122 protein-coding genes (2 of these 122 running past the window's edge) are annotated in these 115,343 nt (G+C 53.4%); 118 read left to right on the top strand and 4 right to left on the bottom strand.

Translation table 11 applies throughout. The features are described from left to right. The 73 genes from KNP79_RS01185 to KNP79_RS01545 form a co-directional block, all read left to right on the top strand. Positions 1–113, top strand: partial view of an EscU/YscU/HrcU family type III secretion system export apparatus switch protein gene (locus tag KNP79_RS01185; RefSeq protein WP_034777170.1) — the end only. 157 nt of this gene lie to the left of the window's left edge; only the last 113 of its 270 coding nucleotides appear in the window; its start codon lies off the left edge, out of view; it ends in the stop codon at positions 111–113. A 111-nt stretch (positions 114–224) separates the two neighbouring features. Further along, on the top strand, positions 225–1,385 hold the full coding sequence (gene sucC, locus KNP79_RS01190; RefSeq protein WP_034777171.1) for an ADP-forming succinate--CoA ligase subunit beta: 1,161 nt from the start codon (positions 225–227) through the stop codon (positions 1,383–1,385). Positions 1,386–1,397: 12 nt separating this feature from the next. Then, on the top strand, positions 1,398–2,315 hold the full coding sequence (gene sucD, locus KNP79_RS01195) for a succinate--CoA ligase subunit alpha (protein WP_034777173.1): 918 nt from the start codon (positions 1,398–1,400) through the stop codon (positions 2,313–2,315). A gap of 55 nt (positions 2,316–2,370) precedes the next feature. Then, the gene (gene dprA / locus KNP79_RS01200; RefSeq protein WP_214707451.1) at positions 2,371–3,162 is read left to right on the top strand and encodes a DNA-processing protein DprA; all 792 of its coding nucleotides are present in this window, start codon (positions 2,371–2,373) and stop codon (positions 3,160–3,162) included. A 66-nt stretch (positions 3,163–3,228) separates the two neighbouring features. Continuing rightward, the gene (topA, locus tag KNP79_RS01205) at positions 3,229–5,325 is read left to right on the top strand and encodes a type I DNA topoisomerase (protein ID WP_215190896.1); all 2,097 of its coding nucleotides are present in this window, start codon (positions 3,229–3,231) and stop codon (positions 5,323–5,325) included. Beyond that, positions 5,277–6,635, top strand: coding sequence for an FADH(2)-oxidizing methylenetetrahydrofolate--tRNA-(uracil(54)-C(5))-methyltransferase TrmFO (gene trmFO, locus KNP79_RS01210; protein WP_052090098.1), 1,359 nt, complete (start codon positions 5,277–5,279; stop codon positions 6,633–6,635). The genes topA and trmFO overlap by 49 nt, the downstream gene beginning before the upstream one ends. Before the next feature lie 186 nt (positions 6,636–6,821). Then, entirely contained in the window at positions 6,822–7,703 is an 882-nt protein-coding gene (locus KNP79_RS01215) for a tyrosine-type recombinase/integrase (RefSeq protein WP_052090099.1), read from the top strand. A gap of 11 nt (positions 7,704–7,714) precedes the next feature. Continuing rightward, a complete protein-coding gene (hslV, locus tag KNP79_RS01220; protein ID WP_034777181.1) occupies positions 7,715–8,263 on the top strand; it encodes an ATP-dependent protease subunit HslV in 549 nt (182 codons plus the stop codon). Next, on the top strand, positions 8,260–9,630 hold the full coding sequence (gene hslU / locus KNP79_RS01225) for an ATP-dependent protease ATPase subunit HslU (RefSeq protein WP_034777183.1): 1,371 nt from the start codon (positions 8,260–8,262) through the stop codon (positions 9,628–9,630). The genes hslV and hslU overlap by 4 nt, the downstream gene beginning before the upstream one ends. A gap of 37 nt (positions 9,631–9,667) precedes the next feature. Further along, entirely contained in the window at positions 9,668–10,447 is a 780-nt protein-coding gene (gene codY, locus KNP79_RS01230) for a GTP-sensing pleiotropic transcriptional regulator CodY (protein WP_016508279.1), read from the top strand. A 274-nt stretch (positions 10,448–10,721) separates the two neighbouring features. Continuing rightward, positions 10,722–11,090 (top strand): flagellar basal body rod protein FlgB, encoded by a 369-nt coding sequence (flgB, locus tag KNP79_RS01235; RefSeq protein WP_034777185.1) that lies wholly within the window; start codon positions 10,722–10,724, stop codon positions 11,088–11,090. A gap of 2 nt (positions 11,091–11,092) precedes the next feature. After that, positions 11,093–11,521: a flagellar basal body rod protein FlgC gene (gene flgC / locus KNP79_RS01240; protein WP_034777187.1), complete on the top strand. Its 429-nt coding sequence runs from the start codon at positions 11,093–11,095 to the stop codon at positions 11,519–11,521. A gap of 13 nt (positions 11,522–11,534) precedes the next feature. Then, entirely contained in the window at positions 11,535–11,819 is a 285-nt protein-coding gene (fliE, locus tag KNP79_RS01245) for a flagellar hook-basal body complex protein FliE (protein WP_034777189.1), read from the top strand. Positions 11,820–11,840: 21 nt separating this feature from the next. Then, the gene (fliF, locus tag KNP79_RS01250) at positions 11,841–13,409 is read left to right on the top strand and encodes a flagellar basal-body MS-ring/collar protein FliF (protein WP_215190897.1); all 1,569 of its coding nucleotides are present in this window, start codon (positions 11,841–11,843) and stop codon (positions 13,407–13,409) included. Positions 13,410–13,414: 5 nt separating this feature from the next. Continuing rightward, entirely contained in the window at positions 13,415–14,422 is a 1,008-nt protein-coding gene (gene fliG, locus KNP79_RS01255; RefSeq protein WP_034777193.1) for a flagellar motor switch protein FliG, read from the top strand. Continuing rightward, complete coding sequence (locus KNP79_RS01260; protein ID WP_215190898.1) at positions 14,406–15,128, top strand: FliH/SctL family protein; 723 nt, start codon at positions 14,406–14,408, stop codon at positions 15,126–15,128. The genes fliG and KNP79_RS01260 overlap by 17 nt, the downstream gene beginning before the upstream one ends. Further along, positions 15,115–16,434 (top strand): flagellar protein export ATPase FliI, encoded by a 1,320-nt coding sequence (fliI, locus tag KNP79_RS01265; RefSeq protein ID WP_215190899.1) that lies wholly within the window; start codon positions 15,115–15,117, stop codon positions 16,432–16,434. The genes KNP79_RS01260 and fliI overlap by 14 nt, the downstream gene beginning before the upstream one ends. Beyond that, positions 16,431–16,865, top strand: a complete 435-nt coding sequence (locus KNP79_RS01270) for a flagellar FliJ family protein (RefSeq protein ID WP_034777199.1) — start codon at positions 16,431–16,433, stop codon at positions 16,863–16,865. Before fliI ends, KNP79_RS01270 begins: the two co-directional genes overlap by 4 nt. Positions 16,866–16,869: 4 nt before the next feature. Next, positions 16,870–17,430, top strand: a complete 561-nt coding sequence (locus KNP79_RS01275) for a MotE family protein (RefSeq protein ID WP_138859603.1) — start codon at positions 16,870–16,872, stop codon at positions 17,428–17,430. 20 nt (positions 17,431–17,450) lie between these two features. Further along, entirely contained in the window at positions 17,451–18,503 is a 1,053-nt protein-coding gene (locus KNP79_RS01280) for a flagellar hook-length control protein FliK (RefSeq protein ID WP_251128429.1), read from the top strand. Continuing rightward, positions 18,475–18,906, top strand: a complete 432-nt coding sequence (locus KNP79_RS01285) for a flagellar hook capping FlgD N-terminal domain-containing protein (protein WP_215190900.1) — start codon at positions 18,475–18,477, stop codon at positions 18,904–18,906. The genes KNP79_RS01280 and KNP79_RS01285 overlap by 29 nt, the downstream gene beginning before the upstream one ends. Before the next feature lie 11 nt (positions 18,907–18,917). Then, positions 18,918–19,709: a flagellar basal body rod protein FlgG gene (gene flgG, locus KNP79_RS01290; RefSeq protein WP_138859600.1), complete on the top strand. Its 792-nt coding sequence runs from the start codon at positions 18,918–18,920 to the stop codon at positions 19,707–19,709. Then, on the top strand, positions 19,709–19,927 hold the full coding sequence (locus KNP79_RS01295; protein ID WP_034777209.1) for a flagellar FlbD family protein: 219 nt from the start codon (positions 19,709–19,711) through the stop codon (positions 19,925–19,927). The genes flgG and KNP79_RS01295 overlap by 1 nt, the downstream gene beginning before the upstream one ends. Next, the gene (locus KNP79_RS01300; RefSeq protein WP_034777211.1) at positions 19,920–20,369 is read left to right on the top strand and encodes a flagellar basal body-associated FliL family protein; all 450 of its coding nucleotides are present in this window, start codon (positions 19,920–19,922) and stop codon (positions 20,367–20,369) included. Before KNP79_RS01295 ends, KNP79_RS01300 begins: the two co-directional genes overlap by 8 nt. 9 nt (positions 20,370–20,378) lie before the next feature. After that, positions 20,379–21,368 carry a flagellar motor switch protein FliM gene (gene fliM, locus KNP79_RS01305; protein WP_034777213.1) on the top strand — a complete coding sequence of 330 codons (990 nt, stop codon included), beginning with the start codon at positions 20,379–20,381 and terminating at the stop codon, positions 21,366–21,368. After that, positions 21,365–22,471: a flagellar motor switch phosphatase FliY gene (gene fliY, locus KNP79_RS01310; RefSeq protein WP_034777215.1), complete on the top strand. Its 1,107-nt coding sequence runs from the start codon at positions 21,365–21,367 to the stop codon at positions 22,469–22,471. The genes fliM and fliY overlap by 4 nt, the downstream gene beginning before the upstream one ends. Before the next feature lie 12 nt (positions 22,472–22,483). Further along, on the top strand, positions 22,484–22,849 hold the full coding sequence (locus KNP79_RS01315) for a response regulator (RefSeq protein ID WP_021067131.1): 366 nt from the start codon (positions 22,484–22,486) through the stop codon (positions 22,847–22,849). Further along, positions 22,846–23,340, top strand: coding sequence for a flagellar biosynthetic protein FliO (locus tag KNP79_RS01320; protein WP_215190901.1), 495 nt, complete (start codon positions 22,846–22,848; stop codon positions 23,338–23,340). The genes KNP79_RS01315 and KNP79_RS01320 overlap by 4 nt, the downstream gene beginning before the upstream one ends. Beyond that, complete coding sequence (fliP, locus tag KNP79_RS01325; RefSeq protein WP_034777218.1) at positions 23,337–24,002, top strand: flagellar type III secretion system pore protein FliP; 666 nt, start codon at positions 23,337–23,339, stop codon at positions 24,000–24,002. Before KNP79_RS01320 ends, fliP begins: the two co-directional genes overlap by 4 nt. Positions 24,003–24,013: 11 nt before the next feature. Continuing rightward, positions 24,014–24,286: a flagellar biosynthesis protein FliQ gene (gene fliQ, locus KNP79_RS01330; protein ID WP_034777219.1), complete on the top strand. Its 273-nt coding sequence runs from the start codon at positions 24,014–24,016 to the stop codon at positions 24,284–24,286. Next, positions 24,283–25,053 carry a flagellar biosynthetic protein FliR gene (gene fliR, locus KNP79_RS01335; RefSeq protein ID WP_034777220.1) on the top strand — a complete coding sequence of 257 codons (771 nt, stop codon included), beginning with the start codon at positions 24,283–24,285 and terminating at the stop codon, positions 25,051–25,053. Before fliQ ends, fliR begins: the two co-directional genes overlap by 4 nt. Further along, a complete protein-coding gene (gene flhB, locus KNP79_RS01340; protein ID WP_034777221.1) occupies positions 25,050–26,141 on the top strand; it encodes a flagellar biosynthesis protein FlhB in 1,092 nt (363 codons plus the stop codon). The genes fliR and flhB overlap by 4 nt, the downstream gene beginning before the upstream one ends. A 58-nt stretch (positions 26,142–26,199) precedes the next feature. Next, on the top strand, positions 26,200–28,173 hold the full coding sequence (gene flhA, locus KNP79_RS01345; protein WP_251126271.1) for a flagellar biosynthesis protein FlhA: 1,974 nt from the start codon (positions 26,200–26,202) through the stop codon (positions 28,171–28,173). Next, positions 28,174–29,253, top strand: coding sequence for a flagellar biosynthesis protein FlhF (locus tag KNP79_RS01350; RefSeq protein WP_215190902.1), 1,080 nt, complete (start codon positions 28,174–28,176; stop codon positions 29,251–29,253). Beyond that, positions 29,232–30,071: a MinD/ParA family protein gene (locus tag KNP79_RS01355; protein ID WP_034777227.1), complete on the top strand. Its 840-nt coding sequence runs from the start codon at positions 29,232–29,234 to the stop codon at positions 30,069–30,071. The genes KNP79_RS01350 and KNP79_RS01355 overlap by 22 nt, the downstream gene beginning before the upstream one ends. A 19-nt stretch (positions 30,072–30,090) precedes the next feature. Then, positions 30,091–32,064 carry a chemotaxis protein CheA gene (locus KNP79_RS01360; RefSeq protein WP_215190903.1) on the top strand — a complete coding sequence of 658 codons (1,974 nt, stop codon included), beginning with the start codon at positions 30,091–30,093 and terminating at the stop codon, positions 32,062–32,064. Between the two features lie 12 nt (positions 32,065–32,076). After that, a complete protein-coding gene (locus KNP79_RS01365; RefSeq protein ID WP_034777232.1) occupies positions 32,077–32,508 on the top strand; it encodes a chemotaxis protein CheW in 432 nt (143 codons plus the stop codon). Next, positions 32,498–33,097 (top strand): chemotaxis protein CheC, encoded by a 600-nt coding sequence (locus tag KNP79_RS01370; RefSeq protein WP_138859595.1) that lies wholly within the window; start codon positions 32,498–32,500, stop codon positions 33,095–33,097. The genes KNP79_RS01365 and KNP79_RS01370 overlap by 11 nt, the downstream gene beginning before the upstream one ends. Next, positions 33,090–33,575, top strand: a complete 486-nt coding sequence (locus KNP79_RS01375; RefSeq protein ID WP_138859594.1) for a chemotaxis protein CheD — start codon at positions 33,090–33,092, stop codon at positions 33,573–33,575. The genes KNP79_RS01370 and KNP79_RS01375 overlap by 8 nt, the downstream gene beginning before the upstream one ends. 11 nt (positions 33,576–33,586) lie before the next feature. Next, positions 33,587–34,357, top strand: a complete 771-nt coding sequence (locus KNP79_RS01380) for a FliA/WhiG family RNA polymerase sigma factor (protein ID WP_034777239.1) — start codon at positions 33,587–33,589, stop codon at positions 34,355–34,357. 13 nt (positions 34,358–34,370) lie between these two features. After that, a complete protein-coding gene (locus tag KNP79_RS01385) occupies positions 34,371–34,739 on the top strand; it encodes a hypothetical protein (protein ID WP_138859593.1) in 369 nt (122 codons plus the stop codon). Between the two features lie 152 nt (positions 34,740–34,891). Beyond that, the gene (gene rpsB, locus KNP79_RS01390) at positions 34,892–35,632 is read left to right on the top strand and encodes a 30S ribosomal protein S2 (RefSeq protein ID WP_021067146.1); all 741 of its coding nucleotides are present in this window, start codon (positions 34,892–34,894) and stop codon (positions 35,630–35,632) included. A 117-nt stretch (positions 35,633–35,749) separates the two neighbouring features. Beyond that, a complete protein-coding gene (gene tsf, locus KNP79_RS01395) occupies positions 35,750–36,631 on the top strand; it encodes a translation elongation factor Ts (protein WP_215190904.1) in 882 nt (293 codons plus the stop codon). Positions 36,632–36,739: 108 nt separating this feature from the next. Beyond that, positions 36,740–37,465 carry a UMP kinase gene (gene pyrH / locus KNP79_RS01400; protein ID WP_034777246.1) on the top strand — a complete coding sequence of 242 codons (726 nt, stop codon included), beginning with the start codon at positions 36,740–36,742 and terminating at the stop codon, positions 37,463–37,465. Beyond that, positions 37,462–38,022 carry a ribosome recycling factor gene (frr, locus tag KNP79_RS01405; RefSeq protein ID WP_034777248.1) on the top strand — a complete coding sequence of 187 codons (561 nt, stop codon included), beginning with the start codon at positions 37,462–37,464 and terminating at the stop codon, positions 38,020–38,022. The genes pyrH and frr overlap by 4 nt, the downstream gene beginning before the upstream one ends. A gap of 83 nt (positions 38,023–38,105) precedes the next feature. After that, positions 38,106–38,843, top strand: coding sequence for an undecaprenyl pyrophosphate synthase (locus KNP79_RS01410; protein ID WP_215190905.1), 738 nt, complete (start codon positions 38,106–38,108; stop codon positions 38,841–38,843). Position 38,844: 1 nt separating this feature from the next. Next, positions 38,845–39,642: a phosphatidate cytidylyltransferase gene (locus tag KNP79_RS01415; protein ID WP_034777254.1), complete on the top strand. Its 798-nt coding sequence runs from the start codon at positions 38,845–38,847 to the stop codon at positions 39,640–39,642. A gap of 12 nt (positions 39,643–39,654) precedes the next feature. Beyond that, positions 39,655–40,800 (top strand): 1-deoxy-D-xylulose-5-phosphate reductoisomerase, encoded by a 1,146-nt coding sequence (gene dxr / locus KNP79_RS01420; protein WP_214752728.1) that lies wholly within the window; start codon positions 39,655–39,657, stop codon positions 40,798–40,800. Positions 40,801–40,816: 16 nt separating this feature from the next. Next, positions 40,817–42,067, top strand: coding sequence for an RIP metalloprotease RseP (gene rseP / locus KNP79_RS01425; protein WP_214752730.1), 1,251 nt, complete (start codon positions 40,817–40,819; stop codon positions 42,065–42,067). Between the two features lie 46 nt (positions 42,068–42,113). Then, positions 42,114–43,814, top strand: a complete 1,701-nt coding sequence (locus KNP79_RS01430; protein ID WP_214752732.1) for a proline--tRNA ligase — start codon at positions 42,114–42,116, stop codon at positions 43,812–43,814. Between the two features lie 75 nt (positions 43,815–43,889). Then, positions 43,890–48,182 carry a PolC-type DNA polymerase III gene (locus tag KNP79_RS01435; RefSeq protein WP_214707473.1) on the top strand — a complete coding sequence of 1,431 codons (4,293 nt, stop codon included), beginning with the start codon at positions 43,890–43,892 and terminating at the stop codon, positions 48,180–48,182. Positions 48,183–48,301: 119 nt separating this feature from the next. Continuing rightward, positions 48,302–48,772: a ribosome maturation factor RimP gene (gene rimP, locus KNP79_RS01440; RefSeq protein WP_034777274.1), complete on the top strand. Its 471-nt coding sequence runs from the start codon at positions 48,302–48,304 to the stop codon at positions 48,770–48,772. 12 nt (positions 48,773–48,784) lie between these two features. Beyond that, entirely contained in the window at positions 48,785–49,951 is a 1,167-nt protein-coding gene (gene nusA, locus KNP79_RS01445) for a transcription termination factor NusA (protein WP_034777276.1), read from the top strand. Beyond that, on the top strand, positions 49,948–50,226 hold the full coding sequence (rnpM, locus tag KNP79_RS01450) for an RNase P modulator RnpM (protein ID WP_214752734.1): 279 nt from the start codon (positions 49,948–49,950) through the stop codon (positions 50,224–50,226). Before nusA ends, rnpM begins: the two co-directional genes overlap by 4 nt. Continuing rightward, the gene (locus KNP79_RS01455; protein WP_021067159.1) at positions 50,223–50,519 is read left to right on the top strand and encodes a YlxQ family RNA-binding protein; all 297 of its coding nucleotides are present in this window, start codon (positions 50,223–50,225) and stop codon (positions 50,517–50,519) included. Before rnpM ends, KNP79_RS01455 begins: the two co-directional genes overlap by 4 nt. Before the next feature lie 21 nt (positions 50,520–50,540). Then, the gene (gene infB / locus KNP79_RS01460) at positions 50,541–52,775 is read left to right on the top strand and encodes a translation initiation factor IF-2 (protein WP_215190906.1); all 2,235 of its coding nucleotides are present in this window, start codon (positions 50,541–50,543) and stop codon (positions 52,773–52,775) included. Positions 52,776–52,793: 18 nt separating this feature from the next. Next, the gene (rbfA, locus tag KNP79_RS01465) at positions 52,794–53,144 is read left to right on the top strand and encodes a 30S ribosome-binding factor RbfA (protein WP_034777282.1); all 351 of its coding nucleotides are present in this window, start codon (positions 52,794–52,796) and stop codon (positions 53,142–53,144) included. 48 nt (positions 53,145–53,192) lie between these two features. Next, positions 53,193–54,101, top strand: a complete 909-nt coding sequence (truB, locus tag KNP79_RS01470) for a tRNA pseudouridine(55) synthase TruB (protein ID WP_215190907.1) — start codon at positions 53,193–53,195, stop codon at positions 54,099–54,101. Positions 54,102–54,116: 15 nt separating this feature from the next. Continuing rightward, on the top strand, positions 54,117–55,043 hold the full coding sequence (locus KNP79_RS01475; RefSeq protein WP_034777286.1) for a bifunctional riboflavin kinase/FAD synthetase: 927 nt from the start codon (positions 54,117–54,119) through the stop codon (positions 55,041–55,043). Positions 55,044–55,167: 124 nt separating this feature from the next. Further along, positions 55,168–55,437, top strand: a complete 270-nt coding sequence (gene rpsO / locus KNP79_RS01480) for a 30S ribosomal protein S15 (RefSeq protein ID WP_015881433.1) — start codon at positions 55,168–55,170, stop codon at positions 55,435–55,437. 132 nt (positions 55,438–55,569) lie between these two features. Beyond that, positions 55,570–57,786, top strand: a complete 2,217-nt coding sequence (pnp, locus tag KNP79_RS01485) for a polyribonucleotide nucleotidyltransferase (protein ID WP_138859580.1) — start codon at positions 55,570–55,572, stop codon at positions 57,784–57,786. A 50-nt stretch (positions 57,787–57,836) separates the two neighbouring features. Then, the gene (locus tag KNP79_RS01490) at positions 57,837–59,054 is read left to right on the top strand and encodes a M16 family metallopeptidase (protein ID WP_034777288.1); all 1,218 of its coding nucleotides are present in this window, start codon (positions 57,837–57,839) and stop codon (positions 59,052–59,054) included. Positions 59,055–59,137: 83 nt separating this feature from the next. Then, complete coding sequence (locus tag KNP79_RS01495; RefSeq protein WP_232939398.1) at positions 59,138–60,598, top strand: UDP-N-acetylmuramoyl-L-alanyl-D-glutamate--2,6-diaminopimelate ligase; 1,461 nt, start codon at positions 59,138–59,140, stop codon at positions 60,596–60,598. 3 nt (positions 60,599–60,601) lie between these two features. Beyond that, positions 60,602–61,855: a lipid II:glycine glycyltransferase FemX gene (locus tag KNP79_RS01500; RefSeq protein WP_215190908.1), complete on the top strand. Its 1,254-nt coding sequence runs from the start codon at positions 60,602–60,604 to the stop codon at positions 61,853–61,855. Continuing rightward, the gene (locus KNP79_RS01505) at positions 61,852–62,505 is read left to right on the top strand and encodes a M15 family metallopeptidase (RefSeq protein WP_214707485.1); all 654 of its coding nucleotides are present in this window, start codon (positions 61,852–61,854) and stop codon (positions 62,503–62,505) included. The genes KNP79_RS01500 and KNP79_RS01505 overlap by 4 nt, the downstream gene beginning before the upstream one ends. A 95-nt stretch (positions 62,506–62,600) precedes the next feature. Further along, positions 62,601–64,268 carry a ribonuclease J gene (locus KNP79_RS01510; RefSeq protein WP_034777292.1) on the top strand — a complete coding sequence of 556 codons (1,668 nt, stop codon included), beginning with the start codon at positions 62,601–62,603 and terminating at the stop codon, positions 64,266–64,268. A gap of 62 nt (positions 64,269–64,330) precedes the next feature. Then, on the top strand, positions 64,331–66,508 hold the full coding sequence (locus KNP79_RS01515) for a DNA translocase FtsK (RefSeq protein WP_215190909.1): 2,178 nt from the start codon (positions 64,331–64,333) through the stop codon (positions 66,506–66,508). 402 nt (positions 66,509–66,910) lie between these two features. Then, entirely contained in the window at positions 66,911–67,630 is a 720-nt protein-coding gene (locus KNP79_RS01520; protein ID WP_034777294.1) for a GntR family transcriptional regulator, read from the top strand. Between the two features lie 128 nt (positions 67,631–67,758). Further along, on the top strand, positions 67,759–68,844 hold the full coding sequence (locus KNP79_RS01525) for a BMP family lipoprotein (protein WP_034777296.1): 1,086 nt from the start codon (positions 67,759–67,761) through the stop codon (positions 68,842–68,844). A 61-nt stretch (positions 68,845–68,905) separates the two neighbouring features. Beyond that, on the top strand, positions 68,906–70,432 hold the full coding sequence (locus tag KNP79_RS01530) for an ABC transporter ATP-binding protein (RefSeq protein ID WP_034777297.1): 1,527 nt from the start codon (positions 68,906–68,908) through the stop codon (positions 70,430–70,432). After that, the gene (locus KNP79_RS01535; RefSeq protein ID WP_034777298.1) at positions 70,429–71,493 is read left to right on the top strand and encodes an ABC transporter permease; all 1,065 of its coding nucleotides are present in this window, start codon (positions 70,429–70,431) and stop codon (positions 71,491–71,493) included. The genes KNP79_RS01530 and KNP79_RS01535 overlap by 4 nt, the downstream gene beginning before the upstream one ends. Continuing rightward, positions 71,490–72,449: an ABC transporter permease gene (locus KNP79_RS01540; protein ID WP_034777299.1), complete on the top strand. Its 960-nt coding sequence runs from the start codon at positions 71,490–71,492 to the stop codon at positions 72,447–72,449. The genes KNP79_RS01535 and KNP79_RS01540 overlap by 4 nt, the downstream gene beginning before the upstream one ends. 91 nt (positions 72,450–72,540) lie before the next feature. Next, positions 72,541–73,338, top strand: coding sequence for a thermonuclease family protein (locus KNP79_RS01545; protein ID WP_034777300.1), 798 nt, complete (start codon positions 72,541–72,543; stop codon positions 73,336–73,338). 38 nt (positions 73,339–73,376) lie between these two features. Here the strand turns inward: KNP79_RS01545 and KNP79_RS01550 are convergent, their stop codons facing one another. Further along, entirely contained in the window at positions 73,377–73,625 is a 249-nt protein-coding gene (locus tag KNP79_RS01550) for a ferredoxin (protein ID WP_021067177.1), read from the bottom strand. A 143-nt stretch (positions 73,626–73,768) separates the two neighbouring features. Between KNP79_RS01550 and KNP79_RS01555 the strand changes: the two genes are divergently transcribed. The 7 genes from KNP79_RS01555 to KNP79_RS01585 all read left to right on the top strand — a co-directional run bounded on the left by KNP79_RS01555 (position 73,769) and on the right by KNP79_RS01585 (position 80,546). Further along, positions 73,769–74,791 carry a YpbB family protein gene (locus KNP79_RS01555; protein WP_232939409.1) on the top strand — a complete coding sequence of 341 codons (1,023 nt, stop codon included), beginning with the start codon at positions 73,769–73,771 and terminating at the stop codon, positions 74,789–74,791. Beyond that, positions 74,775–76,202, top strand: a complete 1,428-nt coding sequence (locus KNP79_RS01560) for a RecQ family ATP-dependent DNA helicase (protein ID WP_084592791.1) — start codon at positions 74,775–74,777, stop codon at positions 76,200–76,202. Before KNP79_RS01555 ends, KNP79_RS01560 begins: the two co-directional genes overlap by 17 nt. 41 nt (positions 76,203–76,243) lie before the next feature. Continuing rightward, positions 76,244–76,447 carry a hypothetical protein gene (locus tag KNP79_RS01565; RefSeq protein WP_215191205.1) on the top strand — a complete coding sequence of 68 codons (204 nt, stop codon included), beginning with the start codon at positions 76,244–76,246 and terminating at the stop codon, positions 76,445–76,447. 164 nt (positions 76,448–76,611) lie between these two features. Continuing rightward, complete coding sequence (locus KNP79_RS15840; RefSeq protein ID WP_034777304.1) at positions 76,612–77,469, top strand: MerR family transcriptional regulator; 858 nt, start codon at positions 76,612–76,614, stop codon at positions 77,467–77,469. Positions 77,470–77,530: 61 nt separating this feature from the next. Next, positions 77,531–78,112 carry an adaptor protein MecA gene (locus tag KNP79_RS01575; RefSeq protein ID WP_034777305.1) on the top strand — a complete coding sequence of 194 codons (582 nt, stop codon included), beginning with the start codon at positions 77,531–77,533 and terminating at the stop codon, positions 78,110–78,112. A gap of 96 nt (positions 78,113–78,208) precedes the next feature. After that, complete coding sequence (locus KNP79_RS01580) at positions 78,209–79,126, top strand: D-alanine--D-alanine ligase (protein WP_034777306.1); 918 nt, start codon at positions 78,209–78,211, stop codon at positions 79,124–79,126. A gap of 151 nt (positions 79,127–79,277) precedes the next feature. Beyond that, positions 79,278–80,546, top strand: a complete 1,269-nt coding sequence (locus tag KNP79_RS01585; protein ID WP_021067184.1) for a Glu/Leu/Phe/Val family dehydrogenase — start codon at positions 79,278–79,280, stop codon at positions 80,544–80,546. A gap of 54 nt (positions 80,547–80,600) precedes the next feature. Here the strand turns inward: KNP79_RS01585 and KNP79_RS01590 are convergent, their stop codons facing one another. Both KNP79_RS01590 and KNP79_RS01595 read right to left on the bottom strand, forming a co-directional pair. Continuing rightward, positions 80,601–81,608, bottom strand: a complete 1,008-nt coding sequence (locus KNP79_RS01590; RefSeq protein ID WP_215190910.1) for a YpdA family putative bacillithiol disulfide reductase — start codon at positions 81,606–81,608, stop codon at positions 80,601–80,603. A gap of 36 nt (positions 81,609–81,644) precedes the next feature. Then, positions 81,645–82,616 carry an asparaginase gene (locus tag KNP79_RS01595; protein ID WP_034777308.1) on the bottom strand — a complete coding sequence of 324 codons (972 nt, stop codon included), beginning with the start codon at positions 82,614–82,616 and terminating at the stop codon, positions 81,645–81,647. Between the two features lie 108 nt (positions 82,617–82,724). Here KNP79_RS01595 and prsW point away from each other — a divergent pair, with 108 nt between their 5' ends. The 27 genes from prsW (at position 82,725) to KNP79_RS01730 (ending at position 104,427) form a co-directional block, all read left to right on the top strand. Further along, positions 82,725–83,381 carry a glutamic-type intramembrane protease PrsW gene (gene prsW / locus KNP79_RS01600; RefSeq protein ID WP_034777310.1) on the top strand — a complete coding sequence of 219 codons (657 nt, stop codon included), beginning with the start codon at positions 82,725–82,727 and terminating at the stop codon, positions 83,379–83,381. Positions 83,382–83,401: 20 nt separating this feature from the next. Continuing rightward, positions 83,402–84,067: a flagellar brake protein gene (locus KNP79_RS01605; RefSeq protein ID WP_214823233.1), complete on the top strand. Its 666-nt coding sequence runs from the start codon at positions 83,402–83,404 to the stop codon at positions 84,065–84,067. Between the two features lie 74 nt (positions 84,068–84,141). Next, positions 84,142–84,819, top strand: a complete 678-nt coding sequence (cmk, locus tag KNP79_RS01610; RefSeq protein WP_034777312.1) for a (d)CMP kinase — start codon at positions 84,142–84,144, stop codon at positions 84,817–84,819. Further along, positions 84,816–85,439: a lysophospholipid acyltransferase family protein gene (locus tag KNP79_RS01615; protein ID WP_034777314.1), complete on the top strand. Its 624-nt coding sequence runs from the start codon at positions 84,816–84,818 to the stop codon at positions 85,437–85,439. Before cmk ends, KNP79_RS01615 begins: the two co-directional genes overlap by 4 nt. A gap of 140 nt (positions 85,440–85,579) precedes the next feature. Continuing rightward, positions 85,580–86,728, top strand: a complete 1,149-nt coding sequence (gene rpsA / locus KNP79_RS01620; protein WP_034777315.1) for a 30S ribosomal protein S1 — start codon at positions 85,580–85,582, stop codon at positions 86,726–86,728. Positions 86,729–86,857: 129 nt separating this feature from the next. Then, on the top strand, positions 86,858–88,168 hold the full coding sequence (gene der / locus KNP79_RS01625; protein WP_034777316.1) for a ribosome biogenesis GTPase Der: 1,311 nt from the start codon (positions 86,858–86,860) through the stop codon (positions 88,166–88,168). 17 nt (positions 88,169–88,185) lie between these two features. Beyond that, positions 88,186–89,229: an NAD(P)H-dependent glycerol-3-phosphate dehydrogenase gene (locus KNP79_RS01630; protein WP_215190911.1), complete on the top strand. Its 1,044-nt coding sequence runs from the start codon at positions 88,186–88,188 to the stop codon at positions 89,227–89,229. A 38-nt stretch (positions 89,230–89,267) separates the two neighbouring features. Continuing rightward, positions 89,268–89,510, top strand: coding sequence for a DUF2768 domain-containing protein (locus KNP79_RS01635; RefSeq protein ID WP_251127498.1), 243 nt, complete (start codon positions 89,268–89,270; stop codon positions 89,508–89,510). A 3-nt stretch (positions 89,511–89,513) separates the two neighbouring features. Continuing rightward, the gene (locus tag KNP79_RS01640) at positions 89,514–90,224 is read left to right on the top strand and encodes a hypothetical protein (RefSeq protein WP_034777320.1); all 711 of its coding nucleotides are present in this window, start codon (positions 89,514–89,516) and stop codon (positions 90,222–90,224) included. 109 nt (positions 90,225–90,333) lie between these two features. Continuing rightward, positions 90,334–90,606: an HU family DNA-binding protein gene (locus KNP79_RS01645; protein ID WP_021067196.1), complete on the top strand. Its 273-nt coding sequence runs from the start codon at positions 90,334–90,336 to the stop codon at positions 90,604–90,606. Between the two features lie 127 nt (positions 90,607–90,733). Next, positions 90,734–91,306 (top strand): heptaprenyl diphosphate synthase component 1, encoded by a 573-nt coding sequence (locus KNP79_RS01650; protein WP_034777321.1) that lies wholly within the window; start codon positions 90,734–90,736, stop codon positions 91,304–91,306. A 20-nt stretch (positions 91,307–91,326) separates the two neighbouring features. Beyond that, positions 91,327–92,028, top strand: coding sequence for a demethylmenaquinone methyltransferase (locus KNP79_RS01655; protein WP_034777322.1), 702 nt, complete (start codon positions 91,327–91,329; stop codon positions 92,026–92,028). A gap of 30 nt (positions 92,029–92,058) precedes the next feature. Then, complete coding sequence (locus KNP79_RS01660; RefSeq protein ID WP_251132840.1) at positions 92,059–92,994, top strand: polyprenyl synthetase family protein; 936 nt, start codon at positions 92,059–92,061, stop codon at positions 92,992–92,994. A gap of 91 nt (positions 92,995–93,085) precedes the next feature. Beyond that, positions 93,086–93,502 (top strand): nucleoside-diphosphate kinase, encoded by a 417-nt coding sequence (ndk, locus tag KNP79_RS01665; RefSeq protein ID WP_215190913.1) that lies wholly within the window; start codon positions 93,086–93,088, stop codon positions 93,500–93,502. A 117-nt stretch (positions 93,503–93,619) separates the two neighbouring features. Then, positions 93,620–94,399, top strand: a complete 780-nt coding sequence (locus KNP79_RS01670; RefSeq protein WP_034779832.1) for a CheR family methyltransferase — start codon at positions 93,620–93,622, stop codon at positions 94,397–94,399. Positions 94,400–94,409: 10 nt separating this feature from the next. After that, the gene (gene aroC / locus KNP79_RS01675) at positions 94,410–95,570 is read left to right on the top strand and encodes a chorismate synthase (protein WP_138859563.1); all 1,161 of its coding nucleotides are present in this window, start codon (positions 94,410–94,412) and stop codon (positions 95,568–95,570) included. After that, positions 95,564–96,610, top strand: a complete 1,047-nt coding sequence (locus tag KNP79_RS01680; protein WP_215190914.1) for a 3-dehydroquinate synthase — start codon at positions 95,564–95,566, stop codon at positions 96,608–96,610. Before aroC ends, KNP79_RS01680 begins: the two co-directional genes overlap by 7 nt. Before the next feature lies 1 nt (position 96,611). Continuing rightward, on the top strand, positions 96,612–97,862 hold the full coding sequence (aroA, locus tag KNP79_RS01685) for a 3-phosphoshikimate 1-carboxyvinyltransferase (protein ID WP_215190915.1): 1,251 nt from the start codon (positions 96,612–96,614) through the stop codon (positions 97,860–97,862). A gap of 36 nt (positions 97,863–97,898) precedes the next feature. Beyond that, positions 97,899–99,170: a tetratricopeptide repeat protein gene (locus KNP79_RS01690; RefSeq protein ID WP_215190916.1), complete on the top strand. Its 1,272-nt coding sequence runs from the start codon at positions 97,899–97,901 to the stop codon at positions 99,168–99,170. A gap of 24 nt (positions 99,171–99,194) precedes the next feature. After that, positions 99,195–99,728, top strand: a complete 534-nt coding sequence (locus tag KNP79_RS01695; RefSeq protein WP_034777333.1) for a ReoY family proteolytic degradation factor — start codon at positions 99,195–99,197, stop codon at positions 99,726–99,728. 189 nt (positions 99,729–99,917) lie between these two features. Beyond that, the gene (locus KNP79_RS01700; RefSeq protein ID WP_232939423.1) at positions 99,918–100,334 is read left to right on the top strand and encodes a DUF2487 family protein; all 417 of its coding nucleotides are present in this window, start codon (positions 99,918–99,920) and stop codon (positions 100,332–100,334) included. A gap of 110 nt (positions 100,335–100,444) precedes the next feature. After that, the gene (locus KNP79_RS01705; protein WP_021067208.1) at positions 100,445–100,948 is read left to right on the top strand and encodes a QcrA and Rieske domain-containing protein; all 504 of its coding nucleotides are present in this window, start codon (positions 100,445–100,447) and stop codon (positions 100,946–100,948) included. A gap of 15 nt (positions 100,949–100,963) precedes the next feature. Beyond that, on the top strand, positions 100,964–101,635 hold the full coding sequence (qcrB, locus tag KNP79_RS01710) for a menaquinol-cytochrome c reductase cytochrome b subunit (protein ID WP_021067209.1): 672 nt from the start codon (positions 100,964–100,966) through the stop codon (positions 101,633–101,635). A gap of 33 nt (positions 101,636–101,668) precedes the next feature. Further along, a complete protein-coding gene (locus KNP79_RS01715) occupies positions 101,669–102,463 on the top strand; it encodes a menaquinol-cytochrome c reductase cytochrome b/c subunit (protein WP_021067210.1) in 795 nt (264 codons plus the stop codon). Positions 102,464–102,562: 99 nt separating this feature from the next. Beyond that, the gene (locus KNP79_RS01720; RefSeq protein ID WP_214752765.1) at positions 102,563–103,177 is read left to right on the top strand and encodes a DUF1405 domain-containing protein; all 615 of its coding nucleotides are present in this window, start codon (positions 102,563–102,565) and stop codon (positions 103,175–103,177) included. Positions 103,178–103,215: 38 nt separating this feature from the next. Then, a complete protein-coding gene (locus tag KNP79_RS01725; protein WP_138859558.1) occupies positions 103,216–103,899 on the top strand; it encodes a zinc metallopeptidase in 684 nt (227 codons plus the stop codon). A gap of 60 nt (positions 103,900–103,959) precedes the next feature. After that, positions 103,960–104,427 carry a GreA/GreB family elongation factor gene (locus tag KNP79_RS01730; protein WP_215190917.1) on the top strand — a complete coding sequence of 156 codons (468 nt, stop codon included), beginning with the start codon at positions 103,960–103,962 and terminating at the stop codon, positions 104,425–104,427. A 46-nt stretch (positions 104,428–104,473) separates the two neighbouring features. Here KNP79_RS01730 and KNP79_RS01735 read toward each other — a convergent pair whose 3' ends face one another. After that, the gene (locus KNP79_RS01735) at positions 104,474–105,349 is read right to left on the bottom strand and encodes a YitT family protein (protein WP_215190918.1); all 876 of its coding nucleotides are present in this window, start codon (positions 105,347–105,349) and stop codon (positions 104,474–104,476) included. Between the two features lie 111 nt (positions 105,350–105,460). Here KNP79_RS01735 and bshB1 point away from each other — a divergent pair, with 111 nt between their 5' ends. The 11 genes from bshB1 to KNP79_RS01790 form a co-directional block, all read left to right on the top strand. Next, on the top strand, positions 105,461–106,144 hold the full coding sequence (gene bshB1, locus KNP79_RS01740; RefSeq protein ID WP_215190919.1) for a bacillithiol biosynthesis deacetylase BshB1: 684 nt from the start codon (positions 105,461–105,463) through the stop codon (positions 106,142–106,144). Next, positions 106,141–107,262, top strand: coding sequence for an N-acetyl-alpha-D-glucosaminyl L-malate synthase BshA (gene bshA, locus KNP79_RS01745; protein ID WP_034777340.1), 1,122 nt, complete (start codon positions 106,141–106,143; stop codon positions 107,260–107,262). The genes bshB1 and bshA overlap by 4 nt, the downstream gene beginning before the upstream one ends. Further along, positions 107,259–108,398, top strand: coding sequence for a CCA tRNA nucleotidyltransferase (locus tag KNP79_RS01750; protein ID WP_215190920.1), 1,140 nt, complete (start codon positions 107,259–107,261; stop codon positions 108,396–108,398). The genes bshA and KNP79_RS01750 overlap by 4 nt, the downstream gene beginning before the upstream one ends. Then, the gene (locus KNP79_RS01755) at positions 108,371–109,333 is read left to right on the top strand and encodes a biotin--[acetyl-CoA-carboxylase] ligase (protein ID WP_215190924.1); all 963 of its coding nucleotides are present in this window, start codon (positions 108,371–108,373) and stop codon (positions 109,331–109,333) included. The genes KNP79_RS01750 and KNP79_RS01755 overlap by 28 nt, the downstream gene beginning before the upstream one ends. Before the next feature lie 218 nt (positions 109,334–109,551). Continuing rightward, positions 109,552–110,388 carry a 3-methyl-2-oxobutanoate hydroxymethyltransferase gene (gene panB / locus KNP79_RS01760; RefSeq protein ID WP_215190926.1) on the top strand — a complete coding sequence of 279 codons (837 nt, stop codon included), beginning with the start codon at positions 109,552–109,554 and terminating at the stop codon, positions 110,386–110,388. Further along, complete coding sequence (gene panC / locus KNP79_RS01765; RefSeq protein ID WP_215190928.1) at positions 110,385–111,215, top strand: pantoate--beta-alanine ligase; 831 nt, start codon at positions 110,385–110,387, stop codon at positions 111,213–111,215. The genes panB and panC overlap by 4 nt, the downstream gene beginning before the upstream one ends. Before the next feature lie 5 nt (positions 111,216–111,220). Then, positions 111,221–111,604, top strand: coding sequence for an aspartate 1-decarboxylase (panD, locus tag KNP79_RS01770; protein ID WP_021067221.1), 384 nt, complete (start codon positions 111,221–111,223; stop codon positions 111,602–111,604). Between the two features lie 107 nt (positions 111,605–111,711). Further along, complete coding sequence (gene dinG / locus KNP79_RS01775) at positions 111,712–114,522, top strand: ATP-dependent DNA helicase DinG (protein WP_214752775.1); 2,811 nt, start codon at positions 111,712–111,714, stop codon at positions 114,520–114,522. Positions 114,523–114,588: 66 nt separating this feature from the next. Continuing rightward, entirely contained in the window at positions 114,589–114,774 is a 186-nt protein-coding gene (locus KNP79_RS01780; RefSeq protein WP_016509977.1) for a YpmA family protein, read from the top strand. Then, complete coding sequence (locus KNP79_RS01785) at positions 114,771–115,250, top strand: hypothetical protein (protein ID WP_034777346.1); 480 nt, start codon at positions 114,771–114,773, stop codon at positions 115,248–115,250. The genes KNP79_RS01780 and KNP79_RS01785 overlap by 4 nt, the downstream gene beginning before the upstream one ends. Before the next feature lie 21 nt (positions 115,251–115,271). Continuing rightward, positions 115,272–115,343: the beginning of a pyridoxal phosphate-dependent aminotransferase gene (locus KNP79_RS01790; protein ID WP_215190183.1), read on the top strand. The gene runs 1,116 nt beyond the window's last position; the window shows 72 of its 1,188 coding nt (coding positions 1–72); the start codon lies at positions 115,272–115,274; its stop codon lies off the right edge, out of view.

Below are 115,343 nucleotides of genomic sequence, written 5' to 3' on the forward strand. Positions count from 1 at the left end.
TATTGTCCGCTTTACAGATTGAGGAGCATATCCCGGACGACCTTTATCAGGTCATCGCCGAGCTTTTCGTGTTTCTTTATCAGATGGAACAAGGAAAAATCGAAGATGTCTAGGGGTAGATGTGAAAAAAAGATGAAAACTTAAAGCAAGAACGATAGACAGCGCTTTCAGTTTTTCGTTACAATAGACGTGCCGATATTAAAGGGGACTAAGGGGGAAACGAAATGAATATCCATGAGTATCAGGCGAAAGAATTGCTTCGTGCGTTCGGAGTGGCCGTACCTACGGGCTATCCGGCGTTTAGTGTTGAAGAAGCAGTTACAGCCGCTGCCAAGCTAGACGGTGAACTAAAAGTTGTCAAAGCCCAGATCCACGCAGGGGGCCGCGGGAAAGCCGGCGGTGTCAAACTTGCGAAGACGGATGAGGAAGTCAAACAGTATGCGTCAGAGATTCTCGGCAAGACGCTCGTCACGCACCAGACTGGACCTGAAGGAAAAGTCGTGCAACGCCTTTACATCGAAGAAGGATCTGCGATTGATCAAGAATTTTACTTAGGACTTGTGCTTGACCGTTCGATCGGCCGAATTGTCATCATGGGTTCATCAGAAGGCGGTATGGACATCGAAGAAGTCGCTGAACATACGCCAGAAAAAATTCATAAAGAAGTCGTCGACCCGGTCGTCGGACTCCGTCCGTTCCAAGCGCGCCGTCTTGCCTTCAAGATGGAAGTGCCGACCAAGCTCGTCAACAAGTTCAGTGACATGGTCATGAAACTGTACAAAGTGTATGTCGAGACGGATTGTACGATCGCAGAGATCAACCCGCTCGTCACGACGAAAGACGGAAACGTCATCGCCCTCGATGCGAAGCTCAACTTCGACAGCAACGCGCTCTATCGTCATACAGACATCGTCGATCTTCGTGACACGACGGAAGAAGACCCGCGTGAAGTCGAGGCGTCGAAACACGACCTCAGCTATATCGCGCTCGATGGAAATATCGGTTGCCTCGTCAACGGAGCCGGTCTCGCTATGGCGACGATGGATATCATCAAGCACTACGGCGCCGAACCCGCTAACTTCCTCGATGTAGGTGGCGGTGCGACGAAAGAAAAAGTAACGGAAGCGTTCAAATTGATTTTGTCAGACGACCAAGTCAAAGGCATTTTCGTCAACATCTTCGGTGGCATCATGAAATGTGACATCATCGCTGAAGGTATCGTCGCGGCGACGAAAGAAATCGGTCTCGATTTACCACTCGTCGTCCGTTTAGAAGGCACGAACGTGGATGCGGGACGACGCATTCTCGATGAATCTGGACTTGCGATCACTTCGGCGAGCTCGATGGCTGACGGTGCAGAAAAAATCGCGGCACTCGTTCGATAAGGGGGAAACGACATGAGTATTTGGGCGAATCAAGATACAAAAGTGATCATTCAAGGGATCACGGGGAAACAAGGTCTGTTCCACGGCGAACAGATGCTGGCTTATAACACAAAATTGGTCGGAGGCGTGACACCTGGAAAAGGTGGCACGACCGTACTTGACGGCGTACCAGTCTTCAACACGGTGTCAGAGGCCGTCGAAGCAACGGGCGCGAACGCATCGATCATCTACGTACCACCGGCCTTCGCAGCCGATTCAATCATGGAAGCGGCCGATAGCGGGATTGAACTGATCATCTGTATCACAGAAGGCATCCCGGTCATCGACATGATTCAAGTGAAACGTTACCTCGAGGACAAACCGGCCCGTCTCATCGGACCGAACTGCCCGGGAATCATCACGCCAGGGGAAGCAAAACTTGGCATCATGCCAGGCTATATCCATACGAAAGGCCACGTCGGTATCGTCTCGCGTTCAGGGACGCTCACGTACGAGGCGGTCCATCAGTTGACGACGGCCGGGATTGGACAATCGACAGCGGTCGGAATCGGTGGAGACCCGGTCAACGGGACGAACTTCATCGATACGCTCCAAGCGTTCAACGAAGATGAGGACACGAAAGCGGTCATCATGATCGGTGAAATCGGTGGAACGGCTGAAGAAGAAGCCGCCGAATGGGTGAAGGCGAACATGACGAAGCCAGTCATCGGCTTCATCGGTGGTCAAACCGCTCCTGAAGGGAAACGGATGGGCCATGCGGGCGCCATCATCTCAGGCGGAAAAGGAACGGCCGCCGAGAAAATCAAGACGTTGAACGCCAACGGAATCGAAGTCGCCGAGACGCCTGCCGTCATCGGAGAGACGCTCATCCGGGTGTTGAAGCAAGAAGGATTGTATGAAGCTTGCGTGACGGGTCAACCGACCACGTAAACCATTCGGAAATGAGGGATGCGCGCCATCCCTCATTTTTTTAGAGGTGATTGTGATGAATCAAACAATCGCTCGATTCGCGGCTGAACGGCTGCCGGTCGAGTTCGTCCATCATTACTTATCGCATCCGGGTTCGAGCACTCGTCCCTTCCATCCGAACGTCTGGAACAAAGCAAAACGGGCGCTTCGTTCAACGGTCACGTACGACCGTTTTTTGACGTGGGAAGACGACGCGTTCCCGCGCGCGTTGCTCGACATTCCGAACCCTCCGTATTGTTTGTTTTACCGAGGCGATTTAGAGGTACTACAACAACAAACGACTGCTTTGGTCGGAAGCCGTGAATTGAATCGCATCAGCCATCGTCTCGTCGAGCATTTCTACCCTTTAATAGAAGAAACTGTCTCGGTATCGGGCGGTGCGCTCGGCATCGATGGTCTCGTCCATGAGTTGGCACTCCAGCATAACCGTCCGACGATCGCTGTCCTCGGAGCGGGCTTTTCACACATGTATCCTCAAGCGCATGCGCCACTGTTCGAACGAATTTCGAGACACGGGTTACTCCTCACCGAATATCCACCGGAAACACCTGTCAAAAAATTTCAATTTTTAGAACGTAATCGTCTCGTCAGCGGACTCGGCGATCAGCTCGTCGTCATTCAAGCCCGTCAGAAGAGCGGGACGATGAATACGGTCGGACATGCGCTCGAGCAAGGAAAGACGGTGTTTGCGGTACCTGGAAGCCCGCTTGATCCGCTCGCGGCAGGTCCGAATCGATTGATTGAGGACGGGGCGATTCCATTGACGACTTCCGACCAAATTCTAATGCGTTCAAGGATTGGACGTTGACAAACGAGCGACAACATGAATATTATGGTAGGGATTTAAAACGACCTCTAAAAGGGGAGCAGATGTATGGCAAAATATTTGGTGATCGTCGAATCACCGGCGAAAGCAAAGACAATTAAACGTTATTTAGGATCGAATTACACGGTCAAAGCGTCAATGGGTCACGTCATCGATTTACCGAAAAGTCAACTCGGTGTCGACGTGGAACATGACTTTGAACCGAAGTACATTACGATTCGTGGAAAAGGCCCAGTTCTGAAAGAATTGAAGACGGCAGCCAAAAAAGCGACGAAAATCTTTCTCGCGGCTGACCCGGATCGCGAAGGGGAAGCGATCGCCTGGCATCTAGCGCGTGCCCTCGGTGTCGACGAAACGACAGAATGTCGGGTCGTCTTTAACGAGATCACGAAAGATGCGATCAAGGAGTCATTCAAGCACCCACGTAAAATCAATCACGATCTCGTCGACGCCCAACAAGCGCGGCGAATTTTGGATCGTCTCGTCGGATACGGGATGAGCCCATTATTATGGAAGAAAGTCAAAAAAGGCTTATCGGCCGGACGTGTCCAATCAGTGGCCGTCAAAATGATCATCGACCGGGAGCGGGAGATCAACGCCTTCGACCCAGAAGAGTATTGGACGATCAAACTCATGCTCAACCATGAAGGCGAATTGTTCGAGACATCGTTTTATGGGAAAGACGGGAAGAAACTGGAGCTCAAGAGCGAGGCAGACGCCGACGCGGTGCTCAACGCGATCGACGACTCGTTCAAAGTCATCGATGTCACGAAGAAAGAGCGGAAGCGGAACGCCTCGCTCCCGTTTACGACAAGTTCGCTCCAACAGGATGCGGCCCGTAAGCTCAACTTCCGTGCCAAGAAAACGATGATGCTCGCGCAACAGCTTTACGAAGGGATCGACCTCGGTAAGAAAGAAGGTACCGTCGGTTTGATCACGTATATGCGTACCGATTCGACACGGATCTCAGATTTGGCGAAAGAAGAAGCGAAATCGTATATCGAGTCCACGTTCGGTGAAGAGTATGTCGCATTGCAGAAACAAAAAGAGAAGAAGGCGGCAAACGCCCAGGATGCCCACGAAGCGATTCGTCCGACGTCGGCGTTACGTGACCCGGCCTCGGTCAAAGCATACCTGTCACGCGATCAGCTCCGACTGTACAAGTTGATTTGGGAACGTCTCGTGGCGAGCCAAATGGCGCCGGCTATTCTCGACACGGTAAAAATCGACGTCGAATCGAACGGCATGATTTTCCGTGCCAACGGGTCGACCGTCAAATTCCCAGGTTTCATGAAAGTGTATATCGAATCGAAAGATGATGATATCGAAGATACGAATCCAGAAAAAGAAGGGTTGCTCCCACCGCTCGAAGTCGGCGACCTCGTCAAGTTCGACACGATCGAGCCGAAACAGCACTTCACCCAACCGCCGCCGCGCTATAGCGAGGCACGGCTCGTCCGGGCGATGGAAGAGCTCGGGATTGGTCGTCCGTCGACATATGCGCCGACGCTCGACACGATTCAAAAACGTGGTTACGTCGTCCTCGAAGAGAAGAAGTTCGTCCCGACGGAGCTCGGTGAACTTGTCATCGAGATGATTGACGAGTATTTCAACGATTTCATCACCGTACAGTTCACGGCCGACATGGAGACGCTCCTCGACTCGATCGAGAACGAGGAAGTCCAATGGACCGACGTCGTTGCCCCAATCTATCGCAGTTTCGAGAAACGCTTGAAACGGGCTGAGGCCGAGATCGAGAAGATCGAAGTGAAAGATGAACCGGCTGGCATCGACTGTGAAGTATGCGGTGCGCCGATGGTCATCAAAATGGGCCGCTACGGTAAATTTATGGCGTGCTCGAACTTCCCGAACTGTACGAACACGAAACCGGTACAAGTCGAGATCGGCGTCCCATGTCCGAGCTGCAAAGACGGACAAGTCGTCGAACGACGCAGTAAAAAAGGTCGTCTATTCTACGGCTGCTCGAACTATCCAGACTGTGAGTTCGTCTCATGGGACAAACCGGTCGCGAAACCGTGTCCGGAATGTGGTAAGATGATGGTCGAGAAAAAAATCAAAGACGGCGTGAAATATCAATGTACGAACTGTACCCATGCCGAGGTACATCAGTTAGAGGAGGATTAACTTTGCAGCAACGTGTAACTGTAATCGGAGCGGGCCTCGCCGGCTCCGAGGCGGCTTGGCAACTCGCGAAGCGCGGGATTCAAGTCGATTTGTATGAAATGAGACCGGTGCGAAAGACGCCGGCACACCATACGGACCAATTCGCGGAATTGGTCTGCTCGAACTCGCTCCGGGCGAATGGGCTCCAAAATGCGGTCGGTGTCTTGAAGGAAGAGATGCGTACGCTCGACTCGCTCATCTTGAAAGCGGCGGATACGGCGAGCGTACCGGCCGGCGGCGCTCTCGCCGTCGACCGTCACGACTTCGCAGGATTCGTGACCGACACGTTGAAAAACCATCCGAACGTGACCGTGCACAACGAAGAGATCACGGCGATTCCGGACGGGATCGTCATCATGGCGACCGGGCCGCTCACATCGCCTGATCTTTCGGCTTCGCTCAAAGCGTTCACTGGTGAAGACTATTTATACTTCTACGACGCAGCTGCTCCAATCTTGGACGGCGAGACGATCGACCGGGACAAGGTTTACTTGAAGTCACGTTACGATAAGGGCGAAGCGGCCTATCTCAACTGTCCGATGACGGAAGAGGAGTTCGACTTGTTCTATGACGAACTCGTCAAAGCCGAAGTCGTCCCGCTCAAAGAGTTCGAGAAAGAGATTTACTTCGAAGGCTGCATGCCGTTTGAAGTACTCGCCCAACGCGGCAAGAAGACGCTCTTGTTCGGACCGATGAAGCCGGTCGGCCTCGAAGATCCGAAGACGGGCAAACGTCCGCATGCGGTCGTGCAATTGCGGCAAGATAACTCGGCCGGGACGCTCTTCAACTTGGTCGGTTTCCAGACGCACCTGAAGTGGGGCGAACAGAAACGAATCATTCAATTGATTCCAGGTCTTGAGAACGCCGAGATCGTGCGTTACGGTGTCATGCACCGGAACACGTTCATCAACTCACCGAGCCTCTTGAAACCGACGTATCAGGCCCGCACACGCGACACGTTGTTCTTTGCCGGCCAGATGACCGGTGTCGAAGGGTATGTCGAGTCGGCGGCCTCCGGTCTCCTCGCCGGGATCAACGCGGCGAAGCTGATCGCTGGGGAAGAGCTCGTCGTTCTCCCGCGTGAGACGATGCTCGGTTCGATGGCGCACTACATCACGACAACGGACGGGAAACACTTCCAACCGATGAACGCGAACTTCGGTCTCGTGCCGTCGCTTGAAGACGCTCCGAAGAAGATGAAGAAACAAGAACGTTACGAGCGCTACGCGAACCGTGCCCTCGAAACGATTCAACAGTATAAAGAGATTTAAGGGAAAGGAGCCATTTTTTGGCTCCTTTTTGATGAATCTAAATTTCAATTGTGTAATTTGTACAACACTTTGAAAATTTTCAGATTATTGAAGAGGTATCTATTGTCACCTCTGACTGTGTATGCTATGCTAATTTCGATTTGACGGGAACATGCGTTTTTAAGCTGAAAACGAGGAGGCGAGAGGATGAGATTCGTTGACGATCAACAATCGTTTTTGCGCTATTGCCAAGTCGAACGCCGACTGTCTCCTCATACAAAACGCTCTTACGAGCAGACGCTCGACCAGTACGCCGTTTATTGCCAATCGACACATCAAGATCCTTATGATGTGCAGTCGGCGCGGCGTTATTTATATGCTCTTTATGAGGCAGACACCGCCACGACGACGGTCGCCCAAAAAGTATCGTGTCTCAAACAATTCGGGAAATTTGTGGCACGTGAAACGGGCGGTGAACCGTTGTTTCATGGTTTGACGTCACCGAAACGGCGAAAGTCGTTACCGACGTTCGCCGTGCCGAGCGAGGTCGAACAGCTTTTGAAGGCAGCCGAAGGGCAAGACGACCCATTCCTACGGGCACGTGATGTCGCGATCGTCGAGATGTTGTACGGGACAGGCATGCGTGTCGCCGAGTTGTGCGGCATGGACGTGTCGTCCTACGATGCGGGCCTCGCGTTCGTCCATGTCGTCGGGAAAGGGAAGAAAGAACGTTACATCCCAATCGGGCAGTTCGCCATCGAGGCGCTCGACCGTTACTTAGACATGCGGCAAACGTGCGCGACGACTCAGGAAACGGCATTATTTCTCAGTCAAAAAGGGAATCGGGTGACAACGGACCAAATTCGCTACGTCATGAAGCGACTCCGGAAGCTGGGAGGCCTTCACAAGCCGTTGACGCCACACTCACTCCGTCACAGTTTTGCGACGGACCTGCTCGAGCGCGGGGCGGACCTTCGCGCCGTCCAGGAACTGCTCGGACACGAGTCGCTCTCCACGACCGGACGTTATACCCACGTCTCGACCGAGCGTCTGCGAGCGGTCTATCAAGCTACACATCCGAGAAAGTAGGAGGTCATCAGATGTTTCATGCAACCACGATTTTCGCGGTCCACCATAACGGACACGGCGCGATGAGCGGAGACGGACAAGTCACGTTCGGGAACGCCGTCATCATGAAAAACAAGGCCAAAAAAGTACGACGTCTTTATGGCGGCAAAGTCGTCGCCGGATTCGCCGGCAGCGTCGCCGACGCGTTCACCCTTTTCGAAAAGTTTGAATCGAAACTTGAGATGTATAACGGAAACTTGCCGCGTGCGGCCGTCGAGCTGGCCAAGGAGTGGCGTGGGGATAAGATGCTCCGCCAACTTGAGGCGTTGTTGATCGTCATGGACAGCGATCACTTATTGCTCGTGTCTGGGAACGGGGAAGTGATTGAACCGGACGACGGCATCTTGGCCATCGGTTCGGGCGGAAACTACGCCCTCGCCGCCGGACGTGCCCTCGTGCGGCATTCGCCGGAGAAAACAGCAGAAGACATAGCCCGTGCCGCTCTCGAGATTGCCGGGGAGCTGTGCGTCTACACGAACGACCAAGTCATCGTAGAAACGATCGGAGGCGATTCTGAATGAAACGTGAACTGACACCCCGCCAAATCGTAGCGGAGTTAGACCGCTTCGTCATCGGACAGAAAGATGCGAAGCGCGCGGTCGCGATCGCGCTCCGCAATCGCTATCGGCGTCAAAAACTGAGCGCCGACTTGCGCGATGAAGTGACACCGAAGAATATCTTGATGATCGGACCGACCGGTGTCGGGAAAACGGAGATTGCGCGACGGTTAGCCAAACTCGTCGGCGCACCGTTCGTCAAAGTCGAAGCGACGAAGTTCACGGAAGTCGGTTATGTCGGCCGTGACGTCGAGTCGATGGTCCGGGACCTCGTCGAAGATTCGGTCCGTCTCGTGAAGGAAGAGAAGAAAGAGGGCGTGAAAGAACAAGCCGAGGTCGCAGCGATCGAACGCATCCTCGACGCCCTGCAAGGGAAAGCCAAGGTCGAACCGACCGCATCCAATCCGTTTGAGGCGCTGTTCGGGGGTCAAGGTCAAAAGACCGAGGAACCGACGAGCACACAGTCATCCGATCGCGCGCAACTGCGCCGCTTGCTTGAACTCGGTGAGCTCGAAGAACGGTTGATTGAGGTCAACCTCGAAGAAAAACAGACCGTCGACTTGTTCCAAGGACAAGGCATGGAAGGGTTATCGAATCTCCAAGACATGCTCGGTCAAATCGTGCCGAAAAAACGGAAAAAGCGCAAACTGCCAGTCCGTGAAGCACGACCGCTCATCATCGCTGAAGAAGCGGAGAACTTGCTCGACATGAACGAGGTTCATGACGAGGCCGTCCGCCGCAGTGAACAGATGGGGATCATCTTCGTCGATGAGATCGACAAGATTGCGACGAAGTCGCAAGATCACGCCGGTGTCTCGCGGGAAGGGGTCCAACGTGACATTCTCCCAATCGTCGAAGGGTCGACCGTCGTGACGAAGTATGGCCCGGTCAAGACGGACCACGTGCTGTTTATCGCCGCCGGCGCATTCCATATGGCCAAACCGTCCGATTTGATTCCTGAACTTCAAGGTCGGTTCCCGATTCGCGTCGAATTGGGCAGCTTGACCGAAGAAGACTTCGTCAAGATCTTGACCGAGCCGTCCCAGGCACTCATCAAGCAGTACACCGCTCTTCTCGAGTCTGAGGAGATCAGTGTCGAGTTCACGCATTCGGCCATCGAAGAGATTGCTCGTATCGCCACGCACGTCAACCGAGAGACGGACGACATCGGTGCCCGCCGCTTGTACACGATCATGGAGCGCGTGCTTGAGGACTTGTCGTTCGAGGCGGCCGATATGCCGCAGACACACGTTCAAATCACACCGGCTTATGTGAAAGAAAAAGTCGGATCGATCGCGGAAGATCGAGACTTGAGCCAATTTATACTATAAGATTCTGTATGCACATACAGGGAGGAAAATAAGAATTATGAACTTACTAGACAAAACACGCCAATTGAACACGATGCTTCAACAAGAGGCAAGCGCACACGTTGATTTTAAAGAAATGGCGGACAAAATGCGCGAAGTACTCGAAGCGAATACGTTCATCGTGAGCCGTCGCGGCCGCTTGCTCGGTTTCGCGATCAAACAACAGATCGAGAACGAACGGATGAAGGCGTTTTTAGTCGACCGCCAATTCCCGGAGCCTTATGCCTCGAACTTGTTCAACGTGAAGGAGACGACAGAAAACATCGGCATCGACAGTGAATATACAGCCTTCCCGGTCGAGAACCGTGAACTGTTCCTCGACTCGATGACGACGATCGTCCCAATCATCGGAGGCGGCGAACGTCTCGGGACACTCGTACTCGGTCGTCTCAACAATGAGTTCACGGAAGACGACCTCGTCTTGGCAGAATATAGCGCGACGGTCGTCGGAATGGAGATTCTGCGTGAGAAAGCGGCTGAAGCCGAGGCGTCGGCCCGTAAGAAGGCGGTCGTTCAAATGGCGATCAACTCGCTCTCTTATTCAGAGCTCGAAGCGATCGAACATATCTTCGAGGAGCTCGGTGGAAACGAAGGGCTGTTAGTTGCTTCCAAAATTGCCGATAGAGTGGGAATCACACGTTCGGTCATCGTCAATGCGCTCCGCAAATTGGAAAGCGCAGGCGTCATCGAATCACGTTCGCTTGGTATGAAAGGAACGTATATTAAGATACTAAATGACAACTTCTTGTTCGAATTACAAAAGTTGAAATCGAATTGAAATAAAGACAATTCAGTATATGAATTATAGGAAAGTCTATTGAATTAGGACTTTCGACTTATAAAGTCGCTTCCGATACGTCGGGGGCGACTTTTTTTAGTGCAAAAGTAATTATTTTCAGAATTCGTCGTAAATTCGACAAAAACAGAAGATAGCATTTACCTGTTTTAACAAAAATATCTTTCAACACTGTTACAGATTTGTTTCAATGTAATAGTAGATTTTCCAAATAAGGTATATACATGCATTCTTTTGGTGAAAGTGAGTGAAACGCATGAATTGGATCGGCACCGACTATCAATTAATGAAGCAAGCGATCAATCATTCGGTCGTAAATCAGAAGGTCATCAGCCATAACCTGTCAAATATCGATACCCCGAACTTCCGGGCGAAACAAGCCGTGTTCGAACAGACGTTGAACAACGAGATGCGTCTCAAATTAGCGGGTGGACGTCCGAGCGAACGAGCGGCAACGACGATCACGGACCGGGCCGGAGGAGCGATGCGAAGTGACGGGAACAACGTCGACCTCGACTATGAAATGAGCGAGTTGGCCCGGAACCAACTTCAATACGAAGCGATGATGGAACAATTGAACCGCCGGCTCGGCGGACTCAAGACCGTCATTAGAGGAGGACGTTAACGATGGGGATGTTTGATAGTTTTCATATCTCGGCGACGGCATTGACGTCACAGCGGCTTCGGATGGACACGGTATCCGCAAACATCGCGAACGCCCAGACGACACGAGGCAAACTCGTCGACGGAGAGTGGCAACCGTATACGCGGAAAATGACCGTCTTGCAGGAAGCACCGTTTCGACAACAGTTGTCCGCCGTCAGCGGCGGCGTCGAAGTATCACAAATCGTGGAAGATGAAAGCCCGTACAAGCTCGTCTATGACCCGAGCCATCCAGATTCGGATGACCGCGGCTACGTTCAAATGCCGAACGTCGACTTGTTGAAAGAAATGGTCGATTTGATGGGGGCCACCCGGTCATACGAGGCAAACATTGCTGCAATGAACGCCACGAAAGCGATGCTCGTCAAAGCGATGGAAATCGGTAAAGGATAAGGAGTGACAAACGATGCAAATTAACCCGATACAGTTGATCGGTACACAACCGACCGTCACGCCGACGGTAAAAGAGACACCGTCTCAGTTCGGTACGTATTTGAACGAGGCGATGCGCTCGTTGAACGATGTCCAACAAGCGACGAGTTCAGCCCGGGCCGACCTTGCTGTCGGCAAAGCAGATTTACATCAAGTCATGATTCAAAGTGAAGAGTCGTCGATTGCGATGCAACTCGCCATTGAGGTGCGAAACAAAGCGGTCGAGGCCTATCAAGAAATGATGCGAATGCAAGTTTAATGTAGAGGATGACGAGTTGCGATGAATGAAAAGTTAAAAGAACGATTCGGTTCACTGACCGGTTCCCTTCAAACGATGAAGACGAACCGTAAAATCTTTTGGGGCCTCGTCATCGCCGGCGTACTTCTCGTCGCGGTGGTCTTGACCGTCTGGCTGTCGCGCCCGAACATGGCTCCGCTTTATACGAACCTGTCCGCCCAAGAAGCGGGCGAGGTGACGGAGAAGCTGACGGCTGACGGTGTGAAAGCCGAAATTAAAGCGACATCGAACGGCGTGAGTGTATACGTACCGAGCGAACAGGTCGATCAATTGAAAGTCAGCCTCGCGGCAGCGGGCATCCCGAAGTCAGGCGCAATCGACTACAGTTTCTTCAGTGAAAATGCCGGTTTCGGAACGACCGACCGCGAGATGGCCGTCATCGAACGGAGTGCGATGCAGACCGAGCTCGAGCGGTTGATCACACAGATCGAAGGGATCAACCAAGCGAAAGTCATCATCTCGATTCCTGAGAAATCGGTCTTCTTGGCGGAAGACCAGGGCGAGCCGACGGCGTCGATTGTCTTAAATTTAGGAGCAGGTACGAATCTTGAACCGGCGACGGTCAAAGGGCTCTACCATTTGATTAGTAAGAGCGTACCGAACTTGAAACCAGAAAACATCTCGGTCATGGACCAATATTTTACGTATTACGATTTGGACCAAACGACGACGGCAGGAGGATCATCCACCGATCCGCTCGTCTTGAAGCGTCAAGTTGAGAAAGATGTCCGTCAACAGATTCAACAGATGCTTTCCGTCCTCTTAGGAGAGCGGAGCGTCCTCGTCTCGGTTACGGCCGATATCGACACGACGCAAGCGGCAGAAGAGCAGAACCTCGTGACACCTGTCAACGAGGACAGCATGGAAGGGATCGTCACATCGGCCGAACGAATCGCCGAAGCGTACACCGGCGGTACCGGCGCGGCGACCGCGGCGGGCACGGCCGAGAATGACACGGTCAATTTCCCGGCCGCCACCGGCACCGGGGAAGAAGAGAGCGAAAAGAATCATGAAATCATCAATTATGAAGTCAACCGCATCACGAAACAGATTCAAAACGCACCGTACTCGATCCGTGATCTCGGTGTTCAATTGATCGTCGAACCGCCGAACGGGGCGACGACGATTGACCCACAACTCGAAGGTGACCTCGAGACGATGATGTACTCGATTATCCGGACGTCACTCGCCAAGACCGGCGAGGCGCTCACAGAGGCGGAACTTGAACAGAAAGTCGTCGTCGTATCGCGTCCATTCGCTGAGACGGAAGAAGCGTCTGCGGTCGAACAACCTACCCAGTGGTGGATGTATGCGGCAGCAGCAGGGGCCGTCGTCTTGCTCGCGCTCTTGTTCTTCGCGATGCGTAAACGCAAACGTGAACCGATTGCCGAATCGAACGAATGGGAAGTCCCATATGAAGACGAAGTACCGGACCTTGACCTTGAAGAACGAGGCGAAGGGGCCGTCAAGAAGAAACAGTTGGAGAAATTGGCAGAGAGCAATCCTGAAGAGTTCGCCAAACTTCTCCGTACTTGGATGTCTGAGGAGTGAGTACTGTGAATTACGCAAAACAAGCGAACCGGGAAAAAGCGGCCATGCTCATGATCTCGCTTGGACCTGAGGTGGCTGCGAACGTCTACAAACATCTGTCGGAAGAAGAGATGGAGCAGTTGACGTTACAAATCTCGGCCTTGAAGAAAGTATCGTCCGAACAAAAAGAAGCGATCATGGGCGAGTTCCACGAACTCGCCATGGCACAAAGTTATATCACGCAAGGCGGGATCGGGTTTGCGAAAACGGTGCTCGAGAAAGCGGTCGGAGAAGAGAAAGCGATGGCCCTCATCCATAGGCTCACATCGACGCTCCAAGTTCGACCGTTCGAGTTTGCCCGTAAGGCCGACCCGAAGCAGTTGCTCAACTTCATCCAGAACGAGCATCCGCAGACGATCGCCTTGATCTTGGCGCATCTCGAACCGGTCAAGTCGGGACAAATCCTATCGGAACTCCCGCCTGAGATTCAATCGGAAGTCGCCAAGCGGATCGCGACGATGGATCGACTCAATCCGGACGTCATTCACGAGATTGAACAGATTCTCGAGAAAAACTTGTCCCAGACCGATATGCAAGACTACGCCCAGTCTGGCGGCATCGAAGCGGTCGTCGAAGTGCTCAACGGGGTCGATCGTACAACCGAGCGCACCATCCTCGATGCGCTTGAAATTGAAGACCCGGAACTGGCCGAGGAAATCAAAAAACGGATGTTCGTCTTCGAAGATATCGTCACGCTCGATTCACGTGCGATTCAACGAATCATCCGCGAAGTGGCAAACGACGACCTACTGCTTGCCCTCAAAGTCTCGTCCGAAGAAGTCAAACAGATCATCTTCAAAAACATGTCACAGCGAATGGTCGAAACGTTCAAAGAAGACATGGAATTCATGGGGCCTGTCCGGTTGCGTGACGTCGAAGAAGCGCAAAGCCGTATCGTCGGCATCATCCGTCGCTTAGAAGACGTCGGAGAGATCGTGATCAGCCGCGGCGGAGGAGATGACATCGTTGTCTAACGTGATTAAACGCTATTATGCGACACCGCTCGAACCGCAACGGATCGACTCGAAACCGTTTCTTGAGCCGGTATCGGTGGAGCATGACGACCAAGAAAATGAGCAGTTGGAACAAAAGCGTGAACAACTCCGTTTAGACGAAGAAGCGCTTCAGAGTCGCCGTGCCTCGATGGAACAGGAACTCGCGGTGCTGAGAGAGGAAGTGTTGACGTCAGCCCGACAAGAAGGGTTTGACGCAGGATTTGACCACGGCAGGCGGGAAGGCAAGGCGGAGTACGACGAGTTGACGACGCGGCTGAACACCGTCGGCGTCGAACTTGAACAACTGTTCGATACGAAGTGGCGGGACGCGGAGCGACAACTCGTCGCCCTCGCCCTCGAGGTCAGCGCCCGCGTCACAACAGAGCTTGTCCGGAAAGATGAGGCGCTGTTCGCCGACCGGATTCGAGAACAGTTGCTCCGTCAGCTCGACGCCGAGTCGTTGACGGTGTACGTCCATCCGACCCGTCTCGCTTCGATTCAACGTTTCGATTCGGAGTGGGCGACACCAGACGGTCCGCCTTTGAAATATCGGGCGGATGCCGGTTTGAGCGAGACGAGCGTCCGGATCGAGACACCTCACCACGGTGACGAACTCGATTTGACTTACAGCTTTGAACGCATCCAATCCAAAATCGAGGAGGTTTTGGCCGATGGCGCTTATTGACCACGCCCTTCAGTCGATCACGGCATCCGCCGAGGACGAATACGTCCGGAAAGTCGGCCGGGTCTGTCGAGTCGTCGGACTGATGATTGAATCGACGGGGCCGAGCGCTTTTATCGGAGAGCGCTGTCTGATCGAACTCCCGTCCGGCCAACATGTCGAGGCGGAAGTCGTGGGATTCAATGAGGCCCGCGTGCTCCTCATGCCTTACGGGGAGACGACCCAAATCGCTCCGGGCTGTATGGTCAAAGGGACGGGTCGGATGCTCCAAGTCCCGGTCGGTGACGAACTGATCGGACAAGTGCTCGATGGTCTCGGCCGTCCCTTGTCCGGTGAAGCAGTCACTCCGGGAAAACGCTACGATGTCCTTCGGAAGCCACCGAACCCGCTCGAGCGACCGCGGATTTTAGATGTCTTGTCGACCGGCGTCCGCGTCATCGACGGTCTGTTAACGGTCGGTAAAGGGCAACGGGTCGGGTTGTTCGCGGGTTCAGGAGTCGGGAAGTCGACTCTGCTCGGGATGATCGCCAAACGCTCATCGGCCGACATAAACGTCATCGCTTTAATCGGTGAACGTGGCCGTGAAGTGAAAGAGTTCATCGAGAAAGAGCTCGGACCAGAAGGGATGGCCCGCTCGGTCGTCATCGTGGCGACGAGCGACCAACCGCCTCTCGTCCGATTGAAAGGGGCTTATACGGCGACGGCCATCGCTGAATACTTCCGGGACCAAGGCAAGGAAGTCGTCCTCATGATGGACTCGGTGACCCGCTTTGCCATGGCGCAACGGGAAATCGGTCTTGCGACCGGTGAACCTCCGACGTCAAAAGGGTATACCCCATCCGTGTTCGCGATGTTGCCGCAACTGTTGGAACGAAGCGGTACCGCTGTGACGGGCTCGATCACCGCTTTTTACACCGTCCTTGTCGACGGGGATGATATGAATGAACCGATCGCAGACGCGGTGCGAGGCATACTGGACGGCCACTTCGTCATGGACCGTTCGCTCGCGAACCGTGGCCAGTTCCCCGCGATCCACGTCTTAAAGTCGATTAGCCGTGTCATGAACCAAATTGCGGGGCCGATGCACCGTGAGGCCGCCCAAACGTTCCGCGGCTGGTTGGCGACGTACTTGGACGCCGAGGACTTGATCAATATCGGGGCCTATAAAAAAGGGACGAACCCGGCAATCGATACGGCGATCGAGCAATACCCAGCGTTATTGACTTTTTTAAAGCAATCCATCGAAGAAGAGGCCCCGCTCGAGCAATCGCTCGAACGTTTGGCCAAGATCGTGCGAGGTGAACCATGAACAGACTATTGTTAGAACGCATCATGCCGATCGCGGAACATGAGAAAGAAGAGTCCGCGACGGAGATGAGACAACAGAAAGCACGGTTCGAGACGGAGATGGAGGCGCTCTATCGGCTCGTGTTGACGTACGAGTCGCTTATGAAGAGTCAAGATGAACAGGATGGCGTCATCGACCTGCTCATGTCGCAATATCGTGAGCAGACACGCGAACGGCTGAAACGTCAAATCGAGACGCAACAGCTCGTCGTCCAGCAGGCGCGCAATCGGTACCATCTGTCACAAGAGCGCTTGCTCGGAAAAGTCGTTGAGGAAAAGAAATATGTAACGCTGCATGAAAAAGTCAGTCAACATGAAGTGGCTGCGACGAAGCTCATCGAGCAACATTTCATCGATGAGCTGGCAGTGATTCATCACGGGAAAGGGAAGTAAACCGATGGAAAAAGACAACTCGAAGCGGGGAAGACAGCTACTGGTCGCGCTCGTTCTTGTCCCGGCCATCTTTCTACTCGTTGGAGGGATCGTCGTCATGAACTATGCGATGGACCGTCCGTTGTTATCGGTCCCGTTTCTAGAGATCGGTGCGAAACAAGAGCCGGAAGAAAAAGTGAAGACGGACGTGAACGTGACCGGAATCGACGCGGATACCGCGAATCGTTTGAAAGTGGCGAACGCCGAGATTGAGAAGCTTCGAGCGGACAATGTCGAGTTGACGAACGAAGTGAAGGCGCGCCAAGAGGAAGTATCGAAGTTGATCAAAGAGCGTGACCGGCTCGTCGCGGAATTGGCGACGGCAAGTGCGGCGGAAGAAGAAACCTCGGACGTCTCTCGCGTCTATGAAGAGATGTCCGCGAAACAAGCTGCTGCCATCATGAATGAACTCGAGAGCCCGCAAGTGGCCAACTTATTGAAAGAATTGTCACCGAAGCAACAAGCCGACATTTTAGGACGGATGGATGCCCAGCAGGCCGCCGTCGTGACCCAGTTGCTCCAATGACAGGAAAGGAGGACGTGATGATGAATATCGCCTTACTCGCCCAATCGCTACAAGGGACGACCCAAAAAGGCGGGGAAGCGGCTGCGACCCCGACCGGACAGTTTTTGGAGTTACTCTCGGCGATGCTCGGGACCTCGACGCCATCTACAGAGGTGGCGGTCGCCACGGAAGACGAGGAATCGCTTCCGCTCGAGAATGTATCGAACCGATTGGAGCAATGGCTCCAACAGCCCGACAGCCTGCAATGGTTGAAATCACTGCCGGCAGATGCTTACCGAAAGTTTATGGATGCTTATATTGGGATTTTAAATCAAGTCGCCCCGGATCAGTCAGCGGCAACTCTTGAGACGACATCGGCCGTGACGCCCGCACTCCTCGCTGGACAAATGGCGGCGCCGACAATCTCGTTCACGCTGACGAAAAAGGAAACGGAAGCACTCGTTACACCCGTGCCGACCGATCAAGTGGAAGAGAACGTGCGCATCATCCAACAAGTCGTTGCGCAGTTTAAAGGGACGCTCGGACAGACCCCTAAATCTATACCCGGACTTACTCAAACCGAAACACAAGTTGCGCAATTGCAACCCTCGGTAAAAGAGACCGAATGGATGCCCAAAGGGATGACCTGGTCGAAACCGCAAATTGATTCGGAAATGGTGATGTATGCCTCGAAAGGTTCACTGCCGGAGAATTTGCAGGCTCGAATCGAAGCCGCTTTGCAACGTGCACCGTTCAAGAGCGGAGCCGACGGATCCAAAGTGTTCACGGTCCGCCTCTATCCTGAACAGTTAGGCGAGCTCGTCGTCAAACTCGAACGTCAAAATGGGGAACTCGTCGTCAAACTGTTTGCGAGCAACCAAGAAGCGAAGCAGTTGCTTCAGTCACAGGTCCAACAGTTGCAACAGACGCTTCAACCGCTGACGCAAAACGTCCGTGTCGAGATCAACTTGACCCAACAGGCGCTCGAGACGAAAGGATCCGGATTCAACGAGTTCGACCAGCCGGAACCGGAACAGCAGGAACAACCGAAAGGAGAACCAGAAGATGACGACCATCCAGCCGAAGACGAGTGACTATACGTTACCGGATCAATCGATGCCGAAAGCAACGAACCAATATGATCAAAGCATGTTCTTGAAGCTGTTGCTCGCGCAACTCGCCAACCAAGACCCGATGTCACCGATGGAAGACCGTGAGTTCATCTCCCAGATGGCCCAGTTCTCTTCTCTCGAACAGATGCAGACGATTTCGAAACAACTCGATTCGGCCCTTGTCGATCGGCAAATGGCTTCGATTTCGGAGTTCAGCAATATGATCGGGCAAACGGTCGCTTATACAAACGAAACGGAAACCGAGACGATTAAAGGCTCGGGTCGTGTCCTCTCGATTTCGAAGACCGAAGCCGGCTATGTCGCCGACCTTGAGGACGGGACGTCCATCAACGTGTATAACATCACTTCCATCAAACAAGCATAGGAGGATTCATCATGTTAAGAGCAATGTACTCAGGAATCAGTGGTTTAAAGAACTTCCAATCCAAGCTTGACGTCGTCGGGAACAACATCGCCAACGTCAACACGTTCGGCTATAAAAAAGGTCGGGTCACGTTCAAGGACCTCGTCAGTCAGCAAGTCGGTAGTGCGACCGCGGCGAACGGAGTCAGCGGCGGGGTCAACCCGAAAGAAGTCGGTCTCGGGGGCACGATGGCGACCGTCGACAACGTCTATAACCAAGGAGCCATGCAAAACTCAGGGCGAGCACTTGACGTCGGGATCTCAGGAGAAGGATTCTTCGCCTTGGATGTGAACGGTCAAACGCAATACACGCGGGCCGGTAACTTCTATACAGATAACACGGGCGACCTCGTCAATGGAGATGGAGCCTACGTCCTCAGTACGACGGGTGACCGCCTCAACATCCCAGCCGGTGCGAAATCACTCTCGATTGGTAAAGACGGACAAGTCAGCTATGTGAACAATGCCGGGGAATCGACGGTCGTCGGTCAAATCCAAGTCGTCACGTTCGCCAACAATGCCGGACTCTCGAAAGTCGGAGCAAACAACTTCATTCAATCGCAAAACTCAGGTGAACCGAACATCGGCATCCCTGGACAAGATGGACGTGGAGAACTCGTCTCGGGCGCGCTCGAGATGTCGAACGTCGACTTGTCGGAAGAGTTCACAGAAATGATTGTCGCTCAACGTGGTTTCCAAGCGAACACTCGTATCATCACAACATCGGACGAGATCCTCCAAGAACTCGTCAACTTGAAACGCTGATGATTCGCGTCACGACACTCCGGGGTGAAGAACTCGTATTGAACGCCTTGTTCATCGAGACGGTCAAGGCCGAACCGGATACGATCATTCACTTGTATAACGGAAAAACGTATATCGTCAGCGAGACGAAACAACAAATCATCGACCGGACGACGGCATTTTATGCCTCGATCGGTCTGATTGGAACGACAGGCATACGAGGTGAAGAAGATGAGTGAAGAAAAACAAAAAGGTGGCGCCATGAAGATGGTGCTCATCTTGCTAGTCGTCCTGCTCGTCATGGGCGGGGCCGGATTCATGACTTATAAATATTTGTTCGGAGACAACGTGACGGCGAAAACGAAACCGGTCACCGCCGAAGAGTTGGCCGAACGTAGCTTCACGACAGACGACATGACAACGAACATTCAAGATGAGCGTTTCATCAACGTCCAGTTCACAATCGTGACCGATGCCGCTGAAACGAAAGAAGATCTCGAACTTCGCAAGTTTCAAGTGCATAACGTCATCCTTGGTGATTTGGCCGGCATGACGAAAGCCCAGTTGACGACGAAGGAAGACATGCAGAAATTTGAGCAGTCGCTCCGTAAACAATTAAACGGACTGTTGGAGTCAGGTGAGGTCCAGCGAGTCTATATGACGAAGAAAATCATACAGTGAGGTGGCATCATGGGAGAAGTCTTATCTCAACAAGAAATTGATGCCTTGCTATCGGCGTTAAGCAGTGGCGACGTCGAAGCCGACTCCTTTTTAAATCAAGAAGAAGAGCGGAAGGTTCGGCAATATGACTTTAAACGGGCGGTCCGCTTCTCGAAAGACCAAATCCGAAGTCTGACCCGAATCCATGAACATTTCACGCGCATGTTGACGACGTTCTTTTCGGCTCAGCTCCGGACGTACGTGCAGTTCACGGTCAATTCGGTCGAGCAGCTCCCGTACGATGAATTCATTCATTCCATCCCAAGTATGACGATGATCAACTTGATTGAGGCTCCGCCGCTCAACGGCCGCTTCATCATCGAGGTCAACCCGAACATCTCATATGCGATGCTCGACCGTCTGCTTGGTGGTCCAGGGGTCGAAATCGAAAAAGTCGAGAGCTTCACAGAAATCGAGATGCGCATCTTGACCCAGTTATATAAACGAGCGTTTGCCGGATACGGGGAGGCGTGGGAGTCGATTGCCGAGATTAAGTCAGAGATGACCGCGGTCGAGGTCAATCCGCAGTTTCTTCAACTCGTCTCGCCAAACGAGACGGTCGTCCTTATCTCGATCGGTGTCACCATCGGCGAAGTGAGCGGCACGATCAACGTCTGCTTGCCGTTCGTGACGATCGAGCCGGTGTTATCCAAACTGTCGAGCCATTACTGGATGCAGGAGGCCAACCGCCGCAATGCGAGCGGCAACAGCAAGGAACCGCTCAAAGCCCAATTGATGAACTCGACGGTTGAGGTCGTTTCTCTGCTCGGAGAGACGACGATCACGTTCGGTGACTTGTTACATTTAGAGGTCGGGGATTGTTTGACGCTCGACCAATTGGTGAAAGACCCATTATCCATCATGGTAGGGGAAAATAAAGTGTTCAAAGGGCAAGTCGGTGTGAGCGGGAAGCGGATGGCCGTCCAAGTGCTCCACCGGGTGAAGGAGGAAGAGCAATGAGTGAGATGTTGTCACAAGATGAAATAGACGCGTTATTACGAGGGACGAGCGACTCGTCAAAACCAGAGGCGAAGCCCGAAGAGCATCTTGACTCGATGGAGAGCGACGCCTTAGGAGAGATCGGGAATATCTCGTTCGGTAACTCGGCGACGGCACTATCGACGTTACTGCAACAAAAAGTAGAAATCACGACCCCAATCGTCAGTGAAGTCACAATCGATGCGCTCCGTGAGCGTTATCCAACACCGCACGTGGCGCTTCGCGTCGGTTACACAGAAGGTTTGAAAGGCGAAAACGTCCTCGTGTTGACACGTGAGGATGCGGCCATCATCTCGGATTTGATGCTTGGCGGGAACGGGATCGATGTCGATCCGGAAGGGTTGGACGAAATTCGACTCTCGGCCGTGCAAGAAGCGATGAACCAAATGATGGGGGCAGCGGCGACATCTTTGTCGACGGTGTTCTCAAAAAAAATTGACATTTCACCGCCGCTCGTCGAAGTGTTCGATGCGACGAAGACCCAAACGATCATCGATCGTCTCGAACTTTGGGAGACGATGGTGTTGATCGAGTTCAATTTGAAGGTCGGTACGTTGATCGACTCAAAAATCGTTCAAATCGCACCGATTCAATTCGGGAAACAGCTCGTCAATGAATTGATGACGGCCACATCCCCGCAGCCGGTCGTACCTGCTGCGGCCGCCCCGAAGCAAGAAGCACCAAAAGCACCGGCCGCACCGGCTCCCCAACAACCTGTACGTCAGGAAGTGAAGTCGGCACCGGAAGTCGCTGTCAGTCAAGCGGAATTCATGCCACTGCATGCGCCTGCGACGAACGATTCGATTCCAGCGAACCTCGGTCTGTTGTATGACGTGCCGCTCAGCGTGACGGTCGAGCTCGGGCGGACGAAACGTTCGGTCCGCGAAGTGCTTGAGTTGTCGCAAGGCTCGATCATCGAACTCGATAAACTTGCCGGTGAGCCGGTCGATATTTATGTGAACCAACAACGGATTGCCCGCGGCGAAGTCGTCGTCATCGAAGAGAACTTCGGGGTCCGTGTAACAGAAATTATCCAACCGCACGAGCGGATTGGCATCGTTTAAGGAGGAAGAACAATGAGTGCAAAAATTTTGGTGGTAGATGATGCGGCGTTCATGCGCATGATGATTAAGGATATCTTGACAAAGAATGGATTTGAAGTCGTAGGGGAAGCGGAGAACGGTGTGGATGCGGTCGCAAAATATCGTGAACTCATGCCGGACCTCGTCACGCTCGACATCACGATGCCAGAGATGGACGGTTTGGCCGCTTTGAAAGAAATTCGTGGCTTTGATTCAAACGCGAAAGTAATCATGTGTTCTGCGATGGGACAACAAGCGATGGTTATCGACGCAATTCAAGCTGGGGCGAAAGACTTCATCGTCAAGCCGTTCAATGCGGAACGGGTCGTCGAAGCGGTTTCGAAAACGGTCGCACAATGAACAAGTGGTGGTTGATTATCCTTCTCGTGGTCGGGCTAAGCGTCCCGGCCACGGTCGAGGCCGCCACCGTCGATCAACAGTTCGAGCAACAACAGCCAGACGCTGAAGACCAGCCGGTGAAATCGGCCATCTCATCGGTCGGGACAGCGATCAAGCTCATCTTGAGCATGGTCGTTGTCATCGGCGGTTTTCTCGTCCTCGTGCGTTGGTTGAACGCACGCACGCAAGGCGTCAAAACGGCACAGCATTTGACACATCTCGGCGGGGTACCGCTCGGCAAAGACCGATCGGTGCAACTCGTCAAGCTCGGCGAACAAGTTTACGTGCTCGGAGTCGGTGACTCGATTCAACTGCTTGATCGGGTCGATGCCGAAGCGATGGATGAAGCGGTCCACGACGCGCCAGCCTTGAACAACTCGAACACATCGGCTTTTCTCGACACGTTTAAACAGCAATTGGCCCAGATTGAAGAAGTGAGGAAGAAACGATGACGACGATTGAACAACTGATCAACTTAGAGACGCCAGACAGCACATCAACTTCGATCAAATTGTTAGTCGTGTTGACACTGCTCACGCTCGCGCCATCTTTCTTAATCTTGATGACTTGTTTCACGCGCGTCGTCGTCGTACTTTCCTTTATCCGTCCGGCGCTCGGTACGCAGCAAACACCGCCGAACCAACTGATTATCGGGCTCGCCCTGTTCATCACGTTGTTCGTCATGTCACCGGTGCTATCGGAGTTGAATGACAAGGCACTCTCGCCATACATGGACGACCGAATCAGTCAAGACGAGGCGTTCGAAGAAGCGGGGAATACGATGAAACGGTTCATGGCCCAATACACGCGCCAAGAAGATTTGCAATTATTCATTAAATATGGGAACTATGAGCAACCTGAGTCGGTCGAAGACGTCCCACTCCTCGCGATGGTCCCGGCCTATGCGATTAGTGAACTGAAAACGGCATTTCAAATCGGATTCATGATCTTCTTGCCGTTCTTAATTATCGATATGGTTGTGGCGAGTGTCCTCATGTCGATGGGGATGATGATGCTTCCACCGGTCATGATCGCCTTGCCGTTCAAACTGTTATTGTTTGTGTTGGTGGATGGATGGCACTTGATTGTGGAGTCCTTGCTTAGAAGTATGTAGGAGGAACGAATATGACGCAGGAAATGGTCATCTATTTGGCGACGGAGAGTGTGTGGACGTTATTAAAAATCTCGATGCCGCTCTTGTTGATTTCACTCGTCGTCGGTCTCGTCATTTCGATTTTACAGGCGACGACACAGATTCAAGAGCAGACGTTATCGTTCGTCCCAAAAATCGTCTCGGTGTTTATCGGGCTCGTCATCTTTGGGCCTTGGATGCTGCAACAGATTGAAGGGTTCACCCGATTGATTTTTGAACTGATGGTCGAGGTCGCCTCGAAATGAACGCGGTCGATTTTATCAGTCTATACGGTTTGACGTTCGCACGTCTGTCCGGTTTCTTCGTGAGCGTCCCGTTGTTTTCATCCCGACAGCTACCTGTCATGCATCGCGTCGCCTTCAGTGCTTTTTTAGCCTACTATGCGATGTTCACGGTGACGGAGCCGCTCGAGCTCGGGCAAGCCTATATCTTGCAAGTGTTATACGAAGTGCTGATCGGCTTGGTGCTCGGCATATTGATCAATATTTTGTTCTTTGCGCCCCAGATTGCGGGAGGGGTCATCGATTTGCAGCTCGGACTCGCGATGGCATCGGCGTATGACCCGATGTTCGGAGGCCAGTCGCCATTGATCGGACGTTTTTATTACATCTTCACATTGTTTATCATGCTGTCGAGCAATTTACATTTACTGCTGATTGATGGTATCTATTATAGCTTTCAAATATATCCACCGGGCCAGCCGATCATCAACTTTAGTGAAGCGTCGCTCATGATGGCCGTGAAGGTCGTCACGATGACGATGATGGTCGCTTTACAGCTCGCCTTTCCGCTCATGGCATCGCTCTTGCTTGTCGACATGGCGCTTGGGTTCTTGGCGAAATCGGCCCCGCAGTTCAATATTTTTGCAATCGGATTCTCATTCAAACTGATTGCTGGTTTCTCGGTCATGGTCGTCATGATGGGGTTGACCTTGAACGGCATCAGCCAGTTCATCCCGATTTTACAAGAAGTGTTACGTGATTTTATGACATTGCTAGGAGACGCCTCATGAAGCCTCTATATACCTTATCGGTCGATCTTCAATTTTTTGCAGGAGAAAAAACCGAAAAAGCGACCCCGCGTAAGCGGGAGGACTCGCGCAAGAAAGGACAAGTCGCCAAGTCGGCCGATTTGACCGGCGCGTTCGCCTTGTTCGCGATGTTTCTCATGTTATCGTTTTTAGGTCCGTATCTCGGCAAGCAACTGTTCGGGTTGACGAAAGATTTGCTCGGTACGAGTTACTTGTTGTTCGACTTATCGAATGGATTGTCCGGGATGCTTACCGACTTGTTGCTTCGTGTCGGTTTGATCGTGGGACCGTTCTTCGTCGTCGCGGTCGTGTTCGGGATTTTGATCAACTATCTTCAAATCGGGACGTTGTTCTCGGCAGAGGCGATCCAACCGAAACTCGAACGCATCGACCCGATCAAAGGGGTCAAGCGGATTATCAGTATGAAAGCGGTCGTCGAATTTTTAAAGTCCTTATTCAAATTATTGATTATCCTGACGACTGCTGTTGCCGTGCTCTGGCAAAACCAAAAAGAGCTGTCCCGGATGGCTGTCGAACATGTCCGTGAATCGGTTATCGCGCTCGCGAGCATCACGATCGAACTTGGACTATGGGTGAGCGTCGCCTTGCTCGCACTCGCGTTGCTCGACTTTTTCTATCAACGATTCGATTTTGAAAAATCGATTCGCATGTCGAAACAAGATGTGAAGGACGAGTATAAAAACAGTGAAGGTGACCCGCTTATCAAGTCAAAAATCAAACAACAACAACGGGAGATGGCGATGCGCCGCATGATGCAAGAGATTCCGAACGCGGACGTCGTCATCACGAACCCGACCCATTATGCCGTCGTCATTCGCTATGACGACACGAAAGACTTTGCGCCGCTCGTCGTCGCCAAAGGCGTCGACCAAGTCGCCTTCAACATCCGCGACGTGGCCAAAGAACATGACATCCCGATTGTGGAAAATAAACCGTTGGCCCGCGCACTTTACGCCCAAATGGATATCGGGGAAGTCGTTGACGAGTCGTTTTATCAGGCGATCGCTGAAGTGCTCGCGTTCGTCTATCAATTGAAACAACCGTCTTGAGGAGGAGTATGTGTTGGCTGTAAAAGCGAAAGATTTCGCGGTATTGATCGGCGTTCTTATGATCGTCGTCATGCTCGTCATCCCGTTACCGGGGTTCATATTAGATTTTTTAATCATTGTTAATATACTGATCGCCTTGCTGATTTTGCTCGTCGCGATGAACGCCCGCGAAGCACTCGACTTCTCAGTCTTTCCTTCGCTCTTGTTGATCGTGACGCTGTTCCGGCTCGGATTGAACGTGTCGACGACGCGGTCGATTCTTTCGACCGGGTACGGGGGAGAAGTTATTGCGACGTTCGGGAACTTCGTCGTCGGAGGAAACGTGCTCGTCGGGTTCGTCGTCTTCCTCATCCTCGTCATCATCCAATTCGTCGTCATCACGAAAGGGGCGGAACGCGTGTCGGAAGTATCGGCTCGCTTCACGCTCGACGCCATGCCTGGTAAACAGATGGCGATTGATGCCGACTTGAACTCAGGATTGATTGACGACAAGGACGCTCAAATCCGTCGAAAAAAAATTCAAAGTGAAGCCGACTTTTACGGATCGATGGACGGGGCCTCGAAGTTCGTCAAAGGGGACGCCATCGCCGGGATTATTATCGTCGTCATCAACTTGATTTTTGGAATCATCATCGGGACCGTCCAAATGGGCCTCCCGGTCGGTGAAGCGTTCCAGACGTTCTCACTCATGACGATCGGGGACGGGCTTGTCGGTCAAATCCCGGCGCTCCTCATCTCGACGGCGACCGGCATCATCGTCACGCGTGCCGTGTCGGATGGGAATTTAGGAGAAGACGTCGTCGACCAGCTCGGTCAAAATCCGACGCTCCTCTATATCGCCGGCTCGATTGTGATCATGCTCGGGTTTATCTCACCGAGTCTGCTCCCGGTGACGGTCATCATCGCCGGTGTCGCTTTCTATGGGGCGTATGCGATGCGCCGCAACATGAAACGTGTCATCGATACACCGCTACCGGAAGAAGAACCAATGGCACCGACGGAGACCGTCGTGTCACTGCTACAAATCGATGCCATCGAGTTCGAGTTCGGTTACGGACTCATCCCGCTCGCCGATGAGTCGCAGGGCGGCGACCTGCTTGACCGGGTCGTCATGATTCGTCGTCAGCTCGCGCTCGAACTCGGCTTCATCTTGCCGACGGTCCGAATCCGAGATCATTTGCAACTGTCTCCGAACGCGTACCGCATCAAAGTGAAAGGCAACGTCGTCGCTGAAGGGGAGCTGTTGCTCGATCATTACTTGGCGATGAGCCCTGGCATTGAAGACCCGGAAGTATACGGCATCGAAACGACGGAACCGGCGTTCGGCCTCCCGGCTCTCTGGATTGACGAAGAGACGCGGACCCGTGCTGAAATGAGCGGGTACACCGTCGTCGATCCGCCATCGGTCGTCGCGACGCATTTGACGGAGACGCTCAAGAAACATTCGGCAGACCTTCTCGGCCGTGAAGAGACGAAACAACTCGTCGAACACTTGAAAGAGACGCACCCGGTGCTCGTCGAAGACGTGACACCATCCGTCCTATCAATTGGCGACATTCAAAAAGTGCTCCGTCATCTATTGAAAGAACACGTCTCGATTCGCAATTTACCGCTCTTGTTCGAGACGATGGCCGATTATGGAAAAGTGACGAAAGATGCCGATATCCTCGGCGAATATTGCCGCCAAGGCCTGTCCCGTCAATTGACGGACCAAGTCAGCCCGCCGGACGGACCGCTCTACGTCGTCACACTCGGTGGCCAGACCGAACAGCTCATTCAAGACGCCGTTCAAAAAACCGAGTTCGGCAACTATTTGGCGCTCGACCCGGAACAGGCGCGCGAGATTATCGAACGCTCGGGTGAGCAACTGTCGATGTTCGAACGCTACGGGGCTTCGGCCGTCATTTTATGCTCGCCGACGATTCGTTTGTTCGTGAGACAACTGCTCGAACGATATTATCCGGACGTACCGGTTCTCGCCTACAACGAGCTGCTCAGCTCGATTGAAGTGAAAAGTATTGGGGTGATTTAAATGCAAATCAAAAAATATACCGGCAAGACGATGGCGGAAGCGATGGCGAAAGTCAAACAGGAGTTTGGTGACGACGCCGTGATTTTGAACTCCCGTCAAGTGAAAAAAGGCTGGCTCGGCCTGTTCGCATCGCAACACGTCGAGGTCATCGCCGCGCTCGAGAAAGCACCGCTCGCTGTCAAACCGCGTGCCGCGACGAAACCCGTCGCACCATCGAAGCCTGTGAAGGCTACGACGCGTCCACCGCAACAAACGAACGAATCAAGTCAGGCGGCGACCGTGTCGACGTCGAGACGGTTGCCCGCAGCGCTGGCGCATGTCGAATCACTGCTCGCCTCCGAGTCGTTCCGTGGTGAGACGTGGGACGAAGCGATCAACGAGCTGTATTACACGACAAAATCGGTGGAAGTCGTCGAACGCTACGTGCGTGATCAAATCCGGAGTTCCTTCTTGGCTGTCCCCGAACCGAAACGGTATATGATGCTCGTGGGTCCGACCGGGGTTGGCAAGACGACGACGCTCGCCAAACTTGCCGCTCACTACAAACTCGAGCATGGGCTCTCGGTCGGTCTCATCACGACGGACACGTACCGGATCGCGGCAATCGAACAATTGAAAACGTACGCCGAGATTTTAGACATCCCGGTCGAGGTCGCCTACGACTTCAATGACTTCAAACGAGCGAAACAACTGTTCGCACGGAAAGACATCATCTTGATTGATACGGCCGGTCGCAACTTCCGCGACGAGGCGTACGTCGAACAGTTCGAGCGACATCACGATTTCTCGGAAACGAGCTTGTCGCTCGTCCTCAGCTTGACGTCGAAGATGCGGGATATGGACATGATCTATCGCCAATTCGAACCGTTGCCGCTCCAGTCGCTCATCTTCACGAAAGCCGATGAGACGAGTGACATTCACGCGATGTATCGGATGGTTCGCGAGAGCGGACTGCCGGTCGCTTGGCTGACGGATGGACAAGAAGTGCCGGACGACCTTGTCGCCGGAGAGCCGGACCAATTGACGGATCGTTTACTTGAGAAAGAAGGGTGGACCCAATGGACCAAGCAAGACGTCTGAGGGCGAAAACGGAGACCGCACCGACGACAATCGCTTTTGCGAGCGGGAAAGGCGGGGTCGGTAAAACGAACGTCTGCGTCAATACGGCCATCGGTCTCGTCGAGCTCGGGAAACGTGTCTTGATCGTCGACCTCGACATCGGGATGGCAAACGTGCACATCTTATTGAACGCGTCGCGGTCACGAACGATGATGGATTCGGTAAAAGCGCGAATTCCGCTCGCCGCCTCGGTTCAGAAAGACGTGCATGGTGTCGATATATTACATGGGGGAAGTGGGCTCGACGAACTAGTCCAATTCTCACATGCAGATATGCAATTTTTTATGCGTGAACTCGAAGTGCTGACCGAATACGATTATGTGTTATTCGACATGGGGGCCGGTGCGACAGACACGTCGCTCCAGTTCATCGAGGGATGCGATGAGATGTTCCTTATCTTGACGCCTGAACCGACCTCGCTCATGGATGGATATGCCTATACGAAGCTCGTTCATCGTCAAAGTCCGGACTTACCGCTCGGTGTGATCGTCAATCGGGCCCAATCGGGTGAAGAAGCGCTGCAATGTTTTGAACGAATGGAAGTTGCATGTGAGCAGTTTTTAAAGAAATCGATTCGATTCCTCGGGTATTTACCAGATGACGCCACGGTCAGACGAGCGGTCATCGCCCAAGTCCCGTTTTACCATCTGGACCGGAAGAGTGACATCAGTTGGCGGCTTGAACGGATTTTAACAACATTGACCGGGACGCCACCGAAACCGCGTCATTTTATGGAACGCTTGATGGGGAACTTGAAACGTCAGTGGAACCGAGTCTAACGACAGGGAGGCATTATAGATGGACGTGAACGAATACTTAGGATTGTTTTTAGACGAATCTCAAGAACATATCCAATCGGTTAACACCCAGCTGTTGAAACTAGAACAGACGGGCAGTCAGGAAGCGATTCAAGAGATTTTCCGCTCGGCACACACGCTCAAAGGGATGTCGGCGACGATGGGATACGAGAGTGTCGCCAACTTGACGCATGAGATGGAGAGCGCGCTCGATTTGGTTCGAGCCGGAAAGAAAGAGAGCAACCAGTTGTTGCTCGATACGATGTTCTCGGCAATGGAACAAATCGAAGAGATGATCGCTGATATCGAGACGGGAGGCAGAGGCGCAAACATCGATGTGACGGCGACAGTGTCCGCGTTCCAGTCATTTATCGGTAGCACTCCGAAAGCAGTCGCGGTGGTCGATGAGACGGTCTTCACGGCCGACCTATATACCGATTCGGTCATCACGCAAGCGAAAGAGACCGGCTTCGAAGCGTTCCAACTTCATGTGAAGCTATCGGATGCCGTCGTGTTGAAAGCGGCGCGCGCCTACATGGTGTTCGATCGCCTCCAAGAACTCGGCGAAGTCGTCCGGACGGTTCCTGAGACCGAGGCGATCGAGCAAGAACAGTTCGATCTCTCATTTGACGTCTTGTTCGTATCTCAGGAGTCAGCGGACGTGATTGAGCATGCCGTGTCCCAAGTGTCGGAAGTCGAGCACGTCCAAGTGACACTTTACACGAGTGCGGCGGCCGGTGCGCCGGAAGTCGCCGTCAGTGCCGAGAGCGTCGCCGTGGCCGAAGTGAAACCGAAAGCGGTGGAGGCGGACGAACCGAAAGAACAGGCCGTCGCACAAGCGAAGACGATTCGTGTCAACTTAGAGCGGATCGATCGTCTGATGAACTTGTTCGAAGAATTCATCATCGATCGCGGTCGTCTTGAGCGGCTCGCCGACGAAGTCGGTCAACCTGAACTGAACGAAACGGTCGAGAAAATCAAACGCGGTACGAACGAACTTCAATCGCTCGTCTTGACCCTCCGCATGATGCCGATCGAGCAAGTGTTCAATCGCTTCCCGCGCATGGTGCGTTCGGTCGCGAAAGATATCCATAAAAAAGTCCAACTCGAGATCACCGGTGCTGAGACCGAGCTCGATCGGACAGTCATCGATGAGATCGGTGACCCGCTCGTCCATTTGATTCGTAACGCCATCGACCACGGCATCGAGTTGCCGGAAGTCCGCCTCGAAGCCGGGAAGCCGGAACAAGGTCGACTCGCGCTTCGCGCTTACCATGGCGGCAACCGTGTCTTCATTGAAATCGAGGATGACGGGGCAGGGATCAATGTCGATAAAGTCCGCTCAAAAGCACTCGAACGAGGCGTCATCACGCCTGAAGAAGCGACGGCGATGACGGACAACGAAGTAGCCATGCTCATCTTCGCACCTGGATTCTCGACGGCAGACGTCGTCACCGATCTTTCAGGTCGCGGCGTCGGACTAGACGTCGTCAAAAACAAAATCGAATCGCTCGGCGGGGTCGTCACGCTCGAGACGGTCGTCGGACAAGGGACGAAATTCCAAGTCAGCTTACCACTCACGCTCTCGATCATCTCGGCGATGCTCGTACAAGTCGGCGATGAGACGTACGCCGTTCCGCTGTCATCGATTCTCGAGACGACGCTCCTCGACGAGGCCGATATATTGACGGCCCATCGCGAACGCGTCTTCGACTTCAGAGGTCAGCTCGTCCCGCTCGTTTATTTGAAAGAAATGTTCGCGATCGAAACGGAAACGAAGACGCAATTCCCGGTCGTCGTCGTCCGCAAAGGAAACAAGCTCGTCGGTGTGGTCGTCAATGACTTGATTGGCCAACAAGAGATCGTCATGAAGCCGCTCGGAACTTATCTCGAGGGCATCCCGGCCATCTCTGGTGCGACGATACTCGGAGACGGGCGTGTCGCCTTGATTGTCGACAGCAACGATCTGTTCTAAGGAGGAAGAAGGATGGAACAAAAATGGGTAGTCTTTTCATTGGGATCGAACACATACGGAATCGATGTCCAGTCGGTCCGCTCGATTGAACGGGTACAGCCGGTCACACGCGTCCCGAACGCGCCCGCTCACGTCAAAGGTGTCATCAATCTGCGCGGGGTCGTCACACCGGTCATCGACCTTCGGCTCCGTCTCGGTTACGAGGCAGTCGAACCGACCGAAGAAACACGGATTTTGATCGCTTCACTCAATCAAGGCGATGCCGGCTTTATCGTCGACCGGGCCAACGAGGTCGTGGAAAGTGAAGACGTTCGCATCGAGCCGATTCCGGAGTCGAGCCGAGACATGTTGTCGGCTCACTTGACGGCGATCGCCAAGGGCGAGGACAAATTGTTCTCGCTCCTCGATGCCAACGCATTATTCGAGGAACAGCATGCTGAGTGAGTTCGAGCAAGATTTATTGAAAGAACTCGGCAATATCGGTTCTGGCCATGCCGCGACGGCATTGTCGACGCTCTTGGGCAAGCCGGTCACGATCACCGTCTCCTCGGCGGAGATGGAACCGATCACGTATTTGCCGGAACGCGTCGGCGGGCCGGAACGTCACGTGGCGTCCGTCTTGTTGGAGCTCGGCGGTGACATTAGCGGCATGATTCTCATCTTGTTTCCGGTCGATGATGCCGAAACAATGGTCGCTTCCCTCATCGGAAGCACGTTCTCGTTCCAAACGGCGGACGAGCTCGGCCAGTCGGCATGGGAAGAAATCGGAAACATCATGAGCGGGGCTTACGCCCGGGCGCTCGGGGATTGGCTCGATACCCCAATCTCCATCCAAGTCCCGGCGACAGCGGTCGACATGGCGGGTTCGATCGTCGAATTCGTCGTCACGTCGGTCCAACCTGAGGAAGATGCGGCACTCTACATCGATACGACGTTCCGCATCGATGAGAAAGTAAGTGCTGGGCATGTGTTGTTCCTACCGACGCATGGCTCGCTCGAACGGATACAACAGCGGTTGATTGGCCATGGCTGAAGTCATCAAAATCGGCATCGCGGAATGGAAGCAGACGACCGCGCCGAACAAATTGCGAACGGCAGGACTCGGTTCGTGCGTCGGCGTCATCTTGTATGACGTCCGGCTCCAAGTCGCGGCGATGGCCCATGTCATGTTGCCGGATTCGGCGATTGCCCGGAAACACCAAACGGTTGAAGTAGGAAAATATGCGGATACGGCCATCGATGCGCTCGTCGCGTCGTTGAAACGGGCCGGAGCGGGTCGGCTGCAAGCGAAGATGGCCGGCGGTGCCCAAATGTTTCAATTCAAGTATGAGAACGAGGCGATGCGGATCGGTGAACGAAACGCCGAAGCCGTGCGCAACGCACTGAAAGCGCACCGTATCCCGCTCATCGCAGAAGACTGTGGCGGGCATAACGGACGGACGATCGAATTTGATGTGGCGACTTGCGTCCTGTCGATTCGAACGGTCAGCGTAGGAACTAAGGAAATCTAGGGGGGATCGACATGACGACTCAGCTTACCGAGTTGTGGGATCGTTGGAACACTGACCGCGATATGGATACAGCGAATGAACTATTGGCGCACTACGAGTTCCTCATCCATTATCACGTGCAACGAATGATCGTGACGCTCCCGAAGAGCGTCGAACGCGACGAATTGAAAAGTTTGGGTTACATGGGATTGTACGATGCCCTCATGAAATATGATCCAGAACACAACAACAAGTTTGACACGTACGCGGCGTTTCGGATACGTGGCGCCATCATCGATGGGCTGCGGAAAATTGATTGGTTACCGCGTTCGGTGCGTGAACGCGTGAAAAAAATTGATCACATCGCCGAACAACTCGAGCAGAAGTTGCACCGGGCCCCGACAAAAGAAGAACTCGCGAGCGCCTGCGAACTACCGGTGTCGGAAATCGAGAAGGCGATGGCGGAAGGGTACTTCGCGAACATGTTGTCGATCGATGAAGCGGTGACGCTTCAAGAAGAAGGCAAGGTCATGTCCGTCACGTATTTCGACCCTGACTCTGAAAAACCGGAGGATACGCTATTGCAGCGCGAGCTGCTCGACGTGCTGACGACCGAAATCGAGCACTTGTCCGAGAAAGAACGTCTCGTCGTCTCGTTGTTCTACTTCGACGAGTTGACGTTGACCGAGATTGGCGAAGTGTTGGAACTGTCGACGTCACGTATCTCCCAAATCCATTCCAAGGCGTTAAAGACGTTAAAGCTTGCACTTGGACGTTCGTATTTAGAAGAAAAGACATCGTAAAGGAGGGATGGAGATGACCATCGTATATATCGCAATCGCCTGTATCGTCGCTTACGGACTGCTGATCTTATTTCGTCAAGTCCAGGCGTTGACCGCTCGCGTCACGCAACTCGAGCACGAGAAACGTGAGACCGAGGCCCTCCTGTTGTCGTTCATGGAATCGATGAACGATGTCGTGAAACAACCAGCGTCCTCAAACGAAGAGGTTGCTGGTGCTCAGTCGATCCATGCGGAGCCAAAGCGAGAGACATCGGACGACGATACGCAATCAGCCCCGCACGTGGAGGATGTGTTATTGCACCATTCGGTCCGGGAGACGGCCCGACTCCTCGGAAAAGGCGAAGGAGAAGTCGCCTTATATGCCAAACTTCGTAAAAAGTGAGAGTTGCCGGATTGGCGGACATATGCTATAGTATTTTTTGGTGTTAAACACATCACACACGTCTCGGGATGGTATTCCTCGGTGCCGAAAGGTCGGAATACAACGATGAACGAGGCGGAGGACTTTTTTAAACCACAAGGAGGAAATTTATCATGGCAGTAATTTCAATGAAGCAATTGCTCGAAGCTGGTGTACACTTCGGTCACCAGACACGCCGTTGGAACCCAAAAATGGCGAAATACATCTTCACGGAGCGTAACGGCATCTACATCATCGACCTTCAAAAAACGGTCAAAAAAGTAGACGAGGCGTACAACTTCGTTCGTGAACTCGCGGCAGAAGGCGGAAACGTCCTCTTCGTAGGTACGAAAAAACAAGCTCAAGACACAATCAAAGAAGAAGCACTCCGTTCAGGTATGTACTTCATCAATGAGCGTTGGTTGGGTGGAACACTCACAAACTTCTCAACAATCAAAAAACGTATCAACCGTTTGAAGCAGCTTGAGAAAATGGAAGCTGACGGTACGTTCGAAGTACTTCCTAAGAAAGAAGTCATCATCTTGAAAAAAGAAATGACACGTCTTGAGAAGTTCCTCGGCGGAATCAAGGACATGCCAGGTGTTCCTGATGCCCTCTTCATCGTTGACCCACGTAAAGAGCGGATCGCGATTGCAGAAGCTCACAAATTGAACATCCCAATCGTTGCGATTGTCGACACAAACTGTGACCCAGACGAAATCGACTACGTCATCCCAGCGAACGACGATGCGATTCGTGCCGTTAAATTGCTCACTTCGAAGATGGCAGATGCAATCATCGAAGCGAAACAAGGCGAAGAAGAAGTAGCTGAAGAAGCGGTAGCTCCAGAAGCTGAAGCGACAGAAGCTGAGTAATCAGTCAGACAACAGGTGATAAAGGGAAAGCCTTTTATCACCTTTTTTTAGGACACGTATATAAAGCCTTAGTGCTTTTTCTTAAAAAATTGTAAGTTTTACAAGGAGGAATTTCCGATGGCAGTTACAGCAGCAATGGTAAAAGAACTTCGTGAAAAAACAGGCGCAGGTATGCTCGATTGCAAAAAAGCACTCACTGAAACAAACGGTGACATGCAAGCAGCAATCGACTTCCTTCGTGAAAAAGGGATCGCGAAAGCAGCAGCTAAAGGCGACCGTATCGCAGCAGAAGGTTTGACGGCAGTAGCGGTTGACGGCAACAAAGCTACGCTTGTCGAAGTTAACTCAGAAACAGACTTCGTTGCGAAAAACGAGAAGTTCCAAACACTCGTTTCAGACGTAGCAAAAGCTGTTCTTGCTTCAGGCGCAACGACAGTTGAAGCGGCACTAGCTTCTGAATTCGTAGCGGGTAAAACGCTTGAAACACACATTCAAGAAGAAGCTTCGACAATCGGAGAGAAAATCTCACTCCGTCGCATCGCTGTCCTTGAAAAAGCGGACGATGCAGTCTTCGGCACGTACCTCCACATGGGCGGCCGCATCGGTTCAGTCGTTGTCCTCGACGGTACAACAGACGAAACAGTTGCAAAAGACGTAGCCATGCACGTAGCAGCAGCACGCCCACTTTACGCGACACGCGACGAAGTATCGGCTGAAGAAGCAGATCGTGAGAAGAAAGTCTTGACTGAGCAAGCCCTCAACGAAGGCAAGCCTGCCAACATCGTCGAGAAGATGATTGCGGGACGTATGAACAAGTACTTCGAGGAAATCTGCCTCGTCGACCAAACATTCGTTAAAGACGCTGACTTCAAAGTTGGGAAATACGTAGAGTCTAAAGGCGGCCGTATCAACTCATTCGTACGTTACGAAGTTGGAGAAGGTATGGAAAAACGCGAAGAAAACTTTGCTGAAGAAGTAATGAACCAACTTAAAAAATAATCTGCATCATTCACATGGTGCTATCAAAATTGGGAACACGTCTGTATAACCTTGAGTTAGTTCGTTAAGGGAGCGTGTTCCCTTTTTTCAAGCAAGAGGAGGCAAAGTATGGAACCGAAATATAAGCGAATTGTGTTAAAATTGAGTGGGGAAGCGCTCGCTGGAGATCAAGGGTACGGGATTGACCCGGCCATCGTCAATTCGATCTCTGGGCAAATTAAAGAATTGGTCGCCATGGGCGTCGAAGTTGCCGTCGTCGTAGGCGCCGGGAACATCTGGCGCGGCAAGACCGGTAGCGAGCTCGGCATGGACCGAGCGAATGCGGATTACATGGGCATGCTCGCCACGGTATTGAACTCGCTCGCGCTACAAGATAGCCTTGAAACGAACGGTGTCCAAACACGCGTCCAAACCTCAATCGAAATGCGCCAAGTGGCTGAACCGTACATTCGTCGCCGGGCGATGCGTCACCTTGAAAAAGGTCGCGTCGTCATCTTCGCGGCAGGGACGGGGAACCCGTACTTCTCGACAGACACGACAGCGGCACTCCGCGCAGCGGAGATTGAAGCTGACGTCATCTTGATGGGAAAAAACAACGTCGACGGCGTCTATTCGGCCGATCCGAAACTCGTTCCGGATGCAGTCAAATACGACACGCTCACGTACTTGGACGTCTTAAAGGACGGTCTCCAAGTGATGGATTCGACAGCCACGTCACTATGTATGGACAACCATATCCCACTGATTGTATTCTCATTGCTTGAAGAAGGAAACATCAAACGTGTCGTACTCGGGGAACATATCGGGACGGTAGTAGGAGGAATCAATTCATGAGTGTAAATGACGTATTGAAAACTGCTGAAGAGAAAATGGAGAAAGCCGTTTCCGCGCTGAAGCGTGACTTCGGGACACTTCGGACGGGCCGCGCGAGCGCGTCGATCTTGGACCCGGTTCAAGTCGATTACTACGGCGTACCGACACCGCTCAATCAAGTAGCGAACATCAATACACCGGAAGCACGCCTTCTCTTGATTCAACCATGGGACAAGTCGATGGTGTCTGACGTTGAGAAAGCGATCCAAAAAGCCGACCTTGGTCTCTCGCCGTCGTCGGACGGGACCGTCATTCGTCTCGCCATCCCAGCTTTGACGGAAGAGCGTCGCAAAGAGCTCGTGAAAGTGACGAAGAAATATGCGGAAGAAGCGAAAGTCGCTGTCCGTAACGTTCGTCGTGACGCCAACGAAAACTTGAAGAAGCTTGAAAAAGATGGGGACTTGACTGAGGACGACCTTCGCGGTTACGCGGATGACGTTCAATCGTTAACGGATTCGTATATCAAAAAGATTGATGAATCTGCAGCGACGAAAGAAAAAGAAATCATGGAAGTGTAATCACGGAAGTGGTATACCAAAAAGCTGTGTGGGGACCCTTTTACTGAGAGGGTCCCTCTTTCATACAATCAGGAGGATAGAGTATGTTTAAATGGGTGAATCCTAAAACGAAGACCGAGGCGGAACTGAGCATCCCCGAACACGTCGCCATCATTATGGACGGCAACGGCCGTTGGGCGAAAAAGCGTGGACTCCCTCGCATCATGGGTCACCGGGAAGGGATGAAATCGGTCCGGGAAGCGGTTCGCACCGCCCAAGAACTCGGGATCCGTTCGTTGACGCTTTATGCGTTCTCGACGGAGAACTGGACGCGTCCGGAAGAAGAAGTCAACTTCTTGATGAAATTGCCGAAACAATTTTTAGAGACGGACTTAAAAGAACTGGACGAACAAAACGTTCGCGTCCTCGTCGCAGGTGATGTGTCAAAATTACCGCGCGGCACGCGGGATGCAGTCGATGAGGCTCGTACGCGCACGGCGACGAACACAGGTCTGGATCTCGTCTTTGCCTTAAACTATGGTGGCCGCGACGAGCTCGTACAAGCGATGCGCTATATCGCCAGCGATGTAGCGGCAGGGAAGATCCAACCGGACGACATCGATGACGCCATGATCGGACAGCGTCTCATGACAAATATGCAAGACGTCGATTTGATTATCCGGACGAGTGGGGAACAGCGTCTCTCGAACTTCTTGCTCTGGCAAGGGGCGTACGCTGAACTCCATTTCACAGACGTGTTATGGCCTGAGTTCAAACGAGACCACTTCGTCGAGGCGATCGAAGCGTATAACGCGCGGACGCGCCGGTTTGGTGGGGTGTGACATGAAGACTCGAATTATTACCGGTCTTTGGGCCGGTGCCATTTTTGTCAGCTTGATCGCCCTCGGGGGCAGTCCGTTCGTCATCTTGATGGGTGTGCTCGCCTTGATTGGACTGAGCGAGTTCACGATGATGCGCAATCACAAGTTGACGGCGTTTCCGTTCCTTGTGACGTCGCTCCTTGTAGCCTTCCCGTTCGTATTGATGTTGCTCGAGCGACAGCTTGTCATGGGCGAGATGCCGATGTCGACGAATCAATGGATGGTGCTCGGTTTAATGCTCCTCCTGTTTTGGACGGTCGTCACAAAAAACCGTTTCACGTATGAAGACGCGAGTTTTTATTTTGTATCTGCTGTCTATCTCGTCATCGGTTTCTCTAGTTTTGCGCTCGTCCGTCTTTCGGAGGATGGGCTCGTCAAAGTACTTCTCGTCTTGTTCATGATTTGGGCGACCGACTCGGGTGCTTACTTCACGGGCAAAGCAATCGGTAAGACAAAACTGTGGCCCTCAATCAGTCCGAACAAGACGATTGAAGGGGCGGTCGGTGGGATCATCTCGTCTATCGTCGTCGGTCTCGTCTACGTCCTCGTCGAACCGGTGTTGCCGATTCTCGAAGTATTGGTGCTCGCGGTCGTCGTATCCGTCGTCGGGCAACTCGGGGACTTGGTGCAGTCGGCGTATAAACGTCAATTCAACGTAAAAGATTCGGGTCATCTGTTACCGGGACACGGTGGCATTTTGGACCGCTTTGATAGTATGATCGCGGTATTCACCGTCATCTGGGTATTTAATTTGTTATAAAGGAGTGTCAAGATGAAGCGAATCAGCTTAATCGGGGCGACTGGTTCGATTGGCGTACAGACATGTGACGTCATCGAACAGCACCCCGACTTGTTTGAACTTGAGGCCTATGCCTTCGGAACGAATGTAGATGTGGCCGAGGAATGGATCAACCGCCTGCGGCCGAAATACGTGTCCGCCAAAGACATCGAAGTGCTCGAACAACTCAAACCACGACTTACATACGAACCACTCTTTTTTATCGGACTTGAAGGGTTGATCGAATGTGCGACCGCAGAGCGGGCTGACATCGTCGTCACAGCCGTCGTCGGGGCTGTCGGTCTTGAGCCGACGCTCGCTGCCATCGAGGCAGGTAAAGACATCGCTTTGGCGAACAAGGAGACGCTCGTCACGGCGGGCCATCTCGTCACGGCAGCCGTCAAGAAGCATGGGGTCAGCCTGATTCCAGTCGATAGTGAACATTCAGCCATCTATCAATGTTTGAACGGTGAACGCCGAGAGGACGTCTCGAAAATCATCTTAACGGCATCAGGCGGGAGTTTCCGTGACAAGTCGCGGGATGAATTAGACGGCGTGACCGTCGCAGAGGCGCTCGCACATCCAAACTGGTCGATGGGGGCGAAAATCACGATCGATTCGGCGACGATGTTCAATAAAGGACTCGAAGTCATCGAAGCGCACTGGTTGTTCGATATCGATTATAATGATATTGAAGTGGTGCTACATCGTGAGTCCATCATCCACTCGATGGTCGAATTCAAAGACGCCGCCGTCATGGCGCAGCTTGGAAATCCGGATATGCGGGGACCGATTCTCTATGCGCTCTCAGGCCCGAAACGTCTTGAAATCGACGGGAACAAGCGGTTAAACTTGAGAGAAATCGGAACGCTTCACTTCGCAGAAGCCGACTTGACGCGTTATCCGGCCTTACGCCTCGCGTATGAGGCCGGGCGCGCCGGTGGTTCGATGCCGACGGTGCTTAATGCGGCCAACGAGGCGGCTGTCGAGCTGTTCTTGAACGGGGAGATCGCTTTCCTCGATATCGAACGGATCGTTGAACAAGCGATGGAGACACATACGGTAATTGCAGAACCGACGCTCGAACAGATCCTTCAAGTCGACCGAGCGGTTCGAGAACAAATTCAGCAAGGAAAGTGAAGGTGGGGAATAGACAATGACGACTTTTATCGCCATCGTTTTGATGTTTGGGGTACTCATATCGGTTCATGAATGGGGACACCTCGTCATGGCGAAACGGGCAGGGATTCTCTGTCATGAATTTGCAATCGGGTTTGGACCGAAAATCCTCTCGTTCAGAAAGAATGAGACGCTGTATACGATTCGCTTATTGCCAATCGGTGGGTATGTCAAAATGGCAGGAGAAGATTTTGAGCCGATCGAAGTGAAAGCCGGTCAACACGTCGGGTTACGCCTGACGAACGCTGGCACGGTCGATCGTGTCTACTTCCAGCCGGACCAGGCAAAAGACGTGCACATCGTCGGGACGGTCGACAAGTTCGATTCGATTCGCGAATTGAAGATCCAGTTACTCGTCGATGATGAGGTCCGTGTCTATTCACTTGAACGGGACACGCTTCTCGTCGACCAAGGCATGGAAATTCAAATTGCCCCATACGACCGCACGTTCGGAGCTCAATCGGTATGGAAACGTGTGCTCGCGATTGCAGCCGGCCCAGCGATGAACTTCGTCCTTGCCTTCATCTTGCTTGTCATCGTCGGTCTCGTCCAAGGGACGCCAACGGACGATGGACGAATCGGTACGGTGCAGCCAGATTCGGCTGCAGATCAAGCAGGTCTCATGGCGGGAGATGAAATTGTCTCCATCGAAGGCGAGACGATTGATGACTGGCTCGACCTTCGGACTGTGCTTGCCGACCGGGCTGACACGCCAACCGAAGTGACGTATATTCGGGATGATGCAGAACAAACGGTGACGCTCACGCCGCAAGCGGTCGAACAAAACGGCGAGACGGTCGGGATACTAGGCGTGACGAACGCGCTCGAGCGTTCACCGACGAAAGCCTTCACGACTGGGGCTGAGACGACGTGGACGATGTCGACGCTCATCTTTTCCGCGGTCGGTGATTTGGTTACCGGTCAAGTCGGCGTCGACCAATTGGCCGGACCGGTCGGGATTGTCCGCATGACCGATGAAGTGGCGGCGAGCGGGCTCATCATGCTCCTCAACTGGACGGCACTTTTATCAGTCAACTTGGCCATCTTTAACTTGTTGCCGCTCCCGGCACTCGATGGAGGACGACTCATCTTCCTCTTGTTCGAAGCGGTGCGCGGACGGCCGATCGATCCGAAAAAGGAAGGATTCGTCCACTTTATCGGGTTCGCTTTGCTCATGCTCCTCATGTTGATCGTCACGTGGAATGATATTCAATCATTCTTTAAATAATAAAAGTAAGATCTAATCGGGTTATAGAAGGGAAACGTTGATACCTATGAAACAATCGAGACTGTTCATGCCTACGCTTCGAGAAGTGCCGGCCGACGCAGAAGCCGTCAGCCATCAACTCCTCGTCCGCGGGGGCTTCATGCGCCAAAACGCCGCTGGAATTTATTCGTATCTTCCACTCGGCCACCGCGTGTTACAAAAGATTCAAACGATCATCCGCGAAGAGATGAACCGAGCCGGTGCCCAAGAATTGCTCATGCCAGCGATTCAACCGGCGGAACTGTGGGAAGAGACGGGTCGCTGGGGTATTTATGGTCCTGAACTTATGCGATTGACCGATCGTCACGATCGTCGCTTCGCCCTCGGTGCGACGCACGAGGAACTCATCACGTCGATCGTGCGCGATGAACTCAACTCCTACAAAAAATTACCGGTCAACTTGTATCAGATTCAAACGAAATATCGCGACGAGCGTCGTCCTCGTTTCGGACTGCTCCGGGGTCGTGAGTTCTTGATGAAAGATTCGTATTCGTTCCACGCGACACAAGATGACTTGGACGACGAATACAAGAACATGTATAACGCCTATTCCAACATCTTTGACCGCATCGGTTTAAAATATCGCCCGGTCGTAGCTGACTCGGGTGCCATCGGCGGGAAAGACACGCACGAATTCCAAGCGCTTGCCGATATCGGGGAAGACACGATCGTCTATACGGACACGTCGAACTACGCCGCCAATATCGAGATGGCAGAAACGCTCGACCGCTATGACATGCAAGCGGCCGAAGTGCTTGCCCTCGACAAGGTCGACACGAAAGACAATAAGACGATTGAAGATGTGGCGCGCTTCTTGAACGTCGACACGAAGACGACGATCAAGTCGGTCCTCTTCAACGTCGATGGCGAGACGGTCATGGCCATCGTTCGAGGTGATCACGAGGCGAACGACGTCAAAGTGAAGAACGCCCTCGGCGGACTCGACATCCAAATGGAAGAAGAAGCGACGATCATCGACTTGTTCGGCTGTGAGCCGGGCACGCTCGGACCGATTCATGCACCGGTCAAAGTCGTGGCCGATTACGCCGTCAAATATTTGGTCGACGCGGTATGTGGCGCCAACGAGGCGAACACCCATTATACGCACGTCAACGCCGAACGCGACTTGTCGCATTTGACGTATCATGACCTCCGTTTCGTCGTCGAAGGCGACATGGCACCTGACGAGTCGGGTCCGGTCCGCTTCGCTCGCGGGATTGAAGTCGGACAAGTGTTCAAGCTCGGCACGCGCTATTCAGAAGCGATGGGCGCGACGTTCTTGAACGAAGAAGGTCGGGCCGAACCGCTCATTATGGGTTGCTACGGCATCGGCGTCTCACGCACATTGTCGGCCGTCATCGAGCAACATCATGACGATCGCGGTATCGTCTGGCCGAAGAGCCTCGCTCCGTTCGATGTGCACTTGATTGCCATCAACACGAAAGACGAAGCGCAAGTCGAACTCGCGAACCGTTTATATGATGAGCTGTCATCGACGTACGATGTGTTGTATGATGACCGTAAAGAACGGGCTGGCGTCAAGTTCGCCGATGCTGATTTGATCGGTCTTCCGATTCGTATCAACGTCGGGAAAAAAGCGAGCGAAGGTATCGTCGAAGTGAAAGTACGTGCCACTGGCGAAGTCCTTGAGACGACGGTAGATGAGTTGCCACGTGTGATCACGGCGCAACTGAACGAGGCAAAATGATCGATGAAGGTGACGGTTTCTTGCCGTCACCTTCATTTTTCGACATCGAATGATAAAAGGGGGGACTTCTTACCCGTGGAAGCTAATCAAAAAATGCAATTGCTCTTGACCGATCTCGGCATCACGACCGAGACGGAACAATTCGACGATGCGGAATTGACGCGACTTGTCGTCAACAAGCAGCGCCGGACGTGGACGTTTTATTTCCAGTTGCAGCGCGTGTTGCCGTACGAGGTGTATCAACTGTTCATGAGCCGAATCGAGAGCCGGTACGCGACGTTCGCTGACGAGGTGTACGCGCGTTTCACGACGACCTCAGGCGGTGCCGAACAGGATTATATCGACTATTGGCCGCGTATCGTCAGTGAACTCAGCCAAGTGTCGGGTGCGATGCGCAGTTATTTCGCATCGGTCTCACCACGCTTTGAGCAGAACAAATTGCTCATCCCGGTGCGCTCGGCCCCTGAGGCGAACTATGTCGATAAAGAGTTATGCCAAGAAGTCCAAGCGCTCTATAGCGCCTATGGCTTTATGAAGAAACCTTGCCAAGCGCTGTTCTCGGAGAATGAAGAAGCAAACCAAGCGCTCCGTGAACAAGTCGTGCAAGAAGATTTGGAACAAGCGAAGCTCGCGCTCGCAGCGCAATTCGCGAAGGCGACCGAGACGAACGATGAACCGGTCACCGAGGTACGGATGGGCGCCTTGATCAAAGACGAGATTGTCCCGATCAAGACGATCATCGAAGAAGAACGACGCGTCGCCATCCGAGGTCTCGTCTTCTCGGCCGAACGGAAAGAACTGAAGAGCGGGAAGAAACTGTTCACGTTCAAGATGACAGACTATACCGATTCACTCATCGTCAAAGTGTTCGCACGCGATGACGATGATGACCGGATGCTAAGCGCCGTCAAAAAAGGCATGTGGATCCAAGCGGCCGGCCGGGTCGAGGATGACAGCTTCATGCGCGAACTGTGCATGATGGCATCGCAACTGCAAGAAGTGAAAGTCGAACCGGCCCGTGACGAGTGGGCCGGTGAGAAACGCGTCGAATTACACGCGCATACGCAAATGAGCCAGATGGACGCGGTCACGAACGTGTCGGCGCTCGTCGCCCGGGCGGCCAAATGGGGCCATCGCGCCATCGCCATCACCGATCACGCCGGCGTCCAGTCGTTCCCGGAAGCCTATTACGCCGGGAAAAAGAATGACATCAAAGTGCTGTTCGGGGTCGAGGCGAACGTCGTCAATGACGGCGTGCCGGTCGCGTATCACCCGACCGATGTCCCGCTCGATGATGCGACGTATGTCGTCTTCGACGTCGAGACGACCGGACTTTCGGCCGTCTACAACAAAATCATCGAACTCGCCGGGGTCAAAATCAAAGACGGTGAAATCATCGACCGGTTCGAGGCGTTCGCCGATCCGAAACATCCGCTCTCGGCTACGACGATCGAGCTGACGGGCATCACGGACGACATGGTCCATGGCCAGCCCGATCCCGAAGTCATCGCCAAACAGTTCGTCGATTGGTGCGGGGATGGCATCCTCGTCGCCCATAACGCATCGTTCGATATGGGCTTCTTAGAAGCGACGCTTCGGAGCGGGGGGCACGAGCCGGATGACTATCCCGTCATCGACACGCTCGAACTCGCCCGGACGATTTTACCGACGCTCAAAAACCACCGCCTCAACACGCTCGCGAAGCGATTCGATATCGAGTTGACCCAGCATCACCGGGCCATCTATGATGCGGAGGCGACGGCGTACTTGCTCATGAAACTGCTCGAACTCGCCAAACAGATGTTTGAGATGCAGACGCATCGCTCACTGAACGCGAAAGTCGGAAGCGACGTCTCGAAAATCCGTCCGTTCCATGCGACGATTTATGCGAAAACGAAAAAACCGGGACTTCGTCACTTATACGAACTAATCTCGTTGTCCCACATCGATTACTTGTTCCGGATGGCACGCATGCCGCGCTCGGAAATCGTGAAGCGCCGTGAAGGACTTCTCATCGGTTCGGCGTGTGACAACGGTGAAATTTTTGACGCCGCCCTGAACAAGTCAGACGAAGAGCTTGAGAAGATGATGGCGTTCTACGACTTCATCGAGATTCATCCCCCGGCGCTCTATATGCATTTGATCGATAAAGAAATCGTCGCCAACGAGCTCGAGTTACGGGAAATCATCAAGCGGATCATTCGCGTCGCCGGACAGGCCGGCCTGCCGGTATGTGCGACCGGAAACGTTCATTACCTTGACCGGACAGACCGCTCGTACCGAGAGATCTTGATTCGGACGCAAGGTGGTGCCAACTTCATCAACACGCGGAAAGAACTGCCGCACGCCCATTTCCGGACGACGAAAGAGATGATGGAAGAGTTCAAGTTCCTCGGGGACGAACTCGCCCGCGAAATCGTCATCACGAACCCGAATGCGATCGCCGATCAAATCGAGTCGATTCAAATCATTCCGGACGATTTGTACACGCCGAAGATTGAAGGCGCAGACGATGAGGTCCGGAACATGAGTTACGACATGGCCCGTTCGATTTACGGAGAACAACTGCCGGAAATCGTCGAGGCCCGGCTCGAGAAAGAGCTGAAATCGATTATCGGACACGGCTTTGCGGTCATCTATTTGATTTCGCATAAGCTCGTCAAGAAATCGCTCGACGACGGCTATCTCGTCGGTTCACGTGGTTCGGTCGGCTCGAGTTTCGTTGCGACGATGACCGAAATCACCGAGGTCAACCCGTTGCCGCCGCATTACGTCTGTCCGAAGTGTCAACATTCCCACTTCTTCGACGACGGATCGGTCGGGTCCGGGTATGACTTGCCGGACAAACAATGTCCGGAGTGCGGGACCTGGTATACGAAAGACGGCCACGATATCCCGTTCGAGACGTTCCTTGGTTTCAAAGGGGACAAAGTACCGGATATCGATTTGAACTTCTCGGGTGAATATCAACCACACGCCCACGCCTACACGAAAGTGTTGTTCGGTGAAGAGTATGTGTATCGTGCCGGTACAATCGGGACGATTGCCGATAAGACGGCGTATGGATATGTGAAAGGTTATGCGACCGAGAACGATAAGATTTATCGGAACGCCGAAGTCGATCGGCTCGTCTCGGGCGTCACCGGCGTCAAACGGACGTCGGGACAACACCCGGGGGGGATCATCGTCGTCCCGGATTATATGGACATCGCCGAAATTTCGCCGATCCAATATCCGGCCGATGATAAGTCATCCGAGTGGAAAACGACCCACTTTGACTTCCACTCGATTCATGACAACTTGCTCAAACTCGATATTCTCGGTCACGATGACCCGACCGCGATCCGCATGCTGCAAGATTTATCGGGCATTGATCCGAAGACGATTCCGACAGACGATCCGACGGTCATGAAAATCTTTTCATCGCCGGAAGTACTCGGGGTCACGCCGGAGCAAATCGAATCGAAGACGGGTACGCTCGGCATTCCGGAATTCGGGACGAAGTTCGTCCGGCAGATGCTCGAAGAGACGAAACCGTCGACGTTCTCCGAACTCGTTCAAATTTCGGGACTGTCTCACGGGACAGATGTCTGGATTGGGAACGCGAACGAACTCATCTATAACGGGACGTGTGAATTGAAAGACGTCATCGGGTGTCGTGATGACATCATGGTCTACTTGATTTATGCCGGTTTGGAACCGTCGTTCGCCTTCAAAATCATGGAGTCGGTCCGAAAAGGGAAAGGTCTATCCGAAGACATGGAGACGGAGATGCGGGCCAATGACGTCCCGGAATGGTACATCTCGTCTTGTAAGAAGATCAAGTACATGTTCCCGAAAGCCCACGCCACGGCGTATGTACTCATGGCCGTCCGGATCGCCTACTTCAAAGTGCATCATCCGATTTTGTATTACGCGACGTACTTCACGGTCCGTGCCGGAGACTTCGACTTGTCGGCCATGATCAAAGGGTCACAGGCCGTGCGCAAGGCGATGTCGGATATCCGTGAAAAAGGGTTCGAAGCCACGGCGAAAGACAAAGGGCTTCACACCGTGCTCGAACTTGCGCTCGAGATGTTAGAGCGCGGCATGAAGTTCCAAAACATCGATTTGTATCGCTCGAGCGCGACCGAGTTCTTGATCGAAGGCAACACGCTCATCCCACCGTTCAATGCGGTCGATGGCCTCGGAACGAACGCGGCGAAAGCGATTGTCGAGGCGCGCGCCGAAGGACAGTTTTTATCGAAAGAAGACTTGCGCAAACGGGCCAAGTTGTCGAAGACGATCGTCGAGACGCTCGATACGATGAAATGTCTCGAAGGCCTCCCGGATGAGAACCAACTCTCGTTCTTTGATTTTGGGGTGTAAGTTGCGAAAAACCGGGAAAATATGATATATTGGTATCGAACAATGTTGGATACTACGACGGAAAGGAGTAGGGAACCCTACTCCTTTCTTGTATGTAAAAGCCAGAAGGAGGGATGAGAGTGTCCAAAATAACAGAAGTCGTCGAAGCGATCGCGTTGCCGATCGTGGAGCGTGAGAACATGGAATTGGTCGATGTCGAATTCGTGAAAGAAGGGCCAGATTGGTTCTTGCGCGTCTATATCGACAAGCCGGGGGGCGTCGATTTAGATGATTGCGTCAACATCAACGAACAACTCTCGGAAAAACTAAACGATAGCGATCCGATCGAACAAGCCTATTATCTTGACGTCTCGAGTCCCGGTGCCGAGCGACCACTGAAAAAGCCGACCGACTTTGAACGTGCGATTGGGAAGAACGTCTATATCAAGACGTTTGCCCCGATTGAAGGTGCCAAAGAGTTCGAAGGCATTTTGACGGAATATGACGGCGAGACCGCCGTCGTCGAGACGCGCATCAAGACAAGAAAAAAAGCGATATCGCTACCGGTAGACAAAATTGCACAAGCCCGCCTAGCGGTCACGTTTAGTTAAGGAGAGGTAAAGATGGGGCCACAATTACTCACAACAATCGAACAGATTGCTAACGAAAAAGGAATCGAGAAAGAGATTATCATCGATGCGCTCGAGCAGGCGCTCATTTCGGCATATCGTCGAAACGTCGCCAATCCGAATGAAAACGTAAAAGTTGAATTCGATCAAGTGACTGGTGATATTCGTGTCTTCGCACTTCTCGAAGTCGTTGAACGTCTCTCGCATCCCGAGCAACAATTGTCGCTCGAAGAAGCGCATGAGATTGACCCGAACTACGAGTTAGGGGACTTCCATAAAGAAGAAGTCACACCGAGCGACTTCGGTCGCGTCGCGGCGATGACAGCCAAACAAGTCGTCACGCAAAAGATGCGGGAAGCCGAGCGCGAGCGCATTTATAACCACTTCGTCGATAAAGAAGACGAGATCATGACGGGGATTGTGGAACGGTTCGACCCACGCAACTTGTATATCGGTCTTGAAAACAATATCGAAGCGGTGCTCACACCGAACGAACAGATGCCGAATGAATCGTACCAGATTCATGACCGTATCAAAGTTTACGTGACGAAAGTCGATTCGACGACGAAAGGTTCTGGCGCAGCCATTCAAGTCTCGCGGACGCATCCAGGTCTATTGCGTCGTTTGTTCGAGCTCGAAGTGCCAGAAATCGCGAGCGGTACGGTCGATGTCATGTCGGTCTCACGTGAAGCGGGTGATCGTTCGAAGATTGCCGTCCATTCAGACATCGTCGATCCAGTCGGCGCTTGTGTCGGTCCGAAAGGGCAACGTGTCCAAACGATCGTCGATGAGCTCAACGGCGAAAAAATCGATATCGTTCGTTGGTCGAACGACCCGAAAGAGTTCGTGAAAAACGCACTCAGCCCGGCTCAAGTCGTTGACGTGTACGTCAATGAACCGAATAAGTCGACGACGGTCGTCGTGCCAGACTATCAATTGTCACTCGCCATCGGGAAGCGTGGTCAAAACGCCCGTCTTGCCGCTAAATTGACGGGATGGAAAATTGATATCAAGAGCGAGACGGATGCAGAAGGCATGGACTTGTATGATACGTACGCCGAAAAAGTTGAACCGGAGCCAGAAATTGTTCACAATGAAATGGAACAGACTGACTCGGTTGACGTCGCCCTCGAGCCGACAACGGTGAAAGAAGAGGAATGACCATGAAGCAAAAGAAACTTCCTTTGCGCAAATGTGTGGTCACGCAAGAAATGTTACCGAAACAAGCGTTGATTCGTGTCGTTCGGACGCCGGAAGGTGACGTCGTCATCGATAAGTCCGGTAAATTGAACGGACGTGGAGCGTATTTGTCGAAAGATGCGGATGTGATTCGTTTAGCAGAGAAAAAACGGACACTCGATCATCATTTAAAAGTCAAGACGAGTGACGCGCTTTATGAGCAGCTGCTTCAAGCTGTCACAGGAGCGGAATCATGAGTCAGTGGGAATCATTGTTAGGCCTTGCCGCACGTGCGAGGAAAGTAACGATGGGAGAAGAGTTTGTGTTGAAGGATGTGCGAGCTGGCCGAGCCAAACTCGTCATCCTTGCCGGAGACGCTGGAGCGTCTACGAGAAAACGGGTTACCGACAAGTGTACATCGTATGGTGTTCCATTGATTGAAGTGAGCGACCGATATACGATCGGGGCTGCTTTAGGTAAAGACATGCGAGTCGTCGTGTCTGTGACAGAATCCGGATTTGCGAACAAGCTTAAGCAACTTCTCTCTTAACTATTAACGGAGGTGGATGCTTTGGGAAAACGCGTCTATGAATTTGCAAAAGAACAGAATGTAACAAGTAAACAAGTCATTACTCAGCTCGAGAAAATGAACAAGCCAGTGAAAAACCACATGGCTGTCTTAGATGAGGAGTCGGTCAAGCAACTCGATCGTGTCTTCAATCCTGAGAAATACCGTTCGGCTGACAAGCAAGAAAAGCCAGCTGCAACAAAACCAGCTGAAACGAAGTCTGCCGAGTCAAAACCGGCTGACGCGAAACCTGCTGCCAAGCAAGAAGCACCGAAAGCACGCCCACAAGCGTCTGGCGGTCAAAGCAACCAAGCGGGCAACCGTGGTGGCAACCGCTTCGGCAACAACCGCAACGACAACCGCAACAAAAAAAGCGGTGGTAAATTCAAAGGCAAACCTGCGAAAGCAGCCGTGCCATTGGAAGCGGATCCGAATTCGAAAACGAGTCAACGTAAAGCAGCTCGTTTAGCGCAAGAGTCTGAAATGGGCAACGTCATCAAGTACGATGATGTCCTCAGCGTATCGGACCTCGCTGCGAAGATGGATAAAAAGCCAAACGAGATCATCATGAAGTTGATGGGTCTTGGTGTCATGGCGACGATCAACCAAACGCTTGATGACGAGACGATTGAGTTGCTTGCAACTGAATTCGGTTACGAAGTTGAGAAAGAAGTACTCATCGATGAGACGGACTTTGAAGAAGTGGAAATCGACTTCTCTGAGTACGAGCTTGTTGAGCGTCCTGCTGTCGTCACAATCATGGGTCACGTTGACCATGGTAAGACAACACTTCTTGACTCGATCCGCAACACGAAAGTCGTTGCTGGTGAAGCCGGCGGAATCACGCAGCACATCGGTGCTTATCAAGTTGAAGTCAACGATAAAAAGATCACGTTCCTCGACACACCAGGTCACGCCGCCTTTACGACGATGCGTGCCCGTGGAGCCGAAGTGACAGATATCGCAATTATCGTTGTCGCAGCGGATGACGGCGTGATGCCACAGACAGAAGAAGCCATCTCACATGCGAAAGCGGCAAACGTGCCGATTATCGTCGCCGTGAACAAAATGGATAAAGAAGGCGCAAACCCTGACCGCGTCAAACAAGAATTGACAGAGTTCGGTCTCGTACCGGAAGAGTGGGGCGGCGAAACGATTTTCGTACCGATCTCAGCTTTGAAAGACGAGGGGATCGATGAGTTGCTCGAGATGATCTTACTCGTATCAGAAGTCGAAGAGTACAAGTCGACGCCTGAAATGCCAGCTCGCGGTTCGGTCATCGAAGCGAAGCTCGATAAAGGCCGCGGTCCTGTCGCCACGCTTCTCGTTCAACACGGGACACTCCGGATCGGTGACTCGATCGTCGTCGGCAGCACGTTCGGACGCGTCCGGGCCATGGTCAACGATATCGGTCGTCGTGTGAAAGAAGTCGGTCCATCGACGCCAATCGAGATCACAGGATTGAACGATGTCCCACAAGCCGGGGATCAGTTCATCGTATTCGAAGATGAGAAAAAAGCACGTGCAATCGGAGAAAAACGTTACCAACGTTACCTCGAATCACAGCGTCGCGAATCGGCTAAAGTTAGTCTTGATGACTTGTTCAGCCGCATTCAAGAAGGCGAAGTCAAAGATTTGAACGTCATCATCAAAGCAGACGTTCAAGGTTCGGCTGAAGCACTCGCTGGTTCACTCCGCAAAATCGACGTCGCAGGCGTTAAAATCAACATCGTCCACCAAGGTGTCGGTGCAATCACAGAAGGTGACGTCATTCTCGCTTCGGCGGCAAATGCGATCATCATCGGATTCAACGTTCGCCCAGATGGTAACGCCCGGTCGATGGCCGAGCAAGAGCATGTTGAAATGCGTCTGCACCGCATCATCTATAACGCGATCGATGAAATCGAGAGCGCGATGAAAGGGATGCTCGACCCTGAGTTCGTTGAAGAAATCACAGGACAAGTTGAAGTCCGTGACGTCTTTAAAGTCTCGAAAGTCGGTACGATTGCCGGCTGTTACGTCACAGAAGGTAAAATCTCACGCGACGCCGGCGTCCGCATCATCCGTAACGGGATTGTTGTGTACGAAGGAAAACTCGATACGCTCCGCCGTTTCAAAGACGACGTCAAAGAAGTCGCGACAGGTTACGAGTGTGGGATTAAAGTAGAGAAGTTCGACGACATCAAAGTAGAGGACGTTATTGAAGCGTTCATCATGAAAGAAGTCGAACGTAAATAAAGCGAGGAGGGAACACGTATGAACATTCGTGCCCAACGCGTCGCAGAGCAGATGCGTAAAGAGATTACAGATATCTTGCTCCGTGAAGTCAACGACCCACGTACGAAGAACGCTACAATTACAAGTGTCGATGTGACAGGAGATTTGCAGCAAGCGACAGCCTACTACACGGTGCTCGGAGACGACGCCGAAGTGAAGGCTGAGACGCAAGCTGGTCTCGATAAGGCGAGCGCATTTATTCGCCGCGAGATCGGGAGCCGCATCCGTCTTCGGAAAACGCCAGAATTGTCGTTCGAATACGATTCATCGGTCGCATATGGTAGCCATATCGATTCATTGATTCGTGACTTAAATCGGAACGACCAATAAATTGAAGGGGGGACTCGCGTCTCCCCTTTTTTGATGGGAGGAATCCAGATGGAACCAACAGGTGTATTGATTTTAGATAAAGACAGCGGCATGACGAGCCACGACTGCGTGTTCAAGCTCCGTAAATTGTTCCAAACGAAGAAAGTCGGTCATACCGGCACGCTCGACCCCGAAGTGACCGGTGTCCTGCCGATCTGTCTCGGCCGGGCGACAAAGCTGTCACGTTTTCTGACCGATGAAGGCAAACGGTACGCCGCCGAGATTACAATCGGGACGGCGACGATGACCGAGGATGCCCATGGCGAGGTCGTCGAGACGCGCGAAGTCGGTCCGGAGGCGTTCACTGCTGCAGACATCGATCGCGTCCTCGAGACGTTGACAGGAAAGATCGAGCAAATCCCACCGTACTTCTCTGCCGTCAAAGTGAACGGCAAGAAATTGTACGAATACGCCCGAAAAGGTCAGACGGTGGAACGACCGCGCCGTATCGTCGAGATTCATCGCCTCGTCCGGACGAATGACCCGGTCATCGAAGACGGTGTCTGCCGTTTCCGTGTCGACGTCGAGTGCGGCAAAGGCACATTCATCCGGACGCTCGCCGTCCAAATCGGGGAGCGTCTCGGCTATCCGGCCCATATGAGCGACCTGCGGCGGACGCGGTCTGGTTCTTTCGAGGAGACGGCCGCTGTCACGTTGCAACAACTCGCCGACCTCGAGACGGTCGAGGAACGCATGAACCACCTCATCCCGCTCGAAGAGGTCATCAAGCGTTGGCCTGCCATAACGATTCCGGCCAATCGGGAGCGGTATATTCGAAACGGGGGACGTTTGAACGACGTCTCGCTCGAATTTGAACTGTTTACTGTCTATAATGAAGAAGGAATTCCACTTGCCCTCTATCGACGGCTTGACGGAACAACAGACGCAAATGTCGAGGTCATGTTGACCATCGACTAAAGGGGAGATTGAAGTATGGAAACGATCCATCTGACGTATCCTGAGACACCAGACCTGGTCCCTTCGGTCATGGTGCTCGGATTTTTCGACGGCGTCCACACCGGACATCAGGCCGTGATTCGGCATGCACAGGCGCAAGCGAAACAGCTCGATGTACCCGTGACCGTGATCACGTTCGACCCGCACCCGAAACAAGTGCTCTCAAACAAACCGGATGCGGTCCGTTATATCACACCGCTCCAGCGGAAATTGAACCGAATTGCCGGACTCGGTGTCGAACGGTGTATCGTCATCACGTTCACGAAAGAGTTGGCGAGCCTGTCACCGCAACAATTCGTGGATGACTATTTGATCGGTGCCGGTGCGGTCCACGTGACGGCAGGATTCGACTACTCGTATGGTAAATTCGGTGAGGGGACGATGGAGACGCTGCCGTATCATGCGCGTGGTCGCTTCACGACCTCGGTCGTCGCCGAGCAGACGAGCGGCGGCGAAAAAGTGTCGTCGACACGGATTCGTCAATTGCTCGGTGCCGGAGACGTCGATGTGGCGAGCGAATTGCTCGGTACGCCGTACGTCATCTGCGGGGAAGTCATCCATGGGGACGCCCGGGGCCGGACGATCGGCTACCCGACGGCGAACGTCGTCATGGACGCCTCGTATGTCATGCCGCGTCTCGGTGTCTACGCGACGCGTGTACGGCTTCAGGACGGCCGGACGTTCGACGCGATGACGAACGTCGGGCGGCGGCCGACGTTTTATGCGACCGGTGACGTCTCGATCGAGAGCCACTTGTTCGATTTCTCAGAGGATCTATACGGGCAACTGATCGAGATCGAATGGATGCATTACTTGCGTGACGAGCGGGCGTTCGACGGACTCGACGCACTCATCGCTCAACTCAAGCAAGATGAGACAGCCGCCCGGGCAATCCTGTCTTGACTTTGAATGGGTGGTACGGTATCCTAATTTGGTACGCAAAGTACACCGCTTCGCTTGGCTGGACGATTCACCAACGACGGCTCGGCAACGCGGCAATTTTCTATTAAATGGAGGTGGAGAGGCAATGGCACTCTCAAAAGAACGTAAAAACGAAATCATCGCGGAATACGCGACAAAACAAGGTGACACTGGTTCACCGGAAGTTCAAGTTGCAGTATTGACTGAACAAATCAACACTTTGAACGATCATCTTCGTACACACAAGAAAGACCACCACTCACGTCGCGGTCTTTTGAAAATGGTTGGACGTCGCCGTAACTTGCTTACGTACCTTCGTAACAAGGACGTTACACGTTACCGTGAATTGATTCAACGCCTTGGTCTCCGTCGTTAATCCGAACGGACCATGTGACGGACTGGGACACTTGTTCCTAGTCCGTTTCTTCTTTTTTGGGAGGAAAATCATTAGACATTCATATGAATGAGTTACATAATAAACTAGATAAGGTTTGAGAGGAGAATGTTCATGTTAGGTACGAAACAAGTCTTTTCTACTGAATGGGGCGGTCGTCCGCTATCTGTAGAAGTCGGGCAACTTGCGAAACAAGCAAACGGCTCGGCACTCGTCCGTTATGGGGACACGGTCGTGCTCGCCACGGTCACAGCATCGAAAGCGCCGAAGGATTTAGATTTCTTCCCGCTCACGGTCAACTATGAAGAAAAATTATACTCGGTCGGTAAAATCCCAGGAGGTTTCCTCCGTCGGGAAGGACGTCCTGGAGAGAACGCGATTTTGACATCACGTCTCATCGACCGTCCGATCCGTCCGCTTTTCCCTGACGGATTCCGTCACGATATTCAAGTGATGATTTACGTCATGTCGAACGATCCAGACTGCTCGGCTGAAATGGCCGGTATGCTTGGAACGTCGATCGCACTCTCGATTTCGGACATCCCGTTCGACGGGCCGATCGCCGGAGCGACAGTCGGACGTGTCAACGGTGAGTTCGTCGTCAACCCGACGACAGCTCAACTCGAACAGACGGACCTTGAGCTCCAAGTCGCCGGAACAGCAACTGCGATCAACATGGTTGAAGCAGGCGCGAACGAAGTACCGGAAGACGTCATGCTCGAGTCAATCTTGTTCGGTCACGAAGAAATCAAGAAATTGGTCGCGTTCCAAACAGAGATCGTCGAAGCTGTCGGGAAACCGAAGTTCGAATATACGGTATCGAAGTTTGATGACGCTTTGTCGGCTGAGCTCGAAGCAGCACGTCCAGAAATCAACGCCGCGGTTCAAGTCGAAGAGAAGCATGCACGTGACGCAGCAATCAACGAAGTGATTGCCAAATACGTAGCTGCATACGAAGAATCCCTCGCTGACGAACCGGCCAAGTTGAAAGAAGTATCTGGCATCTTGAACAAGTTCGTCAAAGACGAAGTCCGCCGTTTGATCACGGTCGACAAAGTTCGTCCGGACGGTCGTCGCCCGGAAGTCATCCGCCCGCTCGCATCAGAAACGGGCTTGTTGCCACGCGCCCACGGCGTTGGGTTATTCACACGTGGACAAACACAAGTCATGTCGGTCGCGACACTCGGCGTCATCGGAGATGCTCAAATCATCGACGGCATCGGGTTAGAAGAGAACAAGCGCTTCATGCACCACTATAACTTCCCGCCGTTCTCGGTCGGAGAAGCTCGCCCGGTGCGTGCGCCAGGTCGTCGTGAAATCGGTCACGGTGCCCTCGGAGAACGTGCACTTCTTCCAATCATCCCGAAAGAAGCCGACTTCCCGTACACGATTCGTCTCGTCTCGGAAGTACTCGAGTCGAACGGTTCGAGTTCACAGGCGTCAATCTGTGGTTCGACACTCGCCCTCATGGACGCAGGTGTGCCGATCAAGGCACCAGTTGCCGGGATCGCAATGGGTCTCATCATGGAAGGCGAACACTATACGGTCCTCACTGACATCCAAGGTCTCGAAGATCATCTCGGAGACATGGACTTCAAAGTAGCAGGAACGAAAGACGGGATCACGGCGCTCCAAATGGATATCAAAATTGCCGGGATCACGCGTGAGATCTTGGAAGAGGCACTCGAACAAGCACGTTCAGGCCGTCTCCATATCTTGAACCATATGCTCGAGACGCTCGACGCACCGCGTCCACAGTTGTCGAAGTATGCACCGAAAATCGTGACGATGACGATCAATCCGGACAAGATCCGCGACGTGATCGGACCGGGCGGGAAGATGATCAACAGCATCATCGACCAAACGGGTGTCAAAATCGATATCGAGCAAGACGGTACAGTCTTCATCGCGTCGACCGATCAAGAAGGCATCGACATGGCGATGGCGCTCATCGGCGACATCGTCCGCGAAGTCGTCGTCGGCGAAGAGTTCGATGCGACGGTTCGTCGTATTGAGAAATTCGGCGCTTTCGTTGAGTTGTTCAAAGGCAAGGACGCGCTCGTCCACGTCTCTGAGTTCAGTCTTGATCGCGTCGCGAACGTCGAAGACGTCGTTAAACTCGGTGATACAATTAAAGTCCGCGTAACGGAAATCGATGACAAAGGCCGAGTCAATGCCTCGCACAAAGTGCTCATCCTTGAAGGATTGTCACCGGAAGAACGCGAAGCATACGAAGCGAAACGTAAAGCGCAGCGCGAGAGCCGTCCACCACGTGACAGCCGTCCGCCGCGTCGTGACGGAGACCGTCGTCCGCCACGCCCGACAAACTAATCATGATGGCCATCGTCTGGTGCGATGGCCTTTTTCATAGGAGTGATAACATGGAATGGATCACATTAGACAACGGCGTCCGCATCGTGATTGAACCGATGGCGGATGTCCGCAGCACGTCGACCGGTGTCTTTATTAAAGCCGGCACTCGGACCGAAGATATGACCGAGATCGGCATCAGCCACTTGATTGAACATATGTTATTCAAAGGAACAAAGACGAGAACGGCAAAAGAGATCGCGTCGTTCTTTGATGAACTTGGCGGAAGCGTGAACGCGTTCACGTCAAAAGATCATACGTGCTATTACGTGAAGACGCTTGACGAGCACGCGGTCATCGCCTTCGATGCGCTCGCCGACATGCTATTCGATTCGTTGTTTGATGAGACGGAGCTCGAGAAAGAAAAGCGGGTCGTCTTAGAAGAGATTAAAATGTATGAGGACACCCCGGAAGATCTCGTCCACGAGCTGCTCGCGAAAGCCGTCTATAAAGATGATATTCTTGCCGAACCGATTCTCGGGACGGAAGCGAGCGTCCTCGGACTATCTCGGGAGCAATTGCTCCGCTACGTCGCTTCGACGTATACAGGCAACCGTGTCGTCGTCTCAATCGCCGGCCACGTGCCGCAAGAGTTGGTCGAGGCGGTCACGAGAAGGTTTGCCGACCTTCCATCAGGGGAATCACCGAAAGAATCGACGACGCCGATCTTGTATAGCGACGTGGTGAAAAAACAGAAAGAGACGGAGCAAGCGCACCTGTGCTGGAACTTCGAGGCGATTGCCGCCAAAGACGATCGATTGCCGCATTTGGCCTTGTTGAACAATGCGATCGGGGCGACGATGTCGTCACGGCTGTTCCAGTCGATTCGAGAAGAGGAAGGCCTCGCCTACTCGATCTACTCGTACTATACGACGTTCGACGACCACGGGACGTTCACCATTTATATCGGAACGTCACCAGAAACGCTCGCGCAAGTCGAGACGATCATGACGCGTGAGCTCGAAACGTTAAAAGCGGATGGGCTGTCCGATGAGGAAGTCGAGAAAGGGAAACGACAACTGAAAGGGTCGCTCGTCCTTGGGAACGAGAGCACGAGCGCACGGATGAACCGCAACGGGCGCAACCTCGTCCTGCTCGATGAAGTCGAGGATTTGAACGAAGTGCTCGACAAAGTTGATCGCATTGAAACGCGTGACGTCAACACCCTCATCAATGAGGTGCTCGGCCACGCCCCTGCCAAATCATATGTCCTTCCGTCCGAAGACTGACTTGAAACCGAATTGTAAGTTCTCTACACTGATTAAGAGGTATTCTTTACTTTGGACAGGAACAGGTGAAAGAAGGGAAAGACTTGAACTTAACGGATTTAGCTAACCACATACAATTAATTAATCAACCAAACCTACAAGGCATCACGGTGACCCATGTGACGACCGACTCGCGCGAAGTCGTCCCGGGGACGCTGTTCGTCGCCATTAAAGGCTATACAGTCGACGGTCACGACTACGCTGATTTAGCAGTCACTAAAGGCGCAGTCGCCGTCGTCAGTGAACGGCCACTCTCTTTGAGTGTGCCGAACTTGATCGTGCGTGACAGCACGCGTACGGTCGGTCTATTGGCGTCCGCGTTCTATCAATATCCGTCTGAGCAGATGCGTCTGTTCGGGATCACGGGAACGAACGGCAAGACGACGACGACGACCATTTTACGTGATGTTCTCACCGAGCTCGGACATAGCACCGGCTTGATTGGCACGGTCGAGGTACGCATTAACGATACGGTCGTCCCGAGCAAAAACACGACACCGCAAAGCTCTGAGCTGCAACAGTTGCTCGCCCGGATGCACGAAGAAGGCGTCACCGATGTGATGATGGAAGTGTCATCGCACGGACTCGAACTCGGTCGCGTCATCGGTACGGACTTCGATATCGTCGGCTTCACGAACTTGACGCATGACCATCTCGATTTCCATGGTACGTTCGAAAACTATGCGCGGGCGAAAGGCTTATTGTTCGCTCAACTCGGACAGATGGCGTCGCGTCACAAAGTTGCCGTGTTGAACGCGGATGATCCGTACAGCAAGCTGTACGAGACGATGACGGGCGCCCGAGTGATCACGTATGCAATCGACGAGATGGCCGATGTGACGGCATCAGATATCGTTCAGACGCTGTCAGAGACGAGTTTTAGCCTCAACTACCAAGGGGAGAGTCATCCGTTGACCGTTCAATTCATCGGAAGGTTCAACGTGTACAACATCTTGCTCGCGACCGGGTGTTTGATCGCTGCCGGCTATCGTTTGCCCGAGATCGTCCAGGCACTCGAGTCGATTCATCCTGCCAAAGGGCGGATGCAACGTCTCGACGTACCAGGGTATAACGTCTATGCGGACTATGCGCATACACCGGATGGCATCGAGCAATGCTTGAAATCACTCGTCGGTGTCCCGAAAGAGAAGATTGTATTCTTGATCGGTACAGGCGGGAACCGTGACGTTACGAAGCGGCCGACGATGGGAGAGATGGCCTCGAAATATGCGGGGACGGTCGTCATCACGACGGATGACCCGCGTTTTGAAGCGTACGACTCGATCACGAGCGGAATCGCCGCCGGGATGACCCACGATAATTTCGTCGAGATTGGGGACCGGGAAGAGGCTGTCCGTTATGCGGCTCGGTTGGCCGAACCGGACAATATCGTCGTCTTGGCCGGAAAAGGGCATGAGAAATATCAAATCATCGGTAATGAGAAAATTCCGCTAGATGAAGAAGCAATCGTCCGAGCGACAATTTTGAAGACGGAGGAAATATGATTTATGGCAGTACAACCGATCACCTTGACAGAGAAAGAGCATGACGATTTCGTCAAAACACACGACCGTGGGGACTTGCTTCAGCTTTCGAGTTGGGCCGACGTCAAACGACAAAACGGCTGGTTCGCCGAGCGGGTCGCCGTCGCGAACGATGGGGTGACGAGCGGGGTGGCATTACTCTTATTCAAACGTGTGCCGAAGCTCCCGTTCACACTCTGCTATGCGCCACGCGGCTTCGTCGTCGACTATGACGATGTGGCTTCTTTACGGGCATTGACCGAGGAGGCGAAGCGGGTCGCCAAGGCGAACAAAGCGATCGTCGTGAAAATCGATCCGAATATCGATCGAGATGAAGTGCCAGGTCTATTGACCGAGATGGCGAGTCTCGGCTTCGCCCATAAAGGATACGGCGGTGGGTTTGATTACGCCCAACCGCGGTTCACGATGGAGACGGATTTACGCCCGAGCGAGAAAGACATCTTCAGCAAATTCCATCATAAATTCCGCTATAACGTTCGTTTGGCCGAACGGAAAGGGATCGTCTGCACGGAAGTCGGGCGCGACGGGCTTAAGACGTTCGCCGACTTGATGAAAGTGACGGGCGAGCGTGACGGTTTTGCCATTCGTGGACTTGACTATTTCGAGAACCTATACGATTGTCTGCAACCTGATGACGCCCGTTTGTTCTTGACGAAACTCGAGCCGAAACTCGCACTCGACCAACAGATGGCCACGCTCGAAAAAGCGGAGCGTGACCTTGGGAAAATCGAACGGTCACTCGAGACGGAAACGGTCGAGAAGAAACGGACGAGCTTGTTGAACCGTCAAAAGCAGACACGTGAGCAAATCGAGAAGATTCAAGCCGCGTTACCTGAACTGACGGAGTTACATGAGAAATACCCGAACGGTCTCGTCTTGTCGGGCGGTCTGTTGACGCTTGCCGGACGACGCTCGTATTATCTGTACGGGGCATCCTCGAACGAGTTTCGTGAGTTCATGCCGAACCACCTTATGCAATGGACGATGATGCAAGCAGCCAAGGCGAGCGGGGCCGAACGCTACGATTTCGGTGGCGTATCGGGTAGCACGGAGCCTGATGACGAGTATGCAGGGCTTTATGCGTTCAAGTCGGGCTGGGGAAGCGATTTGATCGAAAAAGTCGGCGAGTTCGACCTCGTCTTGAATCGTCCGCTCTATTTCGCCCTCGAGACGGGATTACCGCTCGTCAAAGGACTCCGTAAACGGTTGCGCCGATGAAATGGACCGGCGTTTTGACGTTCGCGATGACGGCGTTTTTAGTCGGAATCTTTTTAGCGTACACGTTGTCACGTCCGGGCCCGATGCCATGGGTCGATGAACCGACATTTGAAGCGGGAATGTGTGAACGCAACCCGGGCTCGGAAGATGTCGTCGTCGAGCGAAGTGAAAAGGCGTTCGCGAAGCTTCATCCGCACGTCCGCGAGCGGAGCGAGTCGTTCGTGCGTCTGGCCTACTCTTGCCTCGGCCTCGAGGTCCGTCTGACGTCGGGGTATCGGTCGGCCGATGAGCAGAACGCGCTCTATGCCCAAGGGCGCTCGAAACCAGGACAAGTCGTGACGAACGCCAAGGCGGGACAAAGTTACCATAACTATGGGCTCGCCGTCGATTTCGTCATCATCCACAATAACCGTGCCGATTACAATCTCGAGTCGGACCACAACCGATCGGACGAACCCGATTGGCAAGAGTTAGGAGAACTCGGCAAAGCACTCGGCTTCGAATGGGGCGGGGATTGGAGAAGTTTTCCGGATTACCCGCATTTACAAATGGACTTCGGCTTGTCGATTCGCCAACTCGCTTCCGGGAAACGTCCGGACGACAAAGCGACGATGCCACTCGCCGATGTGATGAAACCTCTCGTCAATTGAACGGAAATGTTGGCATATCAGCAGTTTTCCGATACAATATTCAGTAGCGATAAGTGGACGAAACAGAATATGCAACATCTAGGAGGTTTTTGTTAGTGTCAAAGAAGAAGACAGAGAACGTTAGCGTCTTTGCGCTTGGAGGCGTAGGCGAAATCGGGAAGAACATGTACGTCGTGGAACTAGACGACGACATCTTCGTCATCGATGCCGGCCTTATGTTTCCAGGCGATGAGATGCTCGGGATTGATATTGTCATCCCAGACATTACGTATTTAAAAGAAAATAAAGATCGGGTACGCGCGATTTTCATCACCCATGGTCACGAAGACCATATCGGTGGGCTCAGCTACGTACTCCGTGATTTGAAGCACGTTCCCGTGTATGGGACGAAATTGACGCTCGGTTTAATCGAGCTCAAATTGAAAGAGGCGGGCTTGTTAAAAGAAGTCGACCTCCGATTGATTGACGCCAAAACGAAATTGACTATCGCTGATCATTTCATCACTTTCTTCCGCGTCAACCACTCAATCCCGGATTGTGTCGGTGTCTGCATTCAAACGTCACAAGGCGCCATCGTACACACGGGCGACTTTAAGTTTGATTACACGCCAGTCGATGGGAAACAGTCGGACTTCAACAAGTTGGCAGCCATCGGCCAACGCGGCGTCCTCTGCTTATTGTCAGATTCGACGAATGCGGAACGCCCTGGCCAAACTGGTTCGGAGTCGCTCGTCGGCGCCGAGTTGAACGATGTCATCTATCAAGCTGAGGGCCGCGTCATCGTCGCCTCTTTCGCTTCGAACGTGCACCGTCTTCAACAAGTGTTCGCGGCAGCCGAGGCGAACGACCGCAAAGTCGCCGTCGTCGGTCGCAGCATGGTCAATATCGTCGAAGTGGCGCAGAAGCTCAACTACCTTCGCTTCAAGCCGAAGACGCTCGTCGAGCTGTCGCAAGTGAATCGCTTGCCTGACAACAAAGTCGTCATCTTGACGACCGGTTCGCAAGGCGAGCCGATGGCGGCCTTGACGCGCATGGCGCGCAACGCCCATAAGCAAGTGAACATCCGCTTGAACGACACGGTCGTCATCGCGGCGACACCGATTCCTGGGAACGAGAAGTCCGTCTCGAAGACGATCGACCTTTTGTTCCGCTCAGGAGCGAACGTCATCTATAACCAACGGAAAGTACACGTCTCGGGACACGGTTCGGCCGAAGAGCTCAAGCTCATGTTGAACCTCGTCAAACCGAAGTACTTCCTTCCGATTCACGGAGAATACCGGATGCAGATGGCCCACTCGAAACTCGCCGAGCAAGTCGGTGTGAAATCGAACAACATCTTCATCGTCGAAAAAGGGGATGTCGTCGAGTTCACGGGACGTAAAGCTCGGATGAGCCGTAAAGTACCGGCCGGCAACGTCTTGATCGATGGAATTGGCGTTGGGGACGTCGGGAACATCGTCCTCCGTGACCGTCGTCTCTTGTCACAAGACGGTGTCGTCCTCTGTGTCGTCACGTTGAACCGGAAACAGAAGAAATTGATTTCAGGACCTGAACTTATCTCGCGCGGATTCGTCTATATGCGTGAATCCGAAGAGATGATCTCAGAAGCGAACCGCATCGTCACGAAACAGATCGAGAAGAGTCTCCAGGCTGGAAGTGATTGGACCGAGTTGAAATCAAATATCCGCGAGCGGCTCAGCGTCTACTTGTTCGAACAGACGAAACGTCGTCCGATGATCTTGCCGATCATCATGGAGATTTAAGGAATTGAGATTGAGGCAAAAGTCATCAGACTTTTGCCTCGTTTTTTTAGGAGGAATCTAAGGTGGCACAAAAATCGAGAAAAACTCCGGTGAAGCGGAAGCGACCGACGACAAGGCGTGCGAAAAAACAGCCAATCCCACTACGTACATATGGCTGGGTCATGTTCGTCACGTCGATCACGGCGTTCATCTTCTCCTTGTTCGACTTCGGTTGGGTCGGGAATCAGACGTCACTCCTCGCGACGACGTTATTCGGAGGCTGGGGGGCACTCACGTATTTGGCAATCGCATTCACGTTGCTCGTCTTTTTAAACGAATTTCGTCCGATGCAACGGACGGGCATCCTGTTCCTGTTCGTCTCGTTTCTCATGTTCGGAGATTTGGTATGGGGAGCGGAACGGGGGATGATCAACGGGGCGCTGTATCAGCTCAACCAATACTTGCTCTCCGACTTTGGGATCATCTTTTTAGGCGTGTTATGCATGATCATCGGGATCTCGCTCTTATCGCCGACGATTTGGCGGACGATCGGGTCGCGTCTGCTCGAGACCGGTACGGCCATCAAACAAGAGTGGCACGACCGGGAGCGGGTCAAACCGGCTCCGGTGTCCAATCGGAAGAAGGCGGTTTCGGCACCGGCAAAAGTTGAATCGAAGCCGGTCGAAGCCGAGCCTGAAGCAGACGCGGTGACGATGCATGACATCCCGATTGTCGGGTTCAGCGAGAAAGTCGTCGCCGAGAAACGTCCGAAAACGGAAGAAGTGGCCTCGACGGAAGAAGTGACGGAGCTACCGACCGAGGACATGATGATGACGGCGTCACAAGACGTGTCGGACACGTATGAATTGCCAACGTTCACCATCCTCAGCGAACCGGTCGTGACCGACCTGTCCGGCGAGAACGCCCGTTTGAAAGCAAATGCGACAAAACTCGTCCAGACGCTCAAATCGTTCGGCGTCGGTGTGAAGGTGTTAAAGATTCATCTTGGTCCGACCGTGACGAAATATGAACTGCAACCGGATATCGGGGTCAAAGTGAGCCGCATCACCTCGCTCAGCGATGACCTTGCCCTTGCGCTTGCCGCCAAAGACATCCGGATCGAGGCGCCGATCCCAGGAAAGGCCGCCATCGGAATTGAAGTACCGAACCAGGAAGTGGCCCCGGTCTGTCTCCGTGAAGTGCTCGAGGCCGATCCGGTCAAGCGGGAGCAGTCGCCACTCCTCGTCGCCCTTGGGCGCAGCATCAGTGGCGAGACGGTGACAATCGCCTTGAACAAGATGCCGCACTTGCTCGTCGCGGGTTCGACCGGTTCCGGGAAATCGGTCTGTATCAACGGCATGATCGTGTCGCTCTTGATGCGGACTCGTCCTGATGAAGTCCGGCTCATGATGATCGATCCGAAAATGGTCGAGTTGAACGTCTATAACGGCGTCCCACACTTGCTGACGCCGGTCGTGACGGATCCGAAGAAAGCCGCCCAAGCACTCAAACAAGTTGTCGCCGAGATGGAACGACGCTATGAGTTGTTCAGCCGTTATGGTGTGCGGAATATCGAAGGCTATAACGAACTCGTCGATAAATCGGACGATGAAGACGCCAAACGTCTGCCGTTCATCGTCGTCATCGTCGATGAGCTCGCCGATTTGATGATGGTCGCCTCGAACGACGTCGAGGACGCCATCATGCGTCTTGCCCAGATGGCACGGGCGGCCGGCATTCATATGGTGCTCGCCACCCAGCGTCCGTCTGTCGACGTCATCACCGGCGTCATCAAAGCGAACATCCCGTCCCGCATCGCGTTCGCCGTCTCGTCGCAGACGGATTCACGGACGATCCTTGACGGGGGAGGTGCTGAGAAGTTGCTCGGCCGGGGTGACATGCTCATGCTCGCCAACGGGATGAACAAACCGATCCGTGTGCAAGGTGCGTTCGTGTCCGACCAAGAAGTCGAAACGGTCGTCAATCATGTCATCGCCCAGCAACGGGCCCAATACGTCGAGGCGATGATGCCGAAAGAAGAAGAAGTCACGACCATTGATTCGGACGATTCATTGTTCGAAGAAGTCGTTCAATTCATCTTGACGCAAGAGACGGCGTCCACTTCGATGATTCAACGAAGATTCCGCATCGGTTATAACCGGGCAGCCCGCTTGATCGATTCACTCGAACAAGCCGGATATGTCGGGCCGTCAGAAGGCTCAAAGCCGCGGAAAGTGCTCATCAACCAACCCGAGGGTTAAAAAATAAAACGAACGATTAGGTATAACAAATCCTAATCGTTCGTTTTTTATCTAATTTCAGATAATCCGGTTCAAACGTGACGATCGGGGTCGACGTCATGTTGGGACGAACTAATATAGCACATCTGACCTATTTGATTCATTAGGACATACTACTAAAAATGTTGAACCGCTTTCATTTTTTAATACCGTTTTCATTTTACGTTTTCTTTTCAAAGCCTGCCAGAACAGGTAATATAGACTATGAAGTGTACATAATCCCTTCACTTTAAAATATTTCCCTGATTCCGAACAAAAAGTATTGCGTTCTATTTCTCGAATCCCTATACTTAATATTGGCAAGGACATTCATACGTCAGATGTCTGAGCACTGGTAAGAAATAGGTAAAGGTGGTGAGGCCCATGTCGATCAAGCTCGATCATCGCTTGCTCTATCTTCGCGTGATTGAGAAAATCAAGCAAGATATCGACGATGGTGTCTATCGTGAAGGAGAGAAACTTCCTTCAGAATTCGAGTTATCGAAGCAACTAGGAGTCAGTCGAGCGACACTCCGGGAAGCACTTCGTATTCTCGAAGACGAGAAATTTGTCGTGCGGAAACATGGCGTCGGGACGTTCATCAGTTCAAAACCCCCGTTTACTTCAGGGATTGAAGAGCTGTTCAGCGTCACGGACATGATCATGCGCGCCAAAATGACACCAGGAACGAAAGTGTTGGTGGCCGAAAAGGTTCTAGCGACCGAGAGAGAAGCCGAGCGTTTAAAAATCGAACCGAACTCACCGATTTATCGGATCGTCCGGATTCGATATGCGGATGAGACACCAGTCGTCTACTGTGTCGATAAAATCCCAGCCCATCTCGTCTCGAATCCGAAGGCGTTGACGGAAGGAAAGTCATTGTTTGATGCGCTCGAAAAAGAGGTAGGACGTCGGGTCGCATATGCGATCACGCACATCGAACCGAGTGTGAACGCTGAAATTTCGACGCAACTTCAAACGGACCAACCGTTACTGGCATTGAAACAATTGCATTACGATGAGAGCGACTTACCGCTGCTCGATTCGGCAAACTTTTTCCGAGCGGACCGCTTCGACTTCCACGTCGTCCGCAAACGCGTTTAAGCACGTTCGTTTTATCCGGAAACGGTTATTTTTGGGGAACAGCGTGAAAGCGCTTTCTTATACCGGTGTAAAGACTACTGATGACATGACAACCTTAATTGTTATGATCCGAAAGGGGAAACACGACGATGAACAAGAAAAAAACAATTCTCTCAGCTTTAGCAGCAGGTCTCACACTCTCGACAGTACTCGCAGCATGTGGCGGGGATGACAATGAAGGTGCTTCAAACGGCGAAGGCGGCGGCGAAGGCAGTGACTTCAAAGTAGCGATGGTAACCGATACTGGCGGTGTCGATGATAAGTCGTTCAACCAATCAGCTTGGGAAGGTCTCACGAAGTTCGGGGAAGACAACAACTTGACTGAGAACGAAGGATTCAAATATCTTCAATCATCGAAGCAAGCCGACTACCAGCCAAACTTGCAACAATTGGCACGCGATAACTTCAACTTGATTTACGGAATCGGCTTCTTGATGGGCGAAGATATCCAAAAAGTTGCTGAGCAGTTCCCAGACAACAACTTCGCGATCGTCGACATGGTCGTTGATGCACCGAACGTCGCATCGATCACGTTCAAAGAGCAAGAAGGTTCGTTCCTCGTCGGTGTTGTCGCTGGTCTTACTACGAAAACTGACAAAGTTGGATTCGTCGGCGGCGTTGAGTCTGACTTGATCAAGAAGTTCGAGAACGGTTATAAAGCTGGCGTCATGGCCGTTAACCCGGATGCGACAATCGACGTGAAGTACGCTGAAGACTTCAACTCAGCTGAAAAAGGTACAGCAATCGCTTCAGGTATGTACGGAGCAGGTTCTGATATCGTGTACCACGCAGCAGGCGGTACTGGGGTTGGCGTATTCACAGAAGCGAAAAACCGTAAGAAGAACGGCGAAGATGTATGGGTCATCGGTGTTGACCGTGACCAATACGAAGAAGGTCTTCCAGAAAACGTAACGCTTACTTCAATGGTCAAACGTGTTGACACGGCTACTTACGAAGTATCGAAACTTGCGATGGAAGATAAGTTCCCAGCAGGCGAAATCGTTGAGTTCTCTTTGAAAGACGATGGTGTAGGGATTGCTGAAACATCTGATGAGAACGTTTCAGCTGACGTCCTCGCAAAAGTTGAAGAGTACCGCACACAGTTGATCGACGGAGACATCACGGCTCCAGCAACTGACGCTGAGTTCGAAGAGTTCATGAAAACAGTAAAATAATTCATTGAGTTAGGGGGGACCCATGCGGTCTCCCTTTACTTAAAGTTAGGGGTGGACTTTCTTGGAATATGTAATTGAAATGCTCAATATTCGCAAAGAGTTCGGAACGTTCGTTGCCAACGACAATATCACCCTCCAATTGCGCAAAGGAGAGATTCATGCGTTGCTCGGCGAGAACGGGGCCGGAAAATCGACGCTCATGAACGTCCTGTTCGGTCTTTATCAGCCGGAAGGCGGGGAGATCCGCGTGCGCGGGGAGAAAGTGAACATTGAGAATCCGAACATCGCCAACGACCTTGGAATCGGTATGGTACACCAACACTTCATGCTCGTTGAGAAGTTCACGGTGACCGAGAACATCATCCTCGGCTCAGAGCCGAAGAGTGGACTGACGGTCGACCGGGCGACGGCGCGTAAAAAAGTCATGGACATCTCGGAACAGTATGGTCTTCGGATCGATCCGGATGCGAAAATCGAGGATATCTCGGTCGGGATGCAACAACGGGTCGAAATTTTGAAGACGCTCTATCGCGGGGCCGAAATCTTGATTTTCGATGAGCCAACCGCTGTACTGACGCCGCAAGAGATTCAAGAACTCATTCAAATCATGAAGCGTCTGATTGAAGAAGGTAAATCGATCGTTTTGATCACGCATAAGCTGAAAGAGATCATGCAAGTCGCCGATCGCTGTACGGTCATCCGTCGTGGACGTTATATCGGTACGATTGATATCGATGAGACGGTCAACGAAGATCGTTTGGCAGAAATGATGGTCGGGCGTGAAGTTAACTTTGATGCGGAATATTCCAAGGCAGATCCACAGCAAGTCGTCCTCGACGTCCAAAAACTTGTCGTCAAAGACAGTCGCGGGCTCAAAGCCGTCGACGGCTTGGATTTACAGATTCGTTCAGGGGAAATCCTCGGGATTGCCGGGATTGACGGGAATGGACAGACCGAATTGATTGAAGCCATCTCGGGCTTGAAGAAACCCGAGTCTGGAAAAGTGATGTTGAACGGGAAAGACGTGACCGGGTTCACGCCGCGCAAAGTGACGGAGTCTGGTGTCGGCCACATCCCGCAAGACCGGCATAAACATGGCCTCGTCCTCGATTATACGATTCGCGACAACATGGTGCTCCAAACGTATTATAAAGAGCCGTTCTCGAAGCGCGGTTTGATGAACTATAAAGCCGTGGCTGAGAAAGCGAAAGCGTTGATTGAGAAGTTTGACGTCCGAACTCCATCGGTCGACGTACCTGCCCGTGCCTTGTCGGGTGGTAACCAACAGAAAGCCATCATCGCCCGTGAAGTCGACCGGTCACCTGACTTGTTGATCGCGGCGCAACCGACGCGCGGTCTTGACGTCGGGGCCATCGAATTCATTCATGAACAGCTCATCAAAGAGCGTGAAAAAGGACGCGCCGTCTTGTTGATCTCGTTCGAGCTCGAAGAGATTTTACACGTCGCGGACCGAATCGCCGTTTTGTATGAAGGGAAGATTGTCGGAATCCGTGATCCGAAAGAGACGACGGAGCAAGAACTCGGCTTCTTGATGGCCGGCGGTAAGAGAGGAGAAGAAACAGTATGAATAAACTAGGATTTAATCGACTGCTCATCCCGCTCTTGTCGATCTTGATGGGACTTCTCGTCGGGGCGATCGTCATGCTCATCGGTGGCTATGACCCGATTCGAGGGTTCTCGTCACTGTTTGAAGGCATGGTCGGCAGCCCGTACGCAATTGGTGAGACGCTTCGCGCCGCAGCGCCGCTCATCTTCTCAGGTTTGGCCGTCGCGTTCGCGTTCCGGACCGGCCTCTTCAACATCGGGGTCGAAGGCCAAGTGTTGATTGGCTGGGTGGCAGCGGTGTATGTCGGAATCAACTTTGATTTGCCGATGTTCATCCACTTGCCGCTCGCGCTTCTCGCGGCCATGTTCGCCGCAGCGCTCTGGGCGTTCGTACCTGGTTTCTTGAAAGCCAAGTTCCACGTCCACGAAGTTATCACATCGATCATGATGAACTATATCGCGCTCTACACGACGAACGCGATTTTGCGCAGTGTCATCGGGGTAACGAACGAACGCACCGAATCCATTAAAGATTCGGCGTCGCTCGCGTCACCGATGCTTCAAGAATTGACGACGTTCTCGCGCTTGCATTGGGGTGTTCTCATCGCCGTGCTCGCAGCGATCGTCTATTACTACATCTTGCAACGGACGACGCTCGGTTATGAGCTTCGTGCCGTCGGTTTCAACAAACACGCATCGCAGTACGCAGGAATGAGCGTCAACCGGAACATCATTCTCTCATTCGTCATCTCGGGTATGTTCGCAGGACTCGCAGGGGCGATGGAAGGTCTCGGTACGTTCAACGGCATGACGCTCAGCGCCTCGTTCACCGGAGTCGGTTTTGACGGGATCGCCGTCGCGCTCCTCGGTGCGAACACGGCCGTCGGTGTCGTCTTGGCAGCTATCTTGTTCGCTGGACTCAATATCGGCGGACTCGCGATGCAGCTCGGTGCGAACATCCCATCTGAGCTCGTCAAAGTCATCATCGCCGCGATTGTCATCTTCGTGGCTTCAGGTTACGCCTTTAACTACGTGATTGACAAATTCAAAGGAAATCGTAAGAAAGGAGTGGAGAAAAAATGAGCTTCTTAGAAGTCCTCTACATCGTCGTGCCGGTTGCCTTAGCCTATGCGACTCCACTCATCATCGCGGCGCTCGGCGGCATCTTCAGTGAACGTTCGGGTGTCGTCAACATCGCCTTAGAAGGCATCATGGTCATCGGTGCTGCGACAGGAATTATCACGACGCTCACGTTGACAGATATGGGGCTGGGCGGTCTCAGTCCATGGATCTCACTTTTGGTCGCTATGGTCGTCGGTGCGCTCTTCTCGCTCTTCTTGGCGGTGCCGGCCATCCTTTGGCGGGCTGACCAGACGGTACTCGGGGTCGCGATCAACATGCTCGCGATCGGACTCGCCATCTTCGTCGTCCGTGTGCTTTACAACAAAGGGCAGACCGACTTCATCGAGTTTCGGATTGCCAAAGAGAACGTTCCGATTCTATCGGATATCCCGGTGCTTCGCATGTTCTTCATCAACGTGCAGTACACGTCGTTCATTGCGATCATTCTCGCGTTCGTCGTCTGGTTCGTCATCTTCAAGACACCGTTCGGTCTTCGTCTCCGTTCGGTCGGGGAACACCCGATGGCGGCTGACACGATGGGGATCAACGTCACGAAAATGCGCTTCATGGGCGTCATGCTCTCAGGAGCGTTCGGCGGACTCGCTGGTGCAGTGTACGCTGTCACCGTCACGACGAACTTCAGCGGGACGACGATCGTCGGTCAAGGTTTCTTGGCCATCGCCGCCATGATTTTCGGGAAGTGGAATCCGCTCGGCGCGCTCGGTGCCGGTCTGTTCTTCGGATTCGCCCAAGCGTTGTCGATCATCGGTAGCAACTTGCCGGTCATCAGCAACGTGCCGCAAGTGTTGCTCTTGATTGCGCCGTATGCGCTCACGATCCTTGCTCTCGCAGGTGTCGTCGGACGTGCGGATGCACCGAAATCGGTCGGTATCCCATATATTAAAGGGAAACGCTAATCATCAAAAGGACAAATGTCCATTTCATCCAGGTTGTTTGACGCTTAAGTCAAACAACCTTTTTTGTTATACTGGTGTAGAGGTGAGATAATTGAAAAAATGGTGGCAACTGCTGATCGCCGTCGTGCTGAGCGTTTCGCTCGCGGGCTGCTCCGTCGATGACTGGTTCGCCGAACAAATCGACCCGCCAGAATCGCTCGTCGAACTCGAGGCCGATTTTCCGTCGGCGTCGGTCGCGCAACAAGTCGCACGGCCGCTCGGCAAGACCGAGACGGTCACGCTCGACCGCGTCATCGACGGAGATACGCTCAAAGTCGAGTTTGAGAACGGAGCGACCGAATCGATTCGTCTCTTGCTCGTCGATACGCCAGAGACGAGCCATCCGACGCTGCCGGTCCAACCGTTCGGAGAGGATGCGAAATCATTCGTCGAGCGTTGGCTGCCAGAAGGAGATACGATCACACTCGAGTATGACGTCGGGCGCTACGATCGCTATCAACGGACACTCGCCTACGTCTGGTATGACGAAGCGATGTTGAACGAGGAATTGTTGCGCCGCGGGTTGGCGCGTGTCGCCTATGTATACGCGCCGAACACGCAACACGTCGATGCGTTTCGGGAGGTCGAGCAGGCCGCGCGTCAGGAATTGCTCGGGATTTGGAGTCTTGAGGACTACGTGACCGGCAACGGCTTCGACCATGAGGCGACCGAGCCGGCCCAGCCGAAACGTGACACGGATGGATGTGACATTAAAGGGAATATCAATCGGGACGGAGAGAAGATTTATCACGTTCCGGGCGGGGCGAGCTATGAGCGAACGATCCCAGAAGAGATGTTCTGTACAGAGGAAGAGGCGCGTGAAGCGGGTTTCCGGAAAGCGACGCGATAAAAAAAGACATGTGCGCCCTTCAGGCACACATGTCTCTCTTATTCGTACTTGAGTGCGTCGCCATCGAACGATTCGTCCGCGACTTTAATTGAGTCGGTCGGGCATCCTTCGAACGCGTCCATCAAGTCCTCATACAATTCGTCCGGGACTTCGATCGTGCCCGTGTTGTCGTCCATCAAGTTGAACGCGAGGCCTTCGTCGTCATAGTCGAAGATGTCTGGGGCGGCTGCTCCGCAGGCCCCACATGCGATACATGTATCTTTATCAACAATCGTAAATTTTGCCATTTGTAACCCTCCATACGTTTCGTCTCTCTGCATAGAAATGATTTTCTACTGACTATGAGTAATTGTAGTCTACATACCCAAATATTTCAATGAGGAAACGAATAACGTTTTGGAAGCATAATTTTGACCGAGGAGGTGGAACGATGGTTCATTTAGCGGACGGGGTGTTGTTGCTTTCGATTGAGCGCTTGAAAGGGGAGCGCAGCGAGCGCAGTTTGTTTCATGTGTTGAACGGCAAACGTTCGGCGACGACACTGCAAGATGCCTTTTTTTATGACTTGGAACCAATTTTCGGATTGTTCCCCTATACGAAGTACGACTATGAGAAACTGCTCGCCTCGTTCGAGAAGCGAGGCTGGCTCAACCGTTCGAGCTTCACGTTGACCGAGGCCGGCAAGATGCTCGCTTCGCCGGAGGCGGTCAGTGAGCTGTTCGACCGTCTCGGCGGTGAGTATCGGGACTATACGACGATGACGTGGAAGCGGCTCAGTTTGTTCGTCCAGACGTTCATGTCGCTCGAGCATGAGCGGACGTTCTATCCGGTGCAGGCCGATCGGTTGGCCGAACGCTGGGTCAAACAGATCGTCCGGACCGAGCGGGAGTGGCAACCGCTGATCCACAGCTTTCACCAGGAGCTTGAAACGGCGCTTGAAGAAGTGGGGGACCCGTACGCGACCGCCGTCGTCTATCGGTTCACCGGTGCGTTCGAGACAGGATACACGTATGAACAAATCGCCTCGCTTCTCGATGTCGATGCGCGCACGGCGCGGCTCTATTTTTTGGCCGGGTGGAATGCGCTCCTGTGGAAATTGCCAAGGGATGCCAAGTTGCTTGGCTTCGCGCACGGCTTGTCGAGCGAGCGGATGACGTTGTCGGCGCGCGAGTCGTATGAGCAGTTTTCGGCTGGTCGAACGTTCCAACAAGTCCAGTCCCAGCGACGGTTGCGCACGAGTACGATTGAAGACCACGTCGTCGAGATGGCGATGTATTTAGATGAGTTCCCGCTCGACCAATTTGTTCCGTTTGAGCAAATCAAGCAAGTCGAGCAGTTGCGTGACGAGTCGAGCTGGGCGCTCAAGCCGATTTTTGAACAAATCGACGGGATCAGTTACTATCAAATCCGATTGGTGTTCGCGAGATTGAAACGAGGTGAGACATTTGTTTGAGAAGACGTTGAAGCGGGTGTTCGGCTACGACAGCTTCCGTCCCGGTCAACGGGATGTGATCGAAGCGGTCGCCGACGGCCAGGACGTGTTGGCGATCATGCCGACCGGAGCAGGCAAGTCGTTGACGTTCCAACTCCCGTCCTATCTTAAAAATGACGGGCTGACCATCATCGTGTCACCGCTCTTGTCGCTAATCGAAGATCAGATGCTCCACATCCGTGAACGGGGCGAGCGGGGAGTGGCGCGATTGACATCGATGGAGACGCTCGAGGAGAAACAAGACATCTTGAACCATTTGAAGCGTTATCGCTTCTTATATTTATCGCCCGAACAACTCGCCGTGCCGCACGTGACGCGGGCGCTCGCTCGGACGCGGATTCAAATGCTCGTCGTCGACGAGGCCCACTGTATTTCGCAGTGGGGCCATGAGTTTCGACCCGAGTATGCCCGTCTAGGCGAGTTGCGTAAACAACTCGGCAGCCCGCAGTGCATGGCCGTCACCGCGACGGCCCCGGAGACGGTGAAACGGGATATCATCGAGAAGTTGGCGTTGTTCTCGCCGGCGCAGTTCGTCCATTCGGCAAACCGGCCTGAGATTCGACTCATCGTCGAACGTCTCGAGTCCGAGGACAAGATGCGGCGGTTGAGCGAGCTCGTCCATGACGTCCCGAAACCGGCCGTCATCTATACGGCGACACGGCGTGAAGCCGAAGCACTCGCGCTTCATCTTGACGACGCCTTGTTTTATCACGGTGGCATGTCGACTGAGGACCGCCGGCTCGTGCAATCGCAATTTTTGCGAGATGAAGTCGCGATCATGGTATGTACGAGTGCGTTCGGGATGGGTGTGAATAAAGACAACGTCCGTTCGGTCATCCATTATCAAATCCCGGCCACGCTCGAGGCGTACATGCAAGAAATCGGGCGTGCCGGACGAGACGGCGAACCCGCATTTGCCGTCTTGCTCTATGCTGAAGGCGACGAACGCATTCAACAGTTTTTAATCGACCAACAATATCCGAAAGACAAAGACATCCGTCTCGCGTATTTGGAACGCGACAACGGCACGAGTCTGGCCCAACTGCCGCGTCTCTTGCGGTTGAACGAGGAAGACCCGGTTTGGGGATTGTTGAACCAGATGCTCGCCGAGCGGACGCTTGCCGAGGCGATTGATTGGGTAAAAGATAGAAAGCGGGCCCGCTATCGCCAGCTCGGACAGATGATGGACTACGCCCTCATCAAGACGTGCCGGCGTGATTACTTGTTGAACTATTTCTCGGAACAACCGGTCAAACAAGCCGATTGTTGCGATGTCTGTGGGGAGATTGTGTTCCCGCCGTCCGTTCAAATTGTGTCTAAAAATGTGACAGATTGGAAACATCGTTTATCTCGTATCTTCTCCTTTGATTGATATCATAGTAAAATGATAAAAAAGGTAAAGGAGGGCACACGTTGCGACATCGGAACCAAGCGGACTCACTTCGTGAACAAGTGGTGGACACGTTGCCGTCTCGCGCTGAACGACAAGAGCATGAGCGGAAAGAAAAATTGAACGACAATTGGCTGAAACGGCCGCTCGCTATGATGCTGACATTGACGATGTTTGCCGTTATTCTCGTATTTTTATATATAGGTCGTCATACAATATTTTTCTGACAATACGACGGGGACGTCGTATTTTTTTATGAGCAATCTTTGTTTTGTCGAACCAATCGCACAATCTCACCAATTTCTCACAGGAATTGCACAATAAAACAGGTAAAGCGCTTCAGATGGGTCTATACTAAATAAGAAGAACTTGTAGGAAAGGAGGGGCTGCTGTGCCGAAGTACTCCATTAAGACGGTCGCGTCGCTCACCGGGGTCAACCCGACGACGATTCGAGCGTGGGAACGCCGCTATCAATTCATCGTGCCGAGCCGGACCGAGTCCGGCCACCGATTGTATTCCGACCAAGACGTCGAAAAGATTAAATGGGTCGTTGAAAAACAACGGGAAGGCTTGACCGTTTCCCAAGCGATTCAACAACTTCATGAAGCCCCGAAGCCGAAGCCTGCCCGCCTCTATGACGAGGAGCTCATGGACGGGTTGCTCGAGGCGTTACTTTCATTTGACGAACGCAAGGCGCACGATTTGATCAATCGTGCCTTTAATACGTTCAGTTTTGAGAAGGTCACGAAAGATATCATTGGTCCGTTGTTGATGGAGATCGGGACGCGTTGGGAGAATGGGGACATCACGATCGCGCATGAGCATTTTGCGACCGCTTTTTTGCGGGCCCGATTGTCGACCCTCTCGCTGCAGATGCCGATGAACCCATTTTTACCGCGGATCATTTGTGTGTGTGCCCCGGGCGAGATGCACGAGATCGGTCTGTTGTTCGTGACGCTTTACTTGCGTCAATATGGATACGACGTGATTTTCCTTGGTGCGGGCTTCCCGAAAGAGGATTTAAATGAGGCGTTGCACGATATCGACGCCAAGTGCTTGATTTTCTCCTGCACGTTGACGGAACATCTCGAGGACCTGAAAGAGGCGATGCGATTTATCCAAGCGGATCATCCCGATCTCGTCATCGGGGCCGGCGGATATGCCGTCAGCCTTCACGCGACCGAGTTTGAGTCGGCCTTCCTTGGAGATACGCCCGAAGCATGGACCGAGTGGTTGTCAACTATTTGACAGGTTGCACAAACGAGAGTAGCTTATAAAGTAGGATTGATTAATCTTTGGAGGTTTTCGTTTGAGATTTGAAAAGCAAACTAAAGAACATTTAAGGGTATATTTGACGGCGAGTGACCTTTCGATTCGAGGGATTGCCATCGATACGATCGTTGGCGAGAGTGGTCAAGACTTGTGGCGGGAATTGCTCGAGACGGCGGAAGCGGAATTCGGTTTCATGCCCCAAGGCACCGTCGACTTGAACGTGACAATGTTTCCCCGTGATGGGCTCGTCATCGACGTCCAAAAAGTCGAGGCAGCCGTCCCGGATGCGGATCAAGAACAAGTCGAGATCCGTTTGACGATCGATGTGATTCATCATCTGATTTATCAGTTTGATGATATCGAGGACGTCATCAACGCCTCGGTCCGTTTGTTCCCGCACATGCAGGATACGGAGCAGGGCGGGGCGCTCTACCATTATGACGGACACTATTATTTACACTTCGTCGAAGTGCTCAAACCGGACGTCGAAGAGCGGTTGGCCGCCATTTTGTCGGAATACGGCCGCACGACGACCGTCAGCCCTTACGTCATGATGGAGTATGGCAAGACGATTCAAACTGAACAAGCCGTGAAACAGCTGTACGATACGTTCGCGTAAGTACGGCTTTTTTACTGTTCTGTTTCTATTGTTTTCGGCCGACACATGGTATGATAAAACTTGAATTTTTGAGAAGTTAGCCGAAGGAGAGATTTGATGAAAGTCGCGGTATTATATGGTGGTGTATCAGGTGAGCGGGAAGTGTCGCTCACGAGTGGTAAAGGAATGATTGAAGCGCTCGAAGCACGGGGTCACGACGTCGTGGCGATTGATTTTCACCCGGACCGGGCCAATGAGCTGTTGACGCTTCAAGCCGACGTCGTCGTCAGCGCCCTGCATGGCAAATACGGCGAAGATGGCCGTGTTCAGTCGCTCTTAGAGATGGCCGGATTGCCGTACACGGGGTCGGGCGTTTTGGCATCAGCGCTCGCGATGGACAAAGCCCGTGCGAAAATTATTTTCGCCGCTGCCGGCATTCGCATCGCCCGTGACGTCCTCATCGAGTCGGGCGACGACATCGACGCAAAAATCGTCGAGTGGGGCAGTGAGTTTCCATGTGTCGTCAAGCCGGCCCAAGAAGGGTCATCGAACGGATTGACGATCGCGATGGACGAAGCGATGCTCCGTGAAGGGATTGATAAAGCGTTCGCGTGCGATACGGCTGTCTTGGTCGAGCAATATATTAAAGGCCGTGAGTTGACGGTACCCGTCCTTGGGAATCACGGGGCTGAGGCCGCACTCCCGGTCATCGAGATCATCCCGAAAAATGAATTTTATGACTATGAGTCGAAGTATTCAGAAGGTGGATCGATTCACGTTTGTCCGGCCGAGTTGCCGGACGCGTTGACTGAAGAAGTTCAAACGGCTGCCATCAAAGCGCACCGTGCCCTCGGTTGCAGCGGTTATTCTCGTTCGGACTTCCTCGTCTCTGAAGATGGGCTCGCTTATATTTTAGAGACGAACACGCTTCCGGGTATGACACCGCTCAGCTTGTTCCCGGACAGCGCCCGGGCCGTCGGGATCTCGTACGGTGAGCTGTTAGAGCGATTCATCGAACTGGCACTAGAAAAGTAAGAAGGGAATTCCCCCTTCTTTTTTCATTTTAGAAAACGCTTTCATTATTTTTGTAAAAGCCTTTCAAATTGGGCGCGTATCAGCTATACTTTTAAACGAATACGAGGTTGATTCTTGGGGGAGAATTGACAATTTAGGGGAGGAAACCTTCATGATTACGGATCAAGAAAAAGGTCATCAAAAACGAAAAAACATCCTTGAATCGACACAAGAAGTGATACACGAGGCGCTTGATAAGCTCGGGTATCCAGAAGAGATGTATGAGCTCTTGAAAGAGCCACTTCGGATGTTGACCGTCCGCATCCCGGTACGTATGGATGACGGATCGACAAAGATTTTCACAGGATACCGGGCGCAACATAATGACGCGGTCGGACCGACGAAAGGTGGGATTCGCTTCCACCCGAGCGTGACGGAGGTCGAAGTGAAGGCGTTGTCGGTCTGGATGAGCTTGAAGGCCGGAATTGTCGACCTTCCATACGGTGGCGGTAAAGGCGGGATCGTCTGTGATCCGCGTGAGATGAGTTTCCGTGAAATCGAACGATTGAGCCGGGGTTATGTCCGAGCCATCAGTCAAATCGTCGGACCGACGAAAGATATCCCAGCGCCGGACGTGTTCACGAACTCGCAAATCATGGCGTGGATGATGGATGAGTATAGCCGCATCGATGAATTCAATTCGCCGGGCTTCATCACTGGTAAACCGCTCGTGCTCGGTGGCTCGCATGGACGTGAGACGGCGACGGCAAAAGGTGTCGCCATCATGATCCGGGAAGCAGCGCTGCGCCGTGGGATCGAATTGAAAGGGGCGCGTGTCGTCGTCCAAGGGTTCGGGAATGCTGGTAGCTTCTTGTCGAAGTTCATGCATGACGCCGGGGCGAAAGTGATCGCCGTCAGCGATGCATATGGTGCGATCCACGATGAGAACGGGCTCGATATCCCGTATCTTCTCGATCGTCGAGATTCGTTCGGGACGATCTCGACGCTCTTCAAGAACACGATCTCGAACAAAGAAATGTTAGAACTCGACTGCGACATCTTGGTCCCGGCCGCGATCGAGAACCAAATCACCGAAGACAACGCCGACAACATTAAGGCGTCCATCGTCGTCGAGGCCGCCAACGGACCGACGACGAACGAAGCGACCCGCATCTTGACAGAGCGCGGCATCCTGCTTGTCCCGGATGTACTCGCTTCGAGCGGTGGGGTAACCGTCTCGTATTTCGAATGGGTTCAAAACAACCAAGGATACTATTGGACGGAAGAGGAAGTGGAAGAGAAGCTTGAGAAAGTGCTCGTCCACTCGTTCAATACGGTGTATAACACGTCATCGGCCCGTAAAGTCGACATGCGTCTCGCCGCCTATATGGTCGGTGTACGCAAGATGGCGGAAGCATCGCGTTTCCGCGGTTGGGTATAATTAAACAGCAAAAAGAGGGAGAACCTGGCGCCAGGTTCTCCCTCTTTTTGTCGATTACGTTGTCACACCGTTACGCTCCCGAAGCGTCTCGGCGATCGCTTGGCCATGGAAGCGGCCATTCTCGATAAAGATCTTATTGGCGTCATTTCCGGCGGCGACGACACCGGCGATGAACAAGCCGTCGACGTTCGTCTCGAACGTCGTCTCGTCAAACGAGGGCACACCGGTCTCCTCATCGACTTGGACCCCGGCATCGGCGAACAGCCCATGGTCGGGCAAGTAGCCCGTCATGGCGAGGACGTGGTCGGTCTCGAGCCGATGTTCTTCACCATGCTGACGATAGACGACGTGATGCGGTTCGATCCGAACAATCTCGGCCTCGAATTCGAGCCTCACTTTGTCATGACGGACGAGCGAGTCGAACGTCGGCAGGACCCACGGTTTGACGGACGGACTGTAGCCGTCCCCGCGATAGAGTACCGTGACGTGGGCACCGGCCTTCTCGAGCTCGATGGCCGCGTCGACCGCGGAGTTCTTTCCGCCGATGACCGTCACACGTTGTCGGTAAAACGGATGCGCTTCTTTGAAATAATGCGTGACGTGCGGCAACTCTTCACCTGGGACGTCCAACGTACGAGGACGGCCATAATACCCGGTGGCCAAGATGACATAATCGGCTTGGCGTTCTTTGACGCCGTCGCGATCATGGCGTGACCGAACGATGAACCCGTCCTCGGAACGCGTGACCGTTTCGACCGTCTCGAACGGTTGGACGTCGAGACCGGTCCGGCTGACGACTTCCCGATAGTAGACGAGCGCGTCTTGACGACGCGGTTTCAAATCTTTACAGATAAACGGGATATCCCCGATTTCGAGCAAGCTGGCAGAAGAGAAAAATGTTTGATGGGTCGGATACCGATAGATGGCATCGACGATATTGCCGCGCTCGATGACCGTGCACGAGATGCCGATCCGTTCTAATTCGATCGCAGCCGACAGCCCACATGGTCCGGCGCCGACGACGATAGCATGTTTATTCAATGAAATCACCTCATCCCTCATTGTATGGAAGGACGAAACGGTTGGCAAGCCGCCAACTCACTGTTGGAAGCTGAAGCTATGTTCCATGACCGCTTGGGACGAACCCGCCTCGAGCTCGACAAGGAGGCGAAGTCTCGCTTTTTGTGAGTTCAGACCGTTCGAGAAGATGATGCCCATCTCTTTCAGTTGCTGGCCGCCGCCGACGTAGCCGTACACGTCTTGCACGATTCCGTTGAAACAACGGCTGACGATGACGACCGGCATCCGTTCGACGAGCATCTCGAGCGCGGGGACGATTGACGGTGGGACATTCCCTTGCCCGAGTACTTCAAGGACGAGCCCGTCATAGCCGAGCGCGAGCACCGCCTCGAGCAGGTCCGGCTCCATCCCGGCGACGACTTTCAGCACCGCGACCCGTTTCGTGATTGATGGAATCATTTTCGGTTGTTTTGTCGTCGGCTGACTATAAATGAGGACGTGATCTTTCGTAACCATACCGACGTTGCCGAAGTGGACCGATTTGAACGTGTCGACCGAGGACGTGTGCGTCTTCGTGACGTTGAACGCGGAGTGGATTTCACCATTGAAGACGACGAGCACGCCTTTGCCGCGTGCCACATCACTTTGGGCGACCCGAAGCGCCGTGATGAGATTGAATTCGCCGTCCGAGCCGACCTCGTTTGACGAGCGCATCGCTCCGGTCAACACGATCGGTACCGGTGCACCAAGCGTGATTTGTAAGAAGTAGGCCGTCTCTTCGAGTGTGTCCGTCCCGTGAGTGATGACGACCCCATCGTACGTGTCTTGTGTCAATTGTTGATTGATGAACTGGGCGAGCTCGAGCATTTTCTCGGGCGTCATGTGCGGCGACGGGATGTTCGAGAAATGTTTCGTTGTGATATTCGCGATGTCCGTCGCTTTCGGTAACGTCGCGTCGATCGGATTGACTTCGCTCGGCATGACATGTCCCGACCCCGATTGAGACATGGCGATTGTGCCGCCGGTGTGGATCAGTAATAAATGGTTCATAAACAGACCTCCAACTTTTTTGTTCGTTTCTTCCAATTTCTAGGTGCGACCTACTTTTTCTTTCCTCTATTTCAGTGTATGCTTAACGTGAGAAAGGAGAGATGCATCATGATTGCAATCGCCTTGTCTGCGGTTGCGCCAGGGTTCGCCCTTCTTTCCTACTTCTATCTCCGGCATGAATTGGAAGCGGAACCGCTCGGCTATGTGATCCGTTCGTTCGTCGCCGGGGCCATTCTCGTCTTTCCGATCATGTTCGTGCAGTATGCGTTCGTGGAAGAAGGGGTGCTCGTGGGCCCGTTTTGGAAGGCGTTCGTGGCCACCGCGCTATTAGAAGAGTTTTTTAAGTGGTTCATGATTTATTATACAATATACATACATAAAGTCTTTGATGATTACTACGACGGGATTCTCTATGCGGTCGCCTGTTCACTCGGCTTTGCCACGTTAGAGAATTTTCTATATTTATGGGTGTACGACTCGATTGAAATCGCCATTTGGCGTGCTGTGTTGCCGGTGAGCGGGCATGCGCTCTTCGCTGTCGTGATGGGGTTTTGCCTCGGCCGGGCCAAACATTCCGCCCATGAGCGCTTCTGGCTGTTCACGGCCGTCATGGCGGCGACATTGTTGCATGGCATGTTCGACTATATCTTGCTCGTCGAACCGATGAACAAAGTGCCGGCTGTCGTCTACATCGTCGTTCTTTGGATGGTCGCGCTTTTGCTCGTGCGGACCGCCAATCGCTCCAACCATCGCCAGTACAAATAGAATAAAAGGGGAATCGTTTCATGTTAAAAGTAGGACAAGAGTTACGGGTAGAAGTCGAAGGGAGAAAAGAAGGAAAGACAAAAATCGCGGCTATCAACGACCAAGTCGTCTGGATCGAGTCCCCGAGTGAGACGGATACCTTAAAGACGTTTTTCTTGCACGAGGACGAATCGATGCGTGTCTATTTCTTCGTAGGAGAAGAGCAGCTCTATGCGTTTGATACGGTCATAACGAGACGGGTGAGCGATGCGCAACTGACGCTTCGCTACGCCTTCGCGTTGCCGGATGAAAAGAAAATCAAGCGCGTGCAGCGCCGTGAATATTTACGTGTCCCTGAAATGATCAATGTGACCGTATCCGCCGAGGACGGCCAGGCGTTCCCATCGTTTGAGACGACGTCGCTCGACGTGTCGGCCGGCGGTATGCGAATCGTGGCTAACCGAGCTCCGGTCGCGGTCGACGAGTCGATCATCGTCACGTTCCATATTAATGATGACCGGGGCGTGCCGCAGACGTTCCGCGTCAAGAGCCGCCTCGTCCGCATCCATGAACAGACGGCCAAACAAGAGTTGTCGCTTTGCTTTGAAGAGTTATCACACCGGGACCAGGAGACGATTTTACGTTATTGCTTCCGAGCCCAGCTCGAAGCGAGAAAACGGACCGGCTCCGTATTTTCTTCACGATAAAAAACTGGTATGATGTTCTCGGAACAAATGACCGAGAGGAGGCGGGTATCGGGATGAGCCGATACCCAATTTTTATGAATAAACCATTACAAATCGCATTAGATGGACCGGCTGGGGCCGGCAAGAGCACGATCGCGAAAACGCTCGCTAAAAAACTAGGATACGTCTATATCGATACGGGTGCGATTTATCGCGCCGTCACGTATCGCGCGCTTCAAGACGGCGTCGGTCTCGAAGACGGTCCGATGCTCGCTGAGATGATCGACAAGATGGATTTACGTCTCGTCCCGTCTGAGAACGGTCAACGCGTGTTCGATGGCACGGAAGAAGTGACCGATGTCATCCGGACGAGCGAAGTGACGAACAACGTCAGTTTCGTCGCGCGCCAGCCGGAAGTACGGGCTGCCCTTATGGATTTACAGCGTGACCTCGCGAGTAAAGGCGGAATCGTCATGGACGGCCGTGATATCGGCACGCACGTCTTACCAGGCGCCGACTTGAAAGTGTTCATGACGGCGACGGTCGAAGAACGGGCCCGCCGTCGCCACGAAGAGAACGTGGCGAAAGGGTTGCCGAGCGACCTCGGACAGTTACAGCTTGAGATTGCCCTCCGCGACAAGCGCGACTCGGAACGAGAGGTCGCTCCGCTTCGCCAAGCGGACGACGCGCACTACCTCGACACGACCGAGCTGTCGATCGACGGGGTCGTCGAGGCGATCGAGCAATTGATGAAGCAGGTGATTGAACGATGAGACCACTCAACAATGGGCCGTTCGGCATGTATCGTCTCGCGGTGGGCGTCGTCAATATCATTCGCCGGTTGAGTTTTCGCGTCGAATATATCGGACGGGAAAACGTCCCGCTCGACGGGTCGATGATCGTCTGTTCAAACCATCAATCGAACTGGGACCCGGTACTTCTCGCCGGGGCGATGCCGAAACAACGCCAGCTCCGCTTCTTTGCGAAAAAAGAGTTGTTTGAAGTCCCGGTATTGAAACATATCTTGAACCGCGCTGGTCAAATCCCTGTGTCACGCGGAGAAGGCGACCGCCAGGCACTCCGTGTCGTCTTGCAAAAGTTGAAGGAAGACGAGGTCATCTCGATCTTTCCGGAAGGGACACGCTCGAAAGACGGGACGCTCGGCAAAGCCCAGGCCGGAGTCGGGTTCTTTGCGCTCCGCTCGGACGCCTCGGTGCTTCCGGTAGCCATCATCGGCACATATAAGTTCCGTTCGAAGCTTAAAGTCGTGATCGGCAAGCCAGTCGACTTGAGCGGGCTAAAAGCGGAGAAGGCGAGTGCTCAAACCGCGGCCGATTTGATTATGGCGACGATCGGTGATTTGTACATGCAGCATTCACGGAACGTTCGTTAATTTCAGGTTTAATCTCGCGCCAGGAAAGGAACTAACCTGATAACACCTTGACAAATCTTTCGAATTATAAGAAGTTTATACTAGGTGTAAGCGCCTTAGGGCGTTCCTTTTTGTACTCATCGTGAGGGGGTAGTGTTGGAATGGTCGAAGAAATGAAAGATATGCCTGATTTTGAGATTAATCGAGGTCAAATTGTGACCGGTACTGTCGTCAAAATCGAGGACAAACAAGCGTTGATCGATATCGGTTATAAAACCGAGGCAATTTTACCAATCAGCGAAGTATCAAGCATGCATTTAGACGATTTAAACGAATCACTCCATGTTAACGACGAAATCCGTGTCAAAGTGAAAAAGGTCACGGACGAAGAGGTGGTCGTTTCGAAGAAAGACGTGGATGCCGAGGCAGCTTGGGATCAAATCGTCGAGAAATTCGAATCTGGCGAAGTGTTCGAGGTCATGGTAAAAGACAAGGTCAAAGGTGGTCTTGTCGTTGACATCGGTATCCGTGGATTTATCCCGGCTTCGCTCGTAGAAAACCACTTTGTCGAAGACTTCTCATCCTACTTGAATAAACCGATTACGGTTAAAGTCGTCGAGATTGACCGCGAGAAAAATCGCGTCATCTTGTCGCATAAAGCGGTTGCTGAAGCTGAAATGAGCGCGAAGAAAGCGGAGACGCTCGAATCGCTCGAGGTCGGTCAAATCATCGAAGGGACGGTTCAACGTCTCACTGATTTCGGTGCATTCGTCGATATCGGCGGCGTCGACGGACTCGTCCACATTTCGGAAATGGCCCATAGCCGGGTAGAGAAACCGAGCGATGTTGTGACTGAAGGAGACAAAGTCAAAGTGAAAGTGCTTGGACTTGACCTCGACAACGAGAAAGTGAAGTTGTCGATCAAAGAGACGCAACCTGGACCGTGGGAATCGGTGGAAGGTAAAATTCAACCGGGCGACGTGATCGACGGGAAAGTCAAACGTCTCGTGACGTTCGGTGCTTTCGTCGAAGTCGCGCCGCAAGTCGAAGGTTTGCTGCACATCTCGCAGATTGCGAACCGACACATCGCGACGCCGTCTGAAGTGTTGTCAGAAGGCCAAGACGTGAAAGTGAAAGTGCTCGATGTCCATCTTGATGAGAAGAAAATCTCACTCTCGATGCGTGCGCTCGAGTCGAGTGATTCGACGCGTGAAGACGCGGACCAATCGCTGCTTGACGAGTATAGTGACCAAGGAGGGTTCTCTGTCTCTGAATTGACAGGAGAAGAGACCTCGGACGATTCTAAATAAGACGGTCGTTCAAGCGGGAGCCAGACTCCCGCTTCTTTTTGTATGGTCACGGAAATAGCGCTGTGATATGATAGTACAGTTGCAATTAGAAACGATCAGTTATTGAATGAAAGTTAGAGAGGTGTTTATATGGGAATTCCAGCAGTGGCCATCGTAGGCCGCCCGAATATTGGGAAATCCACGATTTTTAACCGGATTATCGGAGATCGCGTGTCGATCGTCGATGATAAACCGGGGGTAACACGCGACCGCATTTATGGGACGGGTGAGTGGTTGAACCGTAAGTTTCATTTAATCGATACAGGCGGGATCGAGGTCGGTGATGAGCCGCTTCTCGTTCAAATGCGCCACCAGGCCGAGCTTGCGATCGATGAGGCGGACGTCATCATTTTCATGGTGAACGGACGCGAAGGCATTACAGCGGCAGACGAAGAAGTGGCGAACTTGTTGTTCCGTTCGAACAAACCGATCGTCCTCGCCGTCAACAAAGTCGATAACTTCGAGATGCGCGAACTCATGTATGAGTTCTATTCGCTCGGATTCGGCGACCCGTTCCCGATTTCGGGGACACACGGACTCGGGCTTGGAGACTTGCTCGACAAAGTTCTCGATTTGGCGCCAGATAAAGATGACTATGAATACAATGAAGAAGTCATCCAGTTCTCGCTCATCGGACGTCCGAACGTTGGGAAATCGAGCTTGACGAATGCGATTCTCGGTGAAGAACGCGTCATCGTCTCGGATATCGCGGGGACGACTCGTGATGCGATCGATACACCGTTCACACGGGATGGACAAGAGTACGTCATCATCGATACGGCCGGTATGCGTAAACGCGGAAAAGTGTATGAATCAACCGAGCGTTATAGCGTCATGCGTGCCCAAAAGGCAATCGAACGTTCGAACGTAGTCCTCGTCGTCATCGACGGCGAAGAAGGCATCATCGAACAAGACAAACGTGTCGCCGGCCTCGCCCACGAAGCGGGGAAAGCCATCGTGCTCGTCGTCAACAAGTGGGATGCCGTCGACAAAGACGATAAGACGATGAAGAAGATGGAAGAGAAGATTCGTAAAGAGTTCTTGTTCCTCGACTACGCGCCGATCGTATTCTTGTCGGCTCTCACGTCGAAACGTCTTCAGACGTTGCTTCCGGTCATCAAGGAAGTGGCCGAGTCGCACCGTCGTCGGATCTCGACGAGCGTGTTGAACGACGTCATCGTCGACGCGGTCGCGATGAACCCGACACCGACGGACAAAGGACAGCGACTCAAGATCAATTACGCGACGCAAGTGGCCATCGAGCCGCCGACGTTCGTGTTGTTCGTCAACGACCCAGAGTTGCTTCACTTCTCGTACAAACGTTATCTAGACAACCAGATTCGTCGCGCATTTGACTTCACTGGTACACCGATTCATATCGTGGCGCGTCAGAAAAACTAGTAATGGGGGTGCCTTCTATGGCAAAAGTTGCTGTCATCGGCGCAGGGAGCTGGGGAACGGCGTTATCACTCGTCCTCGCTGACAACGGACACGACGTCCTGCTTTATGGACGTGAAGAAGAGCATGTGCATGAAATCAATACCGACCACACGAATTCGACGTATTTGAAAGATGCGCCGTTACCGACCTCGATTCGAGCGACGACGGACTTGGCAGAAGCGGTCGCCGACCGCTCCATCGTGTTCCTCGTCGTCCCGAGCTCGGCGATTCGTCCGGTGTCTCGTGAGTTGAACGCACTTCTCACAGAGCCGGCCGTTCTCGTCCACGCCGCTAAAGGGATCGAACCGAAGACGCACAAACGTCTGTCGGAGATCATCGCCGAAGAAATCGATCCGGCGAAACGCCGGGCCATCGGTGTTTTGACCGGCCCGACCCACGCGGAAGAAGTGGCGGTCCGTAAATTGACGACCATCACAATCGCCTGCGAGGATTTGGACGTGGCCGATGAGATTCAAGAGTTGCTCACGAACGATCAGTTCCGGGTGTATTTGAACTCGGACGTCATCGGAGCGGAGTATGGTGGTGCCCTTAAAAACATCATCGCGCTCGCTGCGGGGATGACGGACGGCCTCGGTTACGGCGATAATGCCAAAGCGGCCCTCATGACGCGCGGGATCGTCGAAATCGCGCGACTCGGGGTCAAACTCGGTGCCAACCCGGCCTCGTTCTCGGGATTGACCGGGATTGGTGATTTAATCGTCACGGCCACGTCTCAGCATAGCCGTAACTGGCGTGCCGGGAATGCGATCGGCCGCGGTGAAAAACTCGAGGACGTGCTCGGTCATATGGGCATGGTCGTCGAAGGTGTTCGTGCCTGTGAGGCGGCGCATACGCTCGCTCGGGAAGCCGGTGTCGAGATGCCGATCACGGAAGCCCTTTACAACGTATTGTTCGAAGGCAAGAGCCCGCATGATGAAGTACAAAAGTTAATGAGACGCCCGCAAAAGCATGAGATGGAAGAAGTATTCCATTTCGAAGGCGGCGAAGAGCAAAGGGACTGACGTTTTCGTTCAGTTCCTTTGTTTTTTTTGCTACACTTATGTACGGAGAAAGAATTAAAGAGAAAGTCGAGGGGATAGACGTGACACCGTCACTCATCAAGATGTGGATTTCATTTGCGGGGATTGGAGCGTTTGCCATCGCCGCGCTCATGGTGGCAATCAGCCATACGAAGCTATCGGGATGGTTCGCGGCGCTCGTCCGCGTCATCGCATTCGTCATATTTTTATTTGGAACGATCATCATGATTTATGTGGTCGCTTCAGGACCGACAGGAGGATAACACGTGAAACGGATTTTGTTGGTCGCTAGTCTTTTGGCGGCGACCGTGCTCAGTGGATGTATGTTCCCGGACTCGAACCGGGTCGATAACGTGCCGTATGAAGATCAATTGACGTCGGTCCAGACGGCCGTTGATTCGTTCAAAGAGACGACCGGTGTCTTGCCAATCAAAACGAAACCGGCTGAAACGCCTCTCATGGAGCGTTACCCGATCGAATTCGCCCGTCTCGTGCCTGGTTATTTGGCCGATCCGCCGGCGAACAGTTTCGAAGGGGGCGGCTTGTTCTTATACGTCCTTGTCGACGCCGAGACCGAGCCTACGGTCAAGCTCATTGATTTGCGCGTGACCGAACGGTTGCAAACGTTACAGACGAACATTAACGCCTTTCGGGCCAAAGAAGGGAAATTTCCGTTTGACGGGTCGGTCGGTAAGAATCAATTCACGATCGACTATGACCTCATCTTCGTCTCAGAAGAACCGACGGTCCCGAGTCCATACACCGATACCGAGTTGCCAATCTATGTCGACGGGACCGGGCAATTATTTGTCGATTACCGGACCGACCTCGAAGCCGCCCTTGAGAACACGGATGTAGAGCCGAAAGTCGGGGAAGACATTCGGTATTTGCTCTATAATGACTCCCCGTTCGCCCCTGCTTATTCGCAAGGGTACACGATTAATGAACAAGGTGAGGTCGAGTTTTTAAACAACTGATCGTCGGAACGGGTCGAATATGGGCTTTTCACTTAAAAAATGTTGTCATATCAACGTTTGTACGATATGATTAATCCCGTAAACTCCCTGTGAGAGGAGGTGAATCGTGATGAACAAAACTGAATTGATCCAAGCAGTTGCGGAGAAAGCCAACGTTTCGAAAAAAGAAGCTACACAAGTTGTAGAAGCTACATTCGAATCTATCACTGAAGCACTCCAAAACGGTGATAAAATTCAATTGATCGGTTTTGGTACTTTTGAAGTTCGTGAACGTGCTGCCCGTAAAGGCCGTAACCCACGTACGAAAGAAGATATCGAAATCCCGGCGAGCAAAGTTCCTGCCTTCAAAGCAGGTAAAGCGCTCAAAGATGCGGTCAAATAATGTGCAATACATAAGTCGCCGAAAGGCGGCTTTTTTTGTGGTGGAAAGCGAGTTCACATGGCGTGAATGTGACAAAAATGTGCTATACTATGTCAGAATGACAACGAAGAGGACGAGGGGGGATAGCATGGAACAGATGACATACGAAACCGTTGTCACCGACCTTGCTCGTCAAATCGAAGAACGCATGACCCATCCGTATTTGACGAGACACGAGATTGTACCCGCAGTCGACATGCCTTTACTTCGTTGGATGGTCGAGATGATTGAAATCGAATCGAATCAACAACGTCAGCTCGTGCTTGCGACGTATTTTGCGCACCAAGCGCTCGAACTGCACGATCAAGTAAAGGATAGTCCGAACGGATCGCTCGAGCGGCAATTGAAAGTGCTCGCCGGCGATTATGCCTCGGCTCAATTTTATAAAATTCTGGCCCTGTTTCCTGCCGATTATAGCAATCGCTTCGGCCGGACGGTCCAGCTCGTCAATGGGGCGAAATGTACACTTGCGTTAGACGCAGACGTACCTGTCACGACGTGGATGGAAGCGAACTTCGGATTGATCAAAACGTTTTCTGAAGTGATCGGTCAGGCTTACTTGACCGCATACGGAAAAACGATCATCGAACGAAAGGCGGCGGAACTGCGCCAAGAACAACGAGAACAGCTATCGACGCTCCTGGCGCACGCTGTCGCTTAGAACGGAAAGGATGTTACGTATTGCAACCGAAAGAAAAAGAGCAAAAAGTATATGACGTGTTTCAATCAATCTCACCGAGCTACGATACGATGAACTCGATCATCAGCTTCCGTTTGCATAAATGGTGGCGCAAAGCGACAATGCGTCGCATGCAAGTGTTCCCAGGGGCTAAATGTCTCGACGTCTGTTGCGGGACGGCTGATTGGACGATTCAACTCGCCGAGGCGGCCGGTAATACCGGTGTCGTCAAAGGTCTCGATTTCTCCGAGAACATGCTCGCGGTCGGACAAGAGAAAGTGGAAGAATATCCGACGATCGAACTCATCCATGGTAACGCGATGGCGTTGCCGTTCGGCGATCACTCGTTCGACTATGTGACAATCGGTTTTGGTCTTCGCAACGTTCCGGACTATATGACGGTGCTCCGTGAGATGCACCGGGTGTTGAAGCCGGGTGGTACGGTCGTCTGTCTCGAGACGAGCCAACCGACGGCACCACTCTTCAGCGAGCTATACCGATTTTATTTTGGGTCGGTCATGCCACTGTTCGGTAAAGTGTTTGCCGGCTCGTATGATCAATATAAGTGGCTCCAAGAATCGACCGATCAATTCCCGGACCGGTTGACACTAAAACGGATGTTTGAGACGGCAGGATTCGAACAAGTCGAAGTGAAGGCGTTCTCCGGCGGTGCGTGTGCCATGCACTTAGGAAAGAAGTGGTGACCGATGTCTTTGAAGCGACTTTATCGCCACATGAACCGAGAGATTGAACAGATTGACCGGTTCTTGTCGACGCGAGTCCAAACCGATCATCCGGTCATCGAAGCGGCTTCGAAACAACTGTTAGACGCGGGCGGGAAGCGGATTCGGCCGGCGTTCGTCCTGCTTAGCGCCGGATTCGGACAGACGAAAGACATCCGATTGACGAAAGTGGCGGCGAGTCTAGAATTGATTCATATGGCCTCGCTCGTTCATGACGACGTCATCGATGACGCCACATTGCGCCGCGGCAAACCGACCGTCATGGAACGTTACGATGAACGGGTCGCGATGTACACCGGTAATACGTTGTTCGGTGAAGCGATTCGGCTCGTCTCTGAGATCGATTCCCCAGACGTGATGCAAATCATGGCTGATACGATGGAACTGATCTGTGTCGGGGAAATCAATCAAATCCAAGATCAATATGACTGGGCCCAGTCTCCGAAACGATATCTCGACCGCATCGCCCGCAAGACGGCGCTGTTGATCGAGACGAGTTGTGCGGCTGGTGCCGTCGTCTCGGGAGCCTCTCCTGACGTTGTCAAACAGCTGCGGTTGTTCGGCTATGATATCGGGATGGCGTTTCAAATGACGGACGACTTGCTCGACTTCACCGCAAAAAGTTTCCAACTCGGAAAACCGGTCGGTGAAGATTTGAAACACGGTCATAAAACGCTTCCGCTCTTCTATTCAGCGGAAAATCCGGAATTTTTCGATCGGTTGCAACAAGTCAGTCATTCGTCTGATTATGCTTTGACGCACACGCTCGTTCGTGAAGTGCAACGCAACGGGGCGCTCGAGCGGAGCCAACGGACGATCGACCGTTATGTGAACCGGGCGATCCGACGTCTTGACGGGTTACCGGACGTGGCCGACAAACGCTCCCTCATCGAGATTGCCGAGTACATCGGGAAACGAAAATGGTAATCGGCACCTTGTAAACCCTTTCAATAATGGTGATGACCGTGTAAACTAATAACGTACATGGTACACATATCGATTTAGGGGGATTAGGGGAATGGAAAAAACATTTTTAATGGTGAAACCGGATGGCGTGAAACGTGGATTGATTGGGGAAATCATCTCGCGCTTCGAACAAAAAGGCTATACGTTGAATCGTCTTGAACTGTTGACACCATCAGTGGAAGTTGCACAATCGCATTATGAGGAACATAAGGAAAAGCCGTTCTTTGGAGAGCTAGTCGACTTTTTAACGTCTGGTCCTGTTGTGGCGATGGAATGGGAAGGCGAGAATATCGTCGCCGTCTCTCGGTTGATGATCGGGAAGACGAACCCGCTTGACGCACAACCTGGAACGATTCGTGGCGACTTGGCCTCGACGATGTCACAAAACGTCATCCATGGTTCAGATAGCGTGGAGAGCGCAGAGCGTGAATTGTCACTCTGGTTCGCCACTGAAGCATCACACGTTTGATGACGATAAAAGGGACGGGGGCCTCCTGTCCCTTTTTATATTGGGATTGAAGCGCTCTCACTCGTTTTGGCACGACATGATCTAGGAGAAGAGAAAGAATTGAGGTTGGAACTGGTGATAAATGATTATGCCATCTTCGTTAAAAAGTTTTATTTGAAGTCAGGGATCGACTTGAATTTATATAAAGAGGCTCAGATGAAGCGGCGGATGATCGCGCTTCGTGAGAAGAAAGGGTATGCCACGTTCATCGAGTATTTCAAAGCGATGGAAGCGGATCGAGGATTGTACGATGAGTTTTTAGACCGCATGACGATCAACGTGAGCGAGTTTTATCGGAACCCCGTCCGCTGGCAGCAGCTTGAGACGGATATCTTACCCGAGCTCATCCGAAAAAGCCAAGGCAAATTGCGTGTCTGGAGCGCGGCCTGTTCGACCGGAGAAGAGCCGTACTCGTTAGCGATGCTATTATCGAAACATTTGTCACCCGCCCAGTTCACGATCACGGCGACGGACCTAGATGATGTGGTGATCGAAAAAGCGAAGCAAGGCAAGTACCATGAGCGGGCGCTCGTCGACTTGCCCCCTGATTTTCGGCAGCGTTATTTCACTCGCCGTGGGGACGACTATTACATCACAGAAGACATCAAGAAATTGGTGACGTTTAAAAAACATAACTTGTTGGCCGACGTGTACGAGCGGAATTTTGATTTGATCGTCTGTCGCAACGTCTTGATTTATTTCACCGAGGAAGCGAAAGAGAAAGTTTATAAATCATTCCACCGTTCGCTTCGCCCGGGCGGGATCCTTTTCGTCGGAGGCACGGAGCAAATCTTTCAACCGAAACGGTATGGCTACAAGATGAAACAAAGTTTCTTCTACGAAAAATTTGAAGAGTGAGGTGGCGCACATGCGTTATTTGACGGCAGGAGAATCGCACGGTCCCGGACTCTCGATCATCATCGAGGGCGTGCCGGCCGGGCTTGAAGTCGACGTGCAGGCAATCAATGACGAGCTTGCCAAACGGCAATCGGGTTATGGACGCGGCCGGCGCATGCAAATTGAATCAGACCGAATCGAGGTGAGGGCCGGTATTCGTCACGGGGTGACGACAGGGGCCCCTATTTCGTTTTGGATCGAGAACAAGGACCATACCCATTGGCGGAACGTCATGCAGGCCGAACCGGTCGACGCGGATGTTGAAATCAAGCGTCGCGTCGTCCGGCCACGGCCGGGTCATGCCGACCTCGTCGGCGGACTGAAGTATGACCATCGCGACCTGCGAGACGTGCTCGAACGCTCGAGCGCTCGAGAGACGGCGGCCCGTGTCGCTGTCGGGGCACTTAGCAAGCAACTGCTCGCTGCGGTCGGCATGTCACTCGTGAGCTATGTCAAAGTAATCGGTGGTGTCACGGCCGAGACATCATACGAGTCGCTCGACACGTTGCACGCCGCGATTGAGGCGTCGCCGGTCCGGACGATGGATGAGGCGGCAGGTCAGGCGATGATGAATCGAATCGACGAGGCGAAAGCTGCCGGTGATTCGCTCGGCGGTGTCGTCTGTACGGAAGTGCATGGCGTCATCCCAGGGCTCGGGTCGTATGTCCAATACGACCGAAAACTCGACGCGGCCATCGCCCGAGCCGTCATGAGCGTCAACGCGATTAAAGGGGTCGCGTTCGGGGATGGGTTCGAGATGGCGTATCGACCAGGCTCTGAAGTCATGGACCCGATCGCCTATGGCCCGGACGGTTATACGCGGCTGAGCAACCATCTCGGTGGTTTCGAAGGCGGGATGACGACGGGCATGCCGATCGTCTGTACGGCTGTGATGAAGCCAATCCCGACGCTATATAAACCGCTCCAATCCGTCGATATCGACACGAAAGAACCGTTTCTCGCGCAAATCGAACGGAGTGACGCCTGCGCCGTCCCAGCCGCCTCGCTCGTCGTGGAGGCCGTCGTCGCGTTTGAGCTCGCCCGCGAGTTATGCGAGACGTTCGGACATGACACGGTCAACCGGATCCAGTCACGTGTCGCCGCATACCGAGAGGAGATTCGGACGTGGTGACGCTCCATGTGAACGCCTCGACCCCGTACGACGTCACAATTGAACGAGGGGACGCCTGGCTCGACCGCGTCCCTTACTTCTCGTGCTCCACCGTCTGGGTGGTCACAGATGAGACGGTCGACCGGTTGCACGGAAGTGCGTTCCGGGACCGGCTCGCGCATAAACATCGGAACGTCGTCTGGTCGGTCGTCCGCCCGGGTGACGGCTCGAAGTCGCTCGACACGATTGAACGGCTCGTCACGGACGGATTGACGGGCGGTTGTGACCGGGATACGCTCGTCGTGGCATTCGGAGGTGGTATGGTCGGGGATTTAGCCGGCTTTTTAGCGAGCGTCTATATGCGCGGTGTGCGTTACATACAAGTGCCGACGACGATTCTCGCGCATGACTCGGCCGTCGGCGGGAAAGTCGCGGTGAACCATCCGCTCGCGAAAAATGCGATCGGTGCCTTCTATCAACCGGCGGGCGTCCACTATAACGTGGACCGTCTCGAGACGTTGTCCGCGCGGGACGTCTTGAGCGGGCTCGGTGAATTGATTAAGCACGCCTATCTGTCACGTTACGTCCTCGGTCACTCGTTCGAGGTGGAGTTGTTCAATGCTTTGGCACAAGGACCGCTCGATTGGGAAACGTGGCTCGCACGAGGGATCGAAGTGAAGCGATTAGTCGTCGAGGCCGATGAACGCGAACAAGGCGTGAGGGCGTGGCTGAATTTCGGTCATACGTTCGGGCATGCGTTGGAGTCGGCTGAGGCATACCGGTTGTCGCACGGGGAAGCGATTCTCTACGGGATGGTGTACGCCTTCCTCGTCTCCGGCGACGAGGAACGGGCCGAAACCCTCGCTTCATTCATGAGGCGGGAAGGCATCACAACGGTCAACTGGCAATCGTTTGACACGTATCTCGCAGGCATGGGACACGATAAAAAGAATCGGGACGGGCAGATCCGCTTCGTCCTGCTCGGCGCTGAGGTGACCGTTGCGAGCGTCACGGCCGAGCGACTCGCTGGAGCGTTCCATCAAATGAAAGGGTGGTTTTGACATGGGATTGAATGGATTCATACGGGTACCGAGTGACAAGTCGATCACGCATCGCGCTCTCTTGTTCGGGGCCGTGGCGACCGGGGAGACGACGATTTATGATCCACTCCTTGGCGAGGATTGCCGGTCGACGCTCGAGGCGATTCGGAGGTTAGGAGCGGAGGTCATCGAAGAGCCGGACCGTCTCCTCATCACGGGGGCGAAGACGCTCACATCGGCCGAACTCGATTGCGGGAACTCGGGCACGACGATGCGTCTTTTGACAGGGCTTCTCGCCGGTTACGATGGGGAGTTCACGCTTACCGGAGACGCCTCGCTCTCAAAACGTCCGATGCGTCGGGTGACGGATCCGCTCCGACAAATGGGCGCGGACCTCGACGGAGAGTTCGCCCCGATCCAAATTCACGGCCGGACGCTGGCGGGCATCGATTACACGTTGCCTGTCGCGAGCGCGCAAGTGAAGTCAGCGGTCCTGCTTGCGGGACTTCGTGCGACCGGACCGACAATCGTGCGCGAGCCCGTCTTATCGCGGGACCATACGGAACGCATGCTGCCTTTGTTCAGTGGGCAATTGGACATCACGGCAGAGGACGGTGTCCGAACGATCCGGTTAGCTCCATCCGTGCTCAAGGGGGCCACGGTGGCCGTTCCGGCCGATCCATCTTCGGCTGCCTTTTGGTGGGCCGGGGCGGCGCTCGTCCCGGGCAGTCGCGTCACGACGACCGACGTCTGTTTGAACGAGACACGAATCGGATTTTTACGTACGCTCGAACGGATGGGTGTGAAGACGGAAGTGACGAACGTTCGCACGCTCGGGGAAGAGTCGGTCGGCGACGTGACAGTGTCGACGAGTACACTTCACGGCATCCGCTTGGACGGGGATGCCATCCCGCACCAAATTGATGAATTACCGTTGTTCGCTCTCGTCGCGTCGCAAGCGACGAGTCCGTCATCGGTCCGGGACGCGGGCGAACTCCGAGTGAAAGAGACGGACCGGATTCAGACGGTCGTGCACGAACTCTCGGCACTCGGGGTCGATGTGCGCGAAACCGAGGACGGATTTGACGTCTATCCGAGCCGGTTGCACGGGGGTCATGTCTCCTCGCACGGGGATCATCGCTTGGCGATGATGCTCCAAATCGCGGACTTATTGACGACGGACCGTGTGACGATTGAACACGTCGAGGCAGCTGATGTAAGTTACCCACGATTCCGTGACGATTTACAACGCCTCGGCCGTGAGATAGAATAACGTCAATACGAGTAGCCGGTAGGAGGAATTATAAACATGTTAGACGAAATAGAATTGAATCATATTATTGAGATGCTCGAGAAAGGTGAGACCGAGCATGCCCTCATGCATCTCGAGTCGCTCGAGAAGGAAGGGTCGGACGAAGACCGTCTGGCCATCGCCGACATCTACCTCGAACTCGGGCTCGCCGATCGGGCCGTGAACGTACTCGCGGCACTCTACGTCGACTACGCGGGCAATCCGCACGTCGCCTTGTCACTAGCCGAGGCTTACTTGGACAGCGACCGGGAAGAAGAGGCGATCGCCGTCCTCGAAAAGATTGATACGACAGACAAGGAAGCGCATATGCGCAGCCTCGTCTTGCTCGCTGATCTCTATCAATCTCAAGGGTTGGATGAGGTCGCGGTGAAGAAATTGATGGAGGCGCTTGAGGCGAATCCAGACGAACCGCTCCTTATCTATGGCCTAGCCGAGTTGTATGCGTCGATCGGTTCATTCGAACAGGCGGTGCCGCTCTATGCCCGTCTGCCGCACTTGCGCTTGCCGGAAGAACTCGACTATCAGGCGGACTACGCCGAGGCGCTGACGATGATCGGCTCGTTCGAAGAGGCGCTCGATGAGTATGAGAAAGCAAACGACCGCAACTTGAATACCGTGTTCGGTCACGCGATGACCGCCCATCGCATCGGTCGCGATGAAATCGCCGTGAAGCAGTTCGAGTCACTCCGGGCGATGGACCCGGACTTCACGTCGCTCTACTTGCCCTATACGGAAGCGCTCGACGCGCTCGGCCGCTTCGAAGAGGCATTGGATGTGATTGATCAGGGAATCGACCGTGACGACTACAACGACGAGTTGCGGACGGTGAAGGCGAAGCTGTTCTTGAAGCAAGGGCGGACGGACGAGGCGGTCACGGAACTCCGGGAAGCGCTCGCGCTGAACCCGGAATCGCTCCAGGCGACCGAGCTCCTCTTATCAGTCTTATTCGAATCGGGTGACATGGAGGCCGTCCTCGAGACGATCGACACGCTCGAAGAGCATTCGACGTCTCCGCTCATGACCTGGTACAAAGCGAAGGCGGCCTATGAACTCGAGGACTACGATCAAGCCGTCACGTTATACGGGTCGATCGAGCAAGTTTATAAAGAGGACGTGTCATTTGCCATCGAATGGGCTACACTATTGATAGAAGAAGGACAGCGTGCCGAAGCGCAACGAGTGCTCGAGCAAACGCTTGCGCTCACCGTCGATGTCGACGACCGCCAAGTTCTGGAGGAGCGGCTCGAACGGTTGACGGACCACGATTAATCGATACAAAGGAGATGGGGTCATATGGTCGAGCGGAAAAAGATGTTCTTAAAGCGATTCCTCGCTCATCATACGCTTCGCAAACGAGAAGCCAAGTGGATTATCGACTACTGGCTCAGACATCCAGAAAAACTCGGGAACGTTCATTTCGTCACGAACGCCTCGGTCTCACCGCGTAGCCTGATCATGACGGCGTACGGTTTTGACGGGGAACCGTTCCGTTACCGCCGGGGTGACCTCATCACGGTCAATCCCGAGAAGGCGTATCACGACATCCGGCTCCATGACGGCGCCATCTACGTGGAGCTCAACTTCCAAGGGATGATGATCGACGAAATGTGGATCGACATCGTTGAATTGAACCCGTTCGAACCCGTGGCCGAACTTAAGGATGAAGTGACGACGTCCGCGCAAACGGTCATCCGGGCCTCGGTCGCCCAGTTCGAGGAAGAACGTCTGCTCGTCGAAATCGACAAGGCGCTCGACCGGCGTGACGAGAAATTGTTCCGCAATTTGACGAGTCAGCTGCATCAAGTGCGAGCCTCAAAATTATTTTAATAAAAACAAGCGCTTCCGTTATGGTCGGCGCTTGTTTTTTGGTATATTAATGACGTAGGAATACACAATAATTTCACATTTCGTTCATAAGTTTCGCATAGGGAACGTTTGTAGGTACGCTACAATGGACATGATGATGTATGTCTGGAGGAGAGGAGGAGGAAGATGAGGTTCGATGGCATAGACGCGATGAAATCGCTGACAGAACGCCAATACGTCGACACGCTCGTCGTCCCACTCGTCGAACTGGCGTTTGATGAGGACATGGTGCGTAAAGCCGAAGGGAACGAAGTCATTCAGGCGGTGGCACTCGAGACCGAACGGCAACTGTCGGGACGGACGATGCTCAGCCCGACACTTAGTTACGTCGACGTGGACGCTGGCCGGGCGACGGCAGAAGCGGTACTCACGAAAGCGGTGTCCTCTGGGTTTTCCCACGTGTTGTTCATCTCCTCGGATTTGCGTTTCAAAGGGTCTGAACTGCCGATTATGTTTGTTCCGCCGCTTGCTTTAAAAGGCATGTCCGGCGAGCAGTCGCACACGATGGTTCAAAATTTTGCGACGCAAGTCATTACCGAGCTTTCGAGCCGTTGGATGGCGACATGAAGCGGTTGACGTGGAGGTTTTATTGATATACTATTTTGTTGAGTGAGAAATTTTTGTGAAGAATGCATAAAGAATTATGGGGTTATGCACACGAATGAGGGGGGAACGAAATGGCTCAAAATGGGTCAAAAGTCACACGCCGTCAGTTCTTAACGTATACGTTGACTGGTGTAGGTGGCTTTATGGCGGCAACATTGATCAGTCCGATGGTCAACTTTGCGATCGATCCGGTCTTAAAAAAATCGGGAGCGGGCGATAAAGTAAAAGTCATCAGTCTCGATGACATCACGACTGAGCCGCAACGTGTCGACTTTAAGAAACAAACGCAAGATGCTTGGTATGAATTTGAAGAAACGCTTTCGGCGTGGGTATTTAAAGATGAGAGCGGCGAGATCATCGCCTTGTCTCCAATTTGTACGCACCTCGGCTGTCAAGTAGGATATGGTGGAGACCCGACTCGACCGACAGAGTTCTTCTGCCCGTGTCACTTCGGTCGCTATGAGAAAGATGGAACGAACATTCCTGGTACGCCTCCGACTGCACCACTTGCACGCTACGAAAAAGAAGAAAAAGACGGCTTCCTATACTTGGGCAGTCCAGTCGCACAGTTGTGAGAGGGGGAATAGTCGATGTTACAAAAAATTTATGATTGGGTCGATGAACGCGTCGACATCACGCCGTTATGGCGCGACATCGCTGACCATGAAGTTCCAGAACACGTCAACCCTGCCCATCACTTTTCAGCATTTGTTTATTGCTTCGGCGGTCTGACGTTCTTCACGATCGTGATTCAAATTCTGTCAGGGATGTTCTTGACGATGTACTACGTACCAGACATCATCAACGCGCACGCGTCGGTGTACTATCTTCAAAACGAGATCGCGCACGGACAAATCGTTCGTGGGATGCACCACTGGGGCGCATCGGTTGCGATCGTCATGTTGTTCTTACATACGCTCCGCGTATTCTTTACCGGATCGTATAAGAAACCGCGCGAACTCAACTGGGTCGTCGGTGTTCTCTTGTTCTTCGTCGTCTTGGCGCTCGGTCTTACAGGGTACTTGTTGCCGTGGGATATGAAAGCGTTGTTCGCGACGAAAGTTACGCTTCAAATTGCCGAGAGTGTCCCGGTCATTGGTGGCATTGCCAAGACGCTTCTCGCCGGTGGTGAGATCGTCGGCGCACGGACGCTCACGAACTTCTTCGCCATTCACGTCTTCTTCTTACCGGCGGCCTTGTTCGGACTCCTCGGAGCCCACTTCTTGATGATTCGTAAACAAGGGATTTCAGGACCGCTATAAGCCGATTCGAAGATATAAAGGGGGAGAAACGATATGCATCGCGGTAAAGGGATGAAATTTGTAACCGACTCTCGAGTAGGAATCTCGAATCGGAAACAAAATATTGCAAAAGACTATTCTGAATACCCAGGACGCACTGAGGCGTTCTGGCCGAACTTCTTGTTGAAAGAGTGGATGGTCGGTTCGGTCTTCTTGATCGGATTCATCGCCTTGACGATCGTCGAGGCACCACCGCTCCAAAACATCGCCGATCCAACGAACACGTCTTACATTCCGTTACCGGACTGGTATTTCTTGTTCTTGTATCAATTGCTCAAATACCAATTCGCAGCAGGGGACTGGATCCTTCTTGGGACGGTCATCTTGCCAGGCGTCGCTTTCACGGCGCTCTTGATCGCACCATGGCTCGACCAAGGACTCGAACGCCGTCCGGCGAAACGTCCGGTCGCCATCAGCTTCATGCTTCTCGGCGTGTTGTCGATCTTCTACTTGACGTGGGAATCGGTTCAAACGACACATTGGGATCAAGTGCATGAACAAGGAATCTTGGAAGTACCGGGCGAGGGCCCTGAAATCGATACGGCCGCACCAGGTTACGAGATTTACTCGGCGCAGTCATGTGTGAACTGTCACGGTCAGAACCTCGAAGGCGGGGCAGCAGCTCCTGCACTCGTCGGCACTCAGTACACGGCCGAAGAGATCGCGGATATCGCGGTCAACGGTGTCGGTACGATGCCGGCCGGCCAATGGGACGGTTCGGATGAGGACCTCCAAGCCATGTCTGAATTCATCGCTTCATACGGTGAAGGCGGAGAAAACAACCAATAAACGATTGGTTCAAGAAGTGTGACCCGTCAAACGGGCCACACTTCTTTTTACTTTCGTTTCGTTGCGCTACAATGAAGAAAAAAAGGATGGAATACTCGAATGATACATATGTTGCGCCCGATCCTGACACACCGGCTCGTGTTAGGACTACTCTTTCTCATCAATCTGCTCGGCACGATCTACGGGTACGTCTGGTATGAGCCCCAGCTTCGCGATACGCCGCTCATCTATTGGCCGTTCGTACCGGACAGCCCGACGGCCTCGCTCTTCTTCACGATTGTGCTCGGCCTATGGCTCGCCGGAAAGAAGTCGCCGCTCATGGAGACGCTCGCCTTCGTGACGCTCATCAAGTATGGGGTGTGGGCCGTCATCATGAACCTCTTGTTCTTGCGGGAACTCGGACCGGACGCGGAGACGTTCACCGTGCTCATGGCCGTCATGCTGATGGTGTCGCACGGAGCGATGGCGTTCCAGGCGCTGTTGTATGCACCGTTCATGACATGGACGGTTCGTTCGTTCGTTATGACGCTCGTCTGGGTAGTCCACAACGACGTCGTCGATTATGTGCTCGGCCAATGGCCGCGCTATCCGTCGCTCGCCGAGCATATCGCCTGGATCGGCTACGGTTCGTTCTGGTTGACGGGAATATGTTTTTTTATGGGATACCACCTCATCCTGCGCACTTCACTTGATAATAAGTTCATAAGAATGTAAAATCAGGGTATCAAATACACGCAGAGGTGATAGAGAACATGTCATTAGGTGGCTATATTTTCTATCTTGCACTGATTATGCTCATCCCATTATGGGCCCAGATGCGAGTGAAAAGTACGTACAAAAAATTTCTTCAACAACCGATTCAAAGCGGCGTCACCGGCGCCCAAGTCGCTGACTTCATCATGAAACAAAACGGCGTCAACAACGTCCGCATCGAGATGGTCGACGGACTGATGAGTGACCATTACGATCCGGTCAATAAAGTCGTCCGTCTCTCACGTGAAGTGTATCAAGGCTCGACAATCTCATCGGCTGCGATTGCGGCCCACGAGATCGGCCACGTCATTCAAGATGCGACCGACTATAAGATGATGCGTGTCCGCCACCGGCTCGTGCCGGTCGTGAACATCACGTCGAACTTGTCGTTCCCGCTTCTCTTAGGTGGTTTCTTGCTCGGCGCGATGGGCCTCGCCCAACTCGGTGTCATCATGATGCTCGGGGCGGTCGTGTTCCAACTCGTCACACTCCCAGTCGAATTCGATGCCTCGAAACGGGCCATGGCTGAACTGACGAGCCACGGAATCGTCACGGCAACCGAAGAGTCGGGTGCGCGCAAAGTGCTCAACGCGGCAGCATGGACGTACGTGGCGGCAACGCTCGTCGCCGTCGCCGAATTGATCCGCTTGGCACTCATCGTCTTCATGCCACGTGATGAGTAGAATCAACGGTCCCGTCCACGTGACGGGACTTTTTTTATCATGTTTGGAAAGGGGACCAAGATGTCAAAACCACAGTTGACGAAGGCGGGTCGTCTGCGTCTGATCGAACAACTCGAGACGCTTCGCATCGAGGGTCGGCGTGAAGCGCTCGAACGTGTCAAGGCGGCCCGGAAATTTTGTGACTTTCGAGAAGATGTGACGTACTTTGACGCAGTGCGTGAACAAGAGCGCATCGAGACGAAAATCATCGAACTAGAGCGAACGCTCGCCGATGCCGTCGTCGTGGAAGAGGAAGCGACTGCCGGAAAGATTGGGTTCGGTGACACGGTGACGTTGCGAGAACTGCCGGATGGTGACACCGAGACGTACCAAATCGTCGGCGAGCTCGAGGCCGATCTGGCAAACGGGTCGATCTCCGCGACGTCACCGCTCGGTAGCGGTTTGATGGGAGCTACCGTCGGTCAAACCGTCTCCATCGCTTCACCGGGCGGCACGCTCACGTTTGAGATCGTCCGCATCGAACGATAATGAAACAACGCCCCGTTCATTCGAACGGGGCGTTGTGCGTCGTGACTTATTTCAAAGGAATCCGGTTCTCATCGAACGTGAACCCTTCACCACCGACTTCATAGACGTGGTGGAACGTGATGAAAGCGTGCGGGTCGATCTGTTTGACGATCGTCTTCAACCGGTTCACTTCGTTCCGTCCGACGACGACGTAGAGGACTTCAAGTTCCTTGTTCGAATAGCCGCCTTTGGCGAGAAGACGGGTCGTCCCGCGGTTCATCGTGGCGTGGATGCCGTCGGCGATGGCCGTGCGATGGTCGCTGATGATCATGGCGGCCTTCCCGGCGTACGTCCCTTCCTGCATCGAGTCGATGACGCGGGCCCCGATATAGACGGCGAGGAGCGTATACATCGCCTCGCGAATATCGAGATACGTCAAACTGAGGACGATGACGAAAAAGTCGAACACGAGGAACGTCTTGCCGATCGACCAGCCGACGTAGCGTTGCACGAGCCGGGCAATGATGTCGACGCCTCCGGTCGTGCCGCCGTTATTGAAGATGATGCCGAGACCGATACCGATGAACAGGCCGGCGAACAAACTCGCGAGCACCATGTCGTCCGTCAAATCGATGACGAGGTTTGAGTACTTGGCAATGAGGGCGTACCAGAGCGAGAAGCTGAACGTCCCGATGAGCGTGTAGATGAACGTCGTCCGCCCGAGCAGCTTATAGCTGACGAAGAAGAGCGGGATGTTGAGCGCCAAGTTCGTGATCGATGGCGACCAATCGAACAAGCCCCGCAGAATCAAGGTGATGCCTGTGAAGCCGCCTTCCGCCAAGTTGTTTTGGACGTTGAAGTGGTAGACACCGAACGCAAAAATAAAGGAACCAATCAAAATGAAGAATATATTGCGAAACCGAATCGGTAATTGTACCGTCATCTGGTTCACCTCCCATCTAGTAGCGTACTCGAAAAACCTCTCGATTGCCTACCCTGAACATATGACAATCGAGACGGAGTCCGATATACTTTTCACAGAAGAGGTGATTTTATGAAAATAGTAGCAATTGGGGCCCATCCGGACGACATTGAGATTGGCATCGCCGGTATGACCGCCCAATGGACCGAGGACGGGGTCGAGGTCCTATACGTCGATTTGACGAGAGCCGAACTGTCTTCGAACGGGGACGTCGTCACCCGGGGGAAAGAAGCCGAGATGGCCGACCGTGTGCTCGGTATCCGGCGCGTGAACCTCGGTTTTCCAGACCGGGGTTTGACAGGGGACAATGAACAAGTCGAGGCGCTCGTCCATTTGATTCGGACCGAACGTCCGACACATGTCTTCTATCCATACGGCGTCGACCGCCATCCTGACCACGGGGCTTGCGCCCGACTCGTCGAGGAGGCGCTCTTTAACGCGGGAATCCGTAAATTTATGCCGGACGTCGCCGCGTATCGACCGTCGAGCGTCTATCAATATATGATTAACGCCCATACGACGCCTGACGTCTGCATCGACATCACGGCGACGATCGAACATAAACTAAACGCTTTACGGGCTTATGCCAGTCAGTTCACACCGGTCGACGGTGTGGCGACGCCGCTCACGGACGCCTATCTCGATCGGGTGTTGGCACGGGAACGTCATTTCGGCAGTTTGATCGGTACGGAGTACGCCGAAGGGCTCATGACGACCCGTCCGTACGTTGTCATGAAGGCGGGTGAGCTCGCATGAGACTACGCATCGGGGTCCTTTGTTATCCGTCGGTCGGAGGTTCGGGCATACTCGCCACCGAGCTCGGCATGAAACTCGCCGACCGGGGGCATGACGTTCATTTCATCACGTCGAGCATCCCGTTCCGACTGAACGCCTACCATCCGAATATCACGTTCCACCAAGTCGAGATCAACCAGTACTCGGTGTTCCGCTATCCGCCGTACGACATCACGCTCGCCTCGAAAATCGCGAGCGTCATCCAGGCGTTCGGCCTTGATGTCATTCATGCCCACTACGCGGTGCCGCACGCTGTCTGTGCCGCCCTCGGGCGCGAGATGGCCGGGACGAAGACGCCAATCGTGTCGACGCTCCACGGGACCGATATCACCGTGCTTGGGGAAGACGAAGAACTCAAGCCGGCCATCCTTTATGGGTTGCGCCAATCGAACGCGATCACGGCCGTCTCGGACAGCTTGAAACAAGAGACGCTCGAGCGGATCGGGTCCGATTTGTCGATTGACGTCATCCATAACTTTATCGATGAGGCCGTCTATCAACCGCAGGCCGATACATCGCTTCGCGAACGATACGGTTTATCGGAACAGGACCGGGTCGTCATCCATATCTCAAACTTCCGGCAAGTGAAGCGAATCGACCTCGTGCTCGAATCGTTCCAGCAGATGAACGTGCCCCACAAAAAACTGCTCCTCGTCGGTGACGGCCCGCTCATGGGAGCGATGCGCCGTCTCGTGAGCGAGATGGGGCTCGAAGAGCAAGTCATCTTCGCCGGGAAGCAAGAGCAAGTGGCGGCACTTCTATCGATGTGCGACGTCCATATCCTGTTGTCGGACAAAGAGGCGTTCGGCCTCGTCGCCCTCGAGGCGATGGCGACGGGTGTACCGTCGGTCGTCAGCGATGCGGGCGGATTGCCGGAAGTCATCACCGACGGCGTGGAAGGGTTTGTCGTCAAACGCGGCGACGCGCCCGCGGCGACGAAAGCGCTCGAAGCGATCTTGCTCGACCACGAGCTCCATGCACGCTTCCGTGCGAACGGGCTCGAGCGGGCCAAACAGTTCGCCTCGGCCGATATCGTCACGGCGTATGAATCGCTTTATGAACAGGTGGTGGGACGATGACGGAATGGGAATACGCCAAACGAATCATCGAGACGATCAACGCCCACGGCGGCGAAGCGTACATCGTCGGGGGTGCCGTCCGTGACTATATGCTCGGTACGCTTCCGGATGATATCGATATCGCCACGTCGCTCTTCCCGGACGAAGTCATGCGCTTGTTCCCGAAATCGGTACCGACCGGGATTGACCACGGCACGGTGACGGTCATCCTCGACCATCATCCGTTCGAAGTGACGACGTTCCGCTCGGAAGGGACGTACTCGGACTCGAGACGACCCGACCATGTTTCGCTCGGCGTCTCGCTTGAAGAAGATATGAAACGGCGTGACTTCACCATGAACGCGATGGCGTTCCACGACGGCAACGTCGTCGACTTGTTCGGCGGACGGATGGACCTCGAGGCACGTGTCATTCGGACCGTCGGCAGCCCCTATGAACGCTTCAACGAGGACGCGCTCCGCATCATGCGGGCGTTCCGCTTCATGGCCCAACTCGATTTCCGGCTCGACGAAGACGTGCAACGGGCCTCACGCGAACTCGGCCATAAACTGCAGGACATCGCGATGGAACGGGTCGCCATCGAGTTCGAGAAGTTGATGATGGGCCCGGCATACCGAAAGGCGCTCGCGGCGATACTTGACCTCGGCATCCATCAATACTTGCCGAACGTCACGGAGACGCTCATCCGCCGTGTCATCGCCGACAAGCGGACCCCGGTCGACCCGGTCGGGGGCTGGGCGTTGTTCGTCTATTATGCTGACGCCACCGATTGGCTGACACCGTGGAAACGCTCGAACGCACTGAAGCGGGAGGCGGGCGTGCTCGCGCGTCTGTTCGACAGCGGGCTCGACACGTTCACCATCTATGAGACGACGCCGGAGACGCTAGCGACATACTTGCGGATGTCCGGACGAAGCGAGACGGCCGAACAGTTGAAGCGGCAGTTGCCGATCCAGTCGCGCCGGGAACTCCGATTCGATGGTCGCGATGCGCTACATCTCGGTGCCCGGGGACCGCTCATCAAACAGCTGCTCGCCCACGTTGAGCGGCTCGTGCTCATTGGCGAGCTCGCCAATGAGCCGGAATCGTTACGAAAGGAGGCCGAACAATGGCTTCGACACGCGGAAAAGTCTTAAATCTGTTGCAGGACGGGGCCGTCTGGAGCGGTCAAGAGTTGGCCCGCCAATTAAATATTTCACGTACCGCTATTTGGAAGCATATCGAGACGTTAAAACAAGACGGGTATGCGATTGAAACGATTCCTCGAAAAGGGTATCAATTGTTCGGCCAGACCGACCGGCTCGATGAACCGGCGTTCGTATCGTTCCGAAAAGGGCGGTTCGGACAAGTCGTCCATGCGTTTGAGCAAATCGACACGACCCAACGCATCGCCCATGAATTGGCGCAAAAGGGCGTCCTCGAAGGAACGCTCGTCATCAGCGAAGAGCAGACAGCGGGCCGAGGCCAACTCGGCCGGAACTGGTATAATCCGAGCCACGTCAATATCGCGGCGAGCGTGATTTTGCGGCCGGCGTTGCCGATTCGAGACGCCTCGAAGCTGACGCTCATGGCGGCGAGCGCGTTCGCGCGCGCCCTGCACGCGCAAGGCATCCCGGCCACCATCAAATGGCCGAACGACTTGTTGCTCAACGGGAAAAAAATCGGCGGCATCTTGACCGAGATGCAGACGGAGGGTGACCGGATTCAAGCCGTCATCCTCGGCTTCGGGATGAACGTCAACAGCGAGGTCATCCCGGAAGAGCTCGCGCATCGGGCCACATCGATCAAACTCGAGACGAATCAGACGCATCGCAGAAGCGAGCTGCTTGCCAACTTACTCGCCGAGCTTGAAAGCGAATATGACTTGTTCCTTGAGTCTGGGTTCGGCCCTGTGCGCAAGCATTGGCTCGAGCATGCCGCTTATCTGAACGAATCGATCACGTTGACGGCGTCAGGTAAGCCGAGGTATGGAACGATGTGCGGTATTTCGGAAGAAGGAGCACTCCTTTTGGAACAAGAAGGAATCATCGAGCCGATTTATTCGGCGGAGATCGCAGTTTGGAATGATTGATGGAAACGGGTTCGTGGTCTATAATGAATGTGCCGGACGCTATCGCTCGCGAAGTGTACCGGAACTGCAGACCGCCACTCTATATTTTGTCTGCCTTGATCATTTTGACAGGGACAGAAGGACACTCAACTACTTGAGATCGTTTTCGTGCGCCTTCTTACCATTCGTGTAGGAAGGCGTTTTTTGTAACCTGTCTCCACATTTAGGAGGAGAACCATATGCACACGATGACTTCGTTATTGAAGAAGATGAAGCAAGAAGAGAAATTGGTCATGTTGACGGCCTACGATTATCCGTCGGCGAAACTGGCCGAGGCGGCAGGGGTCGACATCATTTTAGTCGGGGACTCGCTCGGAATGGTCGTGCTCGGCTACGATTCGACGATTCCGGTGACGACTTCGGACATGGTGCACCATGCCAAGGCCGTACGCCGCGGGGCCCGCGACACGTTCGTCGTCGTCGATATGCCGTTTGCGACATACCATGGCGCCTTCGACCGCACGCTTCAAGCGGCCACGACGTTGTTCCAAGACGGTCAGGCCGATGCCATCAAACTTGAAGGGGCCGGCGAGGTGCTCGAGACAATCGAACGTCTGACGAAAGTCGGTATGCCGTGTGTGGCCCACCTTGGCCTCACCCCACAATCGGTCGGTGTGCTTGAAGGCTATAAAGTACAAGGCAAATCACTCGAGGATGCCGAACAGTTGATCGCCGACAGTCTCGAGGCCGAACGGGTCGGTGCGAAGATGCTCGTTCTCGAGTGTGTGCCGCACCAATTGGCCAAAAAGATTGCCGAGGCACTTACAATCCCGGTCATCGGCATCGGTGCCGGTGCCGACGTGGACGGTCAAGTGCTCGTCTATCACGATATCTTGAAATATGGCGTCGACCGTCTGCCGAAGTTCGTCGAGGCGTATGCCGATGTGAACGAAGTCGCGACGACGGCAATCCGCAATTATGTCGAGGCGACGAAAGACGGCTCGTTCCCGCTCGAACGGCACACGTTCACGATGGATGAGTCGTTGCTCGACACGCTCTACGGGGGCAAGGCATGAACATCGTCACGACACCACATGACTTACAGAAACTGTTGACCGACGCCGGGACGATCGGTTTCGTCCCGACGATGGGTTATTTGCATGAAGGGCACCTCAGTCTCGTCGAGGCGGCCAAGTCAGAGAACGACCTCGTCGTCATGAGCATCTTCGTCAACCCGACCCAGTTCGGTCCGAACGAGGACCTCGACCGCTATCCGCGTGATTTCGAGCGTGACGAGGCGCTCGCCCGCGAGGCGGGTGTCGACGTCTTGTTCTACCCGAACACGGAGACGATGTATCCCCTCGACATGGCTCGCGTCACGGTACGTACCGGCGCAGATGTCCTCTGCGGAGCGAGCCGGCCCGGTCATTTCGATGGCGTTTTGACCGTCGTGTCCAAGCTGTTCAACTTGGTCCGTCCGACGCGCGCTTATTTTGGTTTGAAGGACGCGCAACAAGTCGCCTTGATCGAAGGATACGTCCGTGACTATTTCGTCCCGGTCGAGATTCGACGCTGTCCAATCATCCGTGAAGAATCAGGTCTCGCTAAGTCGTCCCGGAACGTCTATTTGTCGGAGACGGAGAAGGCGGATGCGAGTGACATCAACCGTGCCTTGATCGAGGCGCGAGACGCCCTTGCGCAAGGTGAGACGATTCAAGATGTGAAAGCACATCTCGAGGAAAGCCTGAAGAACATCCCAAACAGTACAATCGACTATATCGAGATCAAAGACTACCCGACGTTGACCGAGGTGACCTCCGCGTCGACCGAACTATTGATTGCCGTAGCGGTGCAGTTCGAACGGGCCCGCTTGATTGATAATGTGATTTGGAAGAGAGGATGAATCCAATGATTCGAACATTTATGCACGCGAAACTACACAAAGCGACCGTTACCGAGGCGAACTTGCATTACGTCGGTTCAATCACAATCGATGAAGATTTGATGGACGCGGTCGGCATCATGGAAAACGAACATGTGCACATCACGAACAACCATAACGGAGCTCGTATCGAGACGTATGTCATCAAAGGAGAACGAGGTTCGGGTGTCGTCTGTCTGAACGGGGCAGCGGCCCGCCACTTCCAAGTCGGAGATGTCGTCATCATCATGGCGTACGGTCAAATGACGGCCGAGGAAGCGAAACAGCATCGTCCGAAAGTCGCCGTCTTGAACGAACGGAACGAGATCGATCAACTTCTTTATGAAGAGATCGCCCATACGATTCTATGACACGAGCGGGGATGTCCGATAGAGGCATCCCCGTTTTTTCGTGTATCGTTCTATGGTAAGATGAGACAGACAGAAAGCACGAGCGTGCCGAAGATGGGATGGATGTTATGGACACCTATGTGATAGTGGATTTGGAGACGACTGGTCATTCCGTCAAGTCCGGCGACGAACTGATTGAATTTGCGGCGGTGGTCGTTCAAGGGAGTGAAGTGATTGAGCGCTACAGTACCTTGATTCGCCCGAGTCGCCCAATCCCGCCTTTTATCACGCAGTTGACGACGATCACGAACCAAGACGTGGCAGAAGCCCCGACGTTTGAGGAAGTGATCCCAGATATATGGAAGATGCTCGATGGGCGAATATTCGTCGCCCACAACGTGTCTTTCGATTTGAATTTTTTAAATGAAAGCCTCGAGCAAGCCGGGTACTTGCCGTTCCAAGGGCGAGCGATCGATACGGTCGAGCTGGCCCGGATCTTATACCCGACGCTTGAGAGCCATGCGCTCGAGTCGCTCGCCGAGACGTTTGATCTCGTGCATACTGACGCGCACCGGGCGCTCAGCGATGCCGAGGCGACGGCGGAACTGTTCATTCGTTTGATTGAACGGTTGCGCGCCTTGCCACTCGTGACGTTACAACAGTTACGACGCCTGTCCGAGTCATGGACGAGCAACGTCGAACCGCTCCTCGACGAGTTGATTCTTGAGGTCGGGATCCGAGCCGACGATGAGACGACGTTCGATATTCATCGGAAAATCGCACTCCGACGTCTCGTCGATACGTTCGAACCCGCTGTCGAACGCGAACCGTTCGAGCCGTTTCTTCACCGGACGATCGAAGAGACGCTTCCGGCACTATTCGGTCAATTTGAACCGCGTCAAAGTCAGTTCGAGATGATGCGACACGTCTATAAGGCGCTCGACGACGAGGCGACGCTGTTGATCGAGGCGGGTACGGGGACCGGAAAGACATTGGCGTATTTGATTCCGAGCGCACACCACGCCCTCGAGACGAAGCGCCCGGTCGTCGTCAGCACACATACGATTCAGTTGCAAGAACAGTTGTTGAATCGAGATTTACCAATCTTAAAAGCGATTTTCCCTGAAATCGAGTTCACACTTTTGAAAGGGAGACGCAACTACATCGACCTCCGAAAGTTCGAGATGATTCTCGAAGAAACGAATGACGGGCTGCTCCCGGCGATGTGCAAGGCGATGGTCCTCGTCTGGTTGACCGAGACCGAGACGGGGGACTTGGAAGAGTTGTCATTGCCCGGTGCGGCGTCACAAGGGCCGGCCTCGTTCAAACGGCTGATCCAGGCCGATGCCGCCTCTGACTTCGGTCGCTTCGACCCTTGGTATAGCCGTGACTTCTTCACCCGGGCCGTCTTGCGCTCGAAAGAGGCCGATATCATCGTGACGAACCATGCTTTGTTGTTCTCTGATTTGCAACACCAGGCTGGGATTCTCCCGACCGATACGCCACTCGTCTTGGACGAGGCGCATCAAGTCGAGGAAGTCGCGTCGCATCACTTCGGAGTCACGTTTGACGCGATTCAATTTGACCGCCTGTTCAAATGGTTCGGCTACGGTGCCGACGGCAAGTTTCATTCGCGCGTGCTCGGGCTCGCCGATTTGACGTCCGTCTCGGAAGAGGCGGAGGCGTTCAGCAAAGCGACCGATCAAGCACTCGCCCGCGTCGACGATGAGCTGAACGATTTGCTCACGGCGCTCCAGTCGCTCGGGAAAAAGCGGGAGCAACGTCAAACCGTCCGCTTCGAGCGGGAAGGGGAACCGTTCCGACCGATTCGTGAAGTGGCGAAACGGCTCGAGGACCGACTGCGGACGTTACGGACGACATTGCGACAACTGCACCGTCTCCTCGATGAGCATAAAGAGCATATGACGTTCAAACAACGGGCCGTGCTCGGTGATTTGAAGGCGTTCATCGGCGACGTGCGCGATATCGAGAGCGTCCTCTACGAGACGATGCTCACGCGGGACGACGATGCCGTCAGTTGGGTTGAGCTCAATCTGGCTAATCGCAAGTTGACCTCGGTGTACACCCAGCCGGTCGAGATCGGACCGCTCCTGCATGAGCGGCTGTTCGCCAAACGGCCGACCATCCTGACGTCGGCGACGATGACCGTCTCAGGACGATTCGGCTTCATCGAGCGGCGTCTCGGACTCGATGGGGAAAACGTTCGCCGCGTCGTCCTGGCGTCACCGTTTGATTTCAAGAAGCAAGCGAAACTGTTCGTCCCGTCCGACATCCCGCTCATCAACGAAGTTCCGTTGCCGCGGTTCGTCGAGCAGATCGCGGACTCGATCGCCCAAATCGCCAACGTGACGAAAGGACGGATGCTCGTCTTGTTCACGTCGAACGAACTGTTGCGTTTGACGCACGAGGCTGTCAAAGACCAATTGGATGAGGCGTACACGCTCCTCGCCCAAGGGGTCAGCGGCGGATCGCGAAGCCGCTTGACGAAACAGTTCAAACGGATCGACCAGTCGATTTTGTTCGGAACGGCAAGTTTTTGGGAAGGGGTCGATATTCCGGGCGAGGCACTCACCTGCCTCATCATCGTCCGGCTTCCGTTCGCGCCGCCCGACCAGCCGGTCATGCAGGCTCGGTCCGAGAAGATCGAGGCGACCGGTAAATCGTCTTTCTTTGAACTATCGCTTCCGCAAGCGGTCATCCGCTTCAAGCAAGGGGTCGGTCGCCTGATCCGTTCGAAAGAGGATTACGGCGCCATCTTCGTCTTCGACCGTCGCGTCGAGACAACGCGTTATGGCAAGCAGTTCATCAACAGTCTACCGTCCGTCGATCGAATTGACGGACCGCTCGAGACCGCACTCGCTGAACTTGAGCTGTTTTTAGACGAGAAAGAGAAGACCGGGCTAGGAAATCAGAGATAACGCTAGGCATCGTGAAATTATCGCTTTATAATAATGGGTATAGTGTTTTTTGAAGGAGGAGTAATCATGAATTCGAATATTGAGACGTTGGCGACGGTTCGAATCGAGCCGACGGCAGACGTCTACAAAATCGTCGACTTGTTGAATCGTACGTTGAAGAGCCAAGATTTAATGTTCGGTCTTGCTTTAGAGAAAAAAGTGAATGATCCGAAGAAAGAAGAGATGGTGTTCACCATCTATCGGACGGAATGACACGGAAGACAAAAGTAGTGATTGCGTTCATGACGGCACTCATCGGTGTCGTCATCGTATTTAGTGGCATTTATTGGTTCACGGTCGGCCACACCGAGCGGACGAAAGAGAAAATGATCGAGGAAGCGCGCGAGCGACTCGTCGACGAGCAACCGTCCGTCTCGATTGAACGGGCCGAACTGTTTAACGGGACAGAACCGTATGTCGTCTTCGAGGAGACGGATCGGGTCCAGTTCGTGCCGGTCGACGACAAGTTGCCAATCGAGACACGGGATATCGCAACGGTCGATTCAGAACAAATCTGTGCCGACTCGGTCGCAGAAACCGGCGGTACGCTCGTCAGCTGTAAATATGGCTTCGATGAACGGGCATTGATCGAAGTCGTGACAAAAGCGGGCACGTCTTACACGTACTCGTACTATACGCTCCAAGCGGGCGAATTCATTCGACGGGTCCAATTGACGGACTCGCCTTGACGAAACTAGAGGGGGATCTCAATGGAACATCTATTGGCACAACGTGTAAAGCAGTTGACACCTTCAACGACACTCGCCATCACGGCGAAAGCG

This window comes from Exiguobacterium sp. s7 (assembly GCF_018618195.1).
GTDB classification, from domain to species: domain Bacteria; phylum Bacillota; class Bacilli; order Exiguobacteriales; family Exiguobacteriaceae; genus Exiguobacterium; species Exiguobacterium mexicanum_A.

Coding starts and splice junctions, on each gene's coding strand:
- panC (WP_215190928.1), top strand. CDS start 110,385: ATGAACATCGTCACGACACCACATGACTTACAGAAACTGTTGACCGAC.
- nusA (WP_034777276.1), top strand. CDS start 48,785: ATGGGGCCACAATTACTCACAACAATCGAACAGATTGCTAACGAAAAA.
- KNP79_RS01535 (WP_034777298.1), top strand. CDS start 70,429: ATGAATAAACTAGGATTTAATCGACTGCTCATCCCGCTCTTGTCGATC.
- sucC (WP_034777171.1), top strand. CDS start 225: ATGAATATCCATGAGTATCAGGCGAAAGAATTGCTTCGTGCGTTCGGA.
- KNP79_RS01415 (WP_034777254.1), top strand. CDS start 38,845: ATGAAGACTCGAATTATTACCGGTCTTTGGGCCGGTGCCATTTTTGTC.
- KNP79_RS01260 (WP_215190898.1), top strand. CDS start 14,406: ATGACATCGTTGTCTAACGTGATTAAACGCTATTATGCGACACCGCTC.
- aroC (WP_138859563.1), top strand. CDS start 94,410: ATGCGTTATTTGACGGCAGGAGAATCGCACGGTCCCGGACTCTCGATC.
- KNP79_RS01505 (WP_214707485.1), top strand. CDS start 61,852: ATGAAATGGACCGGCGTTTTGACGTTCGCGATGACGGCGTTTTTAGTC.
- qcrB (WP_021067209.1), top strand. CDS start 100,964: ATGTTACAAAAAATTTATGATTGGGTCGATGAACGCGTCGACATCACG.
- KNP79_RS01780 (WP_016509977.1), top strand. CDS start 114,589: ATGAATTCGAATATTGAGACGTTGGCGACGGTTCGAATCGAGCCGACG.
- hslV (WP_034777181.1), top strand. CDS start 7,715: ATGTTTCATGCAACCACGATTTTCGCGGTCCACCATAACGGACACGGC.
- KNP79_RS01695 (WP_034777333.1), top strand. CDS start 99,195: ATGGTCGAGCGGAAAAAGATGTTCTTAAAGCGATTCCTCGCTCATCAT.
- fliI (WP_215190899.1), top strand. CDS start 15,115: ATGGCGCTTATTGACCACGCCCTTCAGTCGATCACGGCATCCGCCGAG.
- frr (WP_034777248.1), top strand. CDS start 37,462: ATGAGTGTAAATGACGTATTGAAAACTGCTGAAGAGAAAATGGAGAAA.
- dxr (WP_214752728.1), top strand. CDS start 39,655: ATGAAGCGAATCAGCTTAATCGGGGCGACTGGTTCGATTGGCGTACAG.
- KNP79_RS01555 (WP_232939409.1), top strand. CDS start 73,769: ATGGTTCATTTAGCGGACGGGGTGTTGTTGCTTTCGATTGAGCGCTTG.
- KNP79_RS01720 (WP_214752765.1), top strand. CDS start 102,563: ATGATACATATGTTGCGCCCGATCCTGACACACCGGCTCGTGTTAGGA.
- KNP79_RS01475 (WP_034777286.1), top strand. CDS start 54,117: ATGGAAACGATCCATCTGACGTATCCTGAGACACCAGACCTGGTCCCT.
- KNP79_RS01295 (WP_034777209.1), top strand. CDS start 19,709: ATGATTCGCGTCACGACACTCCGGGGTGAAGAACTCGTATTGAACGCC.
- truB (WP_215190907.1), top strand. CDS start 53,193: ATGGAACCAACAGGTGTATTGATTTTAGATAAAGACAGCGGCATGACG.
- panB (WP_215190926.1), top strand. CDS start 109,552: ATGCACACGATGACTTCGTTATTGAAGAAGATGAAGCAAGAAGAGAAA.
- pnp (WP_138859580.1), top strand. CDS start 55,570: ATGTTAGGTACGAAACAAGTCTTTTCTACTGAATGGGGCGGTCGTCCG.
- bshB1 (WP_215190919.1), top strand. CDS start 105,461: ATGAAAATAGTAGCAATTGGGGCCCATCCGGACGACATTGAGATTGGC.
- hslU (WP_034777183.1), top strand. CDS start 8,260: ATGAAACGTGAACTGACACCCCGCCAAATCGTAGCGGAGTTAGACCGC.
- fliM (WP_034777213.1), top strand. CDS start 20,379: ATGGGAGAAGTCTTATCTCAACAAGAAATTGATGCCTTGCTATCGGCG.
- flgG (WP_138859600.1), top strand. CDS start 18,918: ATGTTAAGAGCAATGTACTCAGGAATCAGTGGTTTAAAGAACTTCCAA.
- rnpM (WP_214752734.1), top strand. CDS start 49,948: ATGACCATGAAGCAAAAGAAACTTCCTTTGCGCAAATGTGTGGTCACG.
- KNP79_RS01455 (WP_021067159.1), top strand. CDS start 50,223: ATGAGTCAGTGGGAATCATTGTTAGGCCTTGCCGCACGTGCGAGGAAA.
- KNP79_RS01715 (WP_021067210.1), top strand. CDS start 101,669: ATGCATCGCGGTAAAGGGATGAAATTTGTAACCGACTCTCGAGTAGGA.
- der (WP_034777316.1), top strand. CDS start 86,858: ATGGGAATTCCAGCAGTGGCCATCGTAGGCCGCCCGAATATTGGGAAA.
- KNP79_RS01525 (WP_034777296.1), top strand. CDS start 67,759: ATGAACAAGAAAAAAACAATTCTCTCAGCTTTAGCAGCAGGTCTCACA.
- KNP79_RS01730 (WP_215190917.1), top strand. CDS start 103,960: ATGTCAAAACCACAGTTGACGAAGGCGGGTCGTCTGCGTCTGATCGAA.
- rseP (WP_214752730.1), top strand. CDS start 40,817: ATGACGACTTTTATCGCCATCGTTTTGATGTTTGGGGTACTCATATCG.
- flhA (WP_251126271.1), top strand. CDS start 26,200: ATGATCGTCGTCATGCTCGTCATCCCGTTACCGGGGTTCATATTAGAT.
- KNP79_RS01580 (WP_034777306.1), top strand. CDS start 78,209: ATGAAAGTCGCGGTATTATATGGTGGTGTATCAGGTGAGCGGGAAGTG.
- flhB (WP_034777221.1), top strand. CDS start 25,050: ATGAAGCCTCTATATACCTTATCGGTCGATCTTCAATTTTTTGCAGGA.
- tsf (WP_215190904.1), top strand. CDS start 35,750: ATGGCAGTTACAGCAGCAATGGTAAAAGAACTTCGTGAAAAAACAGGC.
- KNP79_RS01650 (WP_034777321.1), top strand. CDS start 90,734: ATGGAACAGATGACATACGAAACCGTTGTCACCGACCTTGCTCGTCAA.
- KNP79_RS01750 (WP_215190920.1), top strand. CDS start 107,259: ATGACGGAATGGGAATACGCCAAACGAATCATCGAGACGATCAACGCC.
- KNP79_RS01785 (WP_034777346.1), top strand. CDS start 114,771: ATGACACGGAAGACAAAAGTAGTGATTGCGTTCATGACGGCACTCATC.
- panD (WP_021067221.1), top strand. CDS start 111,221: ATGATTCGAACATTTATGCACGCGAAACTACACAAAGCGACCGTTACC.
- KNP79_RS01500 (WP_215190908.1), top strand. CDS start 60,602: ATGGCAGTACAACCGATCACCTTGACAGAGAAAGAGCATGACGATTTC.
- KNP79_RS01300 (WP_034777211.1), top strand. CDS start 19,920: ATGAGTGAAGAAAAACAAAAAGGTGGCGCCATGAAGATGGTGCTCATC.
- KNP79_RS01735 (WP_215190918.1), bottom strand. CDS start 105,349: ATGACGGTACAATTACCGATTCGGTTTCGCAATATATTCTTCATTTTG.
- KNP79_RS01280 (WP_251128429.1), top strand. CDS start 17,451: ATGAATATCGCCTTACTCGCCCAATCGCTACAAGGGACGACCCAAAAA.
- ndk (WP_215190913.1), top strand. CDS start 93,086: ATGGAAAAAACATTTTTAATGGTGAAACCGGATGGCGTGAAACGTGGA.
- KNP79_RS01660 (WP_251132840.1), top strand. CDS start 92,059: ATGAACCGAGAGATTGAACAGATTGACCGGTTCTTGTCGACGCGAGTC.
- KNP79_RS01430 (WP_214752732.1), top strand. CDS start 42,114: ATGAAACAATCGAGACTGTTCATGCCTACGCTTCGAGAAGTGCCGGCC.
- flgB (WP_034777185.1), top strand. CDS start 10,722: ATGAATTGGATCGGCACCGACTATCAATTAATGAAGCAAGCGATCAAT.
- prsW (WP_034777310.1), top strand. CDS start 82,725: ATGATTGCAATCGCCTTGTCTGCGGTTGCGCCAGGGTTCGCCCTTCTT.
- KNP79_RS01350 (WP_215190902.1), top strand. CDS start 28,174: ATGCAAATCAAAAAATATACCGGCAAGACGATGGCGGAAGCGATGGCG.
- fliE (WP_034777189.1), top strand. CDS start 11,535: ATGCAAATTAACCCGATACAGTTGATCGGTACACAACCGACCGTCACG.
- rpsO (WP_015881433.1), top strand. CDS start 55,168: ATGGCACTCTCAAAAGAACGTAAAAACGAAATCATCGCGGAATACGCG.
- KNP79_RS01360 (WP_215190903.1), top strand. CDS start 30,091: ATGGACGTGAACGAATACTTAGGATTGTTTTTAGACGAATCTCAAGAA.
- KNP79_RS01385 (WP_138859593.1), top strand. CDS start 34,371: ATGACCATCGTATATATCGCAATCGCCTGTATCGTCGCTTACGGACTG.
- rbfA (WP_034777282.1), top strand. CDS start 52,794: ATGAACATTCGTGCCCAACGCGTCGCAGAGCAGATGCGTAAAGAGATT.
- KNP79_RS01595 (WP_034777308.1), bottom strand. CDS start 82,616: ATGAACCATTTATTACTGATCCACACCGGCGGCACAATCGCCATGTCT.
- KNP79_RS01410 (WP_215190905.1), top strand. CDS start 38,106: ATGTTTAAATGGGTGAATCCTAAAACGAAGACCGAGGCGGAACTGAGC.
- KNP79_RS01590 (WP_215190910.1), bottom strand. CDS start 81,608: ATGAGGGATGAGGTGATTTCATTGAATAAACATGCTATCGTCGTCGGC.
- KNP79_RS01215 (WP_052090099.1), top strand. CDS start 6,822: ATGAGATTCGTTGACGATCAACAATCGTTTTTGCGCTATTGCCAAGTC.
- fliF (WP_215190897.1), top strand. CDS start 11,841: ATGAATGAAAAGTTAAAAGAACGATTCGGTTCACTGACCGGTTCCCTT.
- rpsA (WP_034777315.1), top strand. CDS start 85,580: ATGGTCGAAGAAATGAAAGATATGCCTGATTTTGAGATTAATCGAGGT.
- KNP79_RS01285 (WP_215190900.1), top strand. CDS start 18,475: ATGACGACCATCCAGCCGAAGACGAGTGACTATACGTTACCGGATCAA.
- codY (WP_016508279.1), top strand. CDS start 9,668: ATGAACTTACTAGACAAAACACGCCAATTGAACACGATGCTTCAACAA.
- KNP79_RS01700 (WP_232939423.1), top strand. CDS start 99,918: ATGAAATCGCTGACAGAACGCCAATACGTCGACACGCTCGTCGTCCCA.
- aroA (WP_215190915.1), top strand. CDS start 96,612: ATGGGATTGAATGGATTCATACGGGTACCGAGTGACAAGTCGATCACG.
- KNP79_RS01630 (WP_215190911.1), top strand. CDS start 88,186: ATGGCAAAAGTTGCTGTCATCGGCGCAGGGAGCTGGGGAACGGCGTTA.
- trmFO (WP_052090098.1), top strand. CDS start 5,277: ATGTACGAACTGTACCCATGCCGAGGTACATCAGTTAGAGGAGGATTA.
- KNP79_RS01540 (WP_034777299.1), top strand. CDS start 71,490: ATGAGCTTCTTAGAAGTCCTCTACATCGTCGTGCCGGTTGCCTTAGCC.
- KNP79_RS01725 (WP_138859558.1), top strand. CDS start 103,216: ATGTCATTAGGTGGCTATATTTTCTATCTTGCACTGATTATGCTCATC.
- KNP79_RS01270 (WP_034777199.1), top strand. CDS start 16,431: ATGAACAGACTATTGTTAGAACGCATCATGCCGATCGCGGAACATGAG.
- topA (WP_215190896.1), top strand. CDS start 3,229: ATGGCAAAATATTTGGTGATCGTCGAATCACCGGCGAAAGCAAAGACA.
- dinG (WP_214752775.1), top strand. CDS start 111,712: ATGGACACCTATGTGATAGTGGATTTGGAGACGACTGGTCATTCCGTC.
- KNP79_RS01365 (WP_034777232.1), top strand. CDS start 32,077: ATGGAACAAAAATGGGTAGTCTTTTCATTGGGATCGAACACATACGGA.
- bshA (WP_034777340.1), top strand. CDS start 106,141: ATGAGACTACGCATCGGGGTCCTTTGTTATCCGTCGGTCGGAGGTTCG.
- KNP79_RS01355 (WP_034777227.1), top strand. CDS start 29,232: ATGGACCAAGCAAGACGTCTGAGGGCGAAAACGGAGACCGCACCGACG.
- KNP79_RS01615 (WP_034777314.1), top strand. CDS start 84,816: ATGAGACCACTCAACAATGGGCCGTTCGGCATGTATCGTCTCGCGGTG.
- KNP79_RS01315 (WP_021067131.1), top strand. CDS start 22,484: ATGAGTGCAAAAATTTTGGTGGTAGATGATGCGGCGTTCATGCGCATG.
- cmk (WP_034777312.1), top strand. CDS start 84,142: ATGAATAAACCATTACAAATCGCATTAGATGGACCGGCTGGGGCCGGC.
- KNP79_RS01380 (WP_034777239.1), top strand. CDS start 33,587: ATGACGACTCAGCTTACCGAGTTGTGGGATCGTTGGAACACTGACCGC.
- KNP79_RS01275 (WP_138859603.1), top strand. CDS start 16,870: ATGGAAAAAGACAACTCGAAGCGGGGAAGACAGCTACTGGTCGCGCTC.
- KNP79_RS01550 (WP_021067177.1), bottom strand. CDS start 73,625: ATGGCAAAATTTACGATTGTTGATAAAGATACATGTATCGCATGTGGG.
- KNP79_RS01490 (WP_034777288.1), top strand. CDS start 57,837: ATGGAATGGATCACATTAGACAACGGCGTCCGCATCGTGATTGAACCG.
- pyrH (WP_034777246.1), top strand. CDS start 36,740: ATGGAACCGAAATATAAGCGAATTGTGTTAAAATTGAGTGGGGAAGCG.
- fliY (WP_034777215.1), top strand. CDS start 21,365: ATGAGTGAGATGTTGTCACAAGATGAAATAGACGCGTTATTACGAGGG.
- KNP79_RS01585 (WP_021067184.1), top strand. CDS start 79,278: ATGATTACGGATCAAGAAAAAGGTCATCAAAAACGAAAAAACATCCTT.
- KNP79_RS01605 (WP_214823233.1), top strand. CDS start 83,402: ATGTTAAAAGTAGGACAAGAGTTACGGGTAGAAGTCGAAGGGAGAAAA.
- KNP79_RS01705 (WP_021067208.1), top strand. CDS start 100,445: ATGGCTCAAAATGGGTCAAAAGTCACACGCCGTCAGTTCTTAACGTAT.
- fliQ (WP_034777219.1), top strand. CDS start 24,014: ATGACGCAGGAAATGGTCATCTATTTGGCGACGGAGAGTGTGTGGACG.
- rpsB (WP_021067146.1), top strand. CDS start 34,892: ATGGCAGTAATTTCAATGAAGCAATTGCTCGAAGCTGGTGTACACTTC.
- KNP79_RS01370 (WP_138859595.1), top strand. CDS start 32,498: ATGCTGAGTGAGTTCGAGCAAGATTTATTGAAAGAACTCGGCAATATC.
- KNP79_RS01755 (WP_215190924.1), top strand. CDS start 108,371: ATGGCTTCGACACGCGGAAAAGTCTTAAATCTGTTGCAGGACGGGGCC.
- fliP (WP_034777218.1), top strand. CDS start 23,337: ATGACGACGATTGAACAACTGATCAACTTAGAGACGCCAGACAGCACA.
- flgC (WP_034777187.1), top strand. CDS start 11,093: ATGGGGATGTTTGATAGTTTTCATATCTCGGCGACGGCATTGACGTCA.
- sucD (WP_034777173.1), top strand. CDS start 1,398: ATGAGTATTTGGGCGAATCAAGATACAAAAGTGATCATTCAAGGGATC.
- fliR (WP_034777220.1), top strand. CDS start 24,283: ATGAACGCGGTCGATTTTATCAGTCTATACGGTTTGACGTTCGCACGT.
- KNP79_RS01690 (WP_215190916.1), top strand. CDS start 97,899: ATGTTAGACGAAATAGAATTGAATCATATTATTGAGATGCTCGAGAAA.
- KNP79_RS01645 (WP_021067196.1), top strand. CDS start 90,334: ATGAACAAAACTGAATTGATCCAAGCAGTTGCGGAGAAAGCCAACGTT.
- KNP79_RS01320 (WP_215190901.1), top strand. CDS start 22,846: ATGAACAAGTGGTGGTTGATTATCCTTCTCGTGGTCGGGCTAAGCGTC.
- KNP79_RS01635 (WP_251127498.1), top strand. CDS start 89,268: ATGTACGGAGAAAGAATTAAAGAGAAAGTCGAGGGGATAGACGTGACA.
- KNP79_RS01520 (WP_034777294.1), top strand. CDS start 66,911: ATGTCGATCAAGCTCGATCATCGCTTGCTCTATCTTCGCGTGATTGAG.
- dprA (WP_214707451.1), top strand. CDS start 2,371: ATGAATCAAACAATCGCTCGATTCGCGGCTGAACGGCTGCCGGTCGAG.
- KNP79_RS01375 (WP_138859594.1), top strand. CDS start 33,090: ATGGCTGAAGTCATCAAAATCGGCATCGCGGAATGGAAGCAGACGACC.